99 protein-coding genes and 2 tRNA genes (1 of these 101 running past the window's edge) are annotated in these 115,343 nt (G+C 42.2%); 36 read left to right on the plus strand and 65 right to left on the minus strand.

Translation table 11 applies throughout. The annotated features are described in order from the left end of the window. Positions 1-21 precede the first annotated feature (21 nt). The 11 genes from L2740_RS14425 to L2740_RS14475 all read right to left on the minus strand — a co-directional run bounded on the left by L2740_RS14425 (position 22) and on the right by L2740_RS14475 (position 9,691). A tRNA-Lys gene (locus L2740_RS14425) sits at positions 22-97 on the minus strand. Positions 98-140: 43 nt separating this feature from the next. Further along, positions 141-216, minus strand: a tRNA-Lys gene (locus L2740_RS14430). Positions 217-409: 193 nt separating this feature from the next. Continuing rightward, entirely contained in the window at positions 410-1,138 is a 729-nt protein-coding gene (gene ybgF, locus L2740_RS14435) for a tol-pal system protein YbgF (RefSeq protein WP_248950841.1), read from the minus strand. Between the two features lie 22 nt (positions 1,139-1,160). Then, positions 1,161-1,700, minus strand: a complete 540-nt coding sequence (pal, locus tag L2740_RS14440) for a peptidoglycan-associated lipoprotein Pal (protein WP_248471335.1) — start codon at positions 1,698-1,700, stop codon at positions 1,161-1,163. A 23-nt stretch (positions 1,701-1,723) separates the two neighbouring features. After that, positions 1,724-3,046: a Tol-Pal system beta propeller repeat protein TolB gene (gene tolB / locus L2740_RS14445; protein ID WP_248950842.1), complete on the minus strand. Its 1,323-nt coding sequence runs from the start codon at positions 3,044-3,046 to the stop codon at positions 1,724-1,726. A gap of 9 nt (positions 3,047-3,055) precedes the next feature. Beyond that, positions 3,056-3,991 (minus strand): cell envelope integrity protein TolA, encoded by a 936-nt coding sequence (tolA, locus tag L2740_RS14450; RefSeq protein ID WP_248950843.1) that lies wholly within the window; start codon positions 3,989-3,991, stop codon positions 3,056-3,058. Then, on the minus strand, positions 3,992-4,429 hold the full coding sequence (gene tolR / locus L2740_RS14455) for a protein TolR (RefSeq protein WP_248950844.1): 438 nt from the start codon (positions 4,427-4,429) through the stop codon (positions 3,992-3,994). Further along, a complete protein-coding gene (gene tolQ / locus L2740_RS14460) occupies positions 4,429-5,118 on the minus strand; it encodes a protein TolQ (RefSeq protein WP_248471331.1) in 690 nt (229 codons plus the stop codon). The genes tolR and tolQ overlap by 1 nt, the downstream gene beginning before the upstream one ends. After that, positions 5,108-5,506 (minus strand): tol-pal system-associated acyl-CoA thioesterase, encoded by a 399-nt coding sequence (ybgC, locus tag L2740_RS14465; protein WP_248471330.1) that lies wholly within the window; start codon positions 5,504-5,506, stop codon positions 5,108-5,110. The genes tolQ and ybgC overlap by 11 nt, the downstream gene beginning before the upstream one ends. A gap of 485 nt (positions 5,507-5,991) precedes the next feature. Next, on the minus strand, positions 5,992-8,145 hold the full coding sequence (locus L2740_RS14470) for a prolyl oligopeptidase family serine peptidase (RefSeq protein ID WP_248950845.1): 2,154 nt from the start codon (positions 8,143-8,145) through the stop codon (positions 5,992-5,994). A gap of 676 nt (positions 8,146-8,821) precedes the next feature. Further along, complete coding sequence (locus L2740_RS14475) at positions 8,822-9,691, minus strand: flagellar protein MotY (RefSeq protein WP_248950846.1); 870 nt, start codon at positions 9,689-9,691, stop codon at positions 8,822-8,824. Between the two features lie 140 nt (positions 9,692-9,831). Here L2740_RS14475 and rnt point away from each other — a divergent pair, with 140 nt between their 5' ends. Continuing rightward, positions 9,832-10,554 (plus strand): ribonuclease T, encoded by a 723-nt coding sequence (rnt, locus tag L2740_RS14480; RefSeq protein WP_248950847.1) that lies wholly within the window; start codon positions 9,832-9,834, stop codon positions 10,552-10,554. Between the two features lie 178 nt (positions 10,555-10,732). Here the strand turns inward: rnt and L2740_RS14485 are convergent, their stop codons facing one another. Both L2740_RS14485 and L2740_RS14490 read right to left on the minus strand, forming a co-directional pair. Then, on the minus strand, positions 10,733-11,749 hold the full coding sequence (locus tag L2740_RS14485; protein WP_248950848.1) for a DUF3137 domain-containing protein: 1,017 nt from the start codon (positions 11,747-11,749) through the stop codon (positions 10,733-10,735). A gap of 141 nt (positions 11,750-11,890) precedes the next feature. Then, positions 11,891-12,496, minus strand: coding sequence for a peroxiredoxin (locus L2740_RS14490; RefSeq protein WP_028767332.1), 606 nt, complete (start codon positions 12,494-12,496; stop codon positions 11,891-11,893). A 317-nt stretch (positions 12,497-12,813) separates the two neighbouring features. Here L2740_RS14490 and L2740_RS14495 point away from each other — a divergent pair, with 317 nt between their 5' ends. Next, a complete protein-coding gene (locus L2740_RS14495) occupies positions 12,814-14,133 on the plus strand; it encodes a Na+/H+ antiporter family protein (RefSeq protein WP_248950849.1) in 1,320 nt (439 codons plus the stop codon). A 128-nt stretch (positions 14,134-14,261) separates the two neighbouring features. On the opposite strand, the gene upp is transcribed toward L2740_RS14495, so the two are convergent. Further along, positions 14,262-14,888 carry a uracil phosphoribosyltransferase gene (upp, locus tag L2740_RS14500; protein WP_248950850.1) on the minus strand — a complete coding sequence of 209 codons (627 nt, stop codon included), beginning with the start codon at positions 14,886-14,888 and terminating at the stop codon, positions 14,262-14,264. A gap of 220 nt (positions 14,889-15,108) precedes the next feature. On the opposite strand from upp, the gene purM reads away from it, so the two are divergent. The 3 genes from purM (at position 15,109) to L2740_RS14515 (ending at position 18,008) form a co-directional block, all read left to right on the plus strand. Next, on the plus strand, positions 15,109-16,149 hold the full coding sequence (purM, locus tag L2740_RS14505) for a phosphoribosylformylglycinamidine cyclo-ligase (RefSeq protein ID WP_248950851.1): 1,041 nt from the start codon (positions 15,109-15,111) through the stop codon (positions 16,147-16,149). Continuing rightward, positions 16,149-16,793 carry a phosphoribosylglycinamide formyltransferase gene (gene purN / locus L2740_RS14510; protein ID WP_248950852.1) on the plus strand — a complete coding sequence of 215 codons (645 nt, stop codon included), beginning with the start codon at positions 16,149-16,151 and terminating at the stop codon, positions 16,791-16,793. Before purM ends, purN begins: the two co-directional genes overlap by 1 nt. Before the next feature lie 315 nt (positions 16,794-17,108). Next, positions 17,109-18,008, plus strand: a complete 900-nt coding sequence (locus tag L2740_RS14515) for a class I SAM-dependent methyltransferase (RefSeq protein ID WP_248950853.1) — start codon at positions 17,109-17,111, stop codon at positions 18,006-18,008. Between the two features lie 95 nt (positions 18,009-18,103). On the opposite strand, the gene L2740_RS14520 is transcribed toward L2740_RS14515, so the two are convergent. After that, positions 18,104-20,245 carry a TonB-dependent receptor gene (locus L2740_RS14520; RefSeq protein WP_248950854.1) on the minus strand — a complete coding sequence of 714 codons (2,142 nt, stop codon included), beginning with the start codon at positions 20,243-20,245 and terminating at the stop codon, positions 18,104-18,106. A gap of 170 nt (positions 20,246-20,415) precedes the next feature. Further along, on the minus strand, positions 20,416-22,383 hold the full coding sequence (locus L2740_RS14525; protein WP_248950855.1) for a diguanylate cyclase: 1,968 nt from the start codon (positions 22,381-22,383) through the stop codon (positions 20,416-20,418). 327 nt (positions 22,384-22,710) lie between these two features. Between L2740_RS14525 and L2740_RS14530 the strand changes: the two genes are divergently transcribed. The 3 genes from L2740_RS14530 (at position 22,711) to asnB (ending at position 27,406) form a co-directional block, all read left to right on the plus strand. Continuing rightward, positions 22,711-23,457: an HAD-IIA family hydrolase gene (locus tag L2740_RS14530; RefSeq protein ID WP_248950856.1), complete on the plus strand. Its 747-nt coding sequence runs from the start codon at positions 22,711-22,713 to the stop codon at positions 23,455-23,457. Positions 23,458-23,608: 151 nt separating this feature from the next. Beyond that, positions 23,609-25,255 carry a M28 family metallopeptidase gene (locus L2740_RS14535; RefSeq protein WP_248950857.1) on the plus strand — a complete coding sequence of 549 codons (1,647 nt, stop codon included), beginning with the start codon at positions 23,609-23,611 and terminating at the stop codon, positions 25,253-25,255. A gap of 486 nt (positions 25,256-25,741) precedes the next feature. Continuing rightward, positions 25,742-27,406: an asparagine synthase B gene (gene asnB / locus L2740_RS14540; RefSeq protein WP_248950858.1), complete on the plus strand. Its 1,665-nt coding sequence runs from the start codon at positions 25,742-25,744 to the stop codon at positions 27,404-27,406. 89 nt (positions 27,407-27,495) lie between these two features. Here asnB and L2740_RS14545 read toward each other — a convergent pair whose 3' ends face one another. Beyond that, a complete protein-coding gene (locus L2740_RS14545) occupies positions 27,496-27,840 on the minus strand; it encodes a 5-carboxymethyl-2-hydroxymuconate Delta-isomerase (protein WP_248950859.1) in 345 nt (114 codons plus the stop codon). Between the two features lie 168 nt (positions 27,841-28,008). Then, entirely contained in the window at positions 28,009-28,716 is a 708-nt protein-coding gene (locus L2740_RS14550; protein WP_248950860.1) for a DUF445 domain-containing protein, read from the minus strand. A gap of 434 nt (positions 28,717-29,150) precedes the next feature. Here L2740_RS14550 and L2740_RS14555 point away from each other — a divergent pair, with 434 nt between their 5' ends. The 3 genes from L2740_RS14555 (at position 29,151) to L2740_RS14565 (ending at position 33,614) form a co-directional block, all read left to right on the plus strand. Further along, positions 29,151-32,297, plus strand: a complete 3,147-nt coding sequence (locus tag L2740_RS14555; protein WP_248950861.1) for a DUF748 domain-containing protein — start codon at positions 29,151-29,153, stop codon at positions 32,295-32,297. A gap of 233 nt (positions 32,298-32,530) precedes the next feature. After that, a complete protein-coding gene (locus tag L2740_RS14560) occupies positions 32,531-33,169 on the plus strand; it encodes a Type 1 glutamine amidotransferase-like domain-containing protein (RefSeq protein ID WP_248950862.1) in 639 nt (212 codons plus the stop codon). An 88-nt stretch (positions 33,170-33,257) separates the two neighbouring features. Further along, positions 33,258-33,614: a glutathione S-transferase N-terminal domain-containing protein gene (locus L2740_RS14565; RefSeq protein ID WP_248950863.1), complete on the plus strand. Its 357-nt coding sequence runs from the start codon at positions 33,258-33,260 to the stop codon at positions 33,612-33,614. A 59-nt stretch (positions 33,615-33,673) separates the two neighbouring features. Here L2740_RS14565 and L2740_RS14570 read toward each other — a convergent pair whose 3' ends face one another. Beyond that, positions 33,674-34,663, minus strand: coding sequence for an alpha/beta hydrolase (locus tag L2740_RS14570; RefSeq protein ID WP_248950864.1), 990 nt, complete (start codon positions 34,661-34,663; stop codon positions 33,674-33,676). A 900-nt stretch (positions 34,664-35,563) separates the two neighbouring features. Between L2740_RS14570 and L2740_RS14575 the strand changes: the two genes are divergently transcribed. From L2740_RS14575 to trpA, 6 genes are all read left to right on the plus strand, one after another. Further along, entirely contained in the window at positions 35,564-37,147 is a 1,584-nt protein-coding gene (locus L2740_RS14575; protein ID WP_248950865.1) for an anthranilate synthase component 1, read from the plus strand. Beyond that, positions 37,144-37,758: an aminodeoxychorismate/anthranilate synthase component II gene (locus L2740_RS14580; protein WP_248950866.1), complete on the plus strand. Its 615-nt coding sequence runs from the start codon at positions 37,144-37,146 to the stop codon at positions 37,756-37,758. Before L2740_RS14575 ends, L2740_RS14580 begins: the two co-directional genes overlap by 4 nt. Before the next feature lie 4 nt (positions 37,759-37,762). Continuing rightward, the gene (gene trpD, locus L2740_RS14585; protein ID WP_248950867.1) at positions 37,763-38,821 is read left to right on the plus strand and encodes an anthranilate phosphoribosyltransferase; all 1,059 of its coding nucleotides are present in this window, start codon (positions 37,763-37,765) and stop codon (positions 38,819-38,821) included. Position 38,822: 1 nt separating this feature from the next. Continuing rightward, positions 38,823-40,250 (plus strand): bifunctional indole-3-glycerol-phosphate synthase TrpC/phosphoribosylanthranilate isomerase TrpF, encoded by a 1,428-nt coding sequence (gene trpCF / locus L2740_RS14590; RefSeq protein WP_248950868.1) that lies wholly within the window; start codon positions 38,823-38,825, stop codon positions 40,248-40,250. A 157-nt stretch (positions 40,251-40,407) separates the two neighbouring features. After that, a complete protein-coding gene (trpB, locus tag L2740_RS14595; RefSeq protein ID WP_248950869.1) occupies positions 40,408-41,598 on the plus strand; it encodes a tryptophan synthase subunit beta in 1,191 nt (396 codons plus the stop codon). 10 nt (positions 41,599-41,608) lie between these two features. Next, entirely contained in the window at positions 41,609-42,418 is an 810-nt protein-coding gene (trpA, locus tag L2740_RS14600) for a tryptophan synthase subunit alpha (RefSeq protein WP_248950870.1), read from the plus strand. 221 nt (positions 42,419-42,639) lie between these two features. On the opposite strand, the gene L2740_RS14605 is transcribed toward trpA, so the two are convergent. The 10 genes from L2740_RS14605 to L2740_RS14650 all read right to left on the minus strand — a co-directional run bounded on the left by L2740_RS14605 (position 42,640) and on the right by L2740_RS14650 (position 53,875). Then, positions 42,640-44,445 (minus strand): aryl-sulfate sulfotransferase, encoded by a 1,806-nt coding sequence (locus L2740_RS14605; protein ID WP_248950871.1) that lies wholly within the window; start codon positions 44,443-44,445, stop codon positions 42,640-42,642. Positions 44,446-44,758: 313 nt separating this feature from the next. After that, positions 44,759-45,058 carry a hypothetical protein gene (locus L2740_RS14610; protein WP_248950872.1) on the minus strand — a complete coding sequence of 100 codons (300 nt, stop codon included), beginning with the start codon at positions 45,056-45,058 and terminating at the stop codon, positions 44,759-44,761. Positions 45,059-45,503: 445 nt separating this feature from the next. Further along, positions 45,504-45,998 (minus strand): hypothetical protein, encoded by a 495-nt coding sequence (locus tag L2740_RS14615; protein WP_248950873.1) that lies wholly within the window; start codon positions 45,996-45,998, stop codon positions 45,504-45,506. Positions 45,999-46,585: 587 nt separating this feature from the next. Next, on the minus strand, positions 46,586-47,341 hold the full coding sequence (locus L2740_RS14620; RefSeq protein WP_248950874.1) for a putative porin: 756 nt from the start codon (positions 47,339-47,341) through the stop codon (positions 46,586-46,588). A gap of 676 nt (positions 47,342-48,017) precedes the next feature. Beyond that, the gene (nqrF, locus tag L2740_RS14625; RefSeq protein WP_248950875.1) at positions 48,018-49,235 is read right to left on the minus strand and encodes an NADH:ubiquinone reductase (Na(+)-transporting) subunit F; all 1,218 of its coding nucleotides are present in this window, start codon (positions 49,233-49,235) and stop codon (positions 48,018-48,020) included. 54 nt (positions 49,236-49,289) lie between these two features. Continuing rightward, the gene (nqrE, locus tag L2740_RS14630; RefSeq protein ID WP_248950876.1) at positions 49,290-49,898 is read right to left on the minus strand and encodes an NADH:ubiquinone reductase (Na(+)-transporting) subunit E; all 609 of its coding nucleotides are present in this window, start codon (positions 49,896-49,898) and stop codon (positions 49,290-49,292) included. 8 nt (positions 49,899-49,906) lie between these two features. Continuing rightward, positions 49,907-50,530 (minus strand): NADH:ubiquinone reductase (Na(+)-transporting) subunit D, encoded by a 624-nt coding sequence (locus tag L2740_RS14635; RefSeq protein ID WP_248471298.1) that lies wholly within the window; start codon positions 50,528-50,530, stop codon positions 49,907-49,909. A 3-nt stretch (positions 50,531-50,533) separates the two neighbouring features. Then, a complete protein-coding gene (locus L2740_RS14640) occupies positions 50,534-51,310 on the minus strand; it encodes a Na(+)-translocating NADH-quinone reductase subunit C (RefSeq protein WP_248950877.1) in 777 nt (258 codons plus the stop codon). Continuing rightward, complete coding sequence (locus tag L2740_RS14645; RefSeq protein WP_248950878.1) at positions 51,300-52,514, minus strand: NADH:ubiquinone reductase (Na(+)-transporting) subunit B; 1,215 nt, start codon at positions 52,512-52,514, stop codon at positions 51,300-51,302. The genes L2740_RS14640 and L2740_RS14645 overlap by 11 nt, the downstream gene beginning before the upstream one ends. After that, positions 52,514-53,875, minus strand: coding sequence for a Na(+)-translocating NADH-quinone reductase subunit A (locus tag L2740_RS14650; protein ID WP_248950879.1), 1,362 nt, complete (start codon positions 53,873-53,875; stop codon positions 52,514-52,516). The genes L2740_RS14645 and L2740_RS14650 overlap by 1 nt, the downstream gene beginning before the upstream one ends. Before the next feature lie 134 nt (positions 53,876-54,009). Here L2740_RS14650 and L2740_RS14655 point away from each other — a divergent pair, with 134 nt between their 5' ends. After that, on the plus strand, positions 54,010-54,195 hold the full coding sequence (locus L2740_RS14655) for a hypothetical protein (protein WP_248950880.1): 186 nt from the start codon (positions 54,010-54,012) through the stop codon (positions 54,193-54,195). 342 nt (positions 54,196-54,537) lie between these two features. Here L2740_RS14655 and L2740_RS14660 read toward each other — a convergent pair whose 3' ends face one another. Together L2740_RS14660 and L2740_RS14665 are read right to left on the minus strand one after the other, a co-directional pair. Next, the gene (locus L2740_RS14660; RefSeq protein ID WP_338056259.1) at positions 54,538-55,797 is read right to left on the minus strand and encodes a dicarboxylate/amino acid:cation symporter; all 1,260 of its coding nucleotides are present in this window, start codon (positions 55,795-55,797) and stop codon (positions 54,538-54,540) included. A 363-nt stretch (positions 55,798-56,160) separates the two neighbouring features. Then, positions 56,161-56,448 carry a hypothetical protein gene (locus L2740_RS14665; RefSeq protein WP_248950881.1) on the minus strand — a complete coding sequence of 96 codons (288 nt, stop codon included), beginning with the start codon at positions 56,446-56,448 and terminating at the stop codon, positions 56,161-56,163. A 141-nt stretch (positions 56,449-56,589) separates the two neighbouring features. Here L2740_RS14665 and L2740_RS14670 point away from each other — a divergent pair, with 141 nt between their 5' ends. Beyond that, entirely contained in the window at positions 56,590-57,015 is a 426-nt protein-coding gene (locus L2740_RS14670) for a GFA family protein (RefSeq protein WP_248950882.1), read from the plus strand. A gap of 40 nt (positions 57,016-57,055) precedes the next feature. On the opposite strand, the gene L2740_RS14675 is transcribed toward L2740_RS14670, so the two are convergent. Continuing rightward, on the minus strand, positions 57,056-57,757 hold the full coding sequence (locus L2740_RS14675; RefSeq protein WP_248950883.1) for an energy-coupling factor ABC transporter permease: 702 nt from the start codon (positions 57,755-57,757) through the stop codon (positions 57,056-57,058). An 82-nt stretch (positions 57,758-57,839) separates the two neighbouring features. Here L2740_RS14675 and L2740_RS14680 point away from each other — a divergent pair, with 82 nt between their 5' ends. The 3 genes from L2740_RS14680 (at position 57,840) to L2740_RS14690 (ending at position 59,845) form a co-directional block, all read left to right on the plus strand. Next, positions 57,840-58,313: a hypothetical protein gene (locus L2740_RS14680; protein WP_248950884.1), complete on the plus strand. Its 474-nt coding sequence runs from the start codon at positions 57,840-57,842 to the stop codon at positions 58,311-58,313. Positions 58,314-58,372: 59 nt separating this feature from the next. Further along, on the plus strand, positions 58,373-58,864 hold the full coding sequence (locus L2740_RS14685) for a type II secretion system protein (protein ID WP_248950885.1): 492 nt from the start codon (positions 58,373-58,375) through the stop codon (positions 58,862-58,864). Between the two features lie 198 nt (positions 58,865-59,062). Beyond that, positions 59,063-59,845 (plus strand): 5'-methylthioadenosine/adenosylhomocysteine nucleosidase, encoded by a 783-nt coding sequence (locus L2740_RS14690; protein WP_248950886.1) that lies wholly within the window; start codon positions 59,063-59,065, stop codon positions 59,843-59,845. Positions 59,846-59,982: 137 nt separating this feature from the next. Here L2740_RS14690 and L2740_RS14695 read toward each other — a convergent pair whose 3' ends face one another. From L2740_RS14695 to yqfB, 4 genes are all read right to left on the minus strand, one after another. Continuing rightward, positions 59,983-63,114, minus strand: a complete 3,132-nt coding sequence (locus tag L2740_RS14695) for an efflux RND transporter permease subunit (RefSeq protein WP_248950887.1) — start codon at positions 63,112-63,114, stop codon at positions 59,983-59,985. Then, positions 63,111-64,454, minus strand: coding sequence for an efflux RND transporter periplasmic adaptor subunit (locus L2740_RS14700; protein ID WP_248950888.1), 1,344 nt, complete (start codon positions 64,452-64,454; stop codon positions 63,111-63,113). The genes L2740_RS14695 and L2740_RS14700 overlap by 4 nt, the downstream gene beginning before the upstream one ends. Continuing rightward, the gene (locus tag L2740_RS14705; RefSeq protein WP_248950889.1) at positions 64,454-64,735 is read right to left on the minus strand and encodes a hypothetical protein; all 282 of its coding nucleotides are present in this window, start codon (positions 64,733-64,735) and stop codon (positions 64,454-64,456) included. Before L2740_RS14705 ends, L2740_RS14700 begins: the two co-directional genes overlap by 1 nt. A gap of 167 nt (positions 64,736-64,902) precedes the next feature. Then, entirely contained in the window at positions 64,903-65,217 is a 315-nt protein-coding gene (gene yqfB, locus L2740_RS14710; protein WP_248950890.1) for a N(4)-acetylcytidine aminohydrolase, read from the minus strand. Between the two features lie 228 nt (positions 65,218-65,445). Here yqfB and L2740_RS14715 point away from each other — a divergent pair, with 228 nt between their 5' ends. Beyond that, a complete protein-coding gene (locus L2740_RS14715; protein ID WP_248950891.1) occupies positions 65,446-65,679 on the plus strand; it encodes a DUF2986 domain-containing protein in 234 nt (77 codons plus the stop codon). 44 nt (positions 65,680-65,723) lie between these two features. Here the strand turns inward: L2740_RS14715 and L2740_RS14720 are convergent, their stop codons facing one another. Both L2740_RS14720 and L2740_RS14725 read right to left on the minus strand, forming a co-directional pair. Further along, complete coding sequence (locus L2740_RS14720) at positions 65,724-67,247, minus strand: MATE family efflux transporter (RefSeq protein ID WP_248950892.1); 1,524 nt, start codon at positions 67,245-67,247, stop codon at positions 65,724-65,726. A gap of 62 nt (positions 67,248-67,309) precedes the next feature. Then, positions 67,310-68,143, minus strand: coding sequence for an ion transporter (locus L2740_RS14725; protein ID WP_248471284.1), 834 nt, complete (start codon positions 68,141-68,143; stop codon positions 67,310-67,312). 211 nt (positions 68,144-68,354) lie between these two features. Here L2740_RS14725 and L2740_RS14730 point away from each other — a divergent pair, with 211 nt between their 5' ends. The 3 genes from L2740_RS14730 (at position 68,355) to L2740_RS14740 (ending at position 70,481) form a co-directional block, all read left to right on the plus strand. Then, on the plus strand, positions 68,355-68,858 hold the full coding sequence (locus tag L2740_RS14730) for a L,D-transpeptidase family protein (protein ID WP_248950893.1): 504 nt from the start codon (positions 68,355-68,357) through the stop codon (positions 68,856-68,858). A 94-nt stretch (positions 68,859-68,952) separates the two neighbouring features. Continuing rightward, entirely contained in the window at positions 68,953-69,513 is a 561-nt protein-coding gene (locus tag L2740_RS14735; RefSeq protein ID WP_248950894.1) for a VOC family protein, read from the plus strand. A 263-nt stretch (positions 69,514-69,776) separates the two neighbouring features. Next, a complete protein-coding gene (locus tag L2740_RS14740; RefSeq protein WP_248950895.1) occupies positions 69,777-70,481 on the plus strand; it encodes an SDR family NAD(P)-dependent oxidoreductase in 705 nt (234 codons plus the stop codon). 416 nt (positions 70,482-70,897) lie between these two features. Here L2740_RS14740 and L2740_RS14745 read toward each other — a convergent pair whose 3' ends face one another. Next, on the minus strand, positions 70,898-71,812 hold the full coding sequence (locus tag L2740_RS14745; RefSeq protein WP_248950896.1) for a M14 family metallopeptidase: 915 nt from the start codon (positions 71,810-71,812) through the stop codon (positions 70,898-70,900). A 244-nt stretch (positions 71,813-72,056) separates the two neighbouring features. Between L2740_RS14745 and L2740_RS14750 the strand changes: the two genes are divergently transcribed. Further along, positions 72,057-72,437 (plus strand): SpoIIAA family protein, encoded by a 381-nt coding sequence (locus L2740_RS14750; protein WP_248950897.1) that lies wholly within the window; start codon positions 72,057-72,059, stop codon positions 72,435-72,437. Positions 72,438-72,552: 115 nt separating this feature from the next. On the opposite strand, the gene lolE is transcribed toward L2740_RS14750, so the two are convergent. The 3 genes from lolE to L2740_RS14765 all read right to left on the minus strand — a co-directional run bounded on the left by lolE (position 72,553) and on the right by L2740_RS14765 (position 75,789). Further along, entirely contained in the window at positions 72,553-73,806 is a 1,254-nt protein-coding gene (gene lolE / locus L2740_RS14755; RefSeq protein WP_248950898.1) for a lipoprotein-releasing ABC transporter permease subunit LolE, read from the minus strand. Then, positions 73,803-74,501 (minus strand): lipoprotein-releasing ABC transporter ATP-binding protein LolD, encoded by a 699-nt coding sequence (gene lolD / locus L2740_RS14760; protein ID WP_248950899.1) that lies wholly within the window; start codon positions 74,499-74,501, stop codon positions 73,803-73,805. Before lolD ends, lolE begins: the two co-directional genes overlap by 4 nt. Positions 74,502-74,565: 64 nt before the next feature. Next, entirely contained in the window at positions 74,566-75,789 is a 1,224-nt protein-coding gene (locus L2740_RS14765; protein WP_248950900.1) for a lipoprotein-releasing ABC transporter permease subunit, read from the minus strand. A gap of 227 nt (positions 75,790-76,016) precedes the next feature. On the opposite strand from L2740_RS14765, the gene L2740_RS14770 reads away from it, so the two are divergent. From L2740_RS14770 to L2740_RS14780, 3 genes are all read left to right on the plus strand, one after another. Beyond that, positions 76,017-76,631 carry a hypothetical protein gene (locus L2740_RS14770; RefSeq protein WP_248950901.1) on the plus strand — a complete coding sequence of 205 codons (615 nt, stop codon included), beginning with the start codon at positions 76,017-76,019 and terminating at the stop codon, positions 76,629-76,631. A gap of 89 nt (positions 76,632-76,720) precedes the next feature. Further along, positions 76,721-80,194: a transcription-repair coupling factor gene (mfd, locus tag L2740_RS14775; protein WP_248950902.1), complete on the plus strand. Its 3,474-nt coding sequence runs from the start codon at positions 76,721-76,723 to the stop codon at positions 80,192-80,194. Between the two features lie 2 nt (positions 80,195-80,196). Beyond that, positions 80,197-81,198, plus strand: a complete 1,002-nt coding sequence (locus L2740_RS14780) for a peptidoglycan binding protein CsiV (RefSeq protein ID WP_248950903.1) — start codon at positions 80,197-80,199, stop codon at positions 81,196-81,198. Here the strand turns inward: L2740_RS14780 and L2740_RS14785 are convergent. From L2740_RS14785 to nagZ, 3 genes are all read right to left on the minus strand, one after another. Continuing rightward, on the minus strand, positions 81,195-81,470 hold the full coding sequence (locus L2740_RS14785; protein ID WP_248950904.1) for an acylphosphatase: 276 nt from the start codon (positions 81,468-81,470) through the stop codon (positions 81,195-81,197). The two genes, L2740_RS14780 and L2740_RS14785, sit on opposite strands and share 4 nt — an antisense overlap. Positions 81,471-81,672: 202 nt before the next feature. Next, entirely contained in the window at positions 81,673-82,212 is a 540-nt protein-coding gene (gene ycfP, locus L2740_RS14790; protein ID WP_248950905.1) for an alpha/beta hydrolase YcfP, read from the minus strand. Positions 82,213-82,284: 72 nt separating this feature from the next. Then, positions 82,285-83,292, minus strand: coding sequence for a beta-N-acetylhexosaminidase (gene nagZ / locus L2740_RS14795; RefSeq protein WP_248950906.1), 1,008 nt, complete (start codon positions 83,290-83,292; stop codon positions 82,285-82,287). A gap of 394 nt (positions 83,293-83,686) precedes the next feature. Here nagZ and L2740_RS14800 point away from each other — a divergent pair, with 394 nt between their 5' ends. Then, complete coding sequence (locus tag L2740_RS14800; protein ID WP_248950907.1) at positions 83,687-85,063, plus strand: L-serine ammonia-lyase; 1,377 nt, start codon at positions 83,687-83,689, stop codon at positions 85,061-85,063. 88 nt (positions 85,064-85,151) lie between these two features. On the opposite strand, the gene cysB is transcribed toward L2740_RS14800, so the two are convergent. Beyond that, positions 85,152-86,126: an HTH-type transcriptional regulator CysB gene (gene cysB, locus L2740_RS14805; RefSeq protein ID WP_248471267.1), complete on the minus strand. Its 975-nt coding sequence runs from the start codon at positions 86,124-86,126 to the stop codon at positions 85,152-85,154. Positions 86,127-86,352: 226 nt separating this feature from the next. On the opposite strand from cysB, the gene L2740_RS14810 reads away from it, so the two are divergent. Further along, the gene (locus L2740_RS14810; protein WP_248950908.1) at positions 86,353-87,129 is read left to right on the plus strand and encodes a hypothetical protein; all 777 of its coding nucleotides are present in this window, start codon (positions 86,353-86,355) and stop codon (positions 87,127-87,129) included. A 291-nt stretch (positions 87,130-87,420) separates the two neighbouring features. Here L2740_RS14810 and topA read toward each other — a convergent pair whose 3' ends face one another. Next, positions 87,421-90,111: a type I DNA topoisomerase gene (gene topA / locus L2740_RS14815; protein ID WP_248950909.1), complete on the minus strand. Its 2,691-nt coding sequence runs from the start codon at positions 90,109-90,111 to the stop codon at positions 87,421-87,423. Between the two features lie 336 nt (positions 90,112-90,447). On the opposite strand from topA, the gene astB reads away from it, so the two are divergent. Continuing rightward, the gene (gene astB, locus L2740_RS14820) at positions 90,448-91,785 is read left to right on the plus strand and encodes an N-succinylarginine dihydrolase (protein ID WP_248950910.1); all 1,338 of its coding nucleotides are present in this window, start codon (positions 90,448-90,450) and stop codon (positions 91,783-91,785) included. Positions 91,786-91,860: 75 nt separating this feature from the next. On the opposite strand, the gene L2740_RS14825 is transcribed toward astB, so the two are convergent. Further along, a complete protein-coding gene (locus L2740_RS14825) occupies positions 91,861-94,344 on the minus strand; it encodes an Ig-like domain-containing protein (protein WP_248950911.1) in 2,484 nt (827 codons plus the stop codon). Between the two features lie 217 nt (positions 94,345-94,561). Here L2740_RS14825 and L2740_RS14830 point away from each other — a divergent pair, with 217 nt between their 5' ends. After that, positions 94,562-95,890 carry a dicarboxylate/amino acid:cation symporter gene (locus tag L2740_RS14830; RefSeq protein ID WP_248950912.1) on the plus strand — a complete coding sequence of 443 codons (1,329 nt, stop codon included), beginning with the start codon at positions 94,562-94,564 and terminating at the stop codon, positions 95,888-95,890. A 162-nt stretch (positions 95,891-96,052) separates the two neighbouring features. Here the strand turns inward: L2740_RS14830 and L2740_RS14835 are convergent, their stop codons facing one another. From L2740_RS14835 to L2740_RS14910, 16 genes are all read right to left on the minus strand, one after another. Next, positions 96,053-96,598 carry a sugar O-acetyltransferase gene (locus L2740_RS14835; RefSeq protein WP_248950913.1) on the minus strand — a complete coding sequence of 182 codons (546 nt, stop codon included), beginning with the start codon at positions 96,596-96,598 and terminating at the stop codon, positions 96,053-96,055. Positions 96,599-96,703: 105 nt separating this feature from the next. After that, positions 96,704-98,008 (minus strand): inosine/guanosine kinase, encoded by a 1,305-nt coding sequence (locus tag L2740_RS14840; RefSeq protein WP_248950914.1) that lies wholly within the window; start codon positions 98,006-98,008, stop codon positions 96,704-96,706. 265 nt (positions 98,009-98,273) lie between these two features. Beyond that, complete coding sequence (gene hemH / locus L2740_RS14845; RefSeq protein ID WP_248950915.1) at positions 98,274-99,269, minus strand: ferrochelatase; 996 nt, start codon at positions 99,267-99,269, stop codon at positions 98,274-98,276. Between the two features lie 162 nt (positions 99,270-99,431). Then, the gene (adk, locus tag L2740_RS14850; protein WP_248950916.1) at positions 99,432-100,076 is read right to left on the minus strand and encodes an adenylate kinase; all 645 of its coding nucleotides are present in this window, start codon (positions 100,074-100,076) and stop codon (positions 99,432-99,434) included. Positions 100,077-100,255: 179 nt separating this feature from the next. After that, a complete protein-coding gene (locus L2740_RS14855; protein ID WP_248950917.1) occupies positions 100,256-101,101 on the minus strand; it encodes a tetratricopeptide repeat protein in 846 nt (281 codons plus the stop codon). 74 nt (positions 101,102-101,175) lie between these two features. After that, complete coding sequence (htpG, locus tag L2740_RS14860; protein WP_248950918.1) at positions 101,176-103,092, minus strand: molecular chaperone HtpG; 1,917 nt, start codon at positions 103,090-103,092, stop codon at positions 101,176-101,178. Positions 103,093-103,333: 241 nt separating this feature from the next. Beyond that, on the minus strand, positions 103,334-103,933 hold the full coding sequence (gene recR, locus L2740_RS14865) for a recombination mediator RecR (protein ID WP_248950919.1): 600 nt from the start codon (positions 103,931-103,933) through the stop codon (positions 103,334-103,336). Between the two features lie 181 nt (positions 103,934-104,114). Further along, positions 104,115-105,068 carry a hypothetical protein gene (locus tag L2740_RS14870; RefSeq protein ID WP_248950920.1) on the minus strand — a complete coding sequence of 318 codons (954 nt, stop codon included), beginning with the start codon at positions 105,066-105,068 and terminating at the stop codon, positions 104,115-104,117. A 2-nt stretch (positions 105,069-105,070) separates the two neighbouring features. Further along, positions 105,071-105,778: a tetratricopeptide repeat protein gene (locus tag L2740_RS14875; RefSeq protein WP_248950921.1), complete on the minus strand. Its 708-nt coding sequence runs from the start codon at positions 105,776-105,778 to the stop codon at positions 105,071-105,073. A 336-nt stretch (positions 105,779-106,114) separates the two neighbouring features. Next, positions 106,115-106,444: a YbaB/EbfC family nucleoid-associated protein gene (locus L2740_RS14880; protein ID WP_248471252.1), complete on the minus strand. Its 330-nt coding sequence runs from the start codon at positions 106,442-106,444 to the stop codon at positions 106,115-106,117. 99 nt (positions 106,445-106,543) lie between these two features. Further along, positions 106,544-109,564, minus strand: a complete 3,021-nt coding sequence (gene dnaX / locus L2740_RS14885; protein ID WP_248950922.1) for a DNA polymerase III subunit gamma/tau — start codon at positions 109,562-109,564, stop codon at positions 106,544-106,546. A gap of 198 nt (positions 109,565-109,762) precedes the next feature. After that, on the minus strand, positions 109,763-110,314 hold the full coding sequence (gene apt / locus L2740_RS14890) for an adenine phosphoribosyltransferase (RefSeq protein ID WP_248471250.1): 552 nt from the start codon (positions 110,312-110,314) through the stop codon (positions 109,763-109,765). 247 nt (positions 110,315-110,561) lie between these two features. Further along, positions 110,562-110,930, minus strand: coding sequence for a YbaN family protein (locus tag L2740_RS14895; RefSeq protein ID WP_248950923.1), 369 nt, complete (start codon positions 110,928-110,930; stop codon positions 110,562-110,564). A 284-nt stretch (positions 110,931-111,214) separates the two neighbouring features. Continuing rightward, the gene (locus tag L2740_RS14900; RefSeq protein ID WP_248950924.1) at positions 111,215-111,970 is read right to left on the minus strand and encodes an HvfC family RiPP maturation protein; all 756 of its coding nucleotides are present in this window, start codon (positions 111,968-111,970) and stop codon (positions 111,215-111,217) included. Further along, positions 111,970-112,818: an HvfB family MNIO-type RiPP peptide maturase gene (locus tag L2740_RS14905; protein ID WP_248950925.1), complete on the minus strand. Its 849-nt coding sequence runs from the start codon at positions 112,816-112,818 to the stop codon at positions 111,970-111,972. Before L2740_RS14905 ends, L2740_RS14900 begins: the two co-directional genes overlap by 1 nt. Before the next feature lie 74 nt (positions 112,819-112,892). Continuing rightward, the gene (locus tag L2740_RS14910; RefSeq protein ID WP_248471246.1) at positions 112,893-113,321 is read right to left on the minus strand and encodes an HvfA family oxazolone/thioamide-modified RiPP metallophore; all 429 of its coding nucleotides are present in this window, start codon (positions 113,319-113,321) and stop codon (positions 112,893-112,895) included. 397 nt (positions 113,322-113,718) lie between these two features. Here L2740_RS14910 and dusC point away from each other — a divergent pair, with 397 nt between their 5' ends. Beyond that, positions 113,719-114,663: a tRNA dihydrouridine(16) synthase DusC gene (gene dusC / locus L2740_RS14915; RefSeq protein ID WP_248950926.1), complete on the plus strand. Its 945-nt coding sequence runs from the start codon at positions 113,719-113,721 to the stop codon at positions 114,661-114,663. A 129-nt stretch (positions 114,664-114,792) separates the two neighbouring features. Then, positions 114,793-115,149: a TraR/DksA C4-type zinc finger protein gene (locus L2740_RS14920; RefSeq protein WP_248950927.1), complete on the plus strand. Its 357-nt coding sequence runs from the start codon at positions 114,793-114,795 to the stop codon at positions 115,147-115,149. A gap of 100 nt (positions 115,150-115,249) precedes the next feature. Here the strand turns inward: L2740_RS14920 and L2740_RS14925 are convergent, their stop codons facing one another. Next, positions 115,250-115,343: the 3' end of a TonB-dependent receptor gene (locus L2740_RS14925; RefSeq protein ID WP_248950928.1), read on the minus strand. The gene runs 2,657 nt beyond the window's last position; 94 of the gene's 2,751 nt are visible here — the last part of the coding sequence; its start codon lies off the right edge, out of view; it ends in the stop codon at positions 115,250-115,252.

The following is a 115,343-nucleotide window of genomic DNA, read 5'->3' on the forward strand; positions in this document are numbered from 1 at the left end:
TTTTACCACTTGCAGAAAAAGTGGTGGGTCGTGAAGGATTCGAACCTTCGACCAATTGGTTAAAAGCCAACTGCTCTACCGACTGAGCTAACGACCCATCTAGTATTGCTTTCTACTTCTTTAACCACTGGCAGAAAAAGTGGTGGGTCGTGAAGGATTCGAACCTTCGACCAATTGGTTAAAAGCCAACTGCTCTACCGACTGAGCTAACGACCCATCTGGTATTACCGACTTCTTTTACTCGCTAATTAGAATATCTAATTAGGAGCTTAAGTTGCCCTCAAACGACTGTGTCGCTCTGAGGGCGCCTATAATACCTTTTTCAGTTTCCCATGCAAGCGCAATTTTCCCATTTTTCTTTGTTTGCCTGAAAAACAATCTAAGAGATTGTTTTACGAATAAAACAACATCAAAGTGATGAAAGTTGCTGCAATGCAATTCGTGCTGCCGCACTGTTAGCATATTCCTGGCTAACTTTTTGGTAATAAGCCTTTGCTTTAGCCTTGTCACCGGTTTTTTCTGCAATCATGCCAAGCTTGACTAAACTTTCGCCACGCTTACTTGAATCTTTATATTTTTCCACAACAGTAGTAAAAGCTTTCGTTGCGCCAACAAATTCACTTTTATTATAAAGTAACTGTCCTAACCAATAATTTGCATTCGGAGCGTAGCTTGAATTTGGGTAGTTTTGAATAAACTGAGCAAAAGCTGGGATCGCTTCTTCATACTTCTTATCTTTCAATACTAAATTAACAGCCTGCTCATAACTTGCAGTTTCACCTAAGCTAGAAGATGTTGCAGTTGAAGATGCTGTTGTTTGTTCTACAACGACTGGCACAGCGGCCTTAGTTGAAAGATTCGCGATGTCTTCGTATAACTGACGCTGTCTTTGTAACATCTGATCAATTTGGTAAGACTGCTGCTCACTCAAACCACGAAGATCTAATACTTCTTGCTGAAGAGTCTCCAAACGCTGCTGCATTTGAAACTCACTTTGTTGTTTAGCTTTAATAACTCGTTCAAGACGAGCAACTCTATCATCAGTAGAGCCACCAGCAATATCCTCAACAGGCGCAGGCGCAGCATAAGCAGAACCTGCAACAAGGATTATTGCCGCAGACAAAACGGCATGTTTCATAAGGTAAACCTTTACCTAAAAATTAGTAAACAAGTACAGCACGACGGTTTTTAGCAAAACCTTCGTCATTGCGAGAAAAATCCATTGGCTTCTCTTCACCGTAGCTAACAATACTCATTTGGCTAGGTTGTACACCCATACCTTGTAAATATTTAGCAACTGCTTTTGCACGGCGCTCACCTAGTGCAATGTTATATTCAGGTGTACCACGCTCATCGGCATGACCTTCAATCATTACACGCACGTTTGGATGCTCAACTAAATAGTCACCATGAGCATTCAATACTTCAGCAAATTGCTGAGAGACAGAGCTACGGTCAAAATCGAAATAGATAATGTGTTCTTTTCTCAACTCTTGATACTTAAGGCGTTGTTGCTCTTCAGGAGTCAGCACAGGTGCTACGCCACCAGTTTCTACGCCGTTGTTTGCATATTCACTTGATGAAGATGACTCAGTTGAACTCGTTGCATCTGTTTCTGACTCAGAAGTCGAGCTACATGCGCTGATAGCCATAATTGGAAGTACGACTAACATCGCTTTAAATAGCTTATTCAGATCCATTTTAAAATCCTTAATCTTTATAGTTAGAGAAATGGTGACCAAGACGGTGATTTAACTTCACCCTGCCCGACTGGCAGTCTTGCTTTAAAACGTCCATCCATAGAAACCGCAGCTAACACTTGCTTGCCTTGGTAGGTAGTTCCGTAAATAACCATAGTGCCATTAGGTGCCACACTTGGTGATTCATCTAATCGCGTACTGGTTAGCACTTGCATAAAGCGAGTTTCTAAATCCATACGGGCAATATTAAATTTACCGTTAGTGCGATTAACAAAAATAATGCTGCGACCATCAGGTGCAATAGAACCACCAAGATTCCATTCACCTTCAAAGGTTAAGCGTGAAATCTTACCTGAATCTAAGTAGACACGATATAGCTGCGGACGACCGCCACGCTCAGAAGTGATCAACAGTGATTTACCATCAGGGAACCAAGATGGCTCAGTATCAATCGCGTAATGATTCGTTACACGCTTAATGGCCTTGGTTGCAATATCAACAACGTACACTTCTGGTTGACCGTCTTTTGACAATGTTAGTGCTAATTTTTTACCATCCGGAGAAAATACTGGTGCGCCGTTAATACCGTCAAAGCTGGTTACTTTAGTACGTTGTTGAGTATAGATGTTTTGCACATAGACTTCTGCTTTACGATTTTCAAAGCTTACGTATGCCAAACGTTGGCCATCTGGCGACCAAGAAGGTGACATTAGTGGCTCTGGCGAGCGAAGTAACATCTGCTCGTTGTAACCATCATAATCTGCAATCATTAACTTATAAGGTGACTTTTCGCCATGATTAACCACAACATAAGCGATGCGAGTTAAGAACGCACCGCGGATCCCGGTAAGCTTCTCGTACACAACATCACTAATACGGTGGCCATATTGACGGAACTGCGCCGCAGTAATAATGGTTTCACGGCTATCAATAACAAGATCTTGCTTTGACGCTGAATCTGATTGAAGTTGTGCTTTAACCAAATCAATAAGCTCAAAACTCACAAGATACTTATCACCTGGGTATGGCTTAATCGAGCCCATAACAACCGCTTCAACTGGTTGCGCCATCCAGTCAGCCGCATTAAATTGCGCAACCGTACTAATATTACGTTGCGGTAAGCTCAACTCATCTGCAGGACTAAACGTACCGCTGCGCGCTAAATCAGACATTACCACATCAGAGATCTGCGATGGCATAGGCCCTGTGCCTTGCCAAACAAACGGAATAACAGCAATCGGCCTTGCCGCGTCAACCCCTTCAGTAATCACAATATCTAATGCAGCCTTTACTGGCATGCTGCAAATAAACAGACTTGCTAGCAACCATTTACCAAAAATTTTCATACGGTTCCTTTAATCAAACTCAGGTTGAACTGTTAAATTAATTTCTTTTAGCTTGTTATAAACATCAGGCTCGTTCGAAACTGGCAATCTACCGGCTTTATTGATAGCCGCCTTGGTTGCTCGACATACAACGCCGTCACCATCAAGGGTCTGACTTGCCGTTACAAAGCCATCATTTGCAAGACGAATAAACACCCGACAGCTCTTGCCCCGCATTGACTCGTCAACAACCAAATTACGCTGAATCGTTGCACGGATCATCGAGGTATAACGTTGAACTTCGCTCATCACCTGCTTATTACGAGTTTGTGATAGCGCCGCTTGCTCGGCAGCTAATGCATCTTGCATCATTTGCTCCTGCTCACGTCTCGCTTGTTCTTCGGCTTTACGTTTACGTTCAGCTTCAGCCTTTCGTTTACGCTCATCTTCAGCCTTTTTAGCTGCAGCTTCTTCAGCTTTACGTTTTTCAGCTGCTTTACGAGCAGCTTCTTCAGACGCTTTACGTTCGGCTTCTTTTTGCTTACGTTCAGCTTCAGCTTTAGCAGCCTTTTCTCTTTCCTGCTTTTGCTTCAACTGAGCAGCTTTAGCCGCATCTGCTGCATTTTTGGTTTCAATCTCTTTTTGCTTACGTTCTTGCTCAAGCTTCTTAATTTGCGCTTGCTCTCGTTCACGCTCTTTTCGCGCTTCACGAACACGTCTATCCGCTTCATCTTGACGTGCTTTTTCTTTTCGCTCAGCTTCACGCTTTTCAGCCTTAAGCTTTTCAACGTGTTGAGCGACTTTTTGCTGATCAACAACTACAGCTTGCACAGCGGGTGCACTTGCTTGAGGCTGAGGTTTTGGCTTATCAGAAAAATCCACACCTAAAGCAAGAATAACTATCACGCCAATATGAATACCAGCTGAAATGATAACCGGAAAGGTTAAGTCTGATTTAGCCGCCAATTACTTATCCTCCGGCGAATCAGTCATTAAGCCAACTGAGGGAACACCAGCGCCTTGTAAGCTCACCATTAACTGAATTACTTTCTCGTAAGGAATTGAACGGTCAGCTTTGACTACAACTGGGCGCTCAGGCTCTAACTGAATAATTGCACCAACCCTAACTGCAACTTCTTCTAGCTCTAACACTTCCTTTGCGCTCGAACTGCCAACATCAAGGTAGTAATCACCCATAGCGTCAATCGATGCAACAACAGGTGGTTTACTATCAGCCGGTAATGCCTCTGCTTCACCCTGTGGTAAATCCACTTTTACCCCTTGGGCCACAATCGGTGCAGTTACCATAAAAATAATTAACAGTACCAACATCACATCGATATAGGGCACCACGTTAATTTCGGCAACCGGACGACGGCGCTTCCTTTGGTAGCCTTGATGCATTATGCCTGTTCCTTCTCGCTATATGCTTGACGGTGCAAAATACTTGAAAATTCTTCCATAAAGTTGGCATAAGACATTTCAATCTTTTCAACTTGAGTAGAAAAACGGTTATAGGCAATTACAGCTGGAATAGCGGCAAACAGACCCATAGCAGTTGCAATCAATGCTTCAGCGATACCTGGCGCTACCATTGCAAGCGTTGCGTTTTCAACGGCGCCTAGGGCAATGAATGAGTTCATGATCCCCCACACCGTACCAAACAAGCCGATATAAGGGCTTGTTGAGCCAATGGTGGCGAGTAAAGGTAAATGAGTCTCTAGCTTTTCTAGTTCACGAGATAAAGACACGCGCATCGCACGGTAGCTACCATCCATTACCGCTTCAGGTACACGGCCATTTAATTTGTTCAAACGGGCGTATTCTTTAAAGCCGCTGACAAATAATGCTTCAAGGCCTGTATTGCTGTCTTGTCTTGCTGATAACTCTTGGTACAACTTATTTAAATCAACACCCGACCAAAACTTGTCTTCAAACTTTAGCGCATCTGTTTTTGCTGCAGTCAGTAATTTTCGACGTTGTAAAATCACTGCCCAAGAAACAATTGATAGGCCAAGCAGAGTTAACATTACAAATTTAACTAAAAGACTAGCTTGTAAAAATAATCCAATAAAAGAAATATCAGCTTCCACCTTTAAACTCCTGCGCAATATTTTGGGGAATGGCTTTGGGTCTCATGCGGGATAATGCGATACAAGCAACTAAAATTTCTGCTTCGCAATACACCACACCTTGTTCGTCGATAAGGCGTTGCTCAAACACCATTGACGCTTTCTTAAGTTGTATGACCTTGGTTTCTACAATAAGGTTCTGTTCAAAGCGTGCAGCTTTACAAAAATCTAATTTTGCACCTTTAACTACAAATGCTGTGTCTTCTGCTAGCAACGCTGTTTGGCTTACACCTAAAGCGCGTAGCCATTCTGTGCGAGCCCGCTCAAAAAAGTTTAAATAGTTTGAGTGATAGACAACGCCACCAGCATCTGTATCTTCATAATAAACCGAAATAGGCCAACGAAACATAAACAATAATCGCCAATCGATAAGATAAAATAGAGGCCTACTATACCTAGCCACTATGCAATTGTGAATCGTGATATGTGATATGCAATGCGCTTCTTCATAAAATTTTGTTAATCATCTTAAATGATTGTTGCATTTGCGCCCAATCTGACAGCTGAGCAGGTCAAAGGTAGATTGAGTCGGATTTCACTCTTTAACACTCACCGATGTTTATCAGTTGCGTGGATCAATATATAGCTAGCTCTGGCACGAGAAATAAATAAGCTATCAATCATCCGGAGCAACTAAATTCAAACTGAGTTTAAAAGCAAATTAAAGAAAAATGTTTACCAAGCGATGCAACTAAAAGGTTGTCAGAAGGTTTTTTACAAACCTTTTAAGTCGTATCAAATTGAACTTGTTGCATACTGACTCAATTCACTTTCATTAAAACAAAAAGGAAGCCGAAGCTTCCTTTTCTATTACGAGTACATACTGACTAATCGCTAGTTAATTTTAGCTGGCACAGTTAAACCAAAGTTATGCCAAAGGAAGCTGTAAATATCGGCAAACTCGTCAATCTTCATTGACGTTGGCTTACCTGCACCGTGACCCGCTTTTGATTCGATACGCATAATGACAGGCGCTTCACCTTGCTGCTTATCTTGCATTAATGCACCAAATTTAAAGCTATGCAGTGGTACAACGCGATCATCATGGTCGGCAGTCATCACCATCGTTGCCGGATAAGCTCTTTCTTCAAGGTTATGATAAGGCGAATAAGCATATAGCGCTGGGAACTGCTCTGCGTTATCTGCACTACCATATTCACTTGTCCACGCCCAACCGATTGTGAACTTTTGGAAACGCAACATATCAAGCACGCCAACAGCAGGCAAAACTGCGGCAAAAAGCTCTGGGCGCTGGGTAATTGCCGCTCCCATTAATAGACCGCCATTACTGCGGCCATACGCACCTAACTTTGAAGAGTTTGTGTAATTTTGATCAATTAAGTACTCTGCAGCTGCATAGTAGTCGTCAAATACGTTCTGCTTTTTATCGAACATACCCGCTTTATGCCAACTATCACCGTACTCAGCACCACCACGAAGGTTAGGTACTGCGTAAACGCCACCCATATCCATCCATGCAATATTTGCTGGACTAAAACGCGGTGTCATAGAAATAGCGAAACCACCATAGGCATAAAGCAATGTTGGGTTTTGACCATCCTTTTTCATTCCCTTTTTATAAGAGATCAGCATAGGTACTTTTGTACCGTCTTTACTGGTATAAAATACTTGCTCTGAAGCGTAATCATTTGGATCAAATGAGATATCTGGTTTTGAGTAAACGCTTGACTCACCGGTTTTAAAGTCGAACTTATAAGTTGTTTGCGGCTGGATGTAACTATTAAACACATAATAGAAGTAATCTTTACTGCGCTTGCCATATGGACCTGCAACCTTGCCTTTACCAGGAAGCGTCACATCTTGGCGTTTATCGCCATTCATGCTGTAAATAGTGAGTTTCCCCAATACATCATGCAAGTAACTCACTACAAGATGATCGTTCACAATTGCCACATTGCTAATAGGATCACTCAGTTCAGGAATAATCGTTTGCCAGTTCTGTTTGCCGCTGTTATTCACATCAACGGCAATAACTTTGCCATTCGGTGCATTGTAATCGGTTTTGAAATAGAAAACCGAATCGTCATTGCCAATAAAGCTATATTCAGCTTCTAGATCAGGAATAAGCTCTACAACTTCAGCTTTTGGATCCTTAAGCGACTTATAAAAGAAGCGGTTACGGCTGTCGGTACCTTGAGAAATATACAGCAGCAGGTAGTCACCTTTTTCTGATACTTCAATACCAAAGCCCCAATCTTTATTTTGCGGGCGCTCATAGACTAACGTGTCAGCACTTTGCGGCGTACCTATTTTATGGAAGTAGACTTTTTGATTAAAGTTAACATCAGCCAGTGCATTCCCGCCTTCTGGTGCGTCATAACGTGCGTAATAAACACCGCTATTGTCACTATTCCACACGGCACTTGAGAATTTAATCCAATCTAACTCGTCAGCTAATTTCTTTCCGCTAGCCACATCTACAAAATGCCAAGCCTGCCAATCAGAGCCCGATTTCGAAACACCATAAGCTAACGTCTTACCGTCATCACTTACCGACACACCAGATAAGGCGACGGTACCATCATCAGAAAAGCTATTAGGATCAAGTGCTATCTTTTCTTGGTCCTGTGCATTTTTCACATAAAGAACAGATTGTGCCTGCAAACCATTATTACGGTAATAAAAGGTGTTTGTGCCTTTTTCAAAAGGCGCTGAAATTTTTTCGAAATTCCATAATTCAGTAATACGGTCAACAATTACCTGTTTGTTCTCAATATTCGCTAAATAAGCATTACCAGCCTTTTGTTGTTCACTGACCCATTTTTTGGTTCTTTCTGACTCAACTTCAAGATAACGATACGGGTCGGATACTTGCACTCCATGAATCGTCTCTACTACGCCACCATTATTTTCGCTAATAACACTTTCACCGCTGTCGACGCGAGGTTGTGACTGGCAACCTACAATCGCAAGACCTAATCCCACCGCTAATAAGTGCTTTTTAGTGAGTATCGATTTAATTCGCATAATTTATCCCTGATTTACTGACTCTTTTACAGTAAGAGTTCTGTTGTTGTCGTTAAACTTAGCTAATTAGATAATCTTATTGTTACCTTTACTAACTTAACGTCTATCTGCAAACGCACTATACAAACTTAAAAATCTCATCGCAAAGATTTGTTTAATGATTATTTTTAATCACTAAGCTAAGTAACTGTTAATAAGTTAGTAACATAGATAAATAAAATATCATGCTAAATACCGATTTAAATGTGACGAACTCCACAACAACCTAGCTTTACGCTGTTTTTACCAGCAAAGGCTACAAACCTAACCATTAGCAAAACTAATGACAAGCTCTAATAATTCTAGTTTGTCAGACCAGTCGCTCAACTCTATAATTCGTCTCGTTTTCAGGAAGTGTCTGCCTAGCAGATATGGAAACAAGAACTTTTAAAACTTTGGTGGTTTACCACGGAAGTTATATCCCTGGTTCTTATGCTTGACTTCCTTCCTTCAATTTGTTGATTGCAATGATTTATTTTTGCGGCCCGCTCACCATGTGAGCGGGCTTTTTTTTGCCCTATCGCCGCCAAAACTTATAGTTAACCTTAATAAGTAATTGACGTTTCAAATCCTAGAATTAAATAACGCCCATAAAAAAGCCCAGCATTATCGCTAGGCTATTTATCGTATTTAATCACTAAAGTGGCTTACTAATTCTAATTACCACACGGCGGTTTCTAGAACGTTCTTCTATCGTCTGATTCGAGGCTACATGTCTTTTCTCGCCATGCCCCATAGTATGAATTCTGCTTTGGCCAATGCCACTTGCAACAAAGAACTCTTTCACCGAATCCGCTCGTTGCTCTGACACTCGCATGTTAGCACTGCGGCCACCATAACTGTCTGTGTAAGCATCAATCAAAACTAAATCTACGTTCTTATCGTAGGCTAAATATTCCTGCACTCGCGCTATTTGCGATTTTGAATAGCGTGTTAACTCTGTACCACCAGACTCATAGGTGAGAACTGTAAGAGCGATGTCCTCAAAAGAGTATGGTAATAGCGACGATAAACAGGCTTTAAATTCTGAATATTGGCGTCTAAAGTTAACCGCTGATAAACCTACAGCCACTTTATTTGATTCGTTATACCAGTCAGCGTAGTAAAAAGTAGGTTGCATACCGCTTTCTAATTCAGCCAACATGGACCAAGCTGCGTTGCGTGGCACTTCACCACTAAAATACTTTTGATAAGTTAATTCAGTAATATCTTTAGATACCACACCTGGACGCCAAGCTGGTGCCATACTAATCAACTTAGCTTGAGTGACTTGATCGGGTTTCACCCACATTTCCAAACTAAAGTTCAAGTTATGATCTTTGCCTGCACGGCTAGTAAATACCGCCTTGCCATAAGAAGGGATATCATGCTCTAAGCGGCACATAACAGGGTTGTTGCCACTTAAACGCCACTGCGACTCTTCCAAAGAAGCCACATATTGCCTCAAGTCTGCATTAGCAGAAAAAGGGAGGATCAAAAATGATGCTAAAATTACCCAAAGCCGCATAAATTAACTCTCTAAATTCATATCACTCTTGTTTATCGGCAAAGAATTATTTTTCTTTAGCCTATAAATTCAGCAAACGAACATGACAGTGATTATCAGTTGCCGCATAATAGTCACTTGCACATTTTTGGGAAATTTTAATGACTGACACTTTCGACCCTAACTTAATGAAAAACCGCTTTAGAGGGTATTTCCCAGTGGTCATTGATGTTGAAACCGCGGGTTTTAACTCAAAAACAGACGCACTATTAGAAATTGCTGTCACTATGCTAAAGATGGATGAGGAAGGTGTACTCAGTCTCGATAAGACATTACATTTCCATATCGAGCCTTTCGAAGGTGCGAACCTCGAACCTGAAGCATTAGCATTCACAGGCATAGATCCAACCAATCCACTGCGTGGCGCTGTTAGCGAAAAAGAAGCATTCTTGGAAATATTCAAAGAAGTCAAAAAAGCGCAAAAAGCAGTAGGTTGCCACCGCAGTATAATCGTTGCTCACAATGCAGCTTTTGATCATGGCTTTGTTACTCAAGCGATTGAGCGTAATGGCCTTAAACGCACTCCATTTCATCCATTTGCCACATTCGATACCGCTGCACTTGCTGGTTTAGCGATTGGACAAACGGTTTTAGCTAAAGCCTGCTCGATGGCTGGGATCCCTTTTGACAACCGTGAAGCACACTCAGCTCTTTATGACACTGAGCGCACTGCAGAACTATTTTGTTTAATCGTAAACCGCTGGAAAGCACTTGGCGGCTGGCCGTTTATTGCAGATGAAACCAATGAGAGTCTCAATGAGGTCGATACTGCACCTATAGAAGCAACAACAGAGGCAGCATCAGCTCCAGACGAGTTGAGTTAACCACTTTAAGTGAGTTGATTTTAGCGTCAGCCAAATAAAGCTCACTGCTAAATATCACTCTTTAACAAACAAAAAGACGAAGATAACCCATCTTCGTCTTTTTGTTTACGATGTTGATTCAGTATTGAGTTGAATCAATACTTGGTGATGCAAACCTCTAAGCTTTTGCGTAACCACTTTAAAGCCCGGTCTTATCATCAAGTTTTAACGCATCAATTAAGGCAAAGATCTGGTTAAGCTCTCTAAATAGCTGCTCAATATCATGACTAAAGTCCAACGGCTTAAGAATGTCTAACTTAGATTCAAAATAATTATGTTTAGTGGCTATTTTCATAAACAGTTTGCCGTCTTTAAAACAGGCTTCAAGCTGCGAACCGTAAAAGTTGGATAATGACTGAAAGCGCGCCATGGTCGTTGGGGTTAACAAATATCGTGCTTCAACTTGATCGCTGCTATACACCTCAAATTGACGCTCAAAGTTTACATCCTCAAGCTTAACCCGAGATAAATCCTGTTTAAAAGCCTGGTATTTATTACCTAAAGTGCCCTTATCTAGCCTCACCTGAGTTTCACCATTAAACTTTTTAAAGGTATCAAACTCAATAACAATACCGTCGAAAATTGTTTTATATTTCGTTTTATTATCTTCAGTGCCATTAGCTACAGATAAATTAAGTTCGCGAACCAGAAAAGCCACGTCTTTATATTCACCTTTAACACTATCTTGAAAGTAACCTCTATCGTATTTGGGCAAAATGCCATATCGCTGGTACGCTTTAATCTCTGGTAGATTTTTAGGATTAAGCATAAAGCTTTCACCAAAATAGCGCAGCACAAGCGGATGAATGACTTTAATCACGCCGTCACGAAACTTAAAGGTTTCACTACCTGCCCAAAAATTAACGGCAACACCTACAATCATTGCCACAACAAACAACATCAAACCACCTACAAGAAAAAAGGCATCATCATTAGCAATGGCTAAAGCATAAAAAATACCTGCAAAACCAAACAGCCCAGCAAACATGGCAATATAAGATATTGGCTGACTAATTTTTCTGCGCTGTTGGTATTTAGCAACAATAGGAATACGCTTGGCTTCATAGCGACGCCATTTAGGCTCTATGTGTTGTTGGAAATATTCGGCAAACGAATGTTTGTCGTCGGCTGGAATATTAAACTCCATGGGGTTCATACAATGTCCTTAATGTATTAGTCCTGCAGAAATCCAGTTCTGCTTTTTAGCGGTAATTTTTGTTATTAGACGATTTTTTCATACAAAAAAGCTGCGATAGACGCAGCTTTTATTATGCTAATACTAACTACAACTTAATAATTATAGCGAGTCAGCATTATCAGTTAGGTAAGAAGCTACGCCTTCTGGGCTAGCGTCCATACCTTTGTCACCTTTTTCCCAACCTGCTGGGCAAACGTCACCGTGATCTTCATGGAATTGAAGCGCATCAACCATACGGATCATTTCATCAACGTTACGACCTAGAGGTAAATCGTTAACGACTTGGTGGCGAACTTGACCTTCTTTGTCGATTAGGAATGAGCCACGGAATGCAACACCAGCTTCTGGATGCTCTACATCGTAAGCTTTACAGATTTCATGCTTAACGTCAGCAACTAGTGTGTATTGAACTTGGCCAATACCACCTTTGTCTACTGGCGTGTTACGCCATGCATTGTGAGTGAACTGAGAATCGATTGAAACACCGATAACTTCAACGCCACGCTTCTTGAACTCATCCATGCGGTGATCAAAAGCAATCAGCTCTGATGGGCACACGAAAGTGAAATCAAGTGGGTAGAAGAATACTACGGCAGTCTTTCCTTTAATTGCTTCAGATAGGTTAAAGGTATCAACAATTTCACCATTACCTAGTACTGCAGCAGCAGTAAAATCAGGGGCCGGACGGCCGACTAATACGCTCATTTTATTTCTCCATCTATGGATTGCTAAAAACGCTGTCTCGTTTAAATCTAAAAGGCATTATAGGCAGTGTTAAACTCTATACAAGCTATTTGAGAGCAATATCACTTTTTTAAATGATTATTCTGTTAACTGGCCACTAAGCCGCCAGCTTGACCTTACTTTAGGTATTGATATTCACAGTTTGTTTGCATATTAAGCTACAGCTAATTCACAACTCTGTTTGAATTCAAGATATACAGCATAGATGCTGGACATCGCAGCTATTAACGGGCAAAAATGGACACAACTTCAAATATAAGAAATAGATTAATCACATTATGAATGCTGTTGTCATCGCTGTATGCCTAATGTTAGGCCTCAGCTTAGCTAGAGTTAATATTGTTATTGCGCTAACTATCTCCGCACTAGTTGCAGGCCTCGTGGGGGGAATGGACCTACATCAAACCGTTGCAGCTTTTAATACAGGTCTTGGTGGCGGCGCACAAATAGCTTTAAGCTATGCGCTACTCGGCGCTTTTGCCGTTGCGCTATCGCATTCAGGCCTTACGACGGTAATTTCTAATAAAGTCATTAGCTTGTTAGGCAAAGAGCAAAATAGTACCAATAACAATCGCGTGCGTTGGGTATTGTTATTAACCATCCTTGCTATGGCTATCTCTTCTCAGAATATTCTACCGATCCATATCGCCTTTATTCCGATTTTAATTCCACCGTTACTGCATGTAATGTCTAAATTAAAAATGGACCGCCGCTTAGTTGCCTGCGTGCTTACTTTTGGTTTGGTCACAACTTATATGGTATTACCTGTAGGCTTTGGTGGCATCTTCCTATACGACATCTTGCTAACCAACTTAAATAGCAACGATCTACAAGCAGTGAAGGCCCAAGTCGCCCCAGCTATGGTTATTCCAGCCCTTGGTATGGTTTTTGGCTTATTAGTGGCTATTTTTATCAGTTACCGTAAGCCTCGTGAATACCAGGAAGAACAGATCTTAGCTGCAGAGCCTGAAGAAGGCGTAAATAAGCGCAACATCATCATCGCAGCCATCGCGGTTGTCGCGACTTTAGTCGTGCAGCTTTATACAGGTTCTATGATTTTTGGTGCGCTTATCGGCTTTATCGTATTCAGTTTTTCTGGAGCACTTAAACATGTTGCCGACCAAGACATCTTCAACCAAGGTGTGCGCATGATGGCCAACATTGGCTTTATCATGATTTCAGCCGCAGGTTTTGCCGCTGTGATTAAAGGTACAGGCGATGTCGGTAGCTTAGTTGAAATGATGAATAGCGCGATTGGCGATAATAAAGCCTTGGCTGCATTTTTAATGCTGCTAGTTGGTTTGTTGATCACTATGGGAATTGGCTCATCGTTTTCGACCATTCCAATTATTGCAGCAATTTATGTACCTTTAGCAATCAGCTTTGGCTTCTCTGTTGAAGCAACCATTGCCCTTGTTGGTACTGCTGCTGCGCTTGGTGACGCAGGCTCGCCAGCATCTGAATCAACACTTGGCCCAACAGCGGGTCTAAATGCCGACGGCCAACACGATCATATGAAGGACAGCGTTATTCCAACCTTTATTCACTACAACATTCCATTGTTAGTATTTGGCTGGATAGCCGCTATGGTGCTGTAGGTCTAGGCTTGGGTATTTAAGGTCCTAGAAAAATGAGAACAAAAAAGGAGCCATTAGGCTCCTTTTTAATGCTCGGTGATTTAATTAACTGAAACTCAAACCGCCGTAACTTTTGACAATATCAGTACTTACTTAGTACCAAAAATTTTATCACCTGCATCGCCAAGACCTGGCAGAATGTAACCTTGCTCGTTTAAGCAATCGTCAATTGATGCAGTGAATAGTTCGATATCAGGGTGCGCTTTTTCAAGTGCAGCAATACCTTCAGGAGCAGCTACAAGTACCAGCGCTTTAATCGCTGTACAGCCACGCTCTTTTAATAGATCGATAGTAGCAATCATTGAGCCGCCAGTAGCAAGCATTGGATCAACAATTAGCGCAATACGTGATGGCATGTCGCTAGCTAGCTTTTCAAAGTAAGGCACTGGCTCAAGTGTCTCTTCATCACGGTAAATACCAACAACAGAGATACGAGCACTTGGAACGTGCTCAAGCACGCCATCCATCATACCAAGACCAGCACGTAAGATTGGCACTACAGTAACCTTCTTACCTTTGATCTGATCAATTTCAACCGGACCATTCCAACCATCAATCGTTACTTTTTCAGTTTCAAAATCAGCCGTTGCTTCATATGTTAGTAGACTGCCTACTTCTGCCGCTAATTCGCGAAAACGCTTCGTGCTAATATCACCTTCGCGCATTAATCCAATTTTATGACGGACTAAAGGGTGCTTAACTTCAACGACTTTCATCTTGTTCTCCTGATTTTCTAACGTATTTTTCACGGTAAATTTTAACGATTCTAGTAGATTTGTTCATATAGGAAAACTTAAAGTTTCAAAAAGGCGGTAAATCGTGACCTCTGTCGCTAAGTTAATTGAAAAACTTAGCTTTCGACGCTAGTCACAAGCTGATAGAATAGCGCCGCGTAAAATCCAATAATAATCTATACCCGTACCCGAGAGGATCTCCGTGAGCACTCCTACTACCCCACTAAGCTATAAAGATGCAGGCGTTGATATTGATGCCGGAAATGCACTAGTTAACAACATCAAGTCAGCAGTAAAACGTACCCGCCGTCCAGAAGTTATGGGCAATCTAGGTGGTTTTGGTGCACTTTGTGAGCTACCAACTAAGTATAAGCATCCAGTACTGGTTTCTGGTACTGATGGCGTTGGTACCAAGCTACGCCTTGCTATCGACTACAAAAAGCACGATAACGTTGGTGTTGATTTAGTTGCAATGTGTTCAAACGATTTAATCGTTGCAGGTGCAGAGCCACTGTTCTTCCTTGACTACTATGCAACTGGCAAACTTGATGTTGAAGTTGCTACAGCCGTAGTTAAAGGTATTGCTGAAGGCTGTGTACAATCTGGCTGTGCATTAATCGGCGGCGAAACAGCTGAAATGCCAGGCATGTACGAAGGCGAAGACTACGACCTTGCAGGTTTCTGCGTTGGTGTTGTAGAGAAAGAAGAAATCATCGACGGCACTAAAGTGCAAGATGGTGATGCCCTAATCGCATTAGCTTCAAGCGGTCCTCATTCAAATGGTTTCTCACTTATCCGTAAGGTATTAGAAGTGAGCAAGGCTGATCCTGAGCAAGAGCTTGCAGGTAAGCCACTGATCGACCATTTACTCGAACCTACAAAGATTTACGTTAAATCATTACTTAAATTGCTTGAAGAGCATGATGTTCACGCAATGTCGCATATTACTGGTGGTGGATTCTGGGAAAATATCCCACGTGTACTACCTGAAGATTGCAAAGCAGTGGTTAACAGCGACTCATGGCAATGGCCAGTCGTATTTAACTGGTTGATGGAAAACGGCAACATTTCACAATTTGAAATGTACCGCACCTTCAACTGTGGTGTTGGTATGGTTGTTGCCCTACCAGCAGACAAAGTCGATTCAGCCTTAACCCTGCTAAATGCAGAAGGCGAAAACGCATGGTTAATCGGTAGCATTGCCAAGCGTAACGGCGAAGAAGAGCAAGTGGAGATCCTGTAATGCCCCAGAGTTGTCGCGTTTTAGTATTAATTTCAGGTAATGGCAGTAATCTACAAGCCATTATCGATGGTTGCGATGATAACCTTCAAGCCGAAGTTGTTGGCGTAATAAGTAATAAGCCTGACGCCTACGGTTTGATCCGTGCTCACCAAAATGAGATTGATACCAGCTGCGTGATAGCTCATACCGGCGAAACAAGACAAGAGTATGACGCAAGACTATTAAGTGCGATTGAAAAATATCAACCCGACTTAGTGGTACTAGCAGGCTTTATGCGTATTTTAAGCGATGAGTTTGTTGAGCGCTTTGAAGGAAAAATGGTTAACATCCACCCTTCTCTCTTGCCTAAATATACAGGGCTACACACACACCAACGTGCCATTGATGCAAAAGATACAGAGCACGGCGCAAGCGTACATTTTGTTACGCCAGAGCTCGATGCTGGACCTGTTATCTTACAAGCAAAAGTGCCAGTTTATGAAGACGATACAGCAGATTCATTGGCGGTACGTGTCCATGAACAAGAGCACGCTATATATCCGCTAGTCGTTAAATGGTTCAGCCAGAATCGCTTAACCATGCTAGATGGCGCCGCTCAATTAGATGGTCAGCTATTACCTGCCGATGGTTATGCTGCTGACTAGTCAGCGCAAGATGTTAAAGGGTACCCTAGGGTACCCTTTTTTATTTAGGCATTCATGCAAACCAAACAACCACAATAACTCTTAAAATAACAGCCCCTTTACATAATACTTTTTATTTCAGCACTCGACTTCTTGCGCTTGCAAGCTAAGCACTATTTTCCTTGCGCCAAACCTAATCTCATTTCTATTAATAATAGCCAGAACAAACGTATTACATCAGTATGTTAGTAAGGCTATTTTTGTTACTCTACACAATATTATGCGACTAACTCATACCAATATTAGTAATTTTTAAAGGCAAGTAACGGTACAAATATGATTACACCCAAAGAATTAGAAAAATTATATGCTCAAGGGCAAAATATCAGTGCCTTGTTACGAAAAGAGCTCAATGTCGATCATAATACTCCGGAAATCATAGAAATCTCCTATGACATGCAAACGGGTTCGTATACTGAAGCGATGAAAAGTGAAGCAATGGCAAAGCATAAAGCCGAATATTCTGCAGAAATAGCCAATGTCATACTTTCTTTGTGTGATCCTAAATCAATACTAGAAGCAGGTGTTGGTGAAGCGACAACCCTTTCAGGAGTTATTAAAAGTTTAAACAAACCAATAAAAAGCTACGGCTTTGATTTGAGCTGGTCGAGAGTCGCCTATGCTAAAGAATGGTTGCTGAGCCAAGGTGTAACTAACACCACATTATGTACTGGCGACCTTTTTAATATGCCATTTATCGATAATGCTATTGATATAGTTTATACATCACACTCAATTGAGCCAAATGGTGGAAACGAAGAAGCGATCCTTAAAGAGCTCTATCGTGTTACCAATAAATACCTAATTTTACTTGAACCTGGTTACGAATTATCAAACGAAGAAATACGCCAACGAATGGATTCCCATGGTTACTGCAAAAACTTACCAACAATTGCTAAATCACTAGGTTACGATGTTATCAAACATCAGCTGTTCTCATCCTCAGCGAACCCGCTAAACCCTACTGCTTTGACAATTATTTCTAAACAAAGCAATACAGAATTACCAGACAATGTGTTTGCTTGCCCAAAATTTAAAACACCGATAACACAGATCAATAATGCTTTTTTTAGTCAAGAGGCATTAGTCGCCTACCCTATTATTGGTGATATTCCATGTTTAAGAATTGAAAACGGAATATTTGCTAGTAAGTTTCCTGAAACGGTAAAAGACTAAAGTTAAACACTATAAAAAGGCCACTTGTTAAAACAATAACAAGTGGCCTTTTTACTTTTGAAAGCGGCTAACCACTCTATCAATAGCGTAATAAATTAGTAATTAATACTATATTCCAATGCCAAACGGCGCCCGTAACCCGAGAATTGGCTACGATAGGTTTCCCAAATAACCTCTTTATTCATTTGTGAAACAAGCGGCTGGTAGTCTTCATCAAGTAAGTTATCTATACCGAAAGTAAAGCGACCAAAATCAGTATCAAAAGTTGAGACTAAATCAACTAAAGTGTAGCCGTCGTAAGGCGACTCATAAAAGCTATAACCCGCATCACTCTCACGATCGTGTTTATCTCTATCACCCACATAATTTGCTTGCAAACGAAGTGAGGCGATATCATTAAAGCGGTAATCGCCATATATTGACGCTTTAATTGGCGTAATGCGCGTACCGTTCATCCAGTAATCATCACCTGTTTCACTATTGGTGCGCTTACCTTCTGACATAGACACACTGGTACCGAATTTAATCTCTTGGTTAATTTGATAATCCAGTGTCGCTTCAAATCCCCAAACTTCTTCATCAGCAACTATGACTGCAGCAACACGCTTATCCGCTTGTGAATCGACATTATAATCGTAGGCATAACCATCTTTAATGTCTGAATAGAAGAAAGATAAGCTGCCTTGTAAGCTGTCATCACTGTAACGCAAGCCTGTTTCATAATAATTGGTTTGTGTAGCAGGGATCTCGTCAGCAAACTCGGCAACACTATCAACCGGCATGTCACGTAGCATACGCATATCGGCGTGAGAATAACCCTGGGAGTAACTGACAAAAATATCGGTACTTGCTGCAATATTATAAACAAGACCTAAGTTCACCAGAGGTTTGTCATACTTAAGCGTATCGCCTTGTTTAGCGCTCAGTAAACCTCGGCTATAGCGCATATAGTCATGCACTTCGATTTCAAAGTTCTCATAACGCAAACCCACTTGCAGGGTTAACTCATCGGTCACTTGATTCCAATATTGTGCAAATGGGCTTAATTTAGTTTCAGTTAAATCACATACCGAACAAATATATTGAGACTGGGTAATTGGATTTCCATCCGCATCGATACCTGTAAGCACGTCACGATCTCGGCCTTGTTCAGTATTATCTTTGCCGTATTCAAAACCATAAGCTAGGCGGCTTCTATCATTAATCGTCCACTGCATAGCCGCTTTAAAGCCACTGCGTGTTGAGACAATCTCAGATGCCGACTCATAGCCTACATTTACTTTGCTGTAATAGGCAGACAAGCTTAATTGCTGGCTAAAAAAGTCATTTTTATCGTAAGTCAGCTGCACCGTACTCAATTTAGTGAACGGATTAGGTCCAACGTATGGCTCACTTTTATCTATCTCAATTAGACCGTTTTCTTCATTGACAGTGCGCTTATAGTGCAACTTATTTTCGATATAATAATGATGAGCTAGCATAGCTAAGCGGCTTGATTCAAACTCCTGCTCTAGCTTAAGTAGCACGTCATATTCATCGGCATCGCCCATGCCGCCTTGATTATTCGGCGCGCCCGGTAATTGATCACCATTTGAATCATAAAGATTACCGCGGTCTTTACCCGACAAATTAAGTAAGTAACCAAGATCTGAATCAGTAGTGCCAGAAAAGCTCTGCGAAATACTATAACCGGCGTCCGAAAGTTCATCTGCAAATGCTTCAACCCCCACTCGAGTTTGCATTTCAAAATTCACACTTGGCTTTTTGGTGATCACATTAATAATTGCGCCAGCTTCGCCATTGCCGTGCATAGCACTCGCACCTTTAATCACCTCGATACTTTCAATCACATCAACGGAGATTGATTGTAGATCACGGCCACCAGCTCGTAAGGTTGTCGAAATCAGGACACCATCAATCATCACTATCGCTTTACCACCACGAAAGTTTTGACCAAATGTCGACATTGTTTCTGTACTAGGTGAAAAACCTGGCACTAAATTAGAGATCATCTCAGACAAATTCCGTGCAACCACACGCTGCAGATCTAAATCTTCTTCTGAGACAATAAAAACGGAATTAGGCGTATCGCTTAACTTTTGCGCAAACGGCGAGGCGGTAACAATGATATGTTCAATATCATCTGATTGATTAGCGACCTGCTGATTTTGTTCTGCGGTAACTGTTGTGCTTACCAAAGCACTCAATACTGCGACTCCTACGGTACTTAGCTTCACTTGTCTTTCCATAAATAAATGAGAATGGACATTATTTACATTTACTTATAGATCGCAACTATACACTAATATATTTACAAACATTACAATTTAATATTAGTAAACAATAAGCCTACGCCACAATTAACAATAACAATGGATTGTAAGCAGCGTCATTATCTAGCGCAAAATCAACCCGCTCTCCCCGCATGTTCAACTTGCTCTACTAGCACAACTTTATCTCGGCCTAGGGCTTTCGCGCGATAAAGCGCTTTATCAGCCCCCTCCAACACTTCCTGCCAGCAATCTTTGAGTAACGACGCATTGAGGCGCTTACCCACACCAATAGAAACTGTAAGGTTTAAACTCTGCGAGCCAGCAACAATCGGAGCATTTGCAATTGCTTGGCGTACTCTTTCAAAACGGTTTTGAAGCTCTGCTAAACTCACTGGCGCAGCTGATGTTGGCCAACTTAAGGAAAGAACGAACTCTTCACCGCCCCAGCGAACTAACAAATCTTGTTCACGAATATTTTTTTGAATAATACTACCGACTTGTACAAGTACTTCATCACCGATGTCGTGACCATAGTTATCATTCACCGCTTTAAAATGATCAACATCGATAATGGCTAAACACATTTGTGTACTTTGGCCTGCTGACTGCTGCTGAGCTAGGAAATCGAGAAAATAACGACGATTATACAAACCCGTTAATGTATCGATATTAGATTGTTTATAGAGCTCAAGATTCGATGATTGTAGGTTTTTATTATCATTTTCTAGCCAGTAACGCTTCTTAATCAATAGCGATATAGAGATGATTGCAACAAGTATAAAGAAACATAAAAACTTCTCTCTAATATCCTGCTCCGCCAGACGCGCTTCATGAGCATCGTTTTCAGCCGTCAATAACGCCACCTCTTGTAAGCGATATTTCTCTTTATAAGTTTCGCTTAAATTAAGTAACATTTTGCCGCGCTTATCAAATAACAGCGCTTTTTCCGCTTCATTCGCTTTACGCTGATATTCAAGCGCTATTTTAAACTCGCCTAATGCCTCATATGCCAAAGCGTAGTTATTAAACATATCTGCATGAGAGGCTTGGGTACCTATTTGTTCATACAGCAGTTTGGTTTTATTTAATGTCTCCAGAGCTGTATCTATCTCATCAAGCTTTATCAGGGCTTTAGCCAACATTCGACTACAATCTGCTTCAATAACCCGATATGCTAATTCCGAAGATCGCGCAATACATTCATTAGCCTCAGCAGTAGCATTTTCATACTGCTCGGAAGATAAATAATAGTGTAACCAAGCAGTCATTACATTGAATTGAACCCGTAACTCACCACTCTTGTCGGCACTTTTTTGTGCCTCAATAAGATAAGGTTTACTTTCGTTAACGCGACCAAGCCGCTCTAAAATAAATGCAGCATTATTATTAAACGCACTAATTTGCTCATAATCGCCTCCATGCTGCTCAACATGGGAAAGTGCATTAACGTTTGACTCCCAGGCTTTATCCCACTCTTCAATTTCAAGATAAATTAACGAAACATTTGATAAAACTTTACTGACATATGGATCTTCAGGGTGAGCCATAAAAATATCGAGGGCTTTTAGATAATACTCTAAAGCGAAGTAGTACTGATCTTGGAAGAAATAGAGAGCGGCCTTGGTATTGTAACCACGAGCAGTTAAATGAACAAAGTTAGCCTGTTTCGATAATGTAATCGAATCCTCAACTAAAGTTAAACCATCCTCATAATGGCCTTCTCGAGCAGCAAAAGTTGCTAGCCACATTTGCGCTTCTGCGATTAACCAATCTTGTTGGTGATATTTGCCTGCTTCTAACAGGTCAACTATAGCTTGTTCAGCTAACTTAGGAGAGCTGTTAGATAGTTCGATATCGTGCAAAATACGATAATAAGCAAAACCATAAAAAGCAGATGCCTCTATTTGTTGTTGGGAAATAAGCTGATGTAATCGCTCTCGTTTACGAGCCGCAACAATATTCTTATCATCTAATAGTTGAATTATTTGCTCACCATTAGGAAATTCTTCGATGGTATCAAAAGGGGAAAACTCAACAGTACTTGCAGCGTGACAGCTAACTGAAGTCACAAACAAAAAAATGAATGAAATTATCTTATCCATGACAATATCGCTAACAGAGAAGTAAGAGTAGAGCCGTAAACGTCACAAAAATCACTGCTGAAATGCAGCTAAAAATTCTATTAACGACTGTATCTTATTATTAATAAAGGAGTTAACGACACAATATCTGAAAAATAATTCAGGTCAATACAAATGTTACTATGAGAATATACACATGACTACAATTCAGCCGTATTGCCGTTAGAGAGTAGAGAAACAAACCACTTCCTGTTCGATATTTAACTTAATAGCCATTGTTTTTCAGTTCTATTTAGCATTAGATAAAGATTAACTATTCGACCAGCTAAAGTGAGCTAAGAAAGCCTAATGAAAAATATTATTTGCGATATCGATGGTGTCCTGCTGCATAACAATCAGCTTATTCCTGGAAGCGACAAATTTATACACCGTGTGCTTGAGCAAGGTAATCCTCTGGTTGTACTCACAAACTATCCAGTGCAAACCGGAAAAGATCTACAAAACCGCCTCGGTGCAGCCGGGATAAATATTCCCGAAGAATGCTTTTATACCTCAGCGATGGCGACGGCTGATTTTCTTAAACATCAACATGGCACCAAAGCCTTTGTGATTGGCGAAGGAGCACTAACCCACGAATTATATAAAGCAGGGTTCACCATCACTGATATCAATCCTGATTTCGTGATAGTCGGTGAAACCCGCTCCTATAATTGGGACATGATCCATAAAGCAGCCAAGTTTGTTAGTGAAGGGGCACGCTTTATTGCAACGAATCCCGATAGCCATGGCCCAGCTTTTAGCCCTGCATGCGGCGCATTATGTGCCCCGATTGAACGCATTAGTGGTAAAAAGCCATTTTATGTGGGTAAGCCAAGTTCATGGATCATTCGCTCAGCGCTAAATCATATTGGTGGCCACTCAGACAATACGGTAATTATTGGCGATAATATGCGAACCGACATACTCGCTGGTTTTCAATCAGGCTTAGAGACGATTCTAGTCACCAGCGGTGTTAGTTCATTAGCTGATATAGAAAAAGAACCTTTTAGGCCGAACCATATCTTTAATTGCGCGGGTGACATCGACGTTGTTTGATAAATCTTGCTTTTTAATTTCAAACTCTTAAATAGACGCAATATTAAGTAACATATTCATCTCCCAGCCCTCTTGCCATAGAGGGTTATTTTCCTCCATCATGAACAAAGCAACAGCAGAATGTCTAAAATAACAATAATAGGACCTTACTATGCGGACAATTTTGTCGGCTTGCGCATTAGCAATGTTAAGTGCTTGCAGCCAACACCCAAGTAACATCAATGACACCACAGAAGTTAGTTTTGACGAAAATCGCTTCCGACAAGACATAAAAATTCTCTCATCTGACGAATTTGAAGGGCGAGCACCGACCACCAAAGGCGAAGAACTTACCCTAACCTATTTAAGTGAAGCGTTTTCTGCAATGGGCCTCAAAAAGCCTAACGGTAAAGACTATTTGCAAGCCGTACCTATGGTGACTTACACACCCTCAGAGCAACAACAGATCCAATTAGGTGACTTAGCCGTTAAATATCGTCAAGACATAGTGCTAAGCAGCCGTCATGATCTCGCCAATATTGATATTAATAATGCGCCGCTAGTGTTTGTTGGATACGGCATTAATGCACCTGAATATCAGTGGAACGATTATCAAGACCTAGATATGGCAGGGAAAATAGCGGTGATCTTAGTCAACGATCCCGGTTTTGCGCTGCCCGACTCAGGTAAGTTTAACGGCAAGGCAATGACTTATTACGGCCGCTGGAGCTACAAGTTTGAAGAAGCAAGTCGCCAAGGTGCCTTAGGGGCGATTATTATTCACGACACCAAGCCCGCCTCATACCCTTGGTCTGTTGTTGAAAATAGCTGGACTGGCGCTCAACAAGATTTAGCCAACACAGAGCAACAATCTAAGCGTGTTAAAGTTGAAGGTTGGATGACTTACAACATCGCAGAGCAGCTATTTACTAAAGCAGGACTTTCTTTATCAACCGTTGTTGATCGCGCCGCCGCGAGCCCGATTAACCTTGCATTAAATCAAAACGCGTCAATTGCATTCGCAAACAAAGCCCAGTATAGCAATAGCTATAATGTTGTTGCGACTCTACCTGGCAGTACCCGCCCTGACGAGCAGCTGTTATTTACTGCGCACTGGGACCACATCGGCATTGATCCCAATAAACAGGGTGACCAAATTTATAATGGCGCACTCGATAACGCCTCTGGCACTGCAGGTATTTTAGAAATTGCACGCCAGTTTGCCGACCAAGCCAATAAGGGCAAGCCGCTTGCTCGCTCACTCACCTTTATCGCCACAACCGGTGAGGAACAAGGTTTACTCGGCTCACGCTATTACGCGGCAGATCCAATCTACCCGCTTGATAAAACAGTCGCTGTGTTTAACCTCGATAGCACTAACGTCTATGGCCGCACTTTAGATTACACCATTATTGGTAAAGGTAAATCAGAGCTTGAGAACTACCTTATTGATGCGCTAAAAAGCCAAAACCGTACCGCAAAAAGTGAAAAGTATCCTGAAGCTGGCGGCTTTTTCCGCTCAGATCATTTCAGCTTTGCCAAAAAAGGCGTACCTGCTATTTTTGCTGGCGGTGGCAGTGAGCCAGTAGATGAAGCTACAGCCCAATATAAAGCGGCAATGCAGATTAAAATGAAAGGTTGCTACCATAATGTGTGTGATGAATATCGTGAAGACTGGGATCTTTCTGGTGCGCTAGAAGATCTCGCCATTTTTTATCAAGCAGCTGCTACACTTGGTAATAACAACGATTGGCCTGGATATTATAAAGGCACCGAATTTAACGCATTGCGTCCAGCTAAGGCTGATGCGATGCAATAAAACGCTATTATCACGTTTCCAACTAGCCGGCTTGCTACCCACTTGTCGGCTTTTTTTTAGCATAAATTCAGCCTTTAGCTGAGCCTATCTGTTAACTACTCACCTATTTACGTCGCTATCTTACGTTCGCGTAAGCTTTTGCAATAATCCACAAATATCCGTACTTTATGCCATATCACTGGCAATAGCTTACCGATTAATCTGTTAAAACAAACTTTTTCAGTAAAAACTGAAAAAAATGATTATTCACATCTCGTTATAGATTATCCAGTCACTGCGCCATATTCCACTGTGTAACCAAACAATTCTCACCAAAACAACATAAAAATTATTTAATCATCATTTTAAAAAATAATTCAATGAACAAAACACCAGTAAAAAGACCCAAATACCGACAAATCATCACAAACCGGTTTGTATTATTAAATATTCAATGGCACAGTAATAGGCAATTGAGATTAAGACAGAATTTTTTTGGAGTGACCTATGTGTTCAATTTTTGCAATTTTAGATATCCAGTCAGATGCTACGCCACTGCGTCAAGTCGCTCTTGAAATGTCTAAGTTACTGCGTCATCGCGGCCCGGATTGGTCTGGCATTTACAGCAGCGATAAAGCGATTTTGGCCCACGAGCGCTTAGCGATTGTTGATATTGAGCACGGCGCTCAACCACTATTGAGCCAAGATGGCTCTATCGTGTTAGCCGTAAACGGTGAGATCTACAACCATAAAGAGCTAAAAGCCGAGCTAGGCGAAAAGTACAGCTACCAAACTAACTCAGATTGTGAAGTCATTTTGGCGCTATACCAAGAATACGGCACCGAGTTCCTCGATAAACTTAACGGCATTTTCGCGTTCGTACTTTACGATAAAGCCAAAGATACTTATTTAGTTGGCCGAGATCACATGGGCATTATCCCGCTATATACTGGCCGTGACGCAGAAGGTAACTTCTATGTCGCATCAGAAATGAAAGCATTAATGCCAGTTTGTAAAACCGTAGAAACCTTTACTCCTGGCCATTACCTTTCAAGTGAACAAGGTGAGCTCACTCATTACTATCAACGTGATTGGCGCGAGTTTGCTGCAGTGCAAGATAACCCTGCAAGTGCAGAAGATGTGCGTGAAGCACTAGAAGCGGCAGTAAAACGCCAATTAATGTCTGATGTACCTTATGGCGTGCTTTTGTCAGGCGGACTTGACTCATCAGTCATCTCAGCGATTACGCAAACATTTGCTAAACGCCGTATCGAAGATGATGGTGAAAGCAATGCATGGTGGCCACAGCTGCACTCATTTGCAGTGGGACTTGAAGGCGCACCAGACCTCATTGCCGCGCAAAAAGTAGCCGATGCAATTGGCACTATTCATCATGAAATCACTTTTACCTTCCAAGACGGTATTGATGCGATTAAAGATGTGATTTATCACTTAGAAACATACGATGTCACCACCATTCGTGCAGCAACACCTATGTACTTAATGGCTAGAAAAATCAAAGCTATGGGCATTAAAATGGTATTGTCGGGCGAAGGTGCTGACGAGCTATTTGGCGGTTACTTATACTTCCACAAAGCGCCAAACGCACAAGCATTCCATGAAGAGCTGGTACGCAAGCTAGATAAGTTACACCTATTTGACTGTCTACGTGCCAACAAAGCCATGGCAGCATGGGGACTAGAAGCTCGCGTACCGTTTTTAGATAAAGAGTTTATGGACGTGGCCATGCGTACTAACCCAGAAGCTAAAATGTCTAAAAACGGCAAAATCGAGAAACACATTTTACGTGAAGCTTTTGAGCATAAATTGCCAAAAGAAGTGGCATGGCGCCAAAAAGAGCAATTTAGCGATGGCGTGGGTTACTCTTGGATTGATGGCCTAAAAGACCATGCCGCTGAACAAGTAGATGATTTAAAGTTGGCAAACGCGAAATTTAGATTCCCATACAACACACCTGAAACCAAAGAAGCGTATTTTTACCGTACTTTCTTTGAAGAATTGTTCCCGCTACCAAGTGCAGCAGAAACAGTGCCAGGTGGTAAGTCAGTAGCCTGCTCAACACCTGAAGCATTAGCATGGGATGAGAGTTTACAAGGCATTATCGACCCATCAGGCCGTGCAGTGCAGTCAGTTCATGACAGCGCATACTAACGTCTTAGAAAACGCTTAACGCACTAGTATAACTAAACAAAAAGCCACTCTACTGAGTGGCTTTTGTATATGTGAAACTAAACGCCAATCTAATTCAGAGCTTTAAAATAGTGTTGCTGTTTAATATCTACAATTTCAATAGTGACACTTGAAACCGTGGCGGTAATTAGTGCGATAGCATCATAGACTCGCTCAAGTAGAAGCGCTTTTTGCTCATCCGTTCGCCCGGGCATTATCGCGATATTTAAATGAATAAAGTGATTGTTTACGTCTTCGCCAACTTGATAATAATCACAAGCGTGTGCTCGAGTTTTTATCGCTTTAGGCTCAAACAACTCTGACTCAATTAACCCTCTGTGGCTTGCCGTGACTAACGCTTCAATAGAGAGCTGCTGAGCTAAGGGTGCCGAATATTCAATGGTGCAATGTGGCATAACTTGCCCTTGTTTTACATAACAGTGAAATGACTAAACCATAACCCAACGGGTATTAATCGTACAGCTATTGCATGTTTTAGAGTTGATGTAAATAAATGGGTTAAAGCCAATAAAAAAGGGAAGCCTAAGCTCCCCTTTCAATAACGCGAAACTCGCATTAATTTATCACGCTTGAATAAGCGCTGCCGCTAAACCAATTAAGCCACCAAACACGCCACCCCATACAACAAGCCAGCCCAAATGTTCACGGATCATCTCTTGTACGATCTCTTTAACAAGCTGCGGTGTTAGCTCATTAAGTCTCTGAGTAACAATCTCTTCCACTTTAGCGCGCATATCAGCAATCATATTTGGCTGCTCAAGTTCGGCTTTAACCAGTGCATAGAAATCATCGCTTTGCGCAATTTCACTTAATGAGGTTTTCATTTTCTCAATAAAAGGCTCACGCAGCGGCGTAATGGCATCGCTACCACCAAACATAGCCAACATACCACCGAGTGATGATTGTTCAACCGTTTTAACTAATGCGTCAAATGCAGGCGATAAATCAATATTATCAATTACTGGCTGCAAGTTAAGTTGCTTTTCAACTCCACCTTCACCCGATAGAAATCGATCGATATTCTCTTCGGTAAAAAACTGCTTCATCATCAGGTTAGCAATTGCTGCTTTAAACTCTTCAAAACGTGAAGGGATTACGCCAGAGCCATATAAGCCTGGAACCTTTTCAAACAGCATATGGATTGCCAGCCAGTTGGTGACAGCACCAGATAGCGCAAACAAGCCAACAGTTAACACGATTGGCAAAGCAAACAAGTAACCAACAGCAACTAAAATAGCCGCGATCAGATTGGTAATAACACTTTTATTCAAGCTAATTCCCCAAAAGCATGATTGAAAACGCGCTATGGTATCAATCTAGAAAGACACTAAGCAATAGTCGATATTCGCTTACCCTCAAGATTCTGTGCGCTAGGCTTGATCATCTTGTTTTATCGCCGTTATCAATGTCCCGCTATCGTAACTTTATATTGCTTCTGAAATCGTCAAATAACCTAATCAATACATAAGAATCATTTTGCTTTGCAAACAAGCTGAACAATAAAACGCCTTTTGTAACAAGTGTTTTCATTGGTTAACGATTTCGGTCAATTTAGCAAAAAACATTATGATACCGGACTCATTTACTTGATAATGACGCTAAAATAAGTAGTACGATGATCAACTGTTAACAGAAGTTGTACTTATGATGCTTCTACAACATAAAGAGCCAGATACGGCTCGAATTAAATCGGCAAAGGTTTAGTATGTCTTTTCTCAAAAAATTGCTTCAGCCAATACTTAGTGGCTATCGTCAGCGCCCAAGATATCAGCGCTTAATCATTATTTTTTCCGCGCTTTATTTATGTTTCACAGCCATTTTGGGGCTATTAGTACCTTATGTTGCTGTTAAACAAGCTCCTCAACAATTATCACAGCTTTTACAGCGACCGGTCACTTTACAAGATATAAAGATAAACCCATTTACTCTTGACGTTGCCATCGATAACTTTCAATTGCACGAAACCAATAACCAACCTTTTGTTGGCTTTAAGCAACTGACATTTGAATTACAATTTTGGGACTCTTTGTTTAATAGGGCTTATAGCGTTACCAACGTAACCCTTACGCAGCCTAACGTGAATATTGAGCGGATCAAAGCACCGCAACCTTTACACTTTAACTTTTCAGATATTATTGACACCTTAGCCAAACAGCCAACGACTAAAGAGAGCGAACCCAACCAGTCGCCGTCAGCGCTGCCTCACTTTATTATCAGTAACTTGGCAATTGTTAAAGCTGACTTAAACTTCGAGGATCAGGTTAACGATGCGCAGCTTCATTACCCTGAATTCAATTTGAATGTGAAGTATTTTGACTCAAAACACGCAATTCAGACAGCGCTTAGCCAACAAGCTGATGGCCATTCTACTCACTCAGATTTAAACCGTTATTCAGTGCATATTGTTGGTCGAAAAGGAGGAGAGATCTCTACACAGGGCCAAGTGCAATTATCACCGCTAAATGTAATTGGCGATGTGCAGCTGAGCAACATTCAGCTGCCACAATTTTGGTCGTTTATCTCTGAGCAATTTGCCCCCGTTTTAAGCTCTGGACGCTTAACACTTTCGAGTAATTATCAGCTACAAATACAAGACGACAAACTCGCCGTTAAAACTGATAGCGGCTTACTGCAACTTGATGATATTAACTTTGATTACCAACAACAATCAGTTATAAACCTTCCCAAGATCGCCCTGCAAGGCATAGCCTTTGATCTGCAAAAGCAAACCGTTACGGCACAATCTCTTGATACCAATGGTTTAGTGTTAAACACTAAACTTGATAAAAACGGTGTTGACCTTGCAAGAATATTTACACCAATTGCAGATAGCAGCACTGATGTAAACAAGCAAAAAACAGAAGCTATTGAGACCCAAGCAGCTGATACATCTGAACAACACAAAATAGCCAACAATCGAGATAAATCAGCTAAGCCTAACTGGAGTGCCGTGCTACAAAAGATAAACCTTGAAAATTATCAAGTGAATCTGACAGAGGCATTAGTGACTAAAGGTACCCCATGGCAAATTGCTGATATTGCGCTAACCACTGGTGTGATAACTGCGAGTTTAGCTGATCCGATAGACTATCAACTGTCACTGAACATTAATCAACAAGGTCACATTGGCTCTAGCGGCAGTATTGATGCTTTAGCACAAACAGCGAATACCCAGCTCACTGTCAGTAATTTTGCATTAGCGCAGCTACAGCAGTATCTGAGCCCATACATCAATATCGAGCTTAAACAAGGTAAATTTAATACCCAAGGTGCTCTGGTGTTCAATGCTAAAACAGAGCAATTAACCTATGCAGGTAACTTGCTCGTTAACGATTTATTAATTAAAGATAAAGCCCAGCAAAAAGAGCTATTGAAATGGCAAGCATTAGACATCAATAGTCTTGAGTTCAACAAACAGGATAATCGCCTCGATATTGATCAAGTCGCGCTAACCCAACCCTACGGGCGAATTATTATTGCTAAAGATAAGAGTACCAATATTGGCGATCTTATCGTGCAAACTGCACCAGAGAAAACCGAGCAGGCTGAGCAAACTCAGCCTGAAAAAGCCGTTACTGCAAAAGTATCGACTAAGACAGCTCAAAGTGCTGCCTCTGCTAAGCCGTTAGCCCTATCAATTAATCAAATTAGCTTTAAAGATGGTTCGACCTTCTTTGCTGATAATTCATTAACGCCGAACTTTGCCGCCAGTATTGAGCATTTAGATGGCAATATTAGTCAGTTATCTTCTGATAGCAAACAAACCGCATCGGTTGATATTAAAGGTAAAATTGATCGCTACGCACCTGTTACGTTAAAAGGGGATATCAACCCGTTATTAGCACAGCCCTATTTAGATTTAGCCCTAAGCTTTAAACATGTAGAGCTAACCTCGGTAAACCCTTATTCAGGTACCTACGCAGGCTACTACATAGATAAAGGCTTACTCTCATTAGATTTAAACTATCAACTTGATAAAAACCAACTGGTTGGAGATAACCATTTAGTTGTTGACCAATTAAAGCTTGGTAAACCCAGTGACAGCTCTTTAGCAACCACCTTGCCCGTAACACTTGCCATTGCACTACTTCAAGACAGGCATGGCGTGATAGATCTAGGGCTGCAAGTATCGGGCGACGTTGATGACCCTAGCTTTAGCATTGGCAGTATTGTTATGACCGCCTTTACTAATGTAATCACTAAAGCAGTAACGGCGCCATTCACCTTGCTAGCGGGGTTACTCGGTGATGATGCTGACGAGCTAGATAAAATACAATATCTAGCTGGTGATGCCACATTAGCGCCAGAGCAACAACAAACCTTAGCTAAGCTTGCCAAAGGCCTTGCAGATAGACCAATGCTCACTTTAACCGTCGAGGGCGGCGTTAATCTTCAAGAGGATAACCAAGCGTTAAGCGAGCAACAACTGCGAGTGAAATTGGCACAAGCGGCCAATATGACACTTGAGCAACTGCCAGCAGAATTATCGCCAAGTAATTACCCTATTACCGGCCCTCTTTCTGATGCATTAATCAGCCTATACGAAACAGAGCTTGCAAGTCCGGCGTCGCAGGTAAAAGATAAAATTGCAGCAGAGCATCAAGCTGATGAAGCGCTTAGTGAAGAGCAATTATTAAGGCGCTGGCATATTGCACTTTATAATTTCACCTTAGGCGCGCAGCGAATAAATGAAGGTGCATTGGGTAAACTAGCGCAAGCTCGAGCAACTGCAGTAAAAACCTACCTTATTGAACAACAAAAAGTTGACCCTAAGAGAGTATTTCTACTCGATAGCCGGGTTGAGCTTAACACTAAGGCCAGCCAAGCTCTGCTAACATTAGGCACAAACTAACAAGTGTGTTGAGCACCAAAATTAGCTCATCCTCAAGGCATGCTACGGCATGCCTTTTCGTTATTTATCAGCCTAGGTTGTTTCATTAGCTGGCTTTGGTTTAAACCGCTTAAACTGGCATTTCGCTTTTCTTTAGCTTGTGCCATAAAGTAATGCTTTTTATATAATTAGCGATAAGTTAGATTGTTAAAAAGACAGGAATTCGAATCAATATATTTATGTAAAGGAATGCCATGAATATCGCCCTACTCAGTAATCCAAACACTGATAATGCACAAACAGCCATCGCACTATTGCTTGAGTCAGTTAAACAGCAAGCAGGCACCAAACTAAACATTGGTTATATCGCCTCAGAGCCTGATCCACAGCGGCAATACTACCTTCAAACACAAGCTATGTATCAAGCGCATAACGCTGAACTCAATGTTTATCTTGAATTAGAATCCGGCTTTTGCGAAAACAGCCTAAAATCACTATTAAACTGCGATGTTATTCATCTTTCTGGTGGTGATACTTTTCGATTTTTAAAAGCACTGAAACAGCAAAGTCTTCTGCCAGTGCTGCGTCAATATAGTGTGAATGGCGGCGCAATCGTTGGCGTTAGTGCTGACGCCATGATAATCACCCCATCGATTGCTAGCGCACCACTTTGCGGTGATAACAATGACTGCCAACTCGAGGATTTAACGGCGCTTAATCTAGTTGATTTTATGTTTGTCCCCCATGCGACAGACAAACAACTCAAAGAGGCTCGCCTGCCACAACAGGCAAAGTTTGAGCACACAATATGCTTTTGTCCTGATGACGCAGCCCTAGTTTCGCTATCGGGTCAACTTCAAGTCGTTGGCCAGCCTGAATGGCAAAAGTCGTAAAGATGAAAGCAGATCTTTAATCAATACTTTCAACCCTGTAACGCTTGAGTTAAAATCTGCGCGAGAATCAATACATCAGAGGTAGTTAATGTTTATCATTCGTTGGGTATTAGGCCGTATCATTTTGTTTTTAAACTTTGTTTTTGCGCCTAAAAAACTAAAGCGTCCAGCTGAAGAACAACAAAAAATCGATAATGCCACTAGCAATTTGACGATTTACGAATATAAAGCCTGCCCATTTTGCGTAAAGGTTCGTCGTTCTTTACGTCGCCAAGGCTTAAATATCGTCACTCTAGATGCCAAACAAGAGCCGCATAAAAGCACCCTATTAAATGGCGGCGGCAAACTGCAAGTTCCTTGTATGAAGATTGAAGAAAATGGCCAATCGACATGGATGTACGAATCATCAGAGATCATTAACTTTTTAGATAAAAAGTTTGCTTAGTTTTTCTAAATTCTAAGCTTAAAAGGCAGCAGTGACGCTGCCTTTTTCATTTAATCACATTAGCTTTTACATCTCACATGTGTACTGACTTGGTTACAAATTTCCTCTATAACTTTCTGCCCTGCTTGCTGATAATTATTTGTCAGTAAATAGTCAGCGATTTCAAACATTGAATCGGTACCGCCCGCTGTTTGCGCCACTGCAAAAGCAACATGCTGGCTTAGTGCTATTTGCTGGTTTTCAGATGTTGCATAATGCGCTACTAATCTTTGTAAGGTTCCATTAGGTACATCAATCTGAAAACCAAATCGGTGTGATAGATCTTGATAATACTTTGCAAGTACATCTATACCCGACACTTTTATTTCATAAGATGGTTGCCAACCCGAAAAGGTCGTTTTTAGTGCAAACTGCATTGACGAATGTTTAGTTGTACGATGAGATTGCTCGGGAAAAGATTGAAAAATATACCGAGAATTAGAAACCTTAGCCAAAGATTCATTCAGTTCCGAAAATGCCACCTGCATGTGTTCACCTTCATTGGCAATAGTAACGATTAGCGGCGATGTTTGTTTTAAAGCACTCAAACTCCGTTGTTTAACTTGCTTAACAATATACTCATCATCTAATGACGGACTAAATGCAAAATATTGGGAAAAGTCAGCATGACCATTTAACCAACTATCTAGAACAAAACGACCTGAATTCGAGTGCCCCGATAAAATACTAAAAGATGATGTACGATAATTTTTATCAATAAATGGCTTTAGCTCTTGGATTAAAAATTTACCAAAGGCAGTCAAATCACCATTATTTGGCTTAAGCTCGCTGCCCCGACTTTCTATTCCAACCACAATAAAATTAGGGACTTGTTCGCTTAGAAGGTCTATTACAGATAAGGTTGGCAACATATCCCACTGCCCATGTAATACATAAAGCACTGGGTAACTCTTACCGGTATCCGCATAGAGTTCTGGAAGCTTGATCAGCAAATCTCTTTGTTGTTCTAATACTTCAGACTCTAGCTTAACTTGCTCTGCTAAAATCAAATCTGATGCTAATATTGGCATTGAGATAAACATGATACTCAACAACAATCCTTTAGTTCGCCCTCGTTGCAACAATCCCATCAATCACTATCCTTGTGGTTTTATATTTATGTCTATTTTTTTCTTTAAGCAAGTAACCTATGAGCTATGAATCTAAGCTCAATCTATTTTCGCTATCTTGTGGTAGAGACTGTAGCTCAAAATCTCTGCATAATAATCCATACAATCGCTCTTACTACTATTAACTCAACAAGCAACAACTGAGTTACATACCAACCTTAAAGTAAACCAATTCAAATCAGCACTAAGCGACATCGTGCTTAACATCACAAAAAACACCTATAATTTCAACATCACCAACTCTCTATCTAGCAATTTTCAAGTAAAATCTGATTGGCTTTTAAACATAAACGATATTCAACCACTTTCACCAATAACTTCACAATCGATTTTATTGGTGAATTCCACTAATAAATACTGAAAAAGTAAGATTATCAGTCAACACATGTGTTCAAGTTCATTTATTTGAAGAAGATCAGTTAAAAACAGAAATATTCAATTGACAGGTTTGTCTCGTAAATGTTTCTATATAGCCACTGAAACAAACAAGATGAATTTCCAATGACACAGTTTACAACTTTCCAAAACATTAACTGGTGGTGGCACTTCCCAACTTAGCGGGTGGTGTGGAACTGTGTACTCAAAATATTGAGACAAGATTCAACAAGAAAGCCCGCATACTTGCGGGCTTTCTTGTATCTAACATTTAAATAGCGAGAAACGACAAGCCCAAGGCAGCGGGGAATGACCAATCAAATCTTCTAGTTAAGCCGATTGGTATAAGATAAAGTGAGATAAAACAATGAATAATGCATTACCCTACAAGGCAGGAGCATAAGCATGGCAACCGATACTATCGCTAAAGTCGTCACTCAAAAACAAGAGCTGGCCTATCACGATGATCCGCTGCGCTTATATCAGCATGTCACTCAAGATGCACCGCATACCATGCTGCTTGAATCCGCAGAAATAGAAAGTAAAGATCACTTAAAAAGTATCGTATTAACTCACGCTGCGATGAAGATCCGCTGCGATGGTTACCAATTACAATTTAGTGCGCTGACCAATAATGGGCAAACGCTTCTTACGCCAATCAAACAGTTTTTCACTGTCCACTTCCCGCAAAGTCACTGTGAACATAGTAGCGATAACAGCTTAGCTGTTACATTACAAAAGCAAGTGGATCAACTCGATGAAGATGCTCGTTTAAAGTCAACTTCTCCTCTTGATGGTTTAAGATTGTTAGTTAAACATATCCGCTGTGATGAAAGCCCTGAGTTTGAAGATCTGTTTTTAGGTGGTGTACTGGCATACGATCTAATTGATACCGTTGAACCTCTGCCAAGCGTACCAGAAGGTGATAACACCTGCCCTGACTACCTATTTTATCTAGCAGAAACCTTAATACTGGTTGACCACCAGCAACAAAGCGCTGAAATTGTCACTCACCAGTTTGTCGCGCCATCAAAAGGCACCAGCGAAAGCATTAAGGCTTCTCTTTCATTACGCATGACAAAGCTACAAGATGCTTGTCATGCACTCGCGCCCGTTGCAGACCTAATAAGTATTAACGCCGAAACCCAAGTTAATATTTCAGACAATGATTTTAAAAACACCGTCATTGATCTAAAAGAGCACATTATTGCCGGCGATATTTTCCAAGTCGTACCATCGCGCAGCTTTAGCCTACCTTGCCCAAACACTTTAGGTGCGTACCGCGCATTAAGACTGACAAACCCAAGCCCATACATGTTTTACTTTCGCGGTGATGACTTCACCTTATTTGGCGCATCGCCAGAAAGCGCACTGAAATATGAAGCACAAACCAATCAAGTCGAAATTTATCCAATTGCTGGCACGCGTAAGCGCGGTAAAACAGCCAGCGGCGAAATCGATTTTGATCTTGATAGCCGTAACGAGCTTGAGCTGCGCCTCGATAAAAAAGAATTGTCAGAGCACATCATGTTAGTTGATTTAGCGCGCAACGATATCGCTCGCATTAGCCAAAACGGTACTCGCAAAGTCCCAGAGCTGTTAAAAGTCGATAGATACAGCCATGTAATGCATCTTGTTAGCCGCGTTACTGGTCAGCTTCGCAGTGATCTAGATGCACTGCACGCCTACCAAGCATGCATGAATATGGGCACCTTAACTGGCGCGCCAAAAGTCAGCGCAGCGCAGCTTATTCGCGGCGCTGAAAAAACACGTCGCGGCAGCTACGGCGGCGCAGTAGGTTACTTAAATGGTTTGGGTGATATGGATACCTGCATTGTTATTCGCTCTGCCTTTGTAAAAGATGGCACAGCCTTTATTCAAGCTGGCGCTGGGGTAGTATTCGATTCAGATCCACAAGCAGAAGCTGATGAAACTCGCCAAAAGGCACAAGCGGTAATAAGCGCGATAAAAATGGGAGGTGGACTATGAAAATCTATTTACTCGATAACTTCGACTCGTTCACTTACAACTTAGTCGACCAGTTTAGAAGCCTGGGTTATGAGGTCGTTATTTACCGAAATGATGTTGATGCCGACTTTATCGCTAGCAAACTATTAAACGAAACCGTACCGGCAGCCCTTGTGTTATCACCAGGTCCTGGCGCGCCACATGAAGCAGGCTCGCTAATGGCCTTAATACAGCGTGTAGCCGGTAAAGTACCAATGCTAGGCATTTGTCTTGGCCACCAAGCCTTGGTTGAGCATTACGGCGGCAAAGTTGAGCGCGCAAATCAAGTGGTTCATGGTAAAGCTAGCCCCACTTATCACAGCGGTGAAGACATTTTTGCCAACCTGCCCTCGCCCTTGCCAGTAGCTCGCTATCACAGCCTAGTAGCGACTAAAGTGCCTGAATGTTTAGATGTGATTGCGACTACTGAAAATATGCCAATGGCGATTATCCACCGTGAAGATAAAGCAGTTGGCTTTCAGTTTCATCCGGAGTCAATTTTAACCACTTTAGGTAGCCAATTATTAGTACAAAGCTTAGATTACTTATCACGCGCACTGAATGAAAATAGCCAAGATAATGACCAAGGATAAGATGATGACTCATACAGAAATCAAACCTTCAGCAGCCCTTATCGAAACACTTTATCAGGGTGAGAGCTTAACCCGAGCGGAAGCTAAATCGCTATTTAGCCAGATCATTCAAGGCGAAATGAATGAAGTCACTATGGCCGGCATGTTAGTGGCGATGAAAATGCGCGGCGAAACCATTGATGAAATATCCGGTGCCGCTGATGCGCTGCGCGCAGCGGCCAAAGCTTTCCCTGCACCGAGTGAATCAACCGTTAATCAAGGGATTGTCGATATCGTTGGTACAGGCGGCGACGGCCACAACACCATTAATATCTCAACAACCGCGGCTTTTGTTGCCGCCGCCGCGGGTGCCAAAGTAGCGAAGCATGGTAACCGCAGCGTTTCGAGTAAATCTGGTTCATCTGATTTACTGGCGCAATTTGGTATCGATTTAACCATGGCGCCAGAAACAGCCCGTGATTGCTTAGATGAGCTAGGTCTGTGTTTCTTGTTTGCTCCTCATTATCACGGCGGCGTGGCTCACGCAGTACCGGTGCGCCAAGCACTTAAAACTCGTACGCTATTTAATGTATTAGGGCCGTTAATCAATCCATCTAAGCCAGATTTTATGCTGTTAGGTGTTTATAGCCCTGAGCTGGTCGCCCCAATTGCACAAGTGGTAAAAGCCCTAGGGATAAAACGTGCCATGGTCGTTCATGGTAGCGGTCTTGATGAAGTTGCACTGCACGGCGACACCTTAGTCAACGAGCTTAAAGATGGCGTTATCAACGAGTATCGCATTACGCCAGCTATGCTGGGTGTCAGTGAGGCAAAACTGACGGATTTAGAAGGCGGCGCACCGGATGAAAATGCCGATTACACTCGCGCGATTTTACAAGGTACAGGGCAACAAGCGCATATGAATGCGGTCGCCATCAATGCTGGCTGTGCGCTTTATGTTGCAGGCGTTAGCGAAGACATAAAATCAGGGACTGCATTGGCACTTGAAACTATCAGTAGCGGTAAAGCCTTTGAGTTATTAACCCAATTGGCTAGCGCTAGCCAGGCTGCTAAAGGAGCTTAATGTGAGCACAGATCTAAGAGATGCACCAAAAATCAAAGAAAGTAACGTATTAACAAAAATTGTCGATACTAAAACTGCTCATATTGAATCATTAAAACAGCGCTTTCCTGAAGCCACATTAGCACCTAAAGTGTCAGACAGAAGTTTATTTGACGCACTTAAAGCGCCCAATGCAGGCTTTATTCTAGAATGCAAAAAAGCCAGTCCTTCAAAAGGCTTAATCCGCGATGTATTTGATGTTAATGCCATCGCCGATGTTTATAACCACTATGCCGCTGGGATTTCGGTATTAACCGATGAGCAGTTCTTCCAAGGTGATATGGATTATATCCCGCGTGTACGTGCTCGCGTCAGCCAACCCATTTTATGCAAAGACTTTTTCGTGGATGAGTACCAAGTAAAACTTGCTGCTCACCAAGGCGCCGATGCCATTTTATTAATGTTATCTGTACTTGATGACAATCGCTATCAAACTTTGGCAAGCGAAGCGGCCAAATATCAGCTCGATATTTTAACTGAAGTGAGCAATGAAACAGAGCTCACTCGCGCTATTGCGCTTAATGCCAAGATCATCGGCATTAATAATCGTAACCTGCGCGACTTATCCACCGATCTTGCTACCACAGAAGAACTCGCACCGCATATTCCAGCAGACAGAGTGGTGATCAGCGAGTCAGGCATTTATAACCAAGCGCAGGTACGCCGCTTGGCACCGTTAGTAGACGGTTTCTTAGTTGGTAGCTCGCTAATGGCTGAAGAGGATCTAGATCTGGCTTGTCGCACATTGATTTTTGGTCATAACAAGGTCTGCGGCTTAACGCGCCTTGAAGATATGCTCGCTGTAGCTAAAGCTGGCGCTGTCTATGGCGGGCTTATCTTTGCTAACAAATCACCTCGTGCAGTCACGCCCGAGCAAGCACTTAAGCTAGTCAGTGATCTTAAGCAAAACGGCACTAAACTTAACCTTGTGGGCGTTTTTGTCAACGAAGCTGCCGATGTTATGGCTAAGCTGGCACTCGATCTAAACCTATTTGCCGTTCAATTACATGGCAGCGAAACTGCGATTGAAATTGATGCATTAAAGGCAATGTTAACCGCTAACAATAGCCCAACTCAGATCTGGAAAGCCGTTGCTGTCGATGTCAGCAATGAACATGAGTTAGCTATACCCGCAGGTATAGACCGCGTTGTATTTGACAGTAAATCAGATGGCCAATTTGGCGGTACTGGTAAAGCCTTCGACTGGCAAAAGTCATTACCGAGTAAAGAAAACGCATTACTTGCTGGCGGCTTAAGCCCTGATAACGCATCAGATGCCGTTAATCAAGGCTTTTATGGCTTAGACTTTAATTCGGGCCTTGAGCAAAGCCCAGGCATTAAAGACTCAAGCAAGGTAGCAGCAACATTTTCGCTACTGCGACAATACTAGATCGAATGTGCGATCAGCTAGCTTGTAGAGCATCGTGATAGCTCAAAAAAGCTAAAGCGAAACAAGACTTAGCGAAATGATATTTTAGCCAAACAAGATTATAGCCATATGCAACTTTTGCCTGTGGCTGCAAATTAAAAAGAAATAGGACAAGATTATGAGCAAGTTAAACCCATATTTTGGGGAATACGGCGGTATGTACGTACCACAGATTTTAATGCCGGCCCTTAAACAGCTTGAAACCGCTTTTATTGAAGCGCAAGAAGATGAAAGCTTTCAAAAAGAGTTTACTGAACTATTAAAAAACTATGCCGGTCGCCCAACAGCGTTAACATTAACTCGCAACTTAAGCCCTAACCCACTGGCAAAAATCTATTTAAAGCGTGAAGACCTACTTCACGGCGGCGCCCATAAAACTAACCAGGTATTAGGTCAGGCGTTACTGGCTAAGCGCATGGGTAAAAAAGAGATCATCGCAGAAACTGGTGCCGGTCAGCATGGCGTTGCAACAGCGCTTGCCTGTGCCCTACTCGATCTAAAATGCAAAGTGTATATGGGTGCAAAAGACGTTGAACGTCAATCACCAAACGTATTTAGAATGAAGCTCATGGGCGCAGAAGTTATTCCGGTAACATCTGGCTCCGCAACACTAAAAGATGCATGTAATGAAGCGATGCGCGACTGGTCTGGAAGTTACGACAAAGCCCATTACTTACTTGGCACAGCAGCAGGCCCACACCCGTTCCCAACAATTGTGCGTGAGTTCCAACGCATGATCGGTGAAGAAACCAAAGCGCAAATTCTTGAGCGTGAAGGACGCCTACCGGATGCGGTCATTGCCTGTGTGGGCGGTGGTTCAAATGCCATTGGTATGTTTGCCGACTTTATTGATGAAAAAGAGGTTGCACTGATTGGTGTTGAACCTGCTGGTAAAGGTATCGACACACCTATGCACGGCGCACCGCTAAAGCTCGGTAAAACAGGTATTTTCTTTGGTATGAAAGCGCCACTCATGCAAGATAGTGAAGGCCAAATTGAAGAATCTTACTCTGTCTCTGCAGGCCTTGATTTCCCATCAGTTGGGCCACAGCACGCACACCTTGCAGCAACAGGCCGTGCAACCTACGAGTCGGCAACTGATGATGAAGCGTTAGAAGCGTTCCAGCTGCTAGCGCGTAGTGAAGGGATTATTCCAGCGCTTGAGTCTGCTCACGCCTTAGCTTACGCAGTAAAACTTGCAAAAGAGGCCACTAAAGAAACCCTATTAGTGGTTAACCTGTCGGGCCGCGGTGACAAAGATATTTTCACCGTTGCTGACATTCTTGAAAATCAAAACCAAAACAACTAGGAGAGTGGCAATGAGTCAACGTTACCAGGCAGCCTTTGCCGCCCTAAATGAAAAAAACCAAGGTGCATTTGTACCATTTGTGACCTTAGGTGATCCGTCACCAGAATTATCACTAAAAATCATCGACACCTTAGTTGAAAACGGTGCAGATGCTTTAGAGCTAGGTTTCCCGTTTTCAGATCCTCTTGCTGACGGCCCAGTGATTCAAGGCGCTAACCTGCGTGCATTAGCTTCTGGCACAACCCCAAGCCAATGTTTTGAGATGCTAGCGGCCATTCGTGCCAAGTACCCTGAACTGCCTATTGGTCTTTTGTTATATGCCAACTTAGTATTCGCTAATGGTGTTGATACTTTTTACGCCAAATGCCAAGCAGCGGGTGTCGACTCAGTATTAATTGCCGACGTGCCAGTAGAAGAAGCAGGTCCATTTATTGAGTCAGCCAAAGCGCACAATATTGCGCCAATTTTTATCGCACCGCCAAATGCTGACAGCGAAACCCTACAGCTTGTCAGTGAAAAAGGAGAAGGTTATACCTACCTTTTATCACGTGCTGGTGTAACGGGCACAGAGTCAAAAGCTGGAATGCCTATCACTGACATTCTTAACCGTCTAAAGGAGTTTAATGGCGCGCCGCCACTACTTGGTTTTGGTATTGCAGAACCCGCTCAGGTCAAAGCTGCAATTGATGCAGGCGCAGCTGGTGCTATCTCTGGCTCTGCCGTGGTAAAAATCATTGAAGCGAATCAAGACAATGAATCAGTGCTATTAAGTTCGCTTGCTGAGTTTACTCGCAATATGAAAGCTGCCACTGCGCGCTAATTGATAAATAAGATCCTAGATAGGTCATAGGTGAGTTTTAGCTAAAATCAAAAGTGGAAGATAGAAGATAGCTAGAACTCCCCTAGAGTAATTTAAGACGAGAGTAATTCAAGCTACTTAATAAGTAACAGATACAAAAATAGCGCCTAAGGGCGCTATTTTTATTTGGTTAGTTCTCTATCTAACCTCAAAGCTCGGTAGAGACAAAACCTAGTTGCAGACTATTTTAGCATCTCATTGATTCGGATCACCTGAGCACGGTAACCCGTGGCAAACATATCATGGCTGTCGATATTGATGCGAACCGCAGGCTTAGTTTCGCCGTATCTGTGCTCAACCAAAATAGATTGTACCTTACCTGTGGTGTCATCCATTTTTAGGTTGCCGTAACCGCCACCTAAGCCAAATAGGCCAGCAGAGGCAAAGTAACTCATCATACTGTCTTTATCGGCTTGGTATTTAACGATAGAGGTCACTGGCGAGTAGCCTTCATAACCTAACTCGTCTTTACCGTATTCCCAAACTTGCTTAACCGTCATGTTTTGCTCATCGATTTTATACTCAACCGAGCGAGAGTACTTTTCATTAGCAAACATTGGTTGACCTAAGAAACGGCCATCACCATTATCGAATACAGTTAAGGTACCCTTTTCTGGCACTAGATATGCTGTGTGTGACGTCCAACTAAAGTCAAAGCTCTCGTCCTGACATTTACCTTTTTCATTACACCAGATTGGCTCGCCGTCGTTAGTAACAGGCTTAAGCAATTTATCTTGATACTTTTCGCTCCAGCCCTTACTAGCGCTCAAAATCCACTTAACTTGCTTATCACGACCAATCTTAATCACTGCTGATTGGTGACGAGAGCTAATAATAATGCTGTCATCTGTTGGATCATATTCTATCGAGTTAATGTGCGCCCAGTTACGGCCAACTGCAACCCCATGAATATCGCCATAAGGTGCTTTAGCGAGGTCTTCTTCTGTGGTTTGATGACCAGCATCATCAAGATTGATATTCAGGCACACTGCGCCAGCATCAAGTGACAGAAGCGCCGCATCGCGCATTGGGTCCAAAATCGAATTTAAGTCCCAGTAATCCACCAGCTTACCTGTATTATCCACCTCTACAATTTGGTCGCGCACAGTATTAACTAGGCGTCCGTCTGCAGTGCGGTAATCTTTGGCTGCTGCACGAATAAACACGTTGCCGTTAGCGCCTTCAATGCCTTCATGGGATGCATCAATAAAGTTACCCGGCAAGTTGTGCTCAGAGATCATCCGCCCCATGATCGACATTTTCTTCCAGCCTTGACCCTGTACCCACACCATGTTGCCGTCTTTCGTGACGTTCATGCCCATTGCATAACCTGCATTATCATAGGTTTTAGCGTCATGAGTGGTATACGGATTCATGTACCAACGAATATCGCCAGCGGTATCGATAATAAAAAAGCCAGGCTTACCATCCCAAGAAAATGCGCCGGGTGCATCAGGGTTATTGTGCATCAGAGGCGCAGCTTTACCGTCAGCATTGGTCCAGTTAACAAAATACAGTCTATCTTTAAAATCTGCATCAACATGTTCGACTTCAACTATCGGTGCTTTAGCCCACTGACTTTCAGAAAAGCCCATATCAACATCGGGTGTTAACATTTTATAGTCATGAGACTTTTGCTCACCGTTTTCAGTCCACTTAACGGTAAAGGTATTCATAAAGGCCGGATAAAGACCAAAGATCGGCACCCCGCCCTCATCCATCACGCGCATATCATCAACTTGATAAGTTAGGCTAACACCGTCTTTATCATTTGCATGCACAGTAACTTCAACAGCTGAAATTGTATGGCCTGCAAGTGTCACTAATGCAGTTAGTGGGGCATTTTCATAAGGGTTATGAATGATATAACCAAGAGGTGCGCCTTCTACAGCCTTAGGCTTCATGCCCTCAATAGCTGCGAATGTTTGCGCTGAGCATAAACTTAAAGACAAGGCTAACGCCGAAAGAAGTAAAGCTGGTTTAGACATTGAAAATTAACTCAACAGTACGGAAACTGTTGCGGATTATAATCCGCAAAGTCGATAAAAAATGTCAGAGAATTAACATAATAGTGAGTATATTTTGACTTTGATTAGCAGATCACGCTTTATCGATTTTATGCCTACTTGTTGCAACTTTATATCTTCATGCTGGTCAGTGGTCTGCATGATGGCAATCCTGATGAGTTTAAGTCTATTGCGGACATCTATAAGTATGAGACTACTCACCAATCAGAACATAGAAAACTTAAGTCAAGGATTAGACTGGACCACGAATTATCCAAGATCAACCCACTGTAATCTAGAGCTTGCTGTCAAACTGCACTCCATGCTTTTTGACATACCAAATCGCTAATGGGATCTCTATTAATACGTAAATAAATAGCGTAAACCAAAACCAGTTAGTGCTAAACAGTATCGCGTTAAACACATAGCCGGTTCCCCAGAATTTACTTGCTACCAAAGCAAACACAAACATTGAACACGCAATATCGCAAAGCGAAATTTTATTAACATTGTTACCTGCAATTTTAGGATAAATAGACAAATATCCCATAGCTAGCACCACAGCGACTAGACCTACAATATAAAGTTCCGCCACACAATTTATCTCGAATAATTCAGTATCCGTATATTAACTCAAAGTGCGTCACTAGCCAATTTTTAAGACGTTATGCAAGTAATAGGTATAGTAGTATAAAGCTCTATAATATCGGATTTACTAGCCTGCCTATATAAACAGCAATGCACAGTAATTTTTAAATATATTCAAAAAAAATATAGATAACCACATATATCAAAGGGGGATATCCCCATGTAAAAAGCAGTACTTTAATAAGGCCTATAGATAATATCGCTAAATTCAATTATCAATATCATTGACACCAGTAAATTAATAGCAAAGCCTAACCTCAATATTTACGAGACATCTAACAAACAATGTAATAATGATTAATATGTGGGGTATAACTCTGCTAGTACTTATTAGCTAACTTAAAACACTTGTTCGTGGCGAATACTGCGTTTACCCAACCGGTTTTCACCCACTATTTATTAGATGCGAAATTGTTGGCCTTAACCTCCAAACGAATAAATGAACGTTCACGACCATTCATTCTTTGTTCCAGCGTTACAACACTATCATTATGATTTACGCCGACCCAAAGCATACCAACACATTCACCTTGAAATATACATTGATAGGTTGATAGTTCACTTTCTCTAAACTCTTTTGTTTGATAACCATCATTGATTAATAGATCTTGCAATTCAACATAGTCATGCTGAAAGCTATCGCCAAACGCAGAGTATTCAAAGCTAGTCATCGATATTTTGACCAAGCCGCTATCCGGTTGCTGAACCAGCTCATACTGTTTAGCAATAAGTAGGTGATCAGGAAGACTATTAGTCACAACTTTATAGTACTCATCCCTTTTTGTTAGTTCACCATATTTATCAATATTCTCTCCCCAATCCACCCCAAATAGAGCAGCAGAACTATGGAAAGAAAATAAAACTAAAATTAGAGTAAATATTCTCATTAAAGATCCCAATAACATATATTTGAAAAATTATTATCAAACCCAATAGGTTTAGATAAATCTAAAATACAATAGGAATAAATTTAAGGAAAACACCCAAACTTGAATATTGAATACAATAAAAAACTTTGAGTTCTGATAACGGAAGACTCAATTCAAAACTTACATAGGACAAATAAGAATTCCATTCTATAACATTCCTTTTTATATCGTTGCAACTTGATATAAAAGCACGATATAACCGATACTATTCTAACACTTTCAACATTACGAACTATTCAATTATCTTTTATCTAATACTAAATGATTATGTCACTGACATTTCGAGGCCATTAATTTAAGATTTAAAAACTTAGCAACCACGCTCGATTTGCGCACTATAAAACATGCAGTCACAAAATGATACAGATGTACAAATCCTGAACTATCATAACGGCAAAATCTAAATTCGATAATTGAAACAACCAGCGTAAATTAACCTAAATATCTCATTAACTTTAGCAAACCCTAATAAGTCGCAGATGAAATGAACAAAGCACAATCTGCTGACTGTGCTTTCGTCATAGCCAACTATTTATCAAAAATATTTAGAAACGGCCAACAACACCTATACCTAAGCCCACACCATCGTAGTCAGAGTTCAAGACTTTAGACACATTAAAATTAGCTGAAATGCCATCGGTAATGCGCAGCCAGTAAGCTGTACGCACATCAAATGCGTCATCATTATCGCTATTGACGTAACCTGCTCCAACAGACCATGCATTAGTGATATACCAATCAGCGCCAACACTGAACACGTCATCAAAGTCGTTATGTGCCCATTGAGCATTAAGATCAATACCCGCTGTAGATTGCAATGCTAAATAGCTACGAAGCTTTAAACCATAGGTTTCCACAAAATTATCATCACCATCTTGATAAAATGCAGATACTGAAGAAGTGTCGTTGAAGTAATAGCCTACCTCAGCACCATAAGTGTTGAAGTCATAAAACCCAACATCAACCTTTCGATAGTTTGCTCCAACGAACCAATTTGAATCGAATACAAATGCGCCATCAACACCATAGCTGTTGCTATCTGTTGGATCGAAGTTTTGGTAACTTGCCCCCACATTTGATTCTTGTGCTAAAAACCCATTAAGCGCATAAGGGGTTTTTCCTTGCTCAACGCTTTTAAAGTAATAGCGGTAATTTGCGTTCCACAAACCATCACTGACTTCTTCTGAGTTAGTTGCATAGCTTAAGCTTGCTTCATGTTGATAATTATTATCTTGAACTGCGACAGCACTCGCACTTGAAAGGCCTAACAAAATAGCGATTGCAGTAGTCGATTTTCTCATCAATTTATTCCCTTATATTGTAAGTAATGCTAAGAGATAAAGATGTGCAGATATAATGATAAGCGTAAGTTAAAACTTAGCCGTCCTTGATATAATTCAGTGATTAATAGCGATAAACACTGCTGCTCTCCTAGCGCGGCAAACAATAATCTAAACAGATAAAAAATGAAACAGTAAATCACCAAAAAATCATCAAAACCAACAAGTACCGCACCATTTTAACACACTAAAAACCAGTACCGATCAATTTATTAACAATCTATATGTTAAGCCTGTAATTGAATCTTTAGATAAAAAATCAATTTGCTATAAGAGGCTTAGCGATAAAATCGCCTCTAGCTTGCTACAAGGTTTTAAGAAATGACTTAAAACCCCTAATAGACGGGCAAGCTCTATTGCATTACCGAACATTATTTCGAACTAAACTTATTACCTAAAGGCCAACCACGGAAACCTATGCAAATAAATTAACCCGTAAGTGCTTAAAATAAAAAACGCAGCCGATAGGCTGCGTTCTTAACTTCAGGATTAAAAGTAACTCGTTACCAAAATTATCCAATAAGGTGTTCTCGGGCTCAAATCCGAGACTTCTAGCATCACGATAACCGATGAGTTCAGCGTTGATATAGGGCCACATTTTCTTGACCCTGCTCAAGTCACTCTTAGCTAATAAAGATTAGTCACCAAAGTCATCTAACAGAATATTCTCTGGCTCAACACCTAAGCTTTCTAGCATCGCGATAACCGATGAATTCATAATTGGAGGTCCACACATATAGAACTCACAATCTTCTGGCGCTTTATGATTTTTAAGGTAGTTCTCATAAAGTACGTTATGGATAAAGCCTGTGTAACCATCCCAGTTATCTTCTGGTAACGGATCAGACAATGCCACATGCCAAACAAAGTTATCATTTTCAGCCGCTAGCGTATCAAAATCCTCTTGATAGAATACTTCGCGAGTCGAACGCGCGCCGTACCAGAAGCTCATCTTACGCTTGGTTTTAACACCTTTTAGCTGATTGAAGATATGTGAACGCATTGGCGCCATACCCGCACCACCACCAATAAACACCATTTCAGCGTCAGTTTCTTTTACAAAGAACTCACCAAATGGTCCAGAGATCGTGACTTTATCACCCGCTTTTAAATTGAAGATATACGATGACATCTTACCTGGAGCAATATTGTCGCTTGGCGGCGTAGCAATACGCACGTTCAGCATAATGCGGCCTTTCTCATCAGGATAGTTAGCCATTGAATATGCACGTAGCACGTCTTCGTCAACTTTCGAAACCAGTTTGAATAGATCGTACTTTTCCCAATCATCACGATATTCTGCAGGGATATCAAAATCCGCATACTTCACTTCATGAGCTGGTGCTTCAATTTGAATATAGCCACCGGCTTTAAACAGTACGTCTTCACCCTCAGGCAGTTTAAGTAGAAGCTCTTTAATAAAAGTCGCTTGGTTATTGTTAGAAATAACCTCACATTGCCACTTTTTAACGCCGAAGATCTCTTCTTCAACTTCAAGTTCCATATCGGTTTTCACCGAAACCTGACACGCTAAACGGCAGCCCTCTTTGGCTTCTTTCTTATTAATATGGTCACGTTCTGTTGGCAAAATCTCACCGCCGCCAGATTTCACTTTTACGCGACATTGACCACATGTACCACCGCCACCACAGGCTGATGGAATAAAGATATTTTTACCTGCTAACGCGCCTAAAAGCTTGTCACCCGCTTGGGTTGAGATACTTTTTTCTGGGTCATCGTTAATGCGGATATTAACGTCACCGGTTGACACCAGTTTGCTCTTGGCGAATAAAATCACCATAACCAATATACTCACAACAAACGTGAACATACCGATACCAATTGCCATTTCCATCGAATCTACCTTTTGTTTAATTCGTTTTCATTAAGGTTAAAAAACTAAATAGCCTTAAATAGAAATACCGGAGAAAGCCATAAAGCCCAATGCCATCAAACCAGTGGTAATAAACACAATACCAATGCCTTGCAAGCCTTCAGGAATAGCGTGGAATTTCATGCGCTCACGCAGGCCCGCTAACATCACAATCGCCATTGCCCAGCCAAAGCCCGAGCCCATAGCAAATACGGTTGACTCTGCAAGGTTGTAATCACGGTTAGCCATAAAAATAACCCCCGCAAAAATCGCACAGTTAACGGTTAGTAGCGGTAAGAAAATACCCAATGAGTCATACAGTGCAGGAATGTATTTATCTAAAAACATTTCCAAGATCTGTACTAATGCTGCAATCACACCAATAAAGGTAATTAGCTGCAGATAGCTTAAATCCAACGCAGGGTAACCTGCCCACGCAAGCGCGCCTGGTGCGAGGATATTAGAGTAAATCAATTGGTTAAGCGGCACTGCTAGCGTCATCACCACGATAACAGCAATACCAAGACCAAAAGAGGTTGATACCTTTTTTGATACCGCCAAGAAGGTACACATGCCCATAAAGAACGATAACGCCATGTTGTCGATAAACGCGGCTTGTATAAACAGATTAATATAATGTTCCATATCAGCCCTTAGCCTCGCTTACGTTGAATGACGTTAATTGACCAGATCATTAGGCCAATTAAGAAGAAAGCACTTGGTGGTAACTTGAACATTTCGTTCGCTAGGTACCAACCGCCATTCTCAACTGTTTGTAAAATCTCATGACCAAACAATGTGCCACTACCGAGTAATTCACGAACAAACGCTACACCCAGCAAGATCACGCCATAGCCCATGGCATTACCTACCGCATCAACAACCGCTAAGTGCGGTGGATTTTTCATGGCAAATGCTTCAGCGCGGCCCATGATGATACAGTTAGTGATGATCAAACCAACGAATACTGATAGCTGACGCGAAAGCTCATAAGCAACGTCTTGTAGCACCATATCAACCACAATCACTAATGATGCAATCACTGTCATTTGCGCGATAATACGTACGCTATTTGGAATAAGTGAACGTATGCTTGAGATAATCAGGTTGGAAAATACCAGTACGAAAGTCACCGCAAGGGTCATAACTAATGCAGTTTGCATTGAATTACTAACCGCTAACGCCGAACAAACACCCAACACCTGCATAGCCACAGGGTTATTAGCAAAAATTGGCCCTGTCAGCATTTCACGAGTCGAAATAGATTGAGTACTCATCCGTTATACCTCCGACGCTTTTAATTTTTTGAAGAAAGCTTCGAAACCGTCGCTACCAAACCAGAACTGAATTGAGCGCTGTACGCCGCGTCCAGTCATTGTCGCACCACTCACAGCATCGATCCCGTGAATGTCACCATCTTTAGCACCGCCTTTAACTACTTTGAACGACACTTTGCCTTTCTCGTCAAAGATCTGCTTGTTATGCCATTGATCTGTCCACTCGGTATCATTGAGGAAATCACCAATACCAGGAGTTTCTCCGTGTTCATAAAACACAACATTTTCAATAGTATTCAAGTCAGGTTTTAGCGCCACAAAGCCGTAAACCATTGACCATAAGCCTTTACCATAAATCGGTAACACTACGCTGGTTAGCTCACCGTTGTCGTTAAAGACTTTAAACACGCGTACTTGATTAGCACGGGTTTTGATCTTGGCTTTATCTTGCTTTTTCTCAAGCTTGATTGAGGTTTCAGGATTAATTGACGCCATTCGCGGATCAAAATCCATCACGTTTTCAGCGCTGGTATCAACATCACCGCTATCGAGTGACACCAATAATGGCTTAACGTCTTTTTTGAATAACGCTCTAAAGTCTTGACCACTTAAATCAACATCAGCAGCAATTAACACATTACGCATTAACTCATCGCGCTTTTTAACTAGCTTGCGCTCTTTTAGTACTTCGGCAGTACCTGTGATCATAAATGAACACAGTAAGCATAGGGTCACAGTGAAAATCATTGTGCCCACAAAAGAATCTTTCTTAATTGCCATGGCGTTTTAATCTCCGCTTGATGTTTGCTTTCGCCACTAGGTAATCGAAAATTGGTGCCCATAGGTTGGCAAATAAAATCGCCAGCATGATGCCTTCTGGCATTTTCGGGTTAACAACACGGATAAGTACGGTCATAAAGCCAATCAACAAGCCGTAAGCCACTTTGCCTTTACGGGTATATGAAGTGGTTACCGGGTCGGTTGCCATAAACATCATACCTATAGCAAAACCACCGGTGACTAAGTGCCATGTCCAAGGCATTGCAAACATATCGTTTTTGCTAGAGCCAATAACATTGAACACAGTCGCTGTAATGATCATGCCACACAATACGCCAGCAACAATACGCCAATCAGCTAAACGAGTCAGGATTAAGAAGCCACCACCAAGCAACAAGGCAAGCGTGCTGGTTTCACCAATCGCACCAACGGTAAAACCAAAGAAAGCATTCCACCAATTAGGATCACTAAACGCGTTATACCAAGCGTAATCAGCAAAACTCATTTTGCCTGCCGCAGTTTGCATTAATGTGGTTGCGCCAGAAAAACCATCAACCGCAACTAACTGACTTACAGCAGTCACTTGTGACGGATAAGCAAAATAGATAAAAGCTAAGCCGGCTAATGCTGGATTTAAGAAGTTGTAGCCCATGCCACCAAAGACTTCTTTTGCCATGATCACGCCAAAAGTAATACCCATAGCCACCAGCCATAATGGCGTTGAAACAGGTAAAATTAAGGTGAACAATAAAGCAGTAACAAAGAAGCCTTCATGCAGCTCTTGGCCGCGCACTTTAGCAAATACCATTTCCCAAAACAGGCACACAGATAGCGCTGTTAGGTAGATAGGTGCGTAAAAGCTCAAGCCATACGCAAATAAACCAGCAATACCGGTTTGCTCACTAAGGCCACCAAAAACAAAGTTAAAAATGGCTAGCTGCCAAACATCAGCGGTAGCTAAACCTGAAGCCAGAGCAATTTGCGCTTGTAAGCCAATGTTGTACATACCAAACAAAATAGCTGGCAATAAACATAGGCCAACAATAGTCATGGTGCGCTTAACATCAATGGCATCACGGATATGCACTTTACCTTGCGTGCTGCGACCGCGAGCAATCAGTAATGAGCTCAAATAGCCTTTTACTGAGCTACCTGGCGCATAATAATCTTCTTGGATATCAGGCTTTTTATCTTGCTGACTCATTACCCTTCCCTCTCAATAATCTCTAAACAAGCACGTAGCTCTTTACCAAAGTCGTACTTGCCAGGGCAAACAAAGGTACACAGCGCTAAATCTTCTTCATCTAGCTCTAATGCACCAAGTAGCTGCGCTTCATCGGTATCACGTACCACTAGATCTCGTACTAATAATGTCGGTAAGATATCCAACGGCATAATCCGATCTAACTGACCATAGGCCATCATAGCGCGAGCCGAACCACCGGTATGAGTAGTGAAATTAAACAGCTGCTTGGCACCTTTTAAACGTGAAGTTACTGCACGTGTAATTGAGAACTTTTGTGAGCCGCCACGCACCCAAGGTAATACTTGGTGTTTAGCATCTTCTTGCAGTACGGAAATTTGGTTATTAAAGCGACCTAAAAAGTCATGTGCCCCGCTTGCTGTATGGCCTGATAATACCGAACCAGATACTACGCGAGAGTTACCCTCTTTAATTTCACCCGCTACAATTTCAGATAACTTTGCACCAGCTTGTACGCGAATTAAGCGTGGATTAATCACATCCGGTCCAGCTAAAGCAACTACACGATCTGTATATAGCTCACCCGTTAAAAATAGCTTGCCGTACGCAATAACATCTTGGTAGCCAAGGTGCCACACAGGGCGCTCAAGGCTGGCAGGTAAAACAAAATGAATATGCGTGCCAACGATGCCTGCAGGGTGAACACCAGCAAAGAAATGATTACTCACTTTAGCAAGATCATGCCCAGGTAAAGACTCACCTGAGTCTTGACATAAATGTACTTTGCCATCGGTTAACTGACTTAATACCTGCAGACCCGCCGCGAAAGCTTCGCTTTGCTCAGCAATAATCAATCGTGGCTCAGCAGCCAACGGATTGGTATCCATTGCGCTTACAAAGATGCCAGCAGGTGATGAATCTAGTTGCGGAACTTTAGAGAAAGGACGTGTACGTAATGCAGTCCAAAGGCCACTTTCAACCAGTTTGGCTTGAATATCTTCACGACTTAGCTCGTTAAACGCTTTGCTTGACGCAAAGGTTTTCGGTGCGTCGTTATTGCACTCGATAATGATTGATTGGAAAAGTCTGCGCTCGCCACGATTTATCGCAACAATCTTACCGCTTGCTGGAGCGGTATAGATAACCCCTGGGGTTTTCTTGTCTTCGAACAGCGCTTGGCCTTTTTGAACCGTGTCGCCCACTTCTACCAACATTGTTGGTTTTAAGCCGATGTATTCCTCCCCTAGCAATGCAACATGAGTCGAAGACTTGGTATCTTCAATCACTTGCTTAGGTTCGCCGGCTATAGGGATATTTAAGCCCTTTTTGATTGTTATAACTTGGTTTGAGTAACCTGCCATCACTAAAATCAACCGTTAAAAGTTTGGATGCTTAATAGTAATTCCTTGTTAACTAATATTCCAAGTTGGAGGTCACATTTTCTTGCCAAACTTGTAAGTTAGCTACAAAAAATACCGTTAGCTGGGATTTTTTTGTGATTGAGATTCAAATATATCGCCAAAATAAAGACTTATGTAGTTTTAGTACAAAAAACACCACGTCACAAGCCACTGAAAAACAACAACTAAAAACACATCGCACCACCAAAAGACACCACACAAAGCAACAATTAGAGCAAACAAAGCAAATTCCACCACAAATAAGAACACTAAAAACCTAAATAACAACAAAAGCAGCATTTTGTATGCTTGCGCAAATTAGAAAAAACCAACAAAAGTGTGAACCACAACATGGAGCACTAAGGAATGACATGACCGAGTCGTAAAGCAGAATGAAACACTGAAAAATTTGATCTAAAAATGACGAAACATCATGCTGCAACATGGCAAAAACAATAATAAATAAACCTGCGAATTAATCCCTAACGAGCCAAGGTCATTAGTTAGGAGCCTAGTTTTTAACTGGTAGAATTAACTACTCACAATAGGTTAGGTTTTAAAATACAGCAGATACAAAAAAGCCCTCAAATGAGGGCTTTTAGCGATAAAACATCAGTTGTTAGTTAGCTGGTCGCTTTAACTTGTTCAACTTCAACAGCTTTAGTTTCAGGGTTGAATTTATCAATCACAACAGCACAAACCGCATCACCAGTAATGTTTAGCGTTGTTCTGATCATGTCAAACACACGGTCAAGAGCAAACAACAGTGGTAAACCTTCGATTGGAATGCCCGCCGCCACTAATACTGCAATCACAAGGAAAGAAGGACCTGGAACACCAGCTTGGCCAATCGCACCTAATGTTGAAGTGAAGATAATCGCCAAATAAGCTGCCAGGCCTAATTCTACATTGAACATTTGCGCAAAAAATACTGCTACTAGACCGTAGTAGATCGCGTTACCGCTCATGTTAATCGTTGCGCCTAATGGCAATACGAATGCAGCTGTTGACTTAGATACACCTAATTCTTTTTCACATACTTCAATGTTTACAGGAAGTGCTGCCATTGAAGAAGCGGTAGACATAGCTAAAGCTTGTGGCTTCTTCATTGCCGATAAGAACTTGCCAACCGGAACGTTTGAGAAGAACTTCACCATCAGTGGGAAGAAGATAAAGCCATAAATCAGAATTGCAGCCACATAAACTACAAATAGGTTTAGTACAACAGTCAATGACTGGAAGCCAAAGGTACCAACAGAGTCAGCCATCAAACCAAATACACCTATCGGTGCGATTAGCATTACGACGTTAATCATCCAAATGAAGGCTTCAACGATTGTGTTTAATGCAGAAGTAATCGGCTTAGCCGCTTCTTGATTAACTTTAGTTAGCGCAATACCAAAGAAGATACAGAATACTAAGATCTGTAAAATATTACCGCCAGTAAGCGCTTCAAACACGTTAGTTGGGATCATGCCAATAATGGTATCAGCCACACCAGGTAGCGCGCCCTGCTCAGCAGTTACCGCTGCTAGACCAACAGTATGTTGTGAGAAATCCATACCAACGCCAGGCTGGAAAAACTCACCCATTACCAAGGCTAACGTCACGGCCAATGCCGATGTCACCATAAAGAAAGCGATTGTACTAATACCGACTTTACCCGCAGACGGCCCCGCACCTAGGCTCGCAGCACCGGCAATAATAGAAACCGCAACTAACGGGATCACCAGCATTTTAATTAAATGAATGAAAAACGTACCTAGCGGAGCGAAGATTGAAGCATCTTCTCCCATTAGCATACCGACAATGGCACCAATAACCATGGCCACAACCACTTGGAACCCGATATTTTTATAAAACTTACTCTTCTTGTTCAACACCCTAGCTCCATCACAGACATTTTATAAAAGGCATAAATGCCCTTTTGATTATTTCATGCCAAAGTAACATGCCCAGTTCACAAAAAATGTGATTCACTAAAAGGTTATCTCTAAACACATCAATTAGTAAGAAATATCCCACTTACTTTGAATAATCCTTAAAAATATAACCTTAAAAAAATGAATAACTCAATATAAAAAATATTGTGTTAATTAAACGGGTCGCGCAAGCAACACACAGTTAACCCTGAAGCATAAAAACAACAACCGCGCCGATAAAACACACGACTTAAACGCCATAAAATGACAATTTACAGTAGATAGTGCTAACAAATTAATTAAATCCATTAATTCTGTGAATTATTAGTTTGACTCGAGACTATTTATTAACTCATGGGCTTGCTTCAAGCTCGCTCCTGTATGCTGACGATATAAGCGAATAGCTTTTAATTTGTGACCTAAATTGAATGCCACTAGCACATCTTTAGGAACATAGGTTTGTTTATCGAAAAGAATCCCCTTTTCCTCTAATAAACAATCTAGTTTGCGATCTATATTGAAAAAACGCTGACGGGTTAAACGAAGCTCGTTATAGAGATAGAAAACAACAATAAACAACAGCAACAATAAAACTTCTGTGGTTTCAAACATAATGGCCTCCAAGCCAACAATAACTATCCATTCAATATTGTTGAGCACCACGCTCACAAAATAACCTTAACATATTTAGTTGCTAAAAGAGCTAGCGACCATTCACAATGATTAACGCGATTTGATACGGAGAAATACATTATGTCTGAACGAGTGACCGCAATACGTTCAACTAAACTCAGCGGTAGTTGCTTATGCGGCAAGGTGCAATACCAGATCTCAGGTGAACCTTTTGACGCCGACTATTGCCATTGCCGTCAATGTCAAAAAAGTACTGGCTCGGTGGTCGGTGCTTGGATGGACTCTAAGTGTAGCCAAACTGAGTGGATAACTCCGCCACCAAAAGAATTCGCTTCTTCAGAGCATGTTAGACGAGGCTTTTGCGACCATTGTGGCAGCCAGTTAAGTTTTCGAGATCTACGCTATCCAGAGTACCTTACCCTAAGTATCAGCACCCTTGATGAGCCAAACTCAGTTAGTCCCAAATATCATATCCATACAGGGAGTAAATTGAGCTGGCTAACCATTACCGACGAGCAACCTAAATACTCTGGCCACCGCAAATGATATGACTATGCCTTATATAACAATCGCGTTTAACCAATAACTACTTTTTCCAGAGATAGGTTCTATCCGAATAGTCATAAAGCCACTCCGGCCGATAGACGACTAATAGGGTGATAGCCATACCATTGAGTAACGCTTCAGGAAAGCCGAGTAAAGGAATAATGACCAAGTAATTATGGCTCAAAAACTGCCAACTGTAATCAGTCGTCAACAATAGCCACACCGACCATGCCAATACGTGTAAAAGAATAGACAAAAAACCGTTTAGAAAAGCGCCGCAAAATATATAGATAAACAAATGGCGTGGAAGATACTTAAACATTTGACTATACAAGATAAAGCAACCAAATATAGGTAAGCATACTCCCAGCAATGCATAAATAGCGAAGTCTGCAGGATGCTTAAATACGAAAACGGCAAAAAATAGTGTTGGAAGCAAAGCAATCAAGCTCGCGAGGCGCCAACCATACATCAACATTAATACGATTAGCCCCAGAAAATGCACGTGGATCCCAGCTGTTACATTGGCATTAAGCAGCCACAGGCCAGTTAAGACAATCGTAGCGATTAAGATTTGTGTCTGTTTAGCAGGGTCTTGTATCAACTGACGCACTTCAACCGCAGGCCAAAGTCCCCATAGCCACAGTATAAGCACAATAAATACTGCTATATCACTCGGGAAAAATGTCCAGTCAATACCGCTAAATACCCCTTGCCAGAACCCAATAACACTTTCATCCATTAACTGTAAAATCCTGTAATCACACTGCTAACTTAGTTCAATATACGTTATGCTGTTCTCTATAACTAAAATTAGACTAATAATGATGACTTTAAAAACAACAATTTCTCTCGCTCGTCATACAATGCTTTGCATCAGTACCATTGGCTTTATTTTTTTATTGAGCGGGTGTAGCAGCAAGCCTGAAGTTAACCTTGAAGAGTTTGCCGGATTAGTTAGCGACTCTTTTAGAACCGATATTAAGAGCAATGGCTTGAAATTATTTACCTACCGAGCCTTTCTCAAAACTAAAACCCCGCAATCAACTGTCTTGCCACATGAAGAGCGTTCAAACAGTAAAAAACGGGCTAGCTCCAAAAAGCGTTATCAAGGACCTGATCTAAGTGGTTGGACCGCCCAAATAGAACACGGCTTACAACAAACAATTAAAATGAATGGCTACTGCCGCGATGGGTACATCGAACTATATAGAAGTATTCAATATGATAGTGGCACTATTCGTGGTGAATGTAACGACGGCGCCGATGAGTCTGATCTAAGCAAATTTGATTCTTAAAAGATTGAAACGCTAAGGCAGAAAATATCTAAAACTTGTATCTTGGGAGTGCAAAAGGAATGCAAAAATTCACAGGGTTTACCTTAATTGAACTCGTCGTTGTGATTATTATTTTGGCAATACTGAGCATTGTTGCAGCCCCAAAATTCATCAATATCCAGAAAGATGCCAAGTTAGCCGCCCTTTCAGGGGCTCAGGCGGCGCTTGGCTCAGCTAATAAACTTGTCTATTCGAAAGCTGCGATTCAAGGGCAAGAAGATGTCGACTCGAGTAATACCCGCAATATTGATTTAGACAATGATGGCGTAAATGACATATTTGGATACTACGGCCTGATTAAATTTGTTGTTGCCGCTAATGAGCTCGCTGGTCTTGGGCCAGAGTTAACCCTTAAAAAGTATTACGGAGGTAACCAAACTGGTTTGCCTTACTTTGTTATTGAATTTACAGACTCCCCTGCCTCAATAACAAATCAATGCTTTTTATCTGTTTACTACCCAAACTCGCCGGGAGGAAATGTAAACTACCAATTAGTTGATGATGATTGCTAGAGAGTGATATATAAACTGATTACTGCCACTGGAAGCAGCTTTAAGCTATAGATTACTGCTGACTTTCGCTTCAAAACGAATATTTACTCACGCTTGTTTAATAACACTTTGAAAATAATAAAACCTGAAGCTGGACGTTTACTCCATTAGCTGATCTCATTATTATGCGCGCACCTTCCCTATTGGAACATCACTAAGATGCGCAACACTCTTGTCATCATTGCTCTACTATTATCGTTTATCACAATTCATACTCAAGCGAAGCCAGCAGATATCGCCATATCTCAGCCAATCGCGATTCTAGGCGCTATGGATGCTGAAATCGAAAAACTCCTGCCTGAAATTAGCCAGCGCCAAACTCACAGCATTGCAAAAAACACCTATTACACGGGTTTTATTGCTAACAAACCGGTTGTGGTCGCTCGCTCTGGCGTAGGAAAAGTCAATGCTGCAATTACGACTTATGTGCTTATAAATCAATTCAATGTAAATAGCATTATCTTTACCGGTATAGCCGGCGCCGCCAGCCCTGAACTCAATGTCGCAGATGTAGTGATTTCAACCGCACTAGTACAACATGATGTGGACTTAACCGCGTTTGGCGCCCCAAAAGGACAACTTGATGGATATGATGATCGCCTGTTCTATGCAGATAAAAAACTACAAAAACTTGCACTCGATGCAGCAAAAGAAGCAGTAGGTGAAAAGCGCGTTCATTCAGGCATTATCGCAACAGGCGATCAGTTTATTGCCGACAAAGGCGTAGTGAGCATGTTACTTAAGGAATTCAATGCTATCGCTGTTGAAATGGAAGGCGCTGCCGTTGCGCAAGTGACCGATATGTTTGCTATTCCGCTAGTCGTTATTCGCACCATCTCAGATAAAGCTGATGGTTCTGCGCATTTAACCTATGAAGATGCTAAGCAAACTACCGCAGACAACTCAGTCGCCATTACACTCAATATGCTGAGTAAGATGTAATAAGCCGCTATAAAAAATTCACTAAAGCAAAAGCCAGCTAAACAAAAACTTTTAAACTCTACAGATTATTGCTCGGTGATTGGTGATGCCCCTAAAAAAGGCGCTAACTTTTGAGTTAGCGCCTTTTTATTAGCTATTTACTTACTCGCCTCAATAGTCTGGCTTTTTAACGACCTAGACTTCTGACTAAAACTCACCTTGCCAAAGTCTTCTAAAATCGCGTAACAAGCTGGTACCATAAACAGCACTAGTGCGGTTGATGCAAAAATACCGAACACCATAGACACCACCAATGGCTGCAGCACCTGCGCTTGAATGCTGGTCTCAAGTAGCAGTGGTAACATGCCAGCAGCAGTGGTGAGTGAGGTAATAAATACCGCTCTAAAGCGCTCTTTGCTAGCACTTACTACCGCCTCATGCACCGATTGACCTTCTTCTACGTGATAACGAATATATTGCACCAACAAAATCGAGTCATTAACTACAACGCCGGCCAGTGCCACAAAACCAAGTATTGATGGCATACTCATTGAATAACCTAACAACAAATGCCCCCAGAGTACGCCAATCAGCCCTAGCGGAATAACCGCCATTACCACTAATGGTTCGATATAGCTCTTAAACTGCAAACTTAGGATGGCAAATACCGCCAATAGTCCAACAATAAAGCCACTCGCCATAGAGTTTTGCGTGGTTGCACTCTCTTTGACTTCACCTTCATAACTGACTCTAATTCCTGGGTAACGCTGTTTAAGCTCAGGTAATAGCTCGTCTCTAAAGGCCTTGTTAATCTCACTGGCATTGGCTAAGTGAGTATCCACTTCGCCAGTAATGGTCACAAAACGCATACCGTCTAGACGAGAGATTTTGACGTAGTTACGTTGCCATTTAAAATCAGCCACTGCCGATAACGGCACCTGCTCACCTGCTGTGCCAATGGTGATTGGAAAGTTAGCCAAATTCTCAAGCTTGGCAGCATCGACTTTATCCAGTTGTACATCAATCTGAATACTCTCTGGCCCCACTTGAATATTGTCAGCCGTTTGATGGAAATACGCGCCGCGAAGCTGACTTGCGAGCATCATACCGTTCACCCCAAATGCTTCTGCACCGGGTTTTAACGTCATCAAGATTTCGGCTTTCCCCGGACGCATGCTGTCCATCACACCTGATACGCCATTAAAGCCCTGCAAATATTGCTGCACTTCAATTGACGCTAACTTTAGCTCGTCAAGATCGTCTCCTCGAACGCGAATTTCAATTGCGCGCCCAGCGGGTCCCATTGCGCCTTGCTTGTAAACAATCGCAATCGGATCAACCATTTCACCCACACCTTGCTGCCATTCGCGGATAAAGGTGTTTATTAACGTCTGGCGGATCTCCGCGCTTAATAAGTCAATCTTAACCGTTGCTACGTGAGCGCCGCTTTCTCCGGCATCAGCATTAAAGTTAAAACGCTCAGTTATATGCTGAATCAGTCTCTGGCCGTCTTCTTTTTGGCTGTACTTATCATCGAGTTCGCGCGCAACACTGACTACTCGATTAACCACAAACTCGGTTTGCTCAAGGGTTGAGCCCGGCGGCAATATAATCCGCGCTTCGGCAACGTCGCCATCAAGCTCTGGAAAACCGATGAACTTAACCGCGCCACCTGCAGCGAGTGAAATTGAGATAAGTAACAGGCTTACCACTGAGCCCATAAACACATAACGCCAATTAATCACGAACTCAACGGCCGCCACGAGTTGCACAGTTCTAAAGTACTCAAACTTCTCATTAAACTTTTGCTTAAAGCGGCTGGTTTTACGCTCTTTGCCCTTAGCAGAATGCGCTAGATGGTTAGGTAAAACTAAAAAGGCTTCAACTAAACTTACGGTTAAAATAAGCAATAATGTTTGTGGAATAACTCGCAGCACTTTACCCATATCACCTTCCATAAAGGCAATACTCGAGAAGATAAATACTGTGGTTAAAAACGATGATACGACCCCTGGCAATACGCGTTTTACGCCTTGTATAACCGCTTCTGTTTTACTCAAACCGCGCTCAATGTGCGCGGCGATGGACTCGGCGATAACAATAGCGTCATCCATCATAATGCCAATAGCCATTAAGAACGCCACCAGCGTCATAATGTTAATGGTTAAGCCAACTTGCGCCATAAAGAACAAGCTGCCCATAAAGGCGACAGGTAAACCCATTGCCACCCAAAAAGAGTAACGCAAGCTAAAAAACAGCCACATACATAAAAAAACCAGCACCACACCTTGCCAACCATTTTTAATCAGCATGGTTAGACGATCCCACAGCAGTGAACTGAGATCATTTGAAGTGCTAATAGTGATGCCATTTGGTGTACGCAATTTTTCTGCATCTAAAAAGCCAATGACTTCCTCTTTTAAACGCAGTGAGTCTTGAGATTTGTTTTTAAATACAGTCAAAATGGCGGCTTGTTCGCCATCAAAGCGAATACTTTCTTCGTCTAGTTCAAATCTATCGGTAATAGTCGCAATATCTCTTAGGCGTACTAAGCCACCTTGGGCATTAGAGCGGATCACGATATTCGCAAGTCGCTCAGGCTCAACTTCACGTTGATCGAATCTAATTAGAATATTTTTACTTGCAGTTTCAACCGTACCGCTAGGTAGCTGTACGTTTTGCTGCTCAATTTGATTAGCAACATCAGCAACGCTCATACCTAAACGCTTTATTGCACCAAGTGAGACTTCCACCAGCAATTGATGCTGTGAAAATCCTGCTATTTCGACTTGGCTGATACTAGTATCAAGCTTTAAACGACGCTTTAAGTCCTCGGCATAAGCTTTAAGTTCTGGCTTGCTGGTTGAGGCCGATACTGCGATGTCGATAATGCGCTCGTTAAAGTCAAGTTCCTCAACAATTGGCGGCTCAATCTCTGCGGGGAAATCCTTAATTGCAGAAATTTTAGTTTGCACGTCAACCAAGCTTCTACCTAAGTCGGCATTGTCCTCCAGCTTTAAGGTCATACGTGCTACGCCTTCTAGCGCATCACATTTGGTTTCAGTAATACTGCCAAGACTGTCTACCGCATCTTCCATTCTCAGGCAGAGATTTTCTTCTACATCTTGCGGCGACGCACCAGGCAGTACAACTTGAGCACTAATGTAGTTTTTTGAAAACTCTGGAAATGTCTCACGTTTAAGCTCAGGTAATGCCTTAATACCCAACACAATAAACGCTAACATCAGCAGTGTGGTGGCTGTGGGGTGGCGAACAAAAAAACCGATCACGGCTGCATCTCCCCATTTGCCGGCTCAGATCCGCTAGCATCATTGCTTTGAGTTCGCAGCATCATACCGTTAACCGCAGGAATAAGATCGGTTAGTACTAACTGCATACCTTCAACTAATTCACCATCGACTGCGGCTTGGCCTTCCTGACGGAATAAAACATTAACATCAACAAGTTGCAAACGGTTATCTTGATTCATGATATACAGTTTGTCGCCATGTAATGCACGCTCAGGCACCATCCAGTAGTTACGTTCGCCGCCTTTAATTCTAGCGCTAACAAACATACCGTTTACGAGTGGTGGCGATTGGCCGATTTTAAGCTCGCGATACTCTTGCTCAACCTGAAGCACCACACTTACGGTCGCAAGTGTGGGGTCAACCGTTTCACCAATACGATTAATTGCAGCTGGCCAGCTAAACGAATAGGTTGCGCCTTTAAGGGTGATTTCAGCTGTTAAGCCTAACGCTTCTGCGCGAGGCAATTGCCCCATTTCTGCTTTGGGTTGATTAGCGGTTTTCATCAAGGTCATCACATCACCGAGAGACACCTGCGCTTCAACTTCCATTACCTCAATGCCATTAATCCGTGCAAGCACTTGCTGTGGTGATACCACTTGGTTGTTTTCTACGTTAACTTCAGCAACACGGCCCTCAAAAGGTAATCTGATTTCTGTCTTAGTTAACTGGCTCTGTGCTTCTTGTTCTCGGGCAATAGCTTGTTGTAATTGCGCTTTAAGAATATCTGCCTCGTTTGGCATTAGGTTTAAGCTGTTATCTAATTCTTGCAACTTTTGCTGCTGCGCCAATAGATTTTGCCTTTCACCGTCTAGCTCTGATTGTGAGATCAGGTTTTGCTTACGTAATGTTTCTTTACGCTTCAAATCAGATTTGACTAGGTCGTAGCGGTTATTTTCTATCTGGAGCGATAACTGAAGATTTTTAAGTTGTAACGCTTTACCAGCAAGTTGACCTTCGAGGGCTTTACGGTCTGCTTGTGCTTGAGACAAGCGAATTTGGTAATCAAGTGGGTCAATGGATAATAATAAAGTGTCTTTAGCGAGGATTTTACCCACCGCTAGATCAGGGTGCTTATACACCACACGCCCACCCACTTCGGGTAATAACTGCCACTGAATTTTAGGACTCACTCGACCAAACGCGTCAACTTGTGCAATAACAGGAACTTGCTTAAGCGTGGTCACTTCAACCAGCTTGCTCGGCTCTGACTGTAACTCAAGCGGTGGGTGGCTACGCAATTTCACCACCAAAACAAGGACAACAATCCCAACGGCCAAGGCAGGGAAAAAATACCAGCGCTTACCTTTATAGCTAGACATTAGCGCTTTCCTCCAGACATACCATGTTCGAGCAAAGCAATGTTGTGTTTGGCCAGTTGTTGATAAAATTCTTCATTAAGTTGATAACCATGTAATTTTGCCATTGGAGGTGGCATGACAAAGGGAAAAATCATTAAGCTCAGCAGCGACATCTTCAGCAATTGCGGATCAAGCTCGCCCCACCCTTCTAATAGTTGTTGCGGTATTGGCGTTAGCTCAGCGATAGGTTGAAATAATTTATAGATCACCCCTTTTGCTTCAACAGAATGTTCTGAACTCATCAGTTGAATAACACAAGTCTACTGTCTGCTTTGGGATATTGCATGAATTATCGTTATTCAAAAACCAGAGTTTTGAATAACCGCACACTCAGATAATTTAATGAAAAATAACGACTAAGAAGTTGAACTAAATGAGTTTAAAGCGAATTAAACTCATTTAATTTGGATTAGACTAACTTAAAGTGGATCAGATACAGTGCCTCAATTCCGGGGTAAATTTGTCTAATTAAGGTTTTAAGCTCAGCTAAGCTCATATTCTCTTGCTCAGCGTGCGTATCATTTAAGTCATCATAAGCCACGCGGCTAACTGAGAGAATATCAAGCTCGCCATAACAACGGCCATCTTCTAAATTAGACACGCTCACACGCTGCCCTGCTTGATAATAAGACTCTGACTCGTCACGCAGTGTGATAGTTTTATTGCCGGCTAAAATATCAGCCTCAAAGCGACTGAAAAAAGTGATACTGCTTGGTGGATTCATACTTTAGTAAACTCAGGTGCACACCACAATTGATGCTTTGGGGTATTTTAAAGGCATCATTAAATTTGGTATAGCATTTTTAATACGGCTAGCCCCTTTAGACTCAATACTGCTGTAGCAGTTGCGCGACGTTTAGGGTAAAATCCGCATCCGATTTCTAGCTTGGCGCACAATGTGCCACAATTGTCGTACTATAGACGTTATTAATAGGCATATCGTAGAGAACTCATGAACAGAAAACAGAAAATGATCAAAAAGACCGCTAAACGTGCCAAGGCTCGCCTAAACAAGCACACAGCGCCTACGATCAAAAAATATGTGTCTAAAGCTGAGCGTGCAGAGCAGCAAGCTAAGCTTGAAGCTGAAGCCGCTGAGCAAGCAGCAGAAACTGCACAAGCATCCACTGATGCAGAGACTGTAGCTGAAACCGCAAGCGAAGAGAAAGCGACTCCAGCTAGCTAATCATTCGCGTTAAATAAGATTAACGCAAATGATCTTCAATGAGCTTATTTGGCTGGCCCCTTTTCTTCCTTGCCGCCAATAAGCTCAGCAACTTCTTTAGCCACAACACAATCTTGCTCTTCATTACCTATCGCCATATTGGCACAAGATGATGACAACGGGTTTTGGCTACTTAAGCTTAACTCCTCATCAAATTCGCTTTTCTCTTCTTCAACGGTTGCAGTCTGGCCGCTAGCAGTTACGCTCATGCTTTGTACTTTATCTACCAGACGATAAGCGACTACAACACCCAGAACACCAAAGATAATTGAGCCTATTGCTTGGCCAACCAATACGCCATACACCCCGCCCCACTGCGCACCAAAATAAACAAATGGGATAGTACCTATTGTGGCTTTACCCACGTTAAACAAGGTCGAGTACTTCGCTTTACCTAAGTTATTAAATGATGCGTTAGCTACAAATAAAATACCGGAGAACACAAAAAATACTGCAATATAACTGCAGAAGAACACAATAAGCTCGGCCGCATCGCCTTGCATATCAAATACACTCACAATTTGATTGCGAGTTAAAAACAGCAGTAACGACACCCCAAGCACATACGCCGCACAAAATTGAATTGCTCGAGTAAGTGACTCTCTAACCCGCTCAAACTCAAGCGCTCCATAATTTTGCCCAACAATCGGGCCAATAGCGCCTGATAAGGCAAAGATCATCCCGAATGACACAGGGATCAATCGACCTAGAATTGCCCAACCAGCAACATAACTATCACCAAAGTCAGCAATCGCTCGCGTGACGACCGCATTACCTATTGGCGTTGCTACATTGGTTAGCATTGCAGGCCCTGCAATGGCGAAAATAGGTTTTAGATCTTCAACAAAGTGATCGAAATTAAAGCGGCCAAATAGATTATGTTTTACCACTACACCTTTAGCAGCAACAGCAAACACCGCAAAGCGCGCCATCACCGAGGCTACAGCCGCCCCTTCTATGCCCATTGAGAACATAAAAATAAAGATGGGGTCAAATACTGCGTTTACACCGCCACCAATTAACGTCGACATCATCGACAGTTTGGCATCGCCAACAGCTCTTAATGCACTACCTAAGGCCATGGCAAGGCAAATTAGTGGTAACGATGGCACCAAAATACTGAGGTAACCTTCAGCAAGTTCGGCGGTTTTTCCTGTTGCGCCTACTAAACTGAGTAGCTCAGGAATAAACATATAAACCGTAATGGCAACCAAGATACTCATCAGTAAGGTCACCACTAAGCTGTTCAGCAGTAATCGTTTTGCTTTTTCAGTTTCTTTGGCGCCAATAGAACGTGACACCAACGCGCCAAGAGCAATCGAAAGCCCAATGCCAATTGATGTAGTGAAAAACGAAATAGTGCCAGCATACCCAACAGCTGCAGCCAGCTCTTGCTCCCCTAATAAACTCAGGAAAAAGATATCTAATAAATCGACCACAAACAGCGCCGAAATACCAATAGCGGCCGTTGAGCTCATTACTAATATGTGACGTAAAATCGAGCCTTCTACAAATTTGGCAACAGCCATAACACCTCTTAGCCTTAAGCTAGTCCTTTAATTAAATAAGCCTATTTTCGGCTTGAAAAACACTACAATTCACTCTCAAGCTCACTGCCGCAATGATTACAATAAAGCGCATCGTTTTCATGTCCGACTTTCAAGCAATTACTGCAACGTCTTAAATCCCTTGTACGGCCAATTTCTTGAGATATTTCAGCGGTTAATATCCCTGTTGGAATAGCAATTATCGAATAACCTAATAACATGGTAAATGCAGCAATAGCCTGCCCCAATGGCGTTCCAGGAGTTATATCGCCGTATCCAACAGTAGTTATCGTCACGATGGTCCAATAAATTGATTTAGGGATCGATGTAAAACCGTTTTCAGGTCCTTCAACCACGTACATTACGGCACTTAACACCACCACGATCAAACTGACCGAGAAGAAGAAAATAAACACCTTACGCCCAGATTGCAGCATGGCGCGCAGTAATAAGTTGCCCTCACTTAAATAGCGCAGCAGCTTTAATACGCGGAAAATCCTGAACAGGCGCAAGATCCTGATCACCATAGTGAAATTTGCACCAGGAAACAACAATGCTAAATATGTGGGTAATACCGATAATAGGTCAACCACGCCATAAAAGCTTTTCGCGTAACTCAGTGGCTTCGCCGAGCAATAAAGCCTTAATAGATACTCGATGGTAAAAATAACAGTAAAGCCCCATTCGAGCATAACGATAATATCGCCATAACGCTCATGTACTCTGGCCACGGTATCGAGAAAAACCAAGGTGACACTAATGACGATACACAACATCAAACTCAGGTCGAAATAACGCCCCGCGGGGGTGTCGGTACCAAAAATAATCCGACGCAATTTAAGTTTGAACGGACTTTCAGTTTCTTTCTCTGTTGCCATTGTTGCAGCAACTCCTTACAAAAAAATCGAAGAGGCACACCAAACGTAATCGGCCTGCCAAGCTATTTTAATAAATGATATCAATAGTGTGACACGCAACTGGATTGAGCTCAAAAATAATCTTCATGTTTAACATCAACAGTAGCGTGGTTTTAAGGTAAGATAAGTTCAATTTCTCTGTTTTTTAGCGCTTAATTACACAAGGTTTTTCATGGGTTTTATAGCTTGGTCATTCGGTATTGTTCTGTTTATAACTACGAGTTTATTTTCAACGACAGCTTTTGCTATTGGTAAAATAGATCTAGTGGTCGTTAATAAATCTGATTCAAGCATGACAGTATTTAGACAAGGCAAAGCGCTAAAAACATATCGTATCGCCATGGGCGATAACCCAGTTGGTCATAAACTTACTGAGGGTGATCAGCGTACGCCTGAAGGCCGCTATATTTTAGATTACAAGAAATCTGATAGTGCTTACTACCGCGCAATTCATATCTCTTATCCCAATGACGAAGACCGCTTACGCGCCAATGCCCTAGGCATTAATCCGGGCGGACAGATAATGATCCATGGCGAAAACCCGAATTCTAATCTCTCACCAGAAGAAGCTCAGCAATATAACTGGACCGATGGTTGTATTGCGGTAACCAACGCTGAAATGGATGAGCTTTGGCTGGCTATTGATGCAGGGATCCCGATAGAGATCTGGCCCTAAACTCATATCCGCTTTTTATGACAAACGCTGTCAACTAAGCAGCGTTGATATACATTATTACTTTCCCACGCCCATGCAGCATTAAGGCACAACAATGACATACCAAGAATTAATTAATAGCTGGTCTACTTTTAGCAGTGAGATTCAAGCATTTACACAAGACCTAGGATTAGACACATTAGCACTGGAATGTGACCATACTGCGTTAAGAGTTAACAGTAATCAAAGCGCAGATCTGTTGCGCCATGAGTTTGCCAGAGTCGGTAACATCATCTCTGATAACATGATCAACGGCCGCCCTATTTTAATCATCGAACTTAACACGCCGTTAATGATGGGCAATACAGCCATCGAGTGTGTCGAACTGCCCTACCCGAGCGACAAAGTGTATCCACAACAAGGTTGGGAGCACATTGAACTGGTACTTGATTGCGGCGCAGCAGATTGTGATGAACTCACTCATGCGCTACTTGAAAAAGCGCCGCAACTTGCTGCAATTATCGCAGGCGAAACCGAGATCAAAGTAAAGATGAGCTCACCAAAAGGTGATAAAGAACGCTTAGCGAACCCAACTATCGCCTTTAAGAAAAATGGCCTTTGTATCAAAGTCCACTCTCAAAGTATAAAAGCCGTTATTGCCTCAGAAGCAGAGTAACTATTAGAGGGGAAGATTAAAGCCAAAGTGCATTCTTCCCCTTTTCCTCAAGCTAAAACCATCAGCTGTGCCAAGCTCTATATTCACGGCTTAAATTCCATAGCTGCATCAACTTACTGATCCCCTTGCTACGTCCAATCGTAATAACTTTCACGCGCTTATTATCGTAAAACTAACCTTGCTAGTACTGGCCCAAAGCGCTATCACTTTTTGGGAGCTAGATATTGAGTTAGCACACTTCGAATACTGTAAGGAATATAAATGTGAATGTATTGATAGTTGGCGGCTCTGGCGGTATCGGCTTGGCACTAGTAAAACATTACCTAACATCCAATGATGTAAACGTATTTGCGACCTACCGGACTCAAAAGCCTTTCCTTAATCACCCTAACCTGGCTTGGTATAAAGTTAATGTGACAGTAGAAAGTGACATCGAAGAACTTGCCAATCAGCTTCCCAGTCTACGCTTACTGATAAACGCTGTAGGTATGCTCCATGATGGTGAGCATAATCCTGAGAAAAGTATAAAAGAATTTAATAGTGATTTTTTCAACAAGAATATTGCCATCAATGTCACGCCTAGCTTGCTGCTAGCAACGTATTTCTCGAAACATTTAACTGCTAAATCTACGAGTCACTTTATTACTATTTCCGCCAAAATAGGCAGCATTGAGGATAATCGTCTAGGTGGCTGGGTAAGCTATAGAAGCTCAAAGGCAGCGCTAAACATGGCGATGAAAACCATCAGTATCGAATGGCGTTTCAAGCAGGCTAATACCTGCGTATTAGTATTTCACCCAGGTACCACAGATACAGAGTTATCCAAGCGTTTTCAGCGTAATGTGCCGGAGGGAAAACTATTTACCCCTGAATATGTAGCCAATTGTCTAAGCCGAATCATCCGTGATACCAGCTCAAGTGATACTGGTAAGTTTTATAGTTACGATGGCTCTATATTGCCTTGGTAAGTAAATACTGAATATGAAATTTATTGAACAGAAAGTTTGCAAGAACTTGCTAATCAAGACGTAAACAAGAGGTACCGCCACACTTGGCTTTGACATGTCGTATAGAACGTACAAACTCGGAAATAGCACAAATAGTTAAACTCAGTGTTATCACTAGATCTATGCCCACATGACTGCTCAAACTCTGAGCTAATGATGGCTCGCTATATATCAATCCCCCCAATATACGACCGGCATTAAATAAGCTCGCGATAATAATAACGGGGCAAATAATCAAACCGAACCAAAACCAAAATTGTTTGAATATTTTCATTTAAATCCTTTTAAATATATTTTTAAACGGGACATACTAGAAACCCAAAAGCCTGAAATCAGTTTCAGGCTTTTATTTTTACAACATTCAAAAATTAAACTAATTACAAGCTCAACAGATAATCCAAGCCGCCTGTAATCGCGGCAACTTGCGCAAGAATGCAGTTTTCATCATCTGATAATGGACTGTCTGGATACACTTCAGTCGTGGTCACATATTTAGCATCTGTTACGCCGGCACATAAACCTAAAGCCTTAGTTGCGTAATTAATCACACCAAACTGAGATAATTCAACGCCAATTAACTTGCCATCTTCATCCGCTGGCGCAATATGGGTCACCTGCTCTACAGATTTAATCATGGCGGTTTGAAAAGCATCTTGTGGGTTAATTGTGTCACCCACTAGATAAAAACCATCAGGGATATTCCAGTTTGTATGCTCCACTGCGTCACGAGCAGCAAGCGCTGGTCTAAATTCGCTGTTGTCGGTATCAGTGGTTTCATGCAAATCGATATGAGCAAAGATCTCAACACCCAAATCCGCTAATAGCTTGATTAATGCAGCTGACTCTTCTGCTGGGCTATCTGCGTAAAAAGAACGATTTGGATCAATCGCCTTAGGATTCCAGCGGTTAATGGTTTCATATCCCCACGGGCTAATACATGGCGTAACCAAAATATTGAATTGTTCGGCGTATTGCTCTGCCTTAGTCTCAATAAAGCGAATCGCACCTTGTACACCACTGGTTTCGTACCCATGAACACCACCGGTAACCAAGATAGTCGGTTTGGTTAGATCCCAGTTCTTTGACTTAACTGCAAATAACGGATAACGCTCAGCATCATAAGAAAGCGCACCATATTGCTCAACATCAAAACGCGCTTTTAGTGCATTCACCTTAGTGAGTACTTCATCCTGATATGAGCGCTTAACAGACTGAACATTCAGCCATTGGGCTTTTTCTGCGTCGCCCCATTTCTGACCTTTTACGCCAATCGCATACACTTGCTGATCCATTTTTGATTCCTTTTGGCTTGGTTTTATATCCAAGCTCTTCTATACCTAATACAGTAAAAGACTAACTTTTTTCAGCGCCTTTTAACTCCAGCGTTAAATTACTCGAGAGCATAAACGTGATATACATTGATATCAATGCCATTATCCGTATACCTACTCAACAAGGTTCGACATATTAATGCCTTGAGTAACACAACTGTGCTGGTAAAAATTAATCAACTGTTCATTTGCAAGGATGATTTATATGAATGCATTAAGACATGGTTTTTCTATTGGAATCGAAAGAGTCGCAGATGAGTTCTTTCTCACTCTCAAAGCCAAAGGAAAGTTAACCCACAGCGATTATCTAGCGATCACACCAGTAATTGACTCGGCGCTATCTGAGGTTAAACAGCCCAAAATCAAAGCGCTATTCGATGCAACAGAGCTCGAAGGATGGGAGCTTAGCGCAGCTTGGGATGACCTTAAATTGGGGCTTAAGCATGGCAATCAATTTGTAAAAATTGCGCTTTATGGCAATAAAGGCTGGCAAGAAACAGCAGCTAAAATTGGTCGCTGGTTCGTCGCGGGTGAAATGAAATACTTTGACAATGAAGCCGATGCCTTTGCTTGGCTAAATGAATAGCAGGCTATATCTATTAACTAAATGTTTAGTAGGCAAACACGCATCTGAATAAAAAACGCCAGCAATTGCCGGCGTTTTTTATTTAGTTAATAACTAATAGAAAATATGCGAACAACTACCTTCCAGCCAATGCTCTTGCTGGTAGCGTTTGGCTCGCTTTCCATGCTGGGTATAAAGTTGCAATCACACTCATAATGAAAGCTAAGCACACCACGGTGACAACATCAGCGCCATTGAGCTCTGACGGCAAAAAGTCAATAAAGTAAACATCCGCCGATAACAACTGAATACCTAAGATTGATTCAATACCTTTGGCTATCGCACTTAAATTAAGTGAAATACTAACCCCAAGCACTGCGCCGATTGCACAGCCCAATAAGCCGTTAAAAGCCCCTTGCACGACAAATATCAGCATTACTGACGCCTTTTTCATGCCCATAGTAAGCAAGATTGCGATTTCTGATTGCTTGTCACGCACTGCCATCACTAAGGTTGAAACAATATTAAAACAGGCGACAGCAATCACTAAGGCTAACACCAAATACATTACCATTCGCACCAGTTGGATATCTTGGTAAAGGTGACCTTGGGTGCGGGTCCAGTCTGATATATACACGTATTGCTGCTGACTATAGCCAAGATCTCTAATAAGTCTTGGGGCTGCAAACACATCATCAACTTTAATTCTCACCCCAGAAACACTATCGCCTAAATTGAGCGTCTTGGCAGCATGTTGCATCGGAATATAAGCTGTGCTCATATCCAGTTCACCACCTAGCTCAAAAATTCCCGAAACGATAAAGCGATGGCTTTTAGCTGCTGCTATTTTGCCTTGTGACTGAGCATTAACATTCGGCATGTACAAACTAAGAGTCTGACCCACTTTCAGATCTAAACTTTTGGCAAGTCCTCGGCCTAATACAATATTGTTGGTTTCTTGCTCACCAAGACTTTGCCAACTTTGTTCGGACATAAATTGCTTAATATTGGAAACATTCGCTTCATTATTAATATCAATACCAAGCACGGTTAGCCCCTGAAAACCGCCAACCTTCTGTACTAATCCTTGCATACGAACAAAAGGGGCTGCGGCAACAATCCCGGGGATCTGATTAGCGTCATTGACGATATTCTGCCAATCATAAATAGGCTCATTTACACCGATAAGTTCGCCATGAGATACCACTCCCAGTAAACGTTGCTCTAACTCTTTTTCAAAGCCGTTCATCGCTGATAGCACAACGATTAGTACAGTAACACCTAACGCAATACCTGCCGTTGAGGCGAACGAAATAAAGTTAATAAATCGATTAGACTGACGCGCTAAATAAAAACGCCAGCCTATCCACATAGCTAACAAACTTCTCATGAAGTGAGTTCCTTTTGTTGCACTAAGCGGCCATCTTTCATGTGCAGCTGTCTATCCATGCGCGCTGCTAATTTTTGATCATGAGTCACAACAACAAAAGCGGTACCAAGTTGAGCAGCAAGTTCGGTAATTAGCTGATAAACCGCTTCACCACTTTTAGCATCGAGATTACCCGTTGGCTCATCAGCCAGCACTAGCTTAGGATCGTTAATCAAGGCGCGAGCAATTGCCACGCGTTGACGCTCTCCGCCCGACATTTCAGCAGGGGTATGCTTTAATCTGTGTCCAAGCCCGACACGTTCCAGCAGTGCAGTCGCTTTTGCTTCAACCTGCTTACGGCTTTTACCTTGAATAAGTGCTGGCATAGAAACGTTTTCAAGAGCAGTAAACTCTGGCAACAAATGATGGAACTGATAAATAAACCCTAAGTTTTCATTACGTACTTTGGCTTGGCGAGCGCTAGATAGCTTATAGAGATCTTCACCTAACATGGTTACTGTGCCACTAGTTGGGCTATCAAGGGTGCCCATAATATGCAGTAAAGTACTTTTACCTGAACCAGAACTACCGACAATAGCGAGCTGTTCACCTTTAAAAACCTGTAGATCGACATCATGCAAAACTTGGGTATCGACAGTACCTTCTTGATAACGCTTACTGACGTTACTCACTTGTAGCAATAACTCTTGATTCATTGTTAACTCGCTATTCATATCTTTAATCGTGATCTACTCGAACTGCTATTGGTTTATATTGTGCTTATTCATATCTAAGCGCAGATGCAGGCTGAACATTCGCCGCGCGGATCGCAGGGTAGATAGTTGCCACTAAGGTCATCACCAAAGTGCCTACTACAATCCAAGTTAATTGGCTCAACTGCAATTGCACCGGTAAGTTTTGCCCGGCTCCTAATATAGAGATCCCAAGGAAATGAGTAATGCTGTTAAGGTTAAGGGTGAGCAAGACGCCTACAGCCACGCCAGATAACAAACCAATCACAGCATTTAAAGAGCCTTGAATAAGGAAAATACCCATCACATTTGAAGTTGTTAGCCCTTGAGTCTTTAGCACCGCAACATCCGTGGTTTTATCAACAACCATCATGACCAATGCCGATACAATATTAAATGCAGCCACTGCGATAATAAGGCTAAGCATTAACGACATCATATTCTTTTCCATTTTCACTGCGCCAAACAGATGACCGTATGTATCACGCCAATCAGTTGTGGTTACTACAGTTGGAAATTGCTTGATAACTGTTGGTGCTATCGCCGCGGCATTAAAAGGATCATCCAGATAAAGGCGCAGCTCTTTCACTTCTCCCGCCTTTTGGCGCATCAGCCTTTGAGCATCATCGTGGTGCACATAAGCAAGCGTGGCATCCACCTGTGAGCCCATCTCAAAAATACCCACAACAGTAAACTTACGCTGGCTCGGCACAGGTCCTAGTGGCGTATATACCACGCCATCACCACTTAATACGCGAATTTTATCCCCGGGTGCCACATCCAACATTCGAGCTAATTCAGCCCCTAAAATAATGCGATACTTCCCCGCCACTAAGGTGTCAAAATCACCTGAATATACGTTTCTAGTCGCACTCAGTAGGTTTTTCTCCTGCTCAGGGTACACACCATAAACTTGGGCTGCGCCAATGTTAGTTGGTGACTGCAACATAGCTTGAGTTGACACACTTGCGGTTGCACCAACAACACCTGGAAGCTCGGTAAGCTTGACGACTTGTTGCTGCCAGTTATCTATTGGCGCTTCGGAATGCACAGTAAGCTGAGGCACTGCACCTAAAATACGTTGTTTTAGCTGACCTTCAAGGCCATTCATTACCGAACTAACAACGATTAAGGCCGCGACCCCGAGTAAAATGCCAGATACCGCAAAGATAGTAATAAATGATGCAAACGCATTGGCTTTGCGCGCGCGCCAATAACGGTAGCCAATATAAAACGATAATGAAAAATTCATTAATTAACCCAAATAAAATCGACTTATGCTGAGCTCATAGCCCAAGAAAAATTCAGACTCATTCCCTTAGCTTTAAGGATAATTGCTCAACGCTTCACAAAAATCTCAGGAGGGTTTATCTAATACATTGCCTCCAAACCCGACATTTTTGTGTCTAACCTTGCTAAATCATAAAGATGCGCACGATAATAGGGGTATTAGCCCCCTAAAAACAAGAGGCAACTCCCTTGTTAACCGACTCTACAGCCTATTTTAGTATTAATCATCCATTTGATGCCTATTTGAGTCTTTGGGACAGTACTAATCCGCTTCCCTCTGCGCAGTTACTCAGCGCCATGTTGCCAAGTGGACTACAACTCATTAGTGACGTTAAAGCACTTGAAGCTGATTGCCTATTGCAACTGCGCCACCTAGACGACGAAGCCAAAACCGTGGTTGAATTTTTAAAGTTACAATCACGCAAAATCGACATGGTATTGCAGCATGTGATGGCAAAAGAGCAATATGACGGTGACTTATATCAAGCAAGCCACTTTGGTGGCAGCGGCTTTACTGTAATTAGCGCTACAGCACTTGAACTTGGGCGTGAATATAAAGCGACCTTGCATATTAAAGAAGAACTGGTCGCACTTTTATGTATTGCCAAAGTGCAAAGCTGCACATTACTTGCAGATAATAGCGGTGAACAAGCTATATCAAACAGCGAGAGTGAAGCCGCGCCTTCACGTTACGCCTGTGAATTTAACTTTAGTGTGATCCAAGAAAGCGATGTAGAGCAACTGGTAAAAGCCAGCTTAAGCCTGCAGCAAAAACAACTTAAATTACGTAAGCTAGCCCGTTAACACAAAAAGAATTTTCACTGGCATGAGTTGAGACAAGCCTCTACAATACTTAGCAACTTTACTGCTAATGGACTTGTTTCCTCGCCTTAATGAATGCTTTTTCTGTATTGACTCCACCAGCGGTCAAGAGCGCAAAACTCGCGCAAACGCTGTGTACACTCGGCGGCGCTGATCAAGCGCTAACCATCGCCAACATTGCTAAACAGCACAAGGATGTAACCTTAGTGGTTACCGCCGACACGCCGACGGCAATCGCGCTTGAAACCGAACTAAGCTACTTGTTGAGTGAGCAGTCAATATCGATTTGGCTTTTCCCAGACCGAGAAACCTTACCTTACGACAGTTTTTCGCCTCATCAAGATCTTGTCTCTCAGCGTTTAGAAGCCTTATCTCGCATTCCACAAGCTGAGCAAGCAGTAGTGATTGTGCCTATCACCACCTTAATGGTGCGTCTACCGCCGCAATCGTTTTTAACAGGCAACGTACTGATGCTTGAAAAAGGCGATAAATATCGTCTATTAGATGTGCGCGAGCAGTTAATCAATACTGGTTACCACGTGGTTGAACAGGTTTACGAACATGGTGAATTTGCCGTTCGTGGCTCAATCATCGATATCTTTCCAATGGGCTCAAGTCAGCCATTTAGAATCGAGCTATTTGATGATGAAGTGGAAACTATTCGTCATTTCGACCCAGAAACACAGCGCTCTAGCAAAGAGATTAATGCAATTCGCTTATTACCAGCGAAAGAGTTTCCAACCGATGACAGCGCGATTGAAGGATTTAGACAAAGATATCGCCGCCGCTTTGAAGTATTAGTTAAAGAGCCGGGCTCGATTTACCAAATGGTCAGTAAAAAAACCATGCCAGCGGGTATCGAAAACTATTTACCGCTGTTTTTTGATGAAACCGCCACCCTCTTCGATTATTTACCTAGTAATACTCAGCTGGTGACTATTGGTGATATTGAAGCCGCGACACAGTCACACCTTAATGAAGTTGAAGCGCGCTATGAAGACCGACGAGTCGACCCTTTAAGACCTCTGCTGACCCCAAAAGAGCTGTATTTACTCACAGAGCAAATATTTTCTGAATTTAAAGCGCTGCCACGTTTTGGCCTTAAAAATACTGGCTACACAGGTACCGCGGTTCAAGCTAAAGTCAGTAAGCTTCCAGATATAAGTGCTAATCACAAACTCAAGCAGCCACTAATTGAGCTTGAAAAGTACGCTGAACTTGGCGACAGAATGCTGTTTAGCGCAGAATCTGAAGGTCGGCGTGAAGCTCTAATTGAGCTATTAGCCAAAATCAATCTTAAGCCTAAGCTGTTTACCCACCTCGATGAGTTTGTTGCTAGCAAAGCCAAACTAGGCCTTATTGTGTCGCCTTTGGCACAAGGCTGTATCATCGAGAAAAAGACTGGCGGCAAATTCAGCTTAATCTGTGAAACTGAACTTTTTGGGCAGCGTATTTCCCAAAGACGACGCCGCGATAAGCAGCGCCAAATAAGCTCAGACGCACTGGTTAAAAACCTTGCTGAGCTTAAAGTAGGCCAACCAATTGTTCACCTCGATCACGGTGTCGCCCGTTACCAAGGTCTTGAAACATTAGACACTGGTGGCTTAGTCGCTGAATATTTGGTTCTAGAATATTCCGGTGGCGATAAACTATATGTTCCGGTTGCTTCCCTGCACTTAATTAGTCGCTACAGTGTTGGCCCTGACGAAGAAGCAACGCTTAACAAACTTGGTAACGAAAGCTGGGCCAAAGCCAAGAAAAAAGCGGTTGAAAAAATCCGTGACGTCGCAGCAGAACTACTCGATGTTTATGCTCGCAGACAAGCACGTCCTGGTGAGGCGTGCCGTATTGATCAAGAAGAGTACGCCTTGTTTGCCAATAGTTTCCCTTATGAGGAAACCGTTGACCAAGAAACCGCTATTGAAGCCGTTCTTGAAGATATGCGCTCACCAACGGCGATGGATAGACTAGTGTGTGGTGATGTAGGCTTTGGTAAAACCGAGGTCGCTATGCGCGCGGCTTTTGTTGCAGTAAATGACGGTAAGCAAGTTGCGATTCTGGTGCCAACCACCCTACTCGCGCAGCAACATTATGAAAACTTTAAAGACCGATTTGCTGATTGGCCGTTTAAAATTGAAGTCATGTCGCGTTTTAAAACCGCCAAAGAACAAACTCAAGTAATGAAAGACTTACTTGATGGCAAAGTAGATATCGTTATCGGTACCCATAAACTACTGCAATCTGAAGCAAAGTTTGAAAACTTAGGCTTGCTTATCATTGATGAAGAACATCGCTTTGGCGTTAGGCAAAAAGAGAAAATTAAAGCGCTGCGTGCCAATGTAGATATTTTAACCTTAACGGCAACGCCAATTCCGCGAACGCTTAATATGGCGATGTCGGGCATGCGCGATTTATCGATTATAGCCACGCCTCCTGCTAAACGTTTAGCAGTAAAAACTTTTGTCAGAGAATATGACGAAGCGACTATTCGTGAAGCATTGTTACGAGAAATATTAAGAGGCGGCCAAGTCTACTTCTTACATAACAGCGTTGAAAGCATTGAAAAACGAGCCGATGAGATCCGTGACTTGTTGCCTGAAGCACGCGTTGTGACCGCACACGGTCAAATGCGCGAGCGTGAGCTAGAAAAGGTGATGTCTGATTTTTATCATCAGCGCTTTAACGTGCTTGTTTGTACCACTATCATTGAAACCGGTATCGATGTGCCTTCAGCCAACACCATTGTTATCGAGCGAGCTGATAACTTTGGTTTAGCCCAATTACATCAACTGCGTGGTCGTGTTGGTCGTTCACACCATCAAGCATACGCTTATTTAATGACGCCGCATCCTAAACGTATGACCAAAGACGCTCGTAAACGACTCGAAGCGATTGGTGCATTAGAAGATCTAGGTGCAGGCTTTATGCTAGCGACTCAAGATCTAGAAATTCGCGGCGCAGGTGAACTGCTAGGTGATGAACAAAGCGGTCACATTTCCAAAATTGGTTTTACCCTATATATGGAAATGCTTGAAGATGCGGTTAAATCACTCAAGCAAGGTAAAGAGCCATCGCTAAATCAGATGCTGCGCCATCAATGTGAAATTGAGCTTAGGATCCCAGCGTTATTACCTGAAGATTATGTTGCTGATGTCAATATGCGTTTGTCGCTTTATAAACGTATCGCGAATTGTGAAACAGCCAAAGCAATTGATGAACTCAAAGTCGAGTTAATTGACCGTTTTGGTATGTTACCTGACGCCACCAAAAACTTGATGGAAATGACGCTTTATAAGCATTTAGCCACACAGTTAGGCTTAAGAAAAATCGAAATGCACGCTAAAGGTGGTAGTATAGAGTTTGGTGAAAACAATAAGGTTGATCCAACCTTTATTATCGGCTTACTGCAAACTCAGCCCCAAGTTTATCGAATGGATGGGCCAAATAAGCTAAAATTTACTATGCCTTCTGAAACAGCAAAAGACAGACTCGCATTACTTAAGCTGTTAATCGAGCAGTTGTTTCAACATCGTCTTGGAGAATAACCGTGTTAAGACTATCTAAAAACAGACTAAGCGCAGCTTTAGCTGTTAGCCTTTTATCTGGCTTTGCAGCGAATACATTTGCGGCTGAAGAGCGCTGGTTTGAGGTCGAAGTCTATATCTTCGAGCGCGATGTTCCTACAACCGAGCAATGGCCGACTGAAACCGCGACCAAATCAAACCGTAAGACTGTGGATTTTATTACCCCGTTAATTAGTACCGACCTCACAGCAGTGAGCATGGGCCTAAACGGTTGTACTTCTACAGATTGGGCAACTGATAGCGTAAATTGCAACGAACAAATGAGTAGTGCCAAACATAAAGCAATGGCAGATGTACCGATGCAAATTTCGGCGCCAAGTCCAGCTGTGGCACATTTAGGTGATGGTGCTGTACTATTAGCTCAAAGCCAAAGTCAGTTTAAAGATATTATGGCCACCATTTCTCGCGAAAAAGGCACCAGTAGCTTGCTGCATATGACTTGGCAGCAATCTATGCTTCCTCGTAATCGCGCTGTTCCGGTTAAGCTTTTTTCCGGCCATGATTATTCAGAAGAGTATGAGTTTAACGGTCAGCCTATAGAGGCGAACAACAATAGCTCAGAGTTTGGTAACTTTGAATTTTTCAGCTCTCAACTTTCTAATAACAGCCAAAAGCCTGTTTGGAAGTTTGACGGCACGATAAATATCTATTTACAACACTACCTGTTTATTGAAACCGACTTTAGGTTACGCGAAGCGGGCAGTAAAACCGTTACACTGGCGAGCAGTGAACTGCGCGCAGATTCGAATACAGTGGAAACAGCTTCACAAGAAGTGACCACTCCGTTCCTATACTCTATTCCAATGACCCAAAACCGACGCGTTCGCAGTGATGAAGTGCATTACTTTGACCACCCGAAAATGGGTATGATTATTCAAATTCGTAAAATGGAGCATCCAACTGCACGAGTTGCAGAGCCAGTGCCTCAAGCAGATACCGCAGCTCTGCCAGACGCAAGCTTTTAAAGTTGGATAATTGAAAAGTCGAGGTAGATCTCATCTGCCTCATCTTCCTCTACAAACACATCTTCAACAAGTGAAGATGGCGAACCGACGTAGCACCAACTAATCAGTTTATCCACCGCGGGTTCCCCGCCTTGCGCTAAAACCTGTACCGAGCCATCGCTTAAATTACTCACGTAACCTGTCACGCCAAGAGCTGTTGCTTGCTTTAGAGTATGCTGGCGATACGAAACACCTTGTACCTTACCTTTCACTTTTATCACAACACGTTTCATCAGGTATTCCTTGCAGTTCAACGGCACTTAACTATATGTGATCAGTATAATACCAATCTTACCATTCGCTTAAATTAGCACTCTTTGAACAGAAAGGTTCAATAGACATAAAAAGCCACCAACAGCTAACGCAATTGGTGGCTTTATATAATGATTTAAAATTATGCAGCTACAAATTGCAGCTTTTAAGATGAGTCACGGTTTAGCCGGCTTTAAATGTCTTAATAAGCTGTAAATGAGCCGCTAAAGACGCAAACTTATGTTGTTGCTCATCATCCCACTCTATTGGGTAAAAGTCTTTAAGCAACGCTTCTGTAGCCAGATTATCAGTCACCTTGTCATTACGGGCTAGAATGCACAGAGCCTTCGCGTTATTCTTGTCGCGAAAACCTTTAACACATTTATTGGCAATATCAGCGTATTCTTCCGGTCGATCAATTTTTCCAACCATATTATCTTGTGGTGCTAAGTTAGGGTTAACTAGTACCGACTTTATGCCATTTAAAAAACCAATTCGCTCAGCCCAATAACCGCCAAGACCCACACCTATAATCAAAGGTGCAGGATCGCCTGATGATGCAATTTGCTTATTCACTTCGTTCAATAGATATTGCATGTCATTTTTTGGATGCAACGTGCTGTAACTCACAAGGCGCACATCATCATCGATAAACTGCAACTGACGCATTTTGTCGTGATTGCCAGGGCTTGTTGCATCAAACCCATGAAGGTAAAGGATCATATTGCCCCCAAATACCAAATTCTTAAATTAATATAAGCCAACCTAGCAAGCTCAGCTTAAAACCATATTGCGCTAAATCAAACTTTTAGCAATTGCCTTAGCATGTTCCCAACGCGCATTATCTTGTAGCGCTAATGCTACCTTTTTATGATCCGGCTTAAGTAAATTGGCGCTTAACCCTTTATCGTCTGTTGGCCAATTTACGCCAGCTAGCACTTCTGTTGCGCCGGCGCTTTCATTGCATACCAAAATCATATTACAGCCTGCATCTAATGCAGCCTGCGCCCTTGCAGTATAACCACCAGCAACAGCAGCCCCTTTCATACCAAGATCATCAGAAAAAATAACGCCATTAAATGATAATTGCTGGCGCAGCACCTCTTGTAGCCAAAATGATGAAAAACCTGCAGGCTGGCTATCAACTTTAGGGTAAATAACATGTGCAGGCATAATACCCTGCAATCTATTTTTAGCGATTAAATTTGAAAATGGCTGCATATCGTCTGCAAAAATTTCATCTTTAGTACGCTCATCAACAGGTTTAGCAATATGAGAATCTGCTGCAACACTGCCATGCCCTGGAAAATGCTTACCAACAGCGCACATACCCGCTTGTTCCATACCATCAATAAACGCACTCGCAAGTTCAATCACTTCGCCTTTTTCAGGGCTAAAGCTACGAGTGCCAATCACTTGGCTAATACCATTTAAATCTAGTACTGGTGCGAAACTTAAATCAATATCGACAGCTAATAATTCAATCGCCATTAGATATCCAAGCTCGGTAGCCCAAGCTTTAGCCTGAACCATGTCGCCTTTTGCAGCGGGTAAGATATCGCCCATAGCTGGTAATACCGTAAAGCCATCACGAAAACGCTGCACACGGCCGCCTTCATGATCCACTGCGATTAGAATATCAGGGCGAATAGCGCGGATTGATTTGACCAGCGTTATGAGCTGCTCGCGATCAACATAATTGCGGCTAAATAGAATAAGGCCGCCGACCATAGGGTGAGTTAACTGCGCTGATTCTCTTTGATCTAACGTTGTGGACTCGATATCTAACATCAAATAACTCATATAACCCTCAAATTTTTTATCGAGATAAAATCTAGCCTAACTAATACAGAATAAAACAACAGCAGGGATTAAGCTAAAAATAGTTAATAACCTTATGTTAATCCTAAACTAATACAAGATTAAGCTGGAGCAAACACAATATAGCGACAACTAAAAAACAATTAGTTTATCTAATACTCTAAAATTGCATACAAAAAAACTAATGCTAAAGATGACTTCAAAGTATGGGATACTTTTTTTACACCAATAATTCAAGCGACTAAGATTAACCACAAGCATTGTTTTTTACTTACTGGATAGCTGAAATATACCAAGAATAGCGTCATTCCTCCATCCAGTAGTGTCTTAGTGAAGTTGGTTATAATTATAACGACTAGAGCGATAAAGGTTTAACATGATTAGTGTATTCGACATGTTCAAGATCGGCATAGGGCCGTCAAGTTCTCACACCGTTGGCCCAATGAAAGCCGGCAATGTTTTTATCAACCAGTTACAAGCACTTGGTCATCTAGATGAGATAGATGAATTGCGCTCGGAATTGTTTGGCTCTTTAGGCCAAACAGGTAAAGGCCACGGTACAGGTAAAGCGGTGATTTTAGGCCTAATGGGCGAAGCGCCAGATACTGTTGACACCGACAATATTGATGCAATTTTACAACAAGTTAGCGATGATGAGAGTCTACTACTTGCCAGCGGTCGTGCAGTGCGTTTTACCCGTGCAAACGGTATCACCTATCACAGACGCAAAAGTTTACCTGCACACGCCAACGCCATGACGTTATACGCCTATAAAGCGGGCGAGTGTATTTATGAACGCACCTATTACTCTGTTGGTGGTGGATTTATTCTCGATGAAGATGAAATTCAAGCTCAAGACGCCTCACCTGCAACACCAATTAAAGCCGCACCCTATGACTTTAACTCAGCACAACAACTATTAGAGCTTTGTACCGAAAACGGTTTTAGTATTTCATCGCTAATGATGGCTAACGAACTAAGCATTGCCGATAGTGACGAAATTGAAGAGCAGCTTTGGCATATTTGGCAAACGATGAAAAACTGCGTTGAACGTGGCTATTTAAAAGAGGGCATGTTGCCTGGCGGATTAAAATTAAGACGCCGTGCACCATCGCTGTATCGTCGCCTTAAAGCTGAAGGTAAAAACTGTGTTGATCCGTTAACCGCTATGGATTGGGTTGACCTATTCGCGCTTTCAGTTAATGAGCAAAATGCTGCAGGCGATCGTGTTGTTACCGCTCCTACTAATGGCGCTGCAGGCATTATTCCAGCCGTTTTATGCTATTACGATATGTTCGTGCAAGAAGTAGATAAAGACATCTGTTGTCGCTATTTACTCACTGCAGCGGCTATCGGTATTCTTTATAAAAAGAATGCTTCAATTTCAGGTGCCGAGGTCGGATGCCAAGGTGAAGTGGGCGTGGCCTGCTCTATGGCAGCAGCAGCGTTAACTGAAATCATGGGCGGCACGGTTGAGCATGTAGAGAACGCTGCTGAAATTGGCATGGAACATAACTTAGGCCTAACCTGTGACCCCGTAGGCGGCCTAGTGCAAGTTCCTTGTATCGAGCGTAATGCTATGGGTGCAGTAAAAGCAATTAATGCTTCTCGTATGGCAATGCGTGGCGACGGTAACCATAAGGTATCACTGGATAAAGTGATCAAGACTATGATGGATACCGGCAAAGATATGCGCAGTAAATACAAAGAAACAGCCAAGGGTGGCCTAGCGGTAAACATTGTAGAGTGTTAACTACCATAGGTTAACTTTGCATGACGCCATAAAAACAAAAACCTCGCATTGCGAGGTTTTTTATTCAGTTAGTCAAGACAAACGGTTGTTAACGAACCGGCAGCTCAATATCTTTAAACATGGCTTCAATCTGCTGTGCATCGCGAAGTGCTACCGCTTGCTCTACCACTGGGCGAGTTAAGTGCGGTGCAAAGTGCTCGATAAAATCATACATATAAGTTCGTAAGAAATTACCCTTTCTAAAGCCAATTTTAGTGGTGCTATGGCCAAATAAATGGCTAGCATCAATTGCCACCAAATCTTTATCCATATGTTCATCAATCGCCATTGATGCAATCACCCCCACGCCTAAACCAAGTCTTACATAGGTTTTAAGTACATCTGCACTGGTAGCACTAAATACGACTCGTGGCTCTAGCCCTGCGCGATTAAATGATTTTTCGATTTCTGATGCGCGGTCAAAACCAAACACATAAGTCACTAATGGAAAACGTGCTAAGTCTTCAATGCTAATGTTACTTCTTGCGGCTAATGGGTGATCACGAGTCACCACAATAGAGCGATTCCAGTGATAGCACGGCAACATAATCAAGTCGCTATATAAGTGCATCGCCTCAGTCGCAATAGCAAAGTCTGCATCACCTCGAGCTGCTAATTCACTAATTTGTGACGGCGTGCCTTGGTGCATATGCAGGTTAACTTTAGGATAACGGTCGATGAAGCCTTGAATAATGTGAGGCAAAGCATAGCGAGCTTGAGTATCTGTAGTGGCAATATTCAGCTCACCTTGATCTGGTTTAGTATACTCTTCTGCAACTTTCTTAATGCTTTCTACTTTGCCAAGAATGTCGTTGGCGATGCTGATTACTTGTTGGCCTGCAGGAGTAACGTGAGTAAGATGCTTACCACTTCGTCCGAAAATTTGAATGCCAAGTTCATCTTCAAGCATACGTACTTGTTTACTTATACCAGGCTGAGATGTATACAAATTCTCCGCAGTCGCGGAAACATTGAGATTGTGGTTCACCACCTCTGCTATGTATCTAAGTTGCTGCAACTTCATCTTTTATCCTTCCTTGTAGCAGGTTTATGACCTGTCTAATAAATAAGTAATGACGCATTTAAGTATAATTATTTGTTATAGTATAGCTCGATAATTATATCAAATGGAATATAGCACATTAGTCAAACGCTAAGAAACACTTATCTAGAAACCTTGATGAAGATTACTACCCTATAATGTTGATTTATAGTAGCATTGACCGAATTGTAAATTTATTGGTCCTGTTATGATATTGATTTCAGTCTTGGTTCTGATCGGTGTATTGCTATTACTAGTAATAGGGATCAGCATCATCCAACAACAAAAAGCGCGCGTTGAAGCTGAAAGGCGGACTGAACTTGCACGCCACAGAGCAATCATTGATGAAACCGAAGAAGTTTTATCAAATACAGGCCTTATCCCCTGCTCTTCGAGTATCATTTTAGTTCTTTATAAGCGCGTGGAGGAGGCGTTAAATGGTGCTCTGCCACTTGCCGCTACTCAAAGCAATGATTACCAACGCCGATTGATCGATCTTCAGGCTCAAATTCAGAGCTTACAATCAAGTCCTAAAACAGCGCCGCCTGTTGAGCAATTTCGCTTACCTGATAACGACCGCCAAGTACTCACTTTGGTGCAAACCTTAAAGAAGATGAAGGCAATACTGCGCGCAGAGCATAATAAAGGCAAGGTTGAGCCCAGTATTTTCAGTGAAGAAGAGTTGCGTATTGACAGTTTACAGCTACGTATTAACGTTGACTCCATGCTAGCCCGCGGACGTGCTGCTTGCTTTATGAAGCAATACGGTTCGGCAAAACAAATGGTGACAAAGGCCTTAGGCACATTACACACAATCAAGTCTCAAACGCCCAATGACCCTTTTATTGCTCGTAAAGTTGAAGAAGCAAAAGCTATGTTAGAAGAGGTAACAGGGGCACAAAGAAACGCCCAGCCGACTATCGTTAAAAGCAAAAGTGATGACGATGATATTGATGTGTTATTCCAGCCTAAAAGGAAATGGTGATTTAAGCTTCTCATACAGCGGATACGATTAGCATTACAAACAGCACCTCCAATTACCCAAAAGCAAGCTCTCTCCGCCTTCATCAGAAGGTGGACTTAGCCCTCAGACACAAAGCCTCCTAAGCTATCTCTATCTCTTTCATTTGCGGCCTTTCAAGTACAGCCTATTAGTATTCAAGTATTAAAAGCCTAGGTGTATAAACACATCTCAAGGCGAAGCTATGAATTAAAAAGCGCCAACAAAAAAGCCCCGAGTATTCGGGGCTTTTTAAAGCGAATAACTTACAAATGCTTACTCGGCTTTTTTAGCTTTTGGTTTTGCTTTCGCCTTAGGCTTGGCTTTTGCTTTAGGTTTTGCTTTAGCTTTCGCCTCTGTAACCCACTTACCATCAACAAACTTTGATGACCAGCCGGTAGCTTTACCGTCTACGTCAGTTGCTACGTACTGCTCTTTTGTCTTACGACTAAAGCGCACAGAAGCTAAGTTACCCTCATCATCAGCAACAGGAGCATCTGCTAGGTACTGATACTTAGGCCATAGTAGTTCGCGGTACTTAATCAACTCTTCCACTAATGGACCACGTGTTTCACGTGACTTAGGGAACGTGCTTGCAGCAAGGAAAATACCTGCCGCACCATCACGCAGTACAAAGTATGCGTCAGACTTAGTACACTTAAGCTCAGGGAGATGAATTGGGTCTTCTTTTGGCGGCGCTGCTTCACCACTCTTTAGCAACTTACGAGTGTTCTTACACTCAGAGTTGGTACAACCAAAGTATTTACCAAAACGGCCGTTCTTAAGCTCCATATCGTTACCACAACGATCGCACTCAATAATCGGACCTTCATAGCCTTTGATCTTGAACTGACCCGCTTCAACTTCATAGCCATTACAGGTTGGGTTATTACCACAAACATGTAGCTTACGAGTTTCATCGATTAAGTAGCTATCCATTGCAGTGCCACAAATGCCACAACGATGTTTGGCGCGTAATGCTTCTGTTTCAGCATCTTCACCACTGCTAACCGCTTCTTCACCAGGTGTTAAGTTTAACGTGGTTTTACAACGCTCTTTTGGCGGCAATGCGTAACCAGAACAACCTAAGAACACCCCAGTAGTACCAGTACGAATACCCATTGGGCGACCACAAGTTGGACACTTAATGTCATCAGTGATCACCATTTCGTTAGGACGCATACCGCCTTCTTCTGGTGGCAACTCGGCAACTTCTAGCTGCTTGGTGAAATCTTTATAGAATCCATCGAGTACTTTTTTCCAGTCAAGCTTACCGTGAGCAACATCATCTAATGTTTGCTCCATACTTGCGGTAAAGTCATAACTCATTAGATCTTCAAAGCTACCAACTAAACTATCACTAACAATCTCACCCATTTTTTCAGCAAAGAAACGGCGGTTATCAACTTTAACGTAACCACGATCTTGAATGGTAGAAATAATCGTTGCATAAGTAGATGGACGGCCAATACCACGCTTTTCAAGTTCTTTAACTAATGAAGCTTCGCTGTATCGAGCTGGCGGTTTAGTAAAGTGCTGCTTAGGTTGCAACTCTTTAAGGGTTACCGCATCACCTTCAGCCACATAAGGTAAGGTGTTATCTTCTTCATTTTTCTTCTTGATTGCAGTTTGAACGCGAGTCCAACCGTCAAAACGTAACGTACGACCTGTCGCTTTTAACTCATACTCGCCAGCTTTTACCGTTAGGCGAGTCGCATCATATTTAGCTGGAGTCATCTGACATGACACAAACTGACGCCAAATCAGCTCATATAAGCGCTGTGCGTCGCGCTCCATGTCTGAAAGAGAAGCTGCGCTAACTTTTACGTTAGAAGGACGAATCGCTTCGTGAGCCTCTTGAGCGCCCTCTTTGCTACCGTAGCGAATTGGCGACTCCGGGAGATACTTATCGCCATACTCATTGCCAATCATTTCACGCACGCTATCAAGTGCTTCTTGGCTTAAGTTGGTCGAGTCAGTACGCATATAAGTAATATGACCCGCTTCATATAAGCGCTGTGCCATCATCATGGTCTTTTTCACACCAAAACCTAAACGGGTACTTGCCGCTTGTTGTAAGGTTGAAGTGATATAAGGCGCCGATGGCTTACTTGATGTTGCTCTATCTTCGCGAGCTGCAACCACAAAGCTTGATTGCGATAGCTGAGTAACCGCTGTTTGTGCTTCAGTTTCATTTACAGGGTTAAACGCTTTGCCTTGATGCTTAACAACTTGCATTTTGAGCAAATCATCAGTCAGGGTATTTAGCTCTGCATGTACATCCCAAAACTCTTCTGGCACAAACGCTTTAATTTCGCTTTCACGCTCAACCACTAATCGTACAGCTACTGATTGCACGCGACCGGCAGATAAACCACGAGCAACTTTTTTCCATAATAGTGGCGATGCCATAAAGCCAACAACACGGTCTAAGAATCGACGTGCTTGTTGAGCATTGACCATATTAGTGTCAAGCACTGATGGCTGGCTAAATGCATCTTGAATCGCTGATTTCGTGATCTCGTTAAATACAACACGCTGATAGCGGGACTCGTCACCACCAATAACTTGTTGTAAATGCCAAGCAATCGCCTCTCCCTCTCTATCCAAATCGGTTGCGAGATAGATATGGTCAGCATTTGCTGCCAGAGTTTGAAGTTCTTTAACCACCTTTTCTTTGCCAGGTAAGGTTTGATATTTAGCTTTCCAGCCTTTTTCTGGGTCTACTCCCATGCGCGCGACCAGCGCCTGCTTTGCTTTTAAGCTCTTATATTCAGCCTTCTCCTCTGGAGACATCTTCTTCACTTCAGCCGCCGTTTTACTAACAACTTTAGCTTCGGTACTCGAAGATGTAGGCAAGTCACGGATGTGACCTACACTCGACTTAACGATGAAATCTTTGCCTAGATATTTATTAATAGTCTTGGCTTTGGCCGGTGATTCGACGATTACTAGCGATTTACCCATAGATTAATTTGCGCCAACGAGTCTCAAAAATCGGAAAATTGGCTCCATATATAGAGGGTTGTGTACAGAGTTTCAAGCTAATCCCTCTTTTATTTGTACTGGAGTACCAATTTTTAACCATTTTTGAAATAAATGTGAAAAAAAATAGTGCTTATTTAAAAACTAATATTTCATTATTAGTCATCAAGCAAGTATTAGTTGTGCATTTCGATGCAAATACTGTGTTTTTATTAAATAAGGCTCGCTTGTGTGGTGCCCCCGCTTAAGTATACTGACCACAATAATTACAACTCAGAAAAGATATAACAACCTGAGATACCCTTAAGGAAAACAAGAATGAAGCATTTTGAAGCTAATTTCGACGGACTCGTTGGGCCAACCCACAATTACGCCGGTTTATCATTTGGCAACGTCGCCTCATTAAATAACGCTGCAGCAACATCAAGCCCAAAAGATGCAGCCAAACAAGGATTGAAAAAAGCCAAAGCACTTGCAGACCTTGGATTAGTGCAAGGTATGCTGGCACCACAAGAACGCCCAGACCTACATTCGCTACGCCGCATGGGCTTTTCGGGCACTGATAGCGATATTCTTAATAAAGCCGCCAAAGAGGCTCCAGCTTTACTACGTGCTTGCTGTAGTGCATCAAGCATGTGGACAGCAAATGCTGCAACCGTATCACCGAGTGCGGATACCCGTGACGGTAAACTACATTTTACTCCGGCAAATCTAGTCGACAAGCTACACCGCAGCATAGAACCAACTACTACAGGTAATATTCTGCAGGCTACGTTTAACGATAGCCGCTTTTTCAAACATCACCAACATTTGCCTGAGCATGCAAGCTTTGGTGATGAAGGTGCAGCTAACCACACCCGCCTTTGTAGTGAGTATGGTCATGCTGGTGTTGAATTATTTGTATTCGGTCAAGAAGCCACAAACCCTACAGCACCTAAACCGCAAAAATTCCCAGCAAGACAAACACTGGAAGCATCACAAGCAGTTGCTCGTTTACATCAACTAGACGACGATGGCACTGTTTATATTCAGCAAAACCCTGATGTAATTGATCAAGGTGTATTCCATAATGACGTTATTGCAGTCGGCAACCAAAACGTCTTGTTCTATCACGAGCAAGCTTTTTTAAATACCCAAGCCAAGCTAAACGAAATAAAGCGTAAATTTGGTGAGTCTGCATTGCATTTTATTGAAGTGCCAACCACTAAAGTCGCTATTCAAGATGCGGTTAAAAGTTACCTTTTTAATACACAGGTAGTCACGCTTCCATCGGGGGAGATGGCGATTATTGCGCCGACAAACTGTCAAGAAAATCCGGCAGTTTTTGCCTACCTTAACGAGCTGGTCACTCTTGATACACCAATTAAGCAAGTGCTTTACTTTGACGTAAAGCAAAGCATGCAAAATGGTGGTGGACCCGCCTGTTTACGTTTACGTGTTGCCATGAACCAAGATGAAGTGGCAGCAGTGAATCAACACACGTTAATGAATGATGGTTTATTTACTCGATTAAACCAGTGGGTTGATAAACATTACCGCGACCGTTTACATGTAGAGGATTTAGCAGATCCACAGTTATTAATTGAATCGCGCACAGCATTAGATGAACTCACCCAAATAATGCAGTTAGGCAGTGTTTATCAGTTCCAAAAGTAATGGTTAGAATAGAAAAATAGAATGAGCCATTGTGTAATATAAAAAGCCCCGCGATTGCGGGGCTTTTGCTTTTCATTAATTAATAGATATAGGAAGAGAAAGCACTTGAGTTTTTACACCACCAGGTGTTTCGACAGTAACAAGGAATGTACCTGAGTTTGGTTCATCTTCACCTTTAAGCGTTACGCTAAACTCGCGACCACCGTTGTAGTTAGTACTAGGCCACACATACTCAGATCCACTTACTACAGAACCTGCACTTGCAGTAAAGCTGACTTTTGAACCTGCAGGCATTTGCTGATTATGAAGATCTGAAATAGTAAAATAAACGGTTCCTGTAGCCTTACCGATAATATCAATACTTTGGTCATAAGAACCACCTGACCCACTATAACTATCGACAATCAACACACGAGAACGATCAGTTGCTAACGCTGTACTTCCAGACATAACAATGACTAAGCTACCTCGAACATATAACGATTTAGAATCTGTGACACCATCAGCACATGCATCATGAACAGGATCTGCGCATAGAACACCATTATATTTACCGTCTTTAAGATCAAAAACACCGTTAGAATTAAAATCAACTAATTCTTCTAGCTCACCACCTAACTGCCCATTTGCCTGTTGTGGATTAAAACGGCCATCTTCATTGTAATCATTAAACACATCATCTAAATCAAATGGCATACCACTTACATCAGTTTGAGTGTTAAATGCTGTCACTTCGTTCGCATCAAATCGACCATTACCGTTTAAATCAGGAAAAGACTCTTCACCGATAGCAGTTGCTGTAATCGTTGCTCGTCCACCATACTTTTGACCGTAATGGTTACCATAAATACCCAATGCAGAGTCAAAAGATAACTCAGCACTAGGATCGTCAACCATTAAACCTGCACCATTGATTAATTGGTAGCCCTCAGGTCTCGCTTGCTGACTTGTCCAAACAACACTACACGCACCTTTATTTGTTTGACACGCGTCTTCAATTGCACCACCTTCGGTTGTAAATGATATCGTTGTACCGTCTGGAACAGGGTTGTTAAATGCATCGGCTAAACGCGCAGTAACTGTAACTTCAGTGCCATCAACATCCCAGCCTTCAGCATTTAAAACTGTAGCTGACAATGAGAAGCTGTCTTGATCAGGAATACCTGTTGAAATAACTAACTCACTAGACTGACTTGAAATTACAGGGCTAGAGCCATCAACAGTCGCGGTTACACGCACAGATGTAGCCACCGTACCCGTTCTAACTACTGTTTGAGCAACACCTTGATTATTTGTTGTTGCGGTAGCTGGATCCAAACTAATTCCACCGACTTCTGTATTTAAAGCAAAAGATACCGACTGATTGCTTACAGGATTACTATTTGTGTCTAGAACTTTAAACTGAACCACTGAAGACTCAACCCCACCAGTGCCAAGAATACTGATATTTTGAGGTGTTGCAGACAAAAATACGATACTACCAACATCTGCTGGCAATACATTAATTGTTGCAGTTGCAGCTAAGTTCAAACCACCAGCATTAGCCGTAACATTAATGGCGTCATCCCCTTTACAACCTTTAGCTAAATAGGTTGTTGTCGCAACGCCATTAACCGATGGCACCGGAGAACTAATCTCAGCTTCTGGAATTTCCTTGGTCGAGCAAGTTGAAGAAAAGTTGACATCTACGGGCTGAGTAAAAGGATTGCCACTATCATCTTGAATTGCAACCGAGATAGTTGCAGTTCCTCCTGCAGTTAACTCATCTACACTTACGCTAGCAACCCCCTCATTGAATGGCGTGCCACTTCCCATTAGAACGTTTGTAGCACCTATAACTACAACAACTTTTCCCTCTTCACCACTTGATAAAGACGCAGTAACCTCTCCAGCTCCTAAAGAACTACCCGCATATATATCAACCGTTGCCTTACCATTGGCATCAGTCACTGCTGATTTAATAGGAAGATCTCCGATCGTTGTATCGAATGTTACAATCGAAGGCTTATTGATACCGCTAACAGTTGCAGTGATCTTACCTGGAATAGTCGTTGTGATTGCATCAATAGGCTCACCATCCGTATCTGTTAATACAACTACAATAGACGCGCCATCATTGACTTCACCACCATCTCCTTCCATTACAAACACTAGCGGCTCTACCGTAATATCACTGTATCCAGCAACTTCTACAGTTAATGAGCCTGCTCCGGGAATATTTGAAGTCGCCAGCAAAACCTTAGCCGTACCATTGCCGTCAGTCTTATCAGTGCCTATTCCCGGGATAAAAGTACCTATGGCACTATTATCAAGCTTGAAAGTCACCAGCTTTCCAGCTAAAGCACCGTGAAGTGAGCTTGTTACCACTGCAGTAACTTCTGCTGGTGCTTCGGCTTTAATTGACTCAGTATTAGAAATAGAAAGAACGACACTAATGATTTCTGTCGGTTCTGGCGTCCCGCCATCATCTGGATCGTTAGAGATACTTCCTCCGCCGCCACAACCAACGAGTAAAAATGACCAAATAAAAGCAATAAAAATGCTATATGCTGACTTCATTGTCAGGCTCCCTGTTACTCAAGAACTAATCCGTGGCAACTATCAAGCTACCTTTTAGGTAACACTATACAATCTCCAAATCACTTTTCCACAACAAATCACTTTTATTTTCAACAATTACCTATAACTTTAACCTCACGGGCATTTCCTATGAGGCACTTTCTTGCTAGGCTTTAATGCGCAAATTGAAAAGCATAAAAATTAAACAGGAAGCACTATGTCTGCTACGAAAACAAAAAAACTCGGCCTCACGAGTAAGATTATTATCGGCATGCTTGCCGGTATTATCCTTGGACTGCTGTTACGCAATCTGTTTCCCGAAAGTGATTTTATAAAAGAGTACATAACCGAAGGTGTGCTCAACGTTATTGGTACCATCTTTATCTCAAGCTTAAAAATGCTCGTTGTTCCACTTGTGTTTGTTTCATTAGTCTGTGGAACATGCTCCTTAAGTGAGCCATCAAAGGTTGGTCGTTTAGGTGGTAAAACCATTGCGTTTTATCTATTCACTACCGCTATTGCACTTTCAATGGCGATTCTTATCGCGATTGCAGTTCACCCTGGAAATGCCAGCTTAGTGACTGAGGGGATGCACTTTGACGCCAAGCAAGCACCTAGCCTTTCAGACGTATTAATCAATTTAGTACCAACTAACCCGCTACATGCAATGAGCGAAGGTAATATGCTGCAAATCATCATTTTCGCGGTGATTTTTGGTTTTGCTATTTCTCATATTGGCGAGCGTGGTGCACGTGTTGCAGCGCTGTTTAACGACCTAAACGAAGTGATTATGCGTGTTGTAACGTTAATCATGCAGCTTGCGCCTTACGGTGTCTTTGCTTTGATGGCGAAACTTGCGCTAACTCTGGGCATGGAAACCTTTGGCAGCGTAGTAAAATACTTCTTCGTCGTGCTAGGCGTATTGCTTATTCATGCCTTTGTGGTTTACCCAACCTTACTTAAGCTGTTCTCGGGACTTAACCCATTCACCTTTATCCGTAAGATCCGCGATGTTCAATTGTTTGCTTTTAGCACCGCGAGCTCGAATGCAACGCTACCAGTAACCATTGAGACTGCTGAACACCGCATGGGCGTAGATAATAAAATTGCATCATTCACCCTACCGCTTGGCGCCACTATTAACATGGACGGCACCGCAATTATGCAAGGTGTTGCAACGGTATTTATTGCGCAAGTATTTGGTATTGAGCTAACAATTACTGATTATGCGATGGTGGTAATAACCGCTACGCTAGCATCGATTGGTACAGCAGGTGTTCCTGGTGTTGGTCTTATCATGCTTGCAATGGTGCTTAATCAGGTCGGTCTGCCAGTTGAAGGTATCGCGCTAATTATCGGTGTTGATAGATTACTAGATATGGTGCGTACTGCTGTTAACGTAACCGGTGATACTGTCGCTACTGTTGTTATTGCTAAATCTGAAGGTGAGTTTGATGAAGCATTATTTAACGACACCCAAGCGGGTAAAGTTGCCCCAGGATTCAATGCTCAGGTTCACGCTGAAGAAACTAAGGTAAATCGCTAATATCTGTTGAAGCGATTAACTAGAAAGGGCGCTATAAGCGCCCTTTTAATTTTACTGGCCCATCCAAAATCAAATTGCGACATTGAAAACGACACATTGCAGCTAAGTGTAAAATGTTAGCCATCAAGATTAATTTTAAAGCGGCTATCAAGCTTCTGAAAACTACTTTAGCGTCTTAATCACTTTAGCTGGCACACCGCCAACCATAGTATCTGCTGCAACATCTTTATTGACTACCGCACCTGCGGCAATCACTGAGCGAGCACCAATAGTCACACCTTGATTAATCACCACGTTGCCACCAATCCACACATCATCTTCAATAGTGATCGGCAAGCAATAGGTTTCCCAGCGACGTCGGCTCATATAGTCAACCTCATGTGATGCGGTATAAAATTGGCAGTTAGGGCCAATCATCACGTGATCACCAATGGTAATTGCTGCGCCGTCAAGCATCACTGCGCCCATATTGATAAAACTACCATTGCCTATGGTTATTTGTTTACCAAACTCGCAATTAAATGGCTCACGCACAATCGAACCTTCACCGATATTAAGTAACTGCTTCATCAAGCACTGAGTTTCGCTAAAGCCTAAGCTATTATTAATTTGCTTTTGTAATAAATAGGCGTTGTCTCGTACTGCTGAAATCTCAGGATCTGCACCAGCAAACACTTCACCATTGAGCATTTTTTCGTATTCGGTCATAGCATCATTTTTCTTATGGTATTTAGGGTCGATCTAAAAAAGGCATAACCTGCTCTCCAAGTTATGCCTTTATGTTGTTTATAGCGCCTATAGCCGCGATTAGCGTTATCTTTCCCAGTATGACTCTTCTAAGCTATCTTCACGCTCAGGTAAGCCACGAGACAGTCTTGGGCTGTGCTGCGCAAGTACTTCATAAGCGACGCGGTTAGCATACTTACAAATTTGCGAGAATGATGAGTAACACAAACCATCACGCTTATGTTTGCTAGAGCCCGGCACATTAGTTTTATGGAAAGTGTTCGAAGCCAAGTCATGCAATAGTGCCGCTAACGCACCATCGCCTGCTCCGTTGGTATTACGGATAATTTCAGGACCGCCCATATAAGGAGAAATATGCGCATAAACTTTAAGTGGCGACTCGCAGTCTGCTTTTAGTTTAGGACGCGAGAACTCATAGCGGTTAAATTCCGGAATAGAGCCTGGTAATAACGTATGGCTAGTCTCACGCTTTTCTGAATCTTCAGTGTAACCCGCTGTATAAAGCCCTAAAGGACCAGCTGTAGTTAACACCATATCACACCACTCAAGTGCCGCTTCGCTCGCAAGCAATGGGTCGCTAAAGCCAGTGAGAGCTTCACCTTCGTCTTCATTCATTGCAAGAATAGTGACATGCTCTTTAATGAACTCTTGCCACCACTTTGGGTCTTCTTCGATTAAAAAGCGCGTACCTAGGGTTAATACTACCGGCACTTCAGCTTCTTTAGCGTAGTTAATCGCTGTCATTGCCGCGTCAGTGATTTGATCGCCACCGCTAGCACGCATCAAGTAAGCCGTTAAAATCAGAGCTGAACCGCCCTGAACAACTGCTTTATCGATATATGTCGGTGTTAATTGATCCATTGAGCCTTTGCTGATCGCAAACGTACGCTCACCGCACTCAGAAATTAGCGTAAAACAACGACCAATAGGACCCGCTACCGGTTGCAGGTAGTTCAAATCCACTTTAGATGAAGTGTTACATAGGTAACGGTAAGCATAACTGCCCACTTCAATATTTTGACTCATCACGCCAAATAATACTGAGCGGTCATCAGCTAAGATAGAATAATTGTGTACTGTGTTACCAATCGTGCCACCAGCAAATTCATCGCTGATCAGCTCATTAGTTTTTAGCTCAGTATAAAGTGCATGGGCCTTGTCATCGTCAATCAAGGTTGAGTTACCTTTCGGCAGCTCGTATCGAGTCAATAACTCATCTTCCACTTTCGCTTCAATATCCACTAAAGTCTGATCGATACCAGAAATATAAGTAGAAATTGGTAAAGGCTGTTGGATCAACTGCGCTAGCAATGGATCGCGATTTTTAACAGGAAAATAATGTTTAGACTTACGCTGACCTGGAAACTTCATATAGAGCTCTCTTTCATTCGGCATCCATGCAAAATATAAATTAAAACGGGTAAGTTATCTCAACCTGTTTATACAAATTCGCATAAACAAGCACAACACTTTGCAACAGCAGACCATAATAGAAATTCACGCTCCCCGATTTGTTTATCTTTGTCACAAGTTAAACAAAATAGTGAGTTAAATGGTCTAGCTACGCAAAAAGGTGGGGGATTTTACCACACGCCACCTCTTTCGCTAGCTGAAATCACTATAGAAGTCAGAAAAATTAATTCCAGCCTTTTGTTTGCTGCTCAACAATTCTAGCCAATAACTCGATATGGGGCTCAGAATCATTTAAACAGTCAATAAATTCGTACCGTTCCCCACCAGCCGATAAGAAGTCTTCTTTACCTTCTTGCGAGATCTCTTCAAGGGTTTCTAAACAATCACAAGAGAACGCTGGGCACATAATATCAACCGACTTCACACCTTCTTTTGGCAGAGACTCAAGTAGCCCATCTGTTGCAGGACCAATCCACTCTTCTTTACCAAATTGCGACTGGAAACAAATGCGCCATTGCTCCTTAGTTAAACCAAGCTCTTCTGCTAACAACTCGGCTGTTGCTTGGCACTGAGCTTGATAAGGATCGCCCTCAGTAATGTAACGTAGCGGCACACCATGAAACGACATTAATAAAACCTGTGCTTGGCCTTTAGCTTGCCAATGGTTTTTTACCGACTCGGCTAATGCCTTAATATAATCCGCATGGTCGAAGTATTGCTTGTTGAAACGCAGTTCTGGGATGTTGCGCTCTGCCTTTAAAAGCTCAGCTATGGCGTCGTAAACCGGAGCAACTGTAGAGCAAGAATATTGCGCATACAGTGGCAGTACAAAAATCTTTTCAGCGCCTTGCGCCTTTAAGCTATCCAGCCCCGATTGCAAAGACGGGTTGCCATAACTCATACCGAGTTCAACAGGAATGCTTTGCCCTAAGGTTTGCTGTAATTGAACTTTGAGTTTGTCGCGCTGCTTTTGACTAATCACCATCAGCGGTGAACCTTCATCCCACCAAATAGATTGGTACAGCTTGGCCACTTTTGCTGGGCGAGTATTTAGAATGATGCCGTTTAAGATCGGTTTCCAAATCCATGGTGAAAGATCAACAACACGAGGGTCACTTAAAAACTGTTTGAGGAATTTTTTTACATCAGGAGCGGTCGGTGAATCAGGCGTACCTAAGTTAACTAATAACACACCGAATGGAGGGGCTAAGTCACTCACATGAATTCTCTTTTTAGCAAGATATTCAGCTCAGGCTATCACCGCAAAACGCATAAAAAAAGCCCATTTTCATGGGCTTTTTAAAATATGAGAACTAGCTCATAAACACATATTCACTCGAGTATTTTTTATACTCAGAGACTATGGAATTGATGCTAGGTATTAGCCAAGAACAGTCACGATTTCTTCGCTAACTGTTGCAACAGACTTAGTACCGTCAAACTTGTTGTAAGTTACGTCGCCTTTAGCTGCAACTGCGCCGTAGTATTCTACTAGTGGCTTAGTTTGCTCATGGTAAATATCAAGACGCTTACGTACAGTTGTTTCTTCATCATCTGGACGGATAGCTAGGTCTTCACCTGTTACGTCATCTTTACCTTCAACCTTTGGTTGGTTGAATACGATGTGGTAAACACGGCCAGAACCTGGGTGAACACGACGACCGCTCATACGCTTAACGATTTCTTCATCTGGTACGTCGATTTCAATCACGTGATCAAGTGCGATACCACTTGAAGCCATTGCATCAGCTTGTGGAATCGTGCGTGGGAAACCGTCTAATAGGAAACCTTTAGCGCAATCATCTTGAGCAACACGCTCTTTAACTAGACCGATGATTAGCTCATCAGATACCAACTGACCAGCGTCCATCACTTTCTTAGCTTCTAGGCCAAGTGGCGTACCCGCTTTAACGGCTGCACGTAGCATGTCGCCTGTTGAAATTTGAGGAATACCGTACTTTTCCATGATGAATTGGGCTTGAGTACCTTTACCGGCACCTGGGGCACCTAATAGCATAATGCGCATCTGAATCTTCCTCTTAATTTCGCACTGTGATACCCACATCGTCTAGAAGCGAGCAAAAAGCCGCCAGCGTGATGGGTATTATATGTTTAGGGCGGCGATCTTCGCATAAATGGCCGCCATTTTGAAGTCATTTGTCCTTCGACTTTAGCATCACAAGCAACAAATATCTTTGATGCTAATCAGTAAAGTAAGGTGTAGAGCTTACGTCGGTATTGATTAGCTAGTGTGTTGCCTTGGCCGAGCGCCGTTAAGATCTCTAAGAATGACTGCTTCACCTTGCCATCTTGTGCAGAGATATCTTTTTGCAATGGCGCAAAAAGTAACTCAAGCGCTTCATCATTGCGTCCAGCTTGATGCAATGCTTTGGCAAGTTCAATCACTAACTCCAAGTTAGATGGATCGTTTTCAACATCTTGCTGCAGCTTTCTAATTTCCGGCGTGTCAGCAGCATCAAGCGCCAAAGCAAGCTTGGCTTTTAAGCTTTGATAGTAACTATCCTGATCGGCAAGACCAACAGAATCTAATAATGCCTGTGCGTCTTCAAGCACACCTAGCGATAAATACACATCGGCTAAGGCTAAGGCGATTTCAGCAAGCTGTTTTTCGTTATAAGCATCTTTTAACAGTGGCAATGCGGCAATAGCATTGTTTTCAGCTAAAAAGACTCGCGCTTGATTAAGTTTTAATTGCCACTGGGCAGGTAAATGCTTATCCAGCATCTCGGTAATTTGCGCAGCGTCTTGCACGCCCGCAAAACCGTCTACCGGTTTGCCTTCGTGTAAAACCAAGGTTGTCGGTAAACTTTGGATCTGAAAATAATTAGCGATTTCCATTTCCGTTTCACAGTTAACCTTAGCTAATACAAAACGGCCATTTTGTTGCTGGGCGATGCTTTCAAGCGTTTGCATCAGGCTTACACTTTCTGGGCTTTGACTTGCCCAAAACGCCATTACAACCACCTTCTCCATCGAAGCGTCAACCACTTGTTGGATGTTTTCTTTAGTCAGCTCTAGAATCGATTGCATAACTTTTCCTTCGCTATTAGCGAGTGACCATAAAAAAGAGGCAGTATAACTGCCTCTTTAATCATAGCTGTTGATTACTTAACGCTAGCTAATAGCATTTGGTTCATTAGCTTAATAAATGCAGATGGGTCAGCAAGGCTACCTTTTTCAGACAATAGTGCCTGTTGTAGTAATAGCTCTGACCATTGAGCAAATAATTGCTCATCTTGTTCGTCATTCAAACGCGCTACTAACGGATGCTCTGGATTTAGCTCAAATGTCGGCTTAGGCTCAGGTACGTCTTGACCCGCTGCTTGCATAAGCTTGATCATCTGCGTTGACATTTCGCCTTCACCAGCAACCACACATGCAGGCGTATCAGTTAGACGCGTTGTCACCTTAACTTCAGAAACCTTATCACCTAAGCTATCTTTAACACGCTTAACTAGGCCTTCTGATTCAGTTTGTAGCTTCTCTTGCGCTTCTTTTTCGCCAGCATCTTCTAGCTCGCCAAGTTCAAGATCGCCACGGGTCACTGAGTGTAGTTTCTTGCCATCAAATTCTGTTAAATGGTTAATTAACCATTCGTCGATACGCTCAGACATCAATAACACTTCAATGTCTTTTTTACGTAACACTTCAAGATGTGGGCTGTTAGCTGCCGCTTCATGGCTATCGGCAACAATGTAGTAGATCTTAGACTGACCTTCTTTCATGCGCTCAATGTAATCTGCTAGCGATACGTTAGCTTTTGCTTCACCGGTATGAGTCGATGCAAAACGCAGTAGACCAGCTACACGCTCTTTGTTAGCAAAATCTTCTGCAGGGCCTTCTTTTAGCACTTGGCCAAACTCAGTCCAGAAAGATTGGTACTTTTCAGCATCGTTCTTAGCAAGCTTTTCAAGCATGCCTAACACACGCTTAGTCACAGCAGTGCGCAGCGCCGTAGTAACCTTGTTATCTTGCAAAATTTCACGAGATACGTTTAGCGGTAAGTCGTTTGAGTCAATCAAACCTTGCACAAAGCGCAGGTAGCTTGGCATAAACTGCTCAGCGTCATCCATTACGAATACGCGCTGCACAAACAGTTTTAGTCCATGCTTACGGTCACGATTCCACAAATCCCAAGGTGCTTTGGCTGGGATATACAATAAGCTGGTGTACTCTTGCTTACCTTCTACGCGGTTGTGGCTCCACAAAAGTGGGTCTGCGAAGTCATGAGAAATATGCTTGTAAAACTCTTGATACTCTTCATCAGACACTTCACTCTTGTTACGTGTCCAAAGTGCTGTCGCCTTGTTCATTGGCTTCCAGCTACCTTCTGTTGCTGGTACAGCTTCTGAATCTTCAGTTGCTTCAACTGCTGGCGTGCCCGCTTCAAACATCTCTACTGGTACCGAGATATGGTCAGAGTATTTAGTAATGATTGAGCGCAGACGGTAGTCATCAGCAAACTCTTTTTCATCATCACGTAAGTGCAGAGTAATTTCAGTACCACGAGTTTGCTTAGAGATAGTTTCAACGGTGAAGTCACCTTCACCAGCTGATTCCCACAGCACAGCTTCATCAGCGTTATGGCCTGCAGCACGAGTGCGAACGGTAACGCGATCGGCAACGATAAAGGCTGAGTAAAAACCAACACCAAACTGGCCAATTAACTGTGAATCTTTCGACTCATCGCCAGATAGGTTTTTAAAGAAATCTGCAGTACCAGATTTAGCAATCGTACCAAGGTGTTCAATTACACCGTCGCGAGTCATACCGATACCGTTATCTTCAATCGTAACAGTACCTTTGTCTTTATCAGCGCTAATGCGAACACGTAGCTCACCATCGCCTTCATAAAGATCGTTATTAGTTAGGGCTTCATAGCGTAACTTATCCGCGGCATCGGCAGCGTTCGATACTAACTCACGTAAAAAGATCTCTTTGTTTGAGTACAAAGAATGGATCATCAAATGTAATAGTTGTTTGACTTCAGTTTGAAAGCCATGCGTCTCTTGTTGTGACATGAAATGTTCCCTTTAAAAATCAGTTTAAATAAAGCTTACAAATAAGATGGGGCTATAAAATCGCTTTTCAAGGGAAACAGTGTGCATTGATTTCAATTGCACAAAAAAAATCCAGTTTGTGATAATCACAAACTGGATTTAAATATCTTTTATCGTCCAAACAACTGCTTATCGCTGTAGCGATTATTAAGCAAGCTGTATTAAACAACCTGTATTAAACAACTTGAGCTAGTCGCTTACTTTAAATTGGCAAACGCCCATTAAAAGACAGCGCCAGCGTAGTGCTATCAACATATTCAAGCTCGCCGCCAACTGGCACACCGTGGGCAATACGGCTAACCGTCAAATTATGGCGCTTGGCCATATCGGCAATGTAATGTGCGGTAGCATCACCTTCAACAGTAGGATTAGTTGCTAAAATAAGTTCGCTTACATCACCAGACGCCAAATGTTGCTCGAGCAGTGCTAAACCTAGCTCGTCAGGTCCTACACCATCTAGTGGAGACAGATGCCCAAGTAATACAAAATAACGCCCAGTGAAATGTCCGCCCGCTTCAATCGCCAATACATCAGCTGGCGTTTCAACCACACAAATCACTTCAGAGTGACCGCGCTTGGTGCTAACACAAATCGGGCAATAGGTTTCTTCGGTAAACGTACGGCAAGACTGACAATGCCCCACATCAGACATCGCCTTACCTAATGATTCGGCCAATTTAGCGCCCGCTTTACGGTCACGCTCTAACAGCTGAAATGCCATTCTTTGAGCCGATTTTGGGCCTACGCCCGGTAAACAACGAAGTGACTGGATCAACTCATCAACGAGAGGACTAAATTTCATTTAACATTCCGCTTATGCAGGCATAGATATGCCTTAAAAAATAGCCGATGCCCTGCGCAAAAAGCGAGTAACTCACTAGTAGATACAAGTCATCATAAAATTAGCGTCAGATACTAACATAGAATTCTTCAAATTTATGTTTATCGATAACCGCAAGAAACTTAACTGTCGTCAAATAAGATTATTCAAGCTCTATCGCCTTTATATCAAAAGCGACAGCCGAAGACTCGCCTTGTATAACAGCTTGCATGCCGGGGCGAATAACTTTCCAATAGGCTTTATTTTCTAGACAAACTGCGCCAAAGAAATGTTCAATATTAACACCTCCCTTGCAGCTTTTTCCCCAGTAATCTTGGCGCTTATCGGAAAAGGCGACACTCATTGCTATTGGTTTTGCCGTGAGTAGGTGCAGCAACTTGCTGCCACCAGCAACGACTGCACAGCTCAAAATGATATTACCAACTAAGATGGCAATCACTTGTTTACTGACGCTTTGCCCTATCTGCGCTGCGCGCTGCCTAGCTTCATCTGAAAATGCCTTAAATAACAATATTGGCAAACTAATTACGTAAGTAATGCCTGAGGCGAAAAAGGCGCTTTGAAAAAAGTCATTTCGCCAAATCAAGTCAGACATAAACACAAAAGACACAAGACCAAAGCAAGCAGCGCAAATATAAACGATACTCGCGTATTTAATCACTTGGCTAAAAGATGTTTGCTTTGGAAAATAGTACTCGATAAATGTATTTTCGCTCTGAGACAATAGTCGTTGCAAATGCCCTACTAGCTCATCAAAACTTACAAATCCAAATTCTTTTTGCCGTTTTATTCTGCCTTTATCATTGGTGTAATACAGGGCTAATAAGCCCTCCTCTTCGCTCAAGAGATCATAGGTAAATGTTATCTCTCGCTGCCGCACCTTAGCCCGAACAACTATCATTGGCATAGTCAATGCGCTACTTGAGGCCTGTATAACCTCAGCAGCACCAATACCAACTTCTGACTCTTCCTCTTCAAACACAACTGTTTGCATCACTAGGTTAAGTTGTTGCTTTAAATGGGATGAACAGGTTACCGCGCCAAAATCTTGAGTTTGACCACTTGCTAATTCTAACGATATAGAACTTATCTTCATGGTTAAAATACCTGCTCTAGTAATTCGTTAGTCTGGTTAGTGTCGTCATTCCACTCATGCTGAGTTTTAGTGTTTCTATAGGTTTGGTCAGCATTCGCTTTTTCTGCAGCAGTTAGCCGTTGAGCAACTTGGTTAACCATACTGCGAGACTGAGAAAAACCATTACCTCGAGCATACAAGGCCCAAAGATAAGCTTCACGATAGTGACCTAAGTTAAAATAATAAACCGACAAATTATGTTGCGCGGCTGGGAAAGACTCCGCTGCGGATTTTTCTAGCCAAAATAACGATTTTAGCGGGCTTTGTGGTACGTAATGGCCAAAGTGATATAGTAGGCTTAAATAGTATTGTGCAAACGCATTATCGCTATTTTGGCTAAACCAGCGATACGCTTGTTGGTAATTGTTTTGTGCATTTAAATCGTAAAAGTACAACGTGGCCAGCGACAACTGACTGCCGACATCTCCTTGATTTGCAGCAACCGTGAAATAGGCCCTCGCATCGGCATAATGCTTACTCTTAAAAAGAATAAAACCAATCTCGCGTGCTTCTTCGGCAGGCATGCTTTTACTGTATTTACCGATTCCACTAAGCTTAATTGGCGGCTCACCAAACACAGTATTAAAGAGAACAATGCCGCCAAATACCACCAAAAATACTCCAAGACCTTTGAATTTATCTTTTAGACTACTTTTCCAACTATCTTTCACACACCCTCTCACATCATGAGTCGATTCTAATTCGCAATTTTTCTAAGCAAGCCACTGAAAAAGCGAGTCTTAAGAGATCTGGCAAGGAGGGAGAGTCTGCCACATCGCTACTTGCCCCTGCAAGGATATCGATGCTAAGAAATGGAATGTTTGCCAAAAACGCTCTGAGTAGATCAACGTCTTATACTGATTGGTATTACAAAGTAGGTTTATATAGCGGAAACAAAAAAGCTCAAGTAAATACTTGAGCTTTTAGCGTGTTCAATTGCTTGTAAGCCTCTTTACGACCGCTCCAATTTAACGGAGTGAATACACCATTAAAATAGCAATTAAAACTTAAAACGGCATCTTCATGCCAGGAGGTAGTTGCATACCACCAGTGACTTCAGCCATTTTCTCTTTTTGGTTTTCTTCAACACGGCGAGCAGCATCGTTACAAGCTGCAGCGATAAGATCTTCTAGCATCTCTTTATCGTCTTCAAGCAAGCTTGAGTCGATTTCAACTTTACGAACGCTGTGAGAACCAGTCATAGTGACTTTAACTAGGCCAGCACCAGCTTCGCCAGTAACTTCCATACGTGCGATTTCTTCTTGCACTTTAGCCATTTTGTCTTGCATCATCTGGGCTTGCTTCATCAAGTTGCCCATACCGCCTTTTCCAAACATACTCTAATTCTCTTCTATTATGTATTACAACAAATAAAGTGGGCTAATCTTACTAAAAAATGAATGATTAGCAATGAAAGCTGAAATTCAATTATATAATTATGACTCAGTTAACCGCTTAAAGTTCGCAATATCGATTAACTCAATGCGATTTCCTTTTTGAACCAATAATTCTGGTGCGTAAGTCAGCGAGTCAGCCGTTAACTCCGCTCCCATATTCTGTGTAAGCCAGCGGATATTGTCATCGGTCATTAAGTCGTGGTGGACTTGAGTTAAAATCTCTTTGTGAAAACGTCGCCTCACCTCTAGCGGCGTTTCTCTATCGTGGTCAGCACCAACTGTTACCTGCACGCAGCACTCTTCACCTAACACCGCTGACATCGCTTCTTCTAGCTGCTTAATGGCAACATCTGCTGCCAAATGTTTTTGATCCGGTTTAAGCAGTAAAGATAAGGGTTGCTCAAAATGATGACATACTGAGTTAACCGCTAATTGCCTTACACGACCACCAACTTCAAGTTCAGACATAAAGCGGTACCATTTAAGATCCACTTCATTACCCGTTAAATCACCACTTGGTAATGCTGGTAAGTTTAGCTCAGGTTCCTGAGCTGCAGTTGAATCAGTGATTGAACTTGCTGGTAAATTAGTCGCTGCTTGCTGAAAATCACTTTCCGTAGCAGTGTTATTGATTACATTCTGCTCATGCTGAGCTTCAGCATTATCATTTGCCGCAAGTTCACTGTTATCACTGTCAATGTTATCGCTAAAACGTGCGCAAGGATTATCCTCATGTGGCTCTTCCCATGGAGGTCTATCAATAACTTCTGGAGCTGAAGCCATATCAGAACTCATATTAGAGCTCATACTAGTGCTCCTACTAGAGCTATAACCAGCTCCCAGTGTATCAGTAACATCAACAGCTTGTTCTGTACTTTGCTCTTGCTCTACAGTTGCAGCTACTGGGGATTCCTTTCTCGCTGGAGGCGTGAAGGGTTTACGAACCTCTAATGACTTTTTTGAATCTCCTTCCTTAGGAGCATCCTCAGTCAGTTCCTCTAAAAGCGTGGCTCTAGCGGCAAGCACTGCATCTAGAATATCGTCCCCGGCATCTAGCGCATTACTGGCTGTTCCCAGAGACGTTGCCGATTGCGATGTATTGTTGACTTGCTCTTGGCTAACATTTTGGGCATCAGCATCAGTATTGTTGCCGTTAGCGTTAAAACCTTGATTAGTGCTATATGAAACTTGTGTTTGCTCAGCTTGATAACTCACATCCTGCTGACTAAAACCATAATCGTCTTGGTAATCGTTATTATCGCCATAAGCTCCCGCATAATCAGCGTAAGAGGCTAAATCATCATCTTCAGACGCATAACTTTGCTCTGTATTGGCGCTATTGTTGGCAACTAGGGTTTCAGCTGTAGATTCAGCCTCAGATGTAGCATCTGTAACAACTGAAGCTTCATCCTGAGTGGCTATTTTAGCTTCATTAGCATCGCTGTTTGTAGGTGCTTGTTGAGCTGATACAGGAGTGTCAGATTGTAGTTCAGATGATTGAGGTTCTTGCTCAAAACCTTGGCTTTGAGCCTGACTCATAATGACGGCCATTTCGCTATTTAAGCTATCTAATGGTTCGTTTTCATCTTGCTCTTCTGCAGCCCTTTCGTCTTGAACCGCAGTATTGGTGGCTTCAACTGAGTGTTCTTGCTCTGAACCTTCAGCTACATGTTGCTGGCTCGTCGTTACATCTGCCATGTCTTGTGTAGATTGCGGCTTAGACTGAACAAGAGCAGCAAGTGGCTCTGGCTCAGTCTTTTCTTCGCTAGCTACAGAATCAGCCGTTTTTTTTTGAGTATCTAGTGCACTACCAGTTTGCTGCGGGCTATTAGGCGCATTTGTATTAGCAGCTGTGGTATTGGCCGTCGTGGCACTAGCAGCTGTCGCATTAGTAGCAGTGCTACTCGCTACCTGCACGCTATTAACATCAGGAATTTGCAGTTCAGATTGACTATCAACAGCCCAACGTGTAACCGGCTTTTCAGGCACAAAAGTTACCGCTCTTAGCAATGCCATCTCAAGTCCAGATTTAGGATCTGGAGCATGGGGTAGATCCTTACGGCCTGTAAGTAATAGCTGGTAATAAAGCTGAACTTGCTCTGCGGCAAGCTGCTGTGCAAATGCTTGGATTTGCTCACTATAAAGTGACACCTGTGCGGCGGCAGGTGCAAACTGAGTTAAAGTAATTTGGTGTAAAAGCTCAAGTAAACTACGTAAAACCTCTTCTGGTTCAGCGCCAAATGAAAGCACCTTTGCAGTAACTTGCATCAAATTCATGATGTCAGCATTAGTAAGCGCTTCAAGCAATGCGATAACATGCTTTTCATCGATACTACCGAGCATTGTTTGCACTTGTTCAAGCTTAACTTGGCCTGCACCAAAAGCGATGGCTTGATCGGTTAAACTTAACGCATCACGCATACTGCCGTTGGCAGCCTTTGCTAATAAGGTTAATGCACTAGCATCAAAGCTAAGCTGCTCTTGGCCTAATACATGTCCAAGCTGCCCTGCTATTTCATCTTGCGATAAACTTTTTAAATTAAATTGTAAGCAACGCGACAGTACTGTTACTGGTAAACGCTGTGGATCGGTTGTTGCCAACAGGAATTTAACGTGCTCAGGAGGCTCTTCCAATGTCTTTAATAAGGCATTAAAACTGCTGCGCGATAACATGTGTACTTCATCGATAAGGTACACTTTAAAGCGGCCACGGCTCGGTCTATATTGCACATTATCTAGTAATTCACGCGTATCATCGACTTTTGTTCTTGATGCAGCATCAACTTCAATTAAGTCGACAAAACGACCTTCTGCAATTTCGACGCACGCAGAACATAGACCGCACGGGGTTGCTGTAACACCTTGTTCGCAGTTTAGGCCTTTAGCAAAAAGACGCGCAAGACTGGTTTTACCCACACCGCGAGTACCAGAAAACAGATAAGCATGGTGTAATCTTTGCTGAGTAAGCGCATTGGTTAAGGCATGTAAAACATGCGACTGGCCAACCATTTGCTCGAATGTGGCAGGGCGCCATTTTCTGGCCAACACCTGATATGACATGGAACTCCCCAACGTGTCATTAATACGGTTTCGGGAGCACGCTCCTCGACATCTTTGAACAATAGCATGCAACGCTTTTACATGCTATCTCAAGCGCCTGAGGAGCGATTTGGCGGTGATAAATTCGCCTTTTAAGATAAAGAATAATCAGTTTTATGATTACGCTGGATCTTACAAGGTGGTCACCTAGGCAAAGATTTACTCGCCTTCGAACTCACATAGGCTTAATAGATTCAGATCCATTGCCTTTAGACGCTCTTCACCACCAAGATCTGGCAATGAAATAACAAATGCTGCGTCGTTAACTGCACCGCCTAACTTACGGATTAGCTTAACAGTTGCTTCGATTGTGCCGCCAGTTGCTAGCAAGTCATCGATAACTAGAACTTTATCGTCAGCAGTAATAGCATCTACATGGATCTCTAGAACGTCATGACCATATTCAAGCTCATAACTCTCTGAAATCGTTTCTCTTGGTAACTTGCCAGGCTTACGTACAGGTACAAAACCAATACCTAATTCAAGTGCAAGTGGTGCACCGAACAGAAAGCCGCGAGCTTCAGTACCGACAACTTTAGTAAAACCTTGGTCTTTGTATTGTTCAGCTAAAAGGCCAATGGTGAGTTTATAGGCTTGTGGATCTTCTAATAAACTAGTCACATCTCTAAACAGAATCCCTTCTTTTGGGTAGTTAGGGATGGTTTTAATGCTGTTCTTTATTAGTGCCAAGCTGTCAGTATTCATTACCATAATTCTATACTTAATCTAATGTAGTTTGCTGACACAAGACTCAATAGCTGAGCTTGCAATGTCATCGAAGTTTAAAAAACGGCGTAAAGCTTAAGCCCCTTTATACTCAGTTGCAACTAACTAACTGCAGAAGTGTAGGCTCTGTCTAGACGATTTTGCCTTTTGATTGTTCTTTATAGCAAAGGCAAGCGCTATAAAACTAAAATAGCATTTAAATTTCAATGTAATGAGTCAGTACAGCAATGACTTAATCTTCAAGCTCTGGAATACTACGAAGATAGAAAAATAATCCAGCGCAAAGACATACTAATAACAATTTTACCCAAATGAGTGGCACTATCACGATACTGACAGAAAAACTGAGACCACTTACGATATAGGCTTTTTTCTTGAGGCTTTTACGAATTGCGCCTTTTGCTTGCCAGTCTCGAAGAGCGTCTGCAAACCAAGGATGACGCATTAGCCATTGATAAAGTCGCTCACTCGAACGAGCAAAACAATAAGCGGCGAGCAAAATAAAAGGTACCGTAGGCAACAATGGTAACACTATGCCCAAAATCCCTAATCCGAGGCTACAAAGACCAATAATTAGAAAAAAGCCACGTTTTAATACCATTAATCTACCCTAATAAACGAAAAAGCCACTCAATATGAGCGGCCAGTATACATTAGCTAGACTTAAAGGCGGATTAAATTAGTCCCATAACCTTTAACCAAGACAAACTAGCAGGTAATGTAGGAATCAACATTACAAGAATAAAACCAATAAAATAAACAATGTTGAATGGGTCTTTAAACGGCTGACTCATAGATACCTCTAATTATTATTGTTAACTGCATTTATTGATCTAGATCAATTTTTGCGGTCATTATAGAGATCCGTCACCCTAATAGTAAAGCCTATTGCTCAATAAATTGTTTAATTATGCCTTTACTACTGAGATCCATCAGTAATTGCTGGCAACCTTGTCGCAACGCATCAGGTTCAATCTGAGCGTATGTTGTTACTAACCAATCAATTAAGACTTCATAATCCACATAATTGTATTGCGCCATATAGGCAAGTACTTGCGCTGTTAATGGGTTTAACTGCAAGAAAACGACCTCTTCTCCAACATCACGGTAAATACAAAAGAACTGCGGATTGTCACTCGGTTCACTTGGTTGGTGACTAGGGCTAATATGTTGTACATCAAAAGCGTATTGCGCAATTTGTGCCGTAGTAGAAACGCATAGCTTAATTTGAGTTATCTCTTGCCAACCAGTCTCTATCAATTGCTGATTAGGATCATCTTGTGCTACGGCAACAACTAGCTCTAACCATTCATAATGGGCAAGCTCTAACATGAAAGGCGGGTCTTGCTCGGTTGTCTGATACTGTGTTTGTAAGAACACTAAAAACTCTTGTGCAATCTCAATAAAAATCGGCGTTTTACAGTCGTGATTAGCAAAGAAGTTCTGTACTAATTTAAGCCAATCTTGCTCGGCATATAAACTCTTCAACACAGGAAAGGCATTCGACACAAAACCATCGATGTTATTAAAAAAAAGCTCGCGATATATTTTCATTCGGCGCGCTTCAATACCATCAGGCAAAGATAAAGATGGATCTTTTATATAATCCATAAAATTTTGTTGTACATCAACAAAGCTCATTAAGCACTCCTCTTTGCACTGGTTAAATGCCGATTTTGATAATCATGAACCTGGTTGATCTCCCGCAATAACTCTTTGGTGGCGGGAATATTAAAATCGCGTTCAAGCAAGGTTGGATAAACGCCATGAAATTGATGACATGCTTCGAGTAACTTCCATACCGGATCAATAATATCCGCACCATGGGTATCCACTATCAGATCTTCAGCTTCCTCATAGTGTCCAGCTATATGTAAATAGGCAATCCTGTCTGTTGGCATCGCCTTTAAAAACTCAAGCGCATCGTAGTTATGATTAATTGAATTTACGTAGATATTATTTACATCCAGTAGCATTTTACAGTCAGCTTCTTGCATGACAGCATTAACAAACTCAACTTCGGACATCTCAGCGCCAGGCGCCGCATAAAAAGAGACATTCTCTAAAATCAAAGGTCGCTCGATAATATCTTCTACCTGTTTTACTCGCTTAGCAACATGCATAACAGCGTCTGCGGTAAATGGAATAGGCATTAAGTCATACATATGCCCACTACCAGAGCAATAACTTAAATGTTCTGAATAGGTGCTAATTTGGTGTAAGTCTAAAAAGCTTTTGACGTTTTTAACAAACTCAAGATCTAGCGGCTCAGGACTACCAATAGAAAGTGATAAACCATGGCAATAGAACTCATGCTTTTCGGTTAACTCTCTAAACTGTCTGCCGAACTTGCCACCAAGCGTCATCCAGTTTTCAGGTGCTACTTCAAAAAAGTTAATGTCGTTAGGCACTATTTGGCAAAACTCATCCAGCATTTCTCGCCTAAGTCCCAATCCAACTTGTGCTTGATTAAGCCTATTATTTGTCATACTGCACGCCTACATTATTCTCACAAACAAATAGGGCCAGCGATATGCTGACCCCTTTTTAGTGCTGGGAAAGCTTATTTTGAACCACCACATTTACCTTCGCCGCACTTGCCTTCTTTTTTAGCCTTGTCGCCACCGCACTTGCCTTCGCCACACTTACCTTCTTTAGCTTTAGCTTTGTCGCCACCACATTTACCTTCGCCGCACTTACCTTCTTTGGCTTTAGCTTTGTCGCCACCGCACTTGCCTTCGCCGCATTTACCTTCTTTGGCTTTAGCTTTGTCGCCACCACATTTACCTTCGCCGCACTTACCTTCTTTGGCATCTTTCTTCTCGCCGCCACACTTACCTTCACCACACTTGCCTTCGCCTGCGAATAATTGGTAACCAGCTGACATTTCACTATAACCAAATGGACTTGCTTGTACACTGGCTGTTAATGCACTTCCCATTACAACAGCACCTACAGCAGCAGTAATTGCAGTTTTATTAACTAATTTCATAATATCTTCCTTTTCTTTAATCAACTTTAATATCGGTTACCAACGGCACATTTTGTTGGCTTGCTTAACTAGACCTTGTTGTTAGCAATTTAATTTCAATTTTTATACATCTATCACATTTATGGCTCATTAAAGCTGTTAGGTCAAATAATGCGCGGGACATATAGCTTGGATATCTCGATGTTTAACCGCGATTTTTAATCTAATGAAAGCAAGCTCTGCAATTTAACTAACAGCCCACTTATATAGGGTTGAGGTTAAATTACGATTTAAAAGATATCCTACGGTCATTGTTAATAGCCGAGCCTAGGGCTTATGAGGCTTGTTTATGTTGGCCTAGGAGTTTGCGATAAGGTAGAATGCTGCGCCTTGAAATAGCGATATATTGGACAAGTCTGTGCGAATAATTTTGGCGCCTATGGAAGGCGTTGTTGATGATTTAATGCGAGATATTCTCTCTGCAATCAACCCTTATGATCTTATGGTCACCGAGTTTGTTCGCGTGGTTGATCAGCTATTACCTGAAAAGGTGTTTTATCGTATTTGCCCTGAATTACAACATGGTGGCCAAACCCTATCTGGCACCCCTGTGCGAGTGCAACTGCTTGGCCAAGAGCCTGGCTGGATGGCAGAAAATGCTATCAGAGCAATTGAGCTGGGGTCGAAAGGTGTCGATGTTAACTTTGGCTGCCCAGCCAAAATGGTCAATCGCAGTAATGGCGGAGCTGTAATGCTGCAGTATCCTGAGCAGCTTTATAATGTAGTCAAAGCAATGCGAGATGCAGTGCCAAGTGACCAGCCTGTAACAGCCAAAATTCGCTTAGGCTTTAACGACAAGTCACTTTATATGGAAAATGCGCTTGCGATATATGAAGCCGGTGCCAGCGAGCTTGCTGTACATGCTCGCAGCAAAGTTGACGGTTATAAGCCGCCTGCTTACTGGGAATACATCACCGATATCAATAATAAATTGCCAATTCCAGTTATTGCTAATGGTGAGATTTGGAATAAAGATGATGCTGAGCGCTGTATGCAAGTAACAGGTTGCGACAGCATTATGGTTGGCCGTGGGGCAATATCGCTACCAAATTTAGCTGCCCATATAAAAGGTGAAGCGGCTTACTCCTGGCAACAAGCGCTAGAACTCATGTTGCAATACACTGACCGAGAACTCGAAGGCCGTAAGAGCACCTATTACCCAGCCCGAATTAAGCAGTGGTTTGGATACTTAAATCGCCAATACAGCGAAGCTGATGAGCTATTTAGAGAACTAAGGGTCTTTAAAACTGCAGATGAAATTATCCAGGTTCTTCGCCAAGCACGAGCCAAATTACCTGACTAGATCAATCTTAAGTCGTATTTATCGCCATAATCCACTAAATATTGGTTTGACTTGATCTCAGTCATATCGCCGAATGACTGCTTGATTAGACTAATAGGCCGTAAAAGTCGATAAATACAGGCAGCAGAAGTGAGTACCAGCCAAATCCAGCAGACTCTATTGAATATAGAGTCGGAATTAAGAGAAAAGATTGCTGCACTCCCCGAAATGCAAATCAAGCTAATGGACCAGCTTAATTATTCTCTTTGTGAACTCATTCAAATCATGACTGAAGTTCACTTATGTGAGCACCCATTATTTTTTGAACTGATGCGCTTAGATGCAGCTCGCTGTCAGCTTGAAATTGGTTTGTACGGTGTGTGCAGTGATTGTGAGAATGAAATAGAGCCTGAACGCTTAGCAAAAGATCCGCTAGAGCAGCGCTGTCTAACTTGCAGTAACCATTTTAGTCAGCAACATAGGCAAGAGTTAAGGCTTAATCATTAGTTTGCTTTTAAACTTGTCGATTGATACTCGCTGTAAATAGCCATAAAAAAAACCTCCGTTAAGGAGGTTTTTTGTTATATATGAAACATTAATTTACTGATTAAAACTTCACACTTGCTCTTACAAAGAAGTAGCGGCCAAGTACGTCATAAGTGTACGGGTCAGTATTTGAATCGTTATTACCTGAGTAGTAT

The organism is Shewanella pneumatophori (genome assembly GCF_023283895.1).
In the GTDB taxonomy this organism is placed as follows: Bacteria; Pseudomonadota; Gammaproteobacteria; order Enterobacterales; family Shewanellaceae; genus Shewanella; species Shewanella pneumatophori.

Bases quoted from the DNA above. Each gene is read 5' to 3' on its own strand.
- L2740_RS14720 (WP_248950892.1), bottom strand. From the start codon at position 67,247: ATGGCTGTTGCCAAATTTGTAGAAGGCTCGATTTTACGTCACATATTA.
- L2740_RS14870 (WP_248950920.1), bottom strand. From the start codon at position 105,068: ATGAAGATAAGTTCTATATCGTTAGAATTAGCAAGTGGTCAAACTCAA.
- ybgC (WP_248471330.1), bottom strand. From the start codon at position 5,506: ATGTTTCGTTGGCCTATTTCGGTTTATTATGAAGATACAGATGCTGGT.
- L2740_RS14680 (WP_248950884.1), top strand. From the start codon at position 57,840: ATGATGACTTTAAAAACAACAATTTCTCTCGCTCGTCATACAATGCTT.
- apt (WP_248471250.1), bottom strand. From the start codon at position 110,314: ATGGTAATGAATACTGACAGCTTGGCACTAATAAAGAACAGCATTAAA.
- L2740_RS14535 (WP_248950857.1), top strand. From the start codon at position 23,609: ATGCGGACAATTTTGTCGGCTTGCGCATTAGCAATGTTAAGTGCTTGC.
- trpA (WP_248950870.1), top strand. From the start codon at position 41,609: ATGAGTCAACGTTACCAGGCAGCCTTTGCCGCCCTAAATGAAAAAAAC.
- L2740_RS14900 (WP_248950924.1), bottom strand. From the start codon at position 111,970: ATGAGCTTTGTTGATGTACAACAAAATTTTATGGATTATATAAAAGAT.
- L2740_RS14615 (WP_248950873.1), bottom strand. From the start codon at position 45,998: ATGAGAATATTTACTCTAATTTTAGTTTTATTTTCTTTCCATAGTTCT.
- L2740_RS14670 (WP_248950882.1), top strand. From the start codon at position 56,590: ATGTCTGAACGAGTGACCGCAATACGTTCAACTAAACTCAGCGGTAGT.
- cysB (WP_248471267.1), bottom strand. From the start codon at position 86,126: ATGAAGTTGCAGCAACTTAGATACATAGCAGAGGTGGTGAACCACAAT.
- topA (WP_248950909.1), bottom strand. From the start codon at position 90,111: ATGGGTAAATCGCTAGTAATCGTCGAATCACCGGCCAAAGCCAAGACT.
- L2740_RS14730 (WP_248950893.1), top strand. From the start codon at position 68,355: ATGGGTTTTATAGCTTGGTCATTCGGTATTGTTCTGTTTATAACTACG.
- L2740_RS14665 (WP_248950881.1), bottom strand. From the start codon at position 56,448: ATGTTTGAAACCACAGAAGTTTTATTGTTGCTGTTGTTTATTGTTGTT.
- L2740_RS14910 (WP_248471246.1), bottom strand. From the start codon at position 113,321: ATGAAATTAGTTAATAAAACTGCAATTACTGCTGCTGTAGGTGCTGTT.
- L2740_RS14485 (WP_248950848.1), bottom strand. From the start codon at position 11,749: ATGAACCCCATGGAGTTTAATATTCCAGCCGACGACAAACATTCGTTT.
- L2740_RS14675 (WP_248950883.1), bottom strand. From the start codon at position 57,757: ATGGATGAAAGTGTTATTGGGTTCTGGCAAGGGGTATTTAGCGGTATT.
- L2740_RS14725 (WP_248471284.1), bottom strand. From the start codon at position 68,143: ATGGCAACAGAGAAAGAAACTGAAAGTCCGTTCAAACTTAAATTGCGT.
- L2740_RS14605 (WP_248950871.1), bottom strand. From the start codon at position 44,445: ATGTCTAAACCAGCTTTACTTCTTTCGGCGTTAGCCTTGTCTTTAAGT.
- L2740_RS14645 (WP_248950878.1), bottom strand. From the start codon at position 52,514: ATGAGTCAGCAAGATAAAAAGCCTGATATCCAAGAAGATTATTATGCG.
- astB (WP_248950910.1), top strand. From the start codon at position 90,448: ATGAAGCATTTTGAAGCTAATTTCGACGGACTCGTTGGGCCAACCCAC.
- L2740_RS14555 (WP_248950861.1), top strand. From the start codon at position 29,151: ATGTCTTTTCTCAAAAAATTGCTTCAGCCAATACTTAGTGGCTATCGT.
- L2740_RS14830 (WP_248950912.1), top strand. From the start codon at position 94,562: ATGTCTGCTACGAAAACAAAAAAACTCGGCCTCACGAGTAAGATTATT.
- tolB (WP_248950842.1), bottom strand. From the start codon at position 3,046: ATGAAAATTTTTGGTAAATGGTTGCTAGCAAGTCTGTTTATTTGCAGC.
- L2740_RS14825 (WP_248950911.1), bottom strand. From the start codon at position 94,344: ATGAAGTCAGCATATAGCATTTTTATTGCTTTTATTTGGTCATTTTTA.
- lolE (WP_248950898.1), bottom strand. From the start codon at position 73,806: ATGAGAAGTTTGTTAGCTATGTGGATAGGCTGGCGTTTTTATTTAGCG.
- L2740_RS14735 (WP_248950894.1), top strand. From the start codon at position 68,953: ATGACATACCAAGAATTAATTAATAGCTGGTCTACTTTTAGCAGTGAG.
- L2740_RS14685 (WP_248950885.1), top strand. From the start codon at position 58,373: ATGCAAAAATTCACAGGGTTTACCTTAATTGAACTCGTCGTTGTGATT.
- L2740_RS14700 (WP_248950888.1), bottom strand. From the start codon at position 64,454: ATGTCTAGCTATAAAGGTAAGCGCTGGTATTTTTTCCCTGCCTTGGCC.
- nagZ (WP_248950906.1), bottom strand. From the start codon at position 83,292: ATGAGTTATTTGATGTTAGATATCGAGTCCACAACGTTAGATCAAAGA.
- tolR (WP_248950844.1), bottom strand. From the start codon at position 4,429: ATGCATCAAGGCTACCAAAGGAAGCGCCGTCGTCCGGTTGCCGAAATT.
- pal (WP_248471335.1), bottom strand. From the start codon at position 1,700: ATGGATCTGAATAAGCTATTTAAAGCGATGTTAGTCGTACTTCCAATT.
- L2740_RS14620 (WP_248950874.1), bottom strand. From the start codon at position 47,341: ATGAGAAAATCGACTACTGCAATCGCTATTTTGTTAGGCCTTTCAAGT.
- L2740_RS14880 (WP_248471252.1), bottom strand. From the start codon at position 106,444: ATGTTTGGAAAAGGCGGTATGGGCAACTTGATGAAGCAAGCCCAGATG.
- L2740_RS14835 (WP_248950913.1), bottom strand. From the start codon at position 96,598: ATGACCGAATACGAAAAAATGCTCAATGGTGAAGTGTTTGCTGGTGCA.
- trpD (WP_248950867.1), top strand. From the start codon at position 37,763: ATGACTCATACAGAAATCAAACCTTCAGCAGCCCTTATCGAAACACTT.
- L2740_RS14800 (WP_248950907.1), top strand. From the start codon at position 83,687: ATGATTAGTGTATTCGACATGTTCAAGATCGGCATAGGGCCGTCAAGT.
- L2740_RS14565 (WP_248950863.1), top strand. From the start codon at position 33,258: ATGTTTATCATTCGTTGGGTATTAGGCCGTATCATTTTGTTTTTAAAC.
- L2740_RS14855 (WP_248950917.1), bottom strand. From the start codon at position 101,101: ATGCAATCGATTCTAGAGCTGACTAAAGAAAACATCCAACAAGTGGTT.
- L2740_RS14495 (WP_248950849.1), top strand. From the start codon at position 12,814: ATGAATGCTGTTGTCATCGCTGTATGCCTAATGTTAGGCCTCAGCTTA.
- L2740_RS14785 (WP_248950904.1), bottom strand. From the start codon at position 81,470: ATGAAACGTGTTGTGATAAAAGTGAAAGGTAAGGTACAAGGTGTTTCG.
- L2740_RS14545 (WP_248950859.1), bottom strand. From the start codon at position 27,840: ATGCCACATTGCACCATTGAATATTCGGCACCCTTAGCTCAGCAGCTC.
- L2740_RS14765 (WP_248950900.1), bottom strand. From the start codon at position 75,789: ATGAATTTTTCATTATCGTTTTATATTGGCTACCGTTATTGGCGCGCG.
- rnt (WP_248950847.1), top strand. From the start codon at position 9,832: ATGACTGACACTTTCGACCCTAACTTAATGAAAAACCGCTTTAGAGGG.
- L2740_RS14530 (WP_248950856.1), top strand. From the start codon at position 22,711: ATGAAAAATATTATTTGCGATATCGATGGTGTCCTGCTGCATAACAAT.
- recR (WP_248950919.1), bottom strand. From the start codon at position 103,933: ATGAAATTTAGTCCTCTCGTTGATGAGTTGATCCAGTCACTTCGTTGT.
- L2740_RS14895 (WP_248950923.1), bottom strand. From the start codon at position 110,930: ATGGTATTAAAACGTGGCTTTTTTCTAATTATTGGTCTTTGTAGCCTC.
- L2740_RS14515 (WP_248950853.1), top strand. From the start codon at position 17,109: ATGATTACACCCAAAGAATTAGAAAAATTATATGCTCAAGGGCAAAAT.
- L2740_RS14525 (WP_248950855.1), bottom strand. From the start codon at position 22,383: ATGGATAAGATAATTTCATTCATTTTTTTGTTTGTGACTTCAGTTAGC.
- ycfP (WP_248950905.1), bottom strand. From the start codon at position 82,212: ATGATCCTTTACCTTCATGGGTTTGATGCAACAAGCCCTGGCAATCAC.
- L2740_RS14745 (WP_248950896.1), bottom strand. From the start codon at position 71,812: ATGGATCAGCAAGTGTATGCGATTGGCGTAAAAGGTCAGAAATGGGGC.
- dnaX (WP_248950922.1), bottom strand. From the start codon at position 109,564: ATGTCATATCAGGTGTTGGCCAGAAAATGGCGCCCTGCCACATTCGAG.
- htpG (WP_248950918.1), bottom strand. From the start codon at position 103,092: ATGTCACAACAAGAGACGCATGGCTTTCAAACTGAAGTCAAACAACTA.
- ybgF (WP_248950841.1), bottom strand. From the start codon at position 1,138: ATGAAACATGCCGTTTTGTCTGCGGCAATAATCCTTGTTGCAGGTTCT.
- L2740_RS14470 (WP_248950845.1), bottom strand. From the start codon at position 8,145: ATGCGAATTAAATCGATACTCACTAAAAAGCACTTATTAGCGGTGGGA.
- L2740_RS14475 (WP_248950846.1), bottom strand. From the start codon at position 9,691: ATGCGGCTTTGGGTAATTTTAGCATCATTTTTGATCCTCCCTTTTTCT.
- yqfB (WP_248950890.1), bottom strand. From the start codon at position 65,217: ATGAATCCACCAAGCAGTATCACTTTTTTCAGTCGCTTTGAGGCTGAT.
- lolD (WP_248950899.1), bottom strand. From the start codon at position 74,501: ATGAATCAAGAGTTATTGCTACAAGTGAGTAACGTCAGTAAGCGTTAT.
- purN (WP_248950852.1), top strand. From the start codon at position 16,149: ATGCCCCAGAGTTGTCGCGTTTTAGTATTAATTTCAGGTAATGGCAGT.
- L2740_RS14575 (WP_248950865.1), top strand. From the start codon at position 35,564: ATGGCAACCGATACTATCGCTAAAGTCGTCACTCAAAAACAAGAGCTG.
- L2740_RS14650 (WP_248950879.1), bottom strand. From the start codon at position 53,875: ATGGCAGGTTACTCAAACCAAGTTATAACAATCAAAAAGGGCTTAAAT.
- L2740_RS14750 (WP_248950897.1), top strand. From the start codon at position 72,057: ATGAATGCATTAAGACATGGTTTTTCTATTGGAATCGAAAGAGTCGCA.
- L2740_RS14580 (WP_248950866.1), top strand. From the start codon at position 37,144: ATGAAAATCTATTTACTCGATAACTTCGACTCGTTCACTTACAACTTA.
- L2740_RS14840 (WP_248950914.1), bottom strand. From the start codon at position 98,008: ATGAAGTTTCCAGGTCAGCGTAAGTCTAAACATTATTTTCCTGTTAAA.
- trpB (WP_248950869.1), top strand. From the start codon at position 40,408: ATGAGCAAGTTAAACCCATATTTTGGGGAATACGGCGGTATGTACGTA.
- L2740_RS14490 (WP_028767332.1), bottom strand. From the start codon at position 12,496: ATGAGCGTATTAGTCGGCCGTCCGGCCCCTGATTTTACTGCTGCTGCA.
- asnB (WP_248950858.1), top strand. From the start codon at position 25,742: ATGTGTTCAATTTTTGCAATTTTAGATATCCAGTCAGATGCTACGCCA.
- L2740_RS14715 (WP_248950891.1), top strand. From the start codon at position 65,446: ATGAACAGAAAACAGAAAATGATCAAAAAGACCGCTAAACGTGCCAAG.
- upp (WP_248950850.1), bottom strand. From the start codon at position 14,888: ATGAAAGTCGTTGAAGTTAAGCACCCTTTAGTCCGTCATAAAATTGGA.
- L2740_RS14690 (WP_248950886.1), top strand. From the start codon at position 59,063: ATGCGCAACACTCTTGTCATCATTGCTCTACTATTATCGTTTATCACA.
- L2740_RS14810 (WP_248950908.1), top strand. From the start codon at position 86,353: ATGATATTGATTTCAGTCTTGGTTCTGATCGGTGTATTGCTATTACTA.
- mfd (WP_248950902.1), top strand. From the start codon at position 76,721: ATGAATGCTTTTTCTGTATTGACTCCACCAGCGGTCAAGAGCGCAAAA.
- nqrE (WP_248950876.1), bottom strand. From the start codon at position 49,898: ATGGAACATTATATTAATCTGTTTATACAAGCCGCGTTTATCGACAAC.
- L2740_RS14635 (WP_248471298.1), bottom strand. From the start codon at position 50,530: ATGAGTACTCAATCTATTTCGACTCGTGAAATGCTGACAGGGCCAATT.
- L2740_RS14705 (WP_248950889.1), bottom strand. From the start codon at position 64,735: ATGAGTTCAGAACATTCTGTTGAAGCAAAAGGGGTGATCTATAAATTA.
- adk (WP_248950916.1), bottom strand. From the start codon at position 100,076: ATGCGCATTATGCTATTAGGTGCCCCAGGTGCCGGTAAAGGTACTCAA.
- L2740_RS14560 (WP_248950862.1), top strand. From the start codon at position 32,531: ATGAATATCGCCCTACTCAGTAATCCAAACACTGATAATGCACAAACA.
- L2740_RS14905 (WP_248950925.1), bottom strand. From the start codon at position 112,818: ATGACAAATAATAGGCTTAATCAAGCACAAGTTGGATTGGGACTTAGG.
- nqrF (WP_248950875.1), bottom strand. From the start codon at position 49,235: ATGGAAATGGCAATTGGTATCGGTATGTTCACGTTTGTTGTGAGTATA.
- L2740_RS14640 (WP_248950877.1), bottom strand. From the start codon at position 51,310: ATGGCAATTAAGAAAGATTCTTTTGTGGGCACAATGATTTTCACTGTG.